Below are 113995 nucleotides of genomic sequence, written 5' to 3' on the forward strand. Positions count from 1 at the left end.
GTCCCCCGTTATTATGGACCTGAATGGCGACGGCCGCCCGGATATCGTCTGGCTTAACATGGACGGGCCCGTACGGGCTTTTCTCAACACCACAGAGGCCAACTTCATCGCTCTGCAGCTGCCTGATTCACCGGAATGGTCTGGAACAGAAGTCACAATCGAAATGGAGGATGCGCGCAGTTATACCCGACAAGCGACATCCGCCGTGGGCCTGATGACAGACCAAAGCCCCCGACTTGTTTTCGGAATCGGCGCTAGAGAATCCGTCACCCGCATAGTGGCGTTGAAGCCCGACGGTAAGCGCCTGGAGTTGGTGGACCCGAAGATCAATACCGTGCTCTCTCTGGGCGAATAGCAATGCTTAACAGGCGGTCAGGCGCAGCATCTTCGCCCGGCCGCCAAACTCTTCCGCTAATCCTACACTTTCAATCGTTGCCTTTTTGCAACTCGTAACTTATTGATATTTATGACATTGCCTGCATAGTCGCCGCCGCCGTCTCTTTTCTGCGACTTTCAGCCACCCTTTCACCGACCGCAAAATTCACCGAACAAAACTAATTTGTTGTTTTTAAAGGAAATTTAAAAACTGGCGCCGAACTTGATATACCTAGGGCGAAACACGCTGAGGCTAAGCAGCCCGGCTACCTCACGAAGGGAGAGGTTAACAGGAGGAGTCTTGAATCCGCACATTCAGACCCGCCTCCTTAGAAATGGAAACAAGGACACCAACTTAGTAGGTATTAGAGTATGAATAAAGCACTCGCAATCGTAACCGCGTCATTCCTGGCAGCATTGACTGCTTGCTCTGACGAAACCAGCGTTCAAACCGAACAACCTGTGGCGGAGCAACAGCCTCAAACTGAAATGAGCGCCCCAGTGCAAATCACTGAAGCGCCTGCCAGCTCCGACCAATACGCAGGTCCAGCGGTAGAGCAGGTGTTTTCATACCTGGACACTGACCGCAACAGCGTCATCAACAAAGAAGAAGCCGCTGCAGACTCCAGCATCAATGAGTCATTCGCCCAGATCGATATCGATCAGAACGGCGAAATCAGCCGCGACGAATTCGTTGTGTACAGCGGTGAAGCCACTGCAGCCGGCTCCAGAGCTGGCCAGCTGTACCAAGCGGACCCTCAGCCTGAAATGGCTGTAGATCCAGCAGCTCCGGCTGATGCGCCGGTAGATCTGGAAACCGCTCCAGCCGAATAATCGGCGACAGTTTCAGCCAAAGCGTGCGTCTATAAGTTAAATCCGGGCGCTACTTGACGCACGCTTTGGCTCCTTATCCCAGCCTCTTACCCTCTTCGTCCTCAATTTCCTGATTCAACCGCCCTGCTCACTTCTGAGCCTCTAACTCCACCACGACTTCCGTTTTCACTGAATTAGCGATAAAGCAGCTTTCATGCGCGCGATGATGCAATGCTTCCAGCTCCTCATGCGTCGGTCTGGCTGAGCCGGAAAATTCAACGCGGGGACGCAGCCTTACCTGAGTCATCATCATGACGCCCTGCTCATTTTTGGCCAGTACGCCGATGGCGGAGTCCTCATAGCTGTCCACCACGAATTTGCGCTTCGCGGCGTACGCCAGAAAAAACAACATATGGCAGCTGGAGAGTGACGCGACGAACGCTTCTTCAGGATCGACGTTTTCAGCTACAGAAAAAGGTAAGGGGACAATATGCGGAGACGCGGAAGCGGGAACTCGAACGCCGCCGTCAAACTCCCACTCATGCCCACGACTATATTGATTGGAGACAAAATCCTGTGCGCCTCTAAGCCAGCGCACAGTGGCGAAATACTCGGACATCCACACCTCCTTGAATCAGCCAAATGAAACGCGCGCCGAAACAACGGCGCGCATATGCCGTGAAGGAGAATGTTAACAGACTTTTTTCGATCGGCCGCTCTCTGGTCGCCACCACACATCAGCCTCCTCAAATATAGAGCACTTTTTATACGCCAATACGGCCAAACGAGACAACTAACTGGCGAAATACGCCATTCACCCCCTGATTTTTCAGGCTTTTTCTTTTTAGATACGTTAGTTACGTTCATTTGCAAAATGTGAGCAGAAATACACCATCCCCCTGCTATAACTGGGCTATATTTGAGCAATATTCGATCATCTCGCACGCGCCCCACACTTCTCAATCTCGTCCTGATGGCATGACGTCACATTCTGATTTCGGCAGGAAAACTGAAATGAAGCAATACGACCCGACAACGCCCGATCACTACACAAATCATCTAGCGGAGGTGAACGAGACCAATGCGGTAATCGCTACTGAGGACATATACAACAAGGACGGGATGCTGCTGGTTAAAAAAGGGCTGGCTATCAAGCCTGAGGTCGCGCGCAGACTGCTTAACCATAAACTGGTGAAGCCGCTTGAGGTGTCCGTCAATGTGGATGACGCCCTCTATGGGAAAGAAATTCACCGCGACATTCATCAAATGTTCGATCGTTTCGAAGGACTGCTGGAGATTCATTCGTCCATGCGTCTGGAAGCCAGCCTTATCGAAGTGTGCGAGAAGTATGGCGGCTACGATCTGCTGGTGCAGAAAGTCACCGTTCTGTGCAAGCGATTGCCGAAAGAGTATCAAAAGGGCCTGTTCTGCGCGTGGTTAAGCTTCGCCATGGCGACACGGCTGAACCTGAGCTTAGAAGAACGCGAAGCGGCGTTTATGGCGGGACTGGCTCACGACGCCGGCATGCTCCATATCGATCCGCAGATTGTCGCAAAAACCGGCGAATACACGCCGGAAGAATGGCGCGCCATGCAGAGCCATACTCTTATCGGCGACCTGTTTCTGTCCTATATCAAAGAGATTCCTGACGTCACCCGTCGCGCAGTCAAAGAGCATCACGAACGCGCTGACGGCAGCGGCTATCCCGCCGGTCTGTTTGAAGACAGCCTGTGCATCGTCGGACAGGTTGTGGCGATGGCGGATGAAACCTACGCCATCTGCGAGAAGCGCCGTTTCAATGACAAAATTCATCTCGGCGAAGTCATGCCGGTTTTTCAGATCGACAGTTCTTTCTTCCCCAATCAGGTGCACATGGCGCTCATGTCCGTGCTGCGTCAGGTGAATCACGCCGCCACCCAGCTGGCCATTTCCGGCGACCTGAGCAGCATGTCGACGCAGCTTATGGAGAAGCGTCAGATGCTGGAGAATGTAGTGGAAAGCATCTATGCGCTGCGGGAAACCCTGGCGGAGAGAGAGCATATTAAACGCATGCGCGTCGCCAAAGTGAAGATAGATCGTCTGTGGACCCTGGTCACGCGCTCCGGCATGCTGAGCGCGCCCCTGGGCCGCTGGTTGCAGCATGTGGTGGAGAATCAGATCATTCAGACCGTCAGCCGTGAAATCGTGGAAATGGACCTGATGTATCAGGAACTGCAGTGGCAGCTGAAACAATTGGGAAGAGTGTTGTATCTCTACCTGGAGGAAGAGAAGAAAATTACGCCCGAGCTCAAAAAAGCTCTGACTAACTCCATTAAGGTTCTCGACATGGGCGCGCCCAAGCCCATGGAAAAACAGGAAAAAGTCGCCTGACCCTGCTCCGTGGCGGGCGCCGCTTTAGCGTGCGTCCGCTGCGTCAATTTGAATCACCGCCCTGCTCCTTTGTCGCCCTCTTTTCGTTCCCTTTTTGCCCTCTTTTCACCCTCAGGCCGTTTTTGGGGCGCTGCCTCGCCAATATTCCTAGCGTTCCGCTAACACGCCCCAAACAGGCGCAAGGTCTGAAGAGTTGGGTGTCTAACGCGCATGACTAGGCGCGAAAAATCACTCAACAATGCTGATCAGATTAATGTGTCACCTAACGTAACAGAATGATATATAAAAAATTTTAATGAAACTAAGAAAATTAATTCCTATCCAATTGTATAGTTCTGAACTATGCTAATTCATAAGCGGAATACTTCATGCAAGTGGTGTTGGGGCGCATTCAGAAACGTTTTCTCACATCTGTTCAGCGGAGACGCCCGCGGGCGCGCTGAAAAAATGTCAGGAAACTTGTCTGCAGGCCAGACGCAGCCGAAAGGGGCGCATATAAAGCTCCAAAGAGGCGCATGATGACCCTGTCTGAGCAAGGCGAAGCCGCCAGTCCACGATAGCCGGTCACTGATCATGTCGACGTTTTAGCGCCACTAAGCGAGCTATTCATCACAAGAGGGGGCCTATATGAGCATCTTCAGTCAATTCGCCAGTCGATACGACTCACGCAAGGAAGAAGAGTACACGTTGGAGGAGTATTTGGAGATCTGCAAAAAGGATCGCACCGCTTATGCGTCCGCTGCAGAGAGAATGCTTCTCGCCATCGGCGAGCCGGAACTGGTCGACACATCCCGCGATCAACGGTTAAGCCGCATCTTCTCCAATAAAGTCATCAAACGTTACCCCGAATTTGAAGAGTTCTACGGCATGGAAGAGTGCGTGGAACAGATAGTGTCGTTTTTCAAACATGCAGCCCAGGGTCTGGAAGAGAAGAAACAGATTCTCTATTTGCTTGGTCCGGTCGGCGGCGGTAAGTCCTCCCTGGCGGAAAAGTTGAAGAGCCTGTTTCAGAAACAACCCTTCTACGCCATCAAGGATTCCCCTGTTTTTGAATCGCCGTTAGGCCTGTTCGATCCGGCTGAAGACGGCAAGATCCTGGAAGAGGAATACGGCATTCCCAACCGCTACCTGCGCTTTATCATGTCGCCCTGGGCGGTGAAACGTCTGCATGAGTTCAATGGCGACATCAGCAAGTTCAAAGTGGTCAAACTGTATCCGTCCATTCTTAATCAGGTCGCCGTCTCCAAAACCGAGCCCGGCGATGAAAACAACCAGGATATTTCCGCGCTGGTCGGCAAGGTCAACATTCGCATGTTGGAGGATTTCCCTCAGCACGATCCTGACGCGTACTCGTTCTCCGGCGGACTCTCTAAAGCCAACCAGGGCATGCTGGAATTCGTGGAGATGTTCAAAGCGCCGATCAAAGTGTTGCACCCATTGCTGACCGCCACGCAGGAAGGCAACTACAACACCACAGAAGGTATGGGCGCGGTGCCGTTCGAAGGCATCATCATGGCTCACTCCAACGAATCAGAGTGGCAGACCTTCCGCAATAACAAAAACAATGAGGCGTTCCTCGACCGGATTTACATCGTCAAAGTGCCTTATTGTCTGCGGGTGTCCGAAGAAGTCAAAATCTACAAAAAACTGCTCAAGCACAGTTCCCTGGCCGGTTCGCCCTGCGCGCCCGACACCTTGAACATGCTGGCGCAGTTCTCCTGTCTGTCCCGTATCAAAGAGCCGGAAAACTCCAGCATTTACTCGAAAATGAAGGTGTACGACGGTCAGAACATCAAAGACACCGACCCCAAAGCGAAATCGATTCAGGAGTACAAAGACTCCGCCGGCGTCGACGAGGGCATGGACGGTCTTTCCACCCGTTTCGCCTTCAAGATACTATCCAAGGTGTTCAACTTCGACACGACCGAGGTGGCCGCCAACCCGGTGCACCTGCTGTATGTGCTTGAGAAGCAGATCGAACAGGAGCAGTTCCAGCAGGAGACTCACGACCGCTACCTGCGCTTCATCAAAGAGTCTCTGGCGCCCCATTATGTCGAGTTTATCGGTAAAGAAATTCAGACCGCGTATCTGGAGTCTTACTCCGAGTATGGCCAAAACATCTTCGACCGCTATGTCACCTACGCCGACTTCTGGATTCAGGATCAGGAATACCGCGACCCTGAAACCGGCGAAATCTTTGACCGTGCGGCCATCAACGACGAACTGGAGAAAATTGAGAAACCCGCGGGCATCAGCAATCCGAAAGACTTCCGCAACGAGGTGGTCAATTTCGTTCTGCGGGCGCGGGCCAGCAATAACGGCAAAAACCCGTCCTGGCTCAGTTATGAAAAACTGCGCACCGTGATCGAGAAGAAAATGTTCTCCAACACGGAAGACCTGTTGCCGGTCATCTCGTTCAACCCGAAAGCGTCCCAGGAGGACCAGAAGAAACACCAGGAATTTGTGCGGCGCATGATCGAGCGTGGCTATACTGAAAAACAAGTGCGTTTACTTTGCGAGTGGTATCTACGGGTTCGCAAGTCGCAATAAAGTGAGGGTCCATTATGGGTATGACCCACATCATCGACCGTCGACTCAATGGCAAGAATAAGAGCGCTATCAATAGACAGCGCTTCCTGCGCCGCTATCGCGAGCACATCAAGAAAGCGGTGGCGGATGCGGTCAATAAAAGGTCCATCACCGACATTGACCGCGGGGAGAGCATTTCGATCCCCAGCAAGGATATCGGCGAGCCGACGTTCCGACACGGTAAGGGTGGCCGGCGTTCCGTCACCCATCCCGGCAATAAAGAGTTCGTCACCGGAGACAGCATCCCACGGCCGCCAGGAGGCGGCGGTGGAGGCGGCTCCGGTCAAGGTAAAGCCAGCAACCAGGGCGAAGGCATTGACGACTTTGTTTTTCAGATCTCCCAGGAAGAATTTCTGGACTTCATGTTTGAGGATCTGGCCCTGCCCAATCTGGTGCAGAAGCAACTAAAAGACACCTCTAACTACAAATTCGTCCGCGCCGGTTACACCACTCACGGCACACCGGCCAAAATCAACGTCATTCGCAGTATGCGCGGCGCTTACGCCCGCCGTCTGGCCCTGTCCGGCAACACCCGCAAGAAAATTTCCGACATGCAGGAGCAACTGGAAGCGCTGAAACGCACGCCGGAAACCCCTGACCCCGTATTCAGCAAAGAAGACCAGATCCGTGCGCTGGAAGAGGAGATCAAACGCCTGAAAGGCCGCGTACAGCGGATTCCTTTCATTGATGAGATCGATATTCGCTATAACCAGCACGTCAAACAACCACAACCCGCCACTGCGGCGGTGATGTTCTGCCTGATGGACGTGTCCGGCTCCATGAGCCAGACCCACAAGGATATCGCCAAGCGCTTTTTCATCCTGTTGTACCTGTTCCTGAAGCGCAATTACGAGAAGATCGAAGTGGTGTTTATCCGTCACCACACCAGCGCCAAAGAGGTGGACGAAGAAGAGTTTTTCTATTCACGGGAAACCGGCGGCACCATCGTCTCCAGCGCATTGCAGATGATGCGGGAGATCATGGAGGCGCGCTATCCCACTGACGACTGGAATATCTACGCCGCGCAAGCCTCCGACGGCGACAACTGGAACGACGACTCCCCCCGCTGCAGCAAACTGCTGGCGGAGTCCATCCTTCCCTACGTGCAATATTATTCTTACATCGAAATAACGCCCCATGAGCATCAGATGCTCTGGCATGAGTATGAAAAGCTCACCGAAGCCTTCCGGGAACGCTTCTCCATGCAGCAAATCATGGATGTAGGCGATATTTACCCGGTATTCCGCAAGCTGTTCCAAAAGCAGGTGGACTATGCCTGAAGCGATTGAACATACCGAAGCCGCTCCGCCTGCGGGTCGCAGGCCTATATCCGAAGGTTCCGAGTGGACCTTTGAGCTGATCAACCGTTATGACGAAGAAATTCGCAAATGCGCGGAAGAGTTCGGGTTGGACACCTATCCCAACCAAGTGGAGATCATCAGCGCCGAACAGATGATGGACGCTTACTCTTCCGTGGGCATGCCAGTGGGATATCACCACTGGTCGTTCGGCAAGCAGTTCCTGCAAACAGAGAAACTCTACAAACGGGGCCAGATGGGTCTGGCCTACGAGATTGTCATCAACTCCAACCCCTGCATCGCTTATCTCATGGAGGAAAACACCGTGATGATGCAGGCGCTGGTTATCGCCCACGCCTGTTATGGGCACAACTCCTTTTTCAAGGGCAATTACCTGTTCCGCACCTGGACTGACGCCAGCGCGATCATCGATTACCTGATCTTCGCCAAAAACTACATCGCCCAGTGCGAGCAGCGGCATGGCGTCGAAGCGGTGGAGCAGATTCTCGACTCCTGCCACGCCATCATGAACCATGGAGTAGACCGCTATAAACGCCCGGCGCCTATTTCCGCCGCGGAAGAAGAGCGTCGGCAACGGGATCGGGAAGAGTACATGCAGAAACAGGTCAACGACCTGTGGCGCACCATTCCTTCCAAACAGGGAGAAAAAGAAGCCCAAAAGACACGTCGTTTTCCCTCCGAGCCCCAGGAAAATATCCTTTATTTCATAGAGAAGAACGCCCCTCTGCTGGAGCCCTGGCAACGGGAGATCGTGCGCATCGTGCGCAAGATTGCGCAGTATTTCTATCCACAACGCCAAACTCAGGTTATGAATGAAGGGTGGGCCACTTTCTGGCACTACACCCTGCTTAACACACTGTACGACAAAGGACTGGTGACCGACGGCTTTATGCTGGAGTTCCTGCAAAGCCACACGTCCGTGGTGTATCAGCCGCCTTTCGACAGTCCCTGGTACAGCGGTCTCAACCCCTATGCGCTGGGCTTCGCCATGTTCCAGGACATCAAGCGTATATGTCAGGAACCCACGGAAGAAGACAAAGCCTGGTTCCCGGATATCGCCGGTTCAGACTGGCTGGAGACGCTGCACTTTGCGATGCGCAACTTCAAGGATGAGAGCTTCATCCTGCAGTTCCTGTCGCCAAAAGTGATTCGCGACTTCAAGTTCTTCAATATCCTGGACGACGAGATGGACAGCGAGTACCACGTCACCGCCATTCATGACGACAACGGCTATCGCGCCGTGCGCGAACAATTGGCGCGGCAGTACAACCTGAGCTATCGCGACCCGAATATCCAGGTATGGGATGTAGACGTGCGCGGCGATCGTTCGTTGACGCTGCGGCATACGCCCTTTGATCGCGTTCCTCTGTACGAGAAGGACGTATATGAAGTGCTGCGTCATGTCCACCGTCTATGGGGCTTCGACATCCACCTGCATTCCGTGGACGGCGAGGTTACACTGCGCAGCTTCAGTTGCCCGCAACATGGCGAAGATGACGAGGACGATTCTCATGACTGACGCCGCCGACAGGCCCGCCTGGAGCCGGCGGCCATGAACTTCCATTTCTGTCCCCTCTGCGGCGAAAACCTCACTACCCGGCAGATAGACGGCAAAGCGCGGCGTTGCTGCGCTTCCGACGGCTGCGACTATGTGCACTGGGACAACCCCACGCCGGTCGTGGCGATGCTGGTGGAGCACGAGGGCGACATCATCCTCGCCCGCAATAAAATCTGGCCGCAAGGCATGCTGTCCATTCAAACCGGTTTTCTGGAGTCTGGGGAGTCGCCTGAGCGCTGCGCCTTGCGTGAAGTCTCCGAAGAGCTTGGATTGAACGGAGAAAGCGCCAACTTTATCGGCTATTACGCCTTCCATGAGCAGAACCAACTGATCCTGGCGTTCCATGTGCGCTGCAACGGAGAAATCCAACTGGGCGACGAACTCGCCGAGTACAAGCGCATCCCGCCGGAAAAACTCAAACCCTGGAATTTCGGCGCCGGTCTCGCGGTGCGCGACTGGTTAAGCAAGCAGGGATTGCTGGCGCTCTAACAACCCTCTTTCGCATCACTCTTTTGAACACTCCATATCGGCGGGCCTTAAGCCCGCCTTTTGTGCGCTATGAATCACTGACCCGTCACTAACGTCATATTTTTACAATCCCGCCGTTCTCGCCCTCCCTATCATTGGAAGCGCTGAAACCCAATCGAGAGATCGTTCACTAGCCGGCGGCGACTGGCTGAGACATCGACGATTGATATCTTCATTGCTTAATTTAGGGAATCATTATGCAAGCACGCTCTTATAAAAACGCGGTTGGACTACCGCTGAAAATACTTGTTTCATCCATGCTCCTTGTCGGCCAGGCTAGCGCAGACCAGCTGACCGACTTCTCCATTCCTGTGGGAGAGGGCTTCTATAAAGACGTCCTGATCGACGGCGGTCCCGGTATAACCGCGTCCCCCACCAGACACTTCGAGTCTCTGGGATTGTCCTATGAAAGGCTCAGTTATAACGCCTACGACATTTTGACCGGTGAAGTGGACGAGGAAGACAGACAAGAGTTCTTAGAAAAATTCACCGGCTCGGATATCGACCTTAACGGCCGTCTTCTGTATCCCGATGGAGCTCCCCGTTATCGCATGTTGAATATCGGCGCGGCCTCATTCTTGCGCACCTCAACAACACCGAGCGGCGGTAGCGTGCACATGGGCATACTCAACGAAACCTGGAATCCCGTTCAACGTAGCGGCGCCCAGAATATCCGGGACTTTGTGAAAAACGGCGGCGGGTATGTCGGCTTTTGCGCCGGCGCCAGTATGGCGGGATCTTCCGTACACGGACTGCACTTATATCCTGGTCAAACCTTGCCTTTGCCTGACTCCTCGGAGACGGTATACCTGACGAGCAGCCTTACCGATGTTCTCGGATTTAGGGAGGTTCCGTATGTTATGAGCAAAGGCGGTGGTTACATATATAAATCACAGTCCAACCAGTATCCTGAAGGCGTAGAAATCCTGGGGCGGACCGACCGATATCCAGCAGTCTGGAGCTGGCATGACCCAGGCAATCCTCATAGTGGAACCTTGGTGCTGAGCGGCCGTCATCCTGAACTTAGCCTTGAAGAAAAAGCCGAGGAATTGACGAAAGCCATGTATGCGCTGGCGATCAAAGGCAGTCTGGACGGGAGCTATACGCCCCAAGTGCGCATCAAAGGCGATCTGGAAAACGGTCGCACCCGCTATATGGATGAGAACACCGGGTACTACGACGCCAGCCATATCAAGATCGGCGACAAGCAGTATCACCACTTCAAGATCAACGTTGAAGATCCGCGTAAGAAGTACCTGACCATTGAGCTGAACGGCGAGTATGGCTACGACTTTAACCTGTACCTGAAGAAAGGCGAGCCCGCCTTCGCCAGCAACGCCGATGTGGCGCTCACTGACGTCGGGAACTACAAGACGCTGCAGATCGATAATCTGACTTACGGGGAGTGGTACGTCAGCGTTGAAAACGCCACTTCTGTCACGGCGGACCGTTCCACTAACTCGGAATATTCCGGTCAGTTGGACGTGCTCAATGGCGTCGCCTACGACATTACCGCCACCTGGGACAGAGAACCGCCCTGCCCCACCAGCATCAGTGACGTCAGTGCGGCGAATCCGGCTTTCGTTGGACAAAAGCTGCCGATCAGCTGGCGCGCCGAGTGCTTTGACGCAGGCAGCTACGCTACCGTAGATCTGGTCAAAGCCAGTAATGAAGCCAAAATCAAGACGATCACCTCCAGTGGCGGCCTTAACAACGGCGTCAACACCCTGGTCTGGAACGCGACCTACAACCAGGTGGGCGAGTACAAAATCCGCGTCAGCGACAACCTGAACTCGGGTAAAGAGAGCCTGAGTCCTGCTTTTGAGCTGAAAAAGCCGGAAATGATGATCGTCCCTCCTGTTTCTTTCGGAGAGAAGCTGAGCGTGATCTGGCGTTGGACTGGCGAGAGCAGTCATGTAAGCCTGGATTTATACCAGGGCAATACTCTGGTCACCAATCTTACGCCCAGCTACGCTCAGAAGAGTGGAACCAACTCGCTGGAGTTCGCCGCGACCTGGACCTGGAAGCCGGATGTAACCTACAAAGTTCGCATCAGAACCCGGGATCGCGCCAGCAACCTGGCGCTGTTCAGCCCTGAATTCAAACCGACTCTTAGCTCGAAAGTGACGGTTGATGGATTGGACGTAAACAGCGCCGGCGTAGGTGAAGTCATGCTGGACGGATGCAATCCCGGAATGAAATGCAGCCGCACGCTGACGTTCGCTAACCAGGGCGGCAAGAGCGCCAACCTCGCGCTGCAACTCAGCTATGTGGATGAGATTATCGCTAAAAGAAGCTGGGGGGCTTACGGCCTGTCGTCGACTTGCATCAGCAACGCCAGTAACGGCCAATACGCCATGCAGTTACCTCCCGGCGGCGCTTGCGACGTCGACCTGACCTACTCCTGGCCGACAGGCATTTCCAACGCCAGAGGCGGATACTTATCCATGAGTTCTTCCGACAGCGAGATTGAGCTGCCTTCCCCAGGACAGAAAGGCGTGCTGCTCTGCGCGGACTGTCGCTAACCTTACTGACACGCGGCGCCTAAGGCGCCGCTTTTAACAACTCGTCTGTCGGCATCTGAGTATGATGCTTGTCGTAAATTTTCCTGATCGCCCCTTCTTTCCACATCTCCGACAGGTTTTTGTTGAAGTTCGTCATAATGCTCTCCGCATCAGGACGTCGGCGGGAAATGATGAGATGCAGCCCGTTGACCTGCAAAGGCTTGGACAGCACCCGAAAATGCTCAGGGTCTCCAAACAGACGCTCAATGGTGGAGCGCCCCACTCTCACTCCGATCGGCACCAGATGCACCCGCTTGCTTTCCAGCAATTGAAAACAGGTTTCCAGGTCATTGGGAGTCCAGAGTCTGACGACGTCCTTATCCAGCAACGGTTGGACGCTCTCCAGGCTGTAACCCAGGGGACGGCAAAGCACCAGTCCGGCAAGATCCTCATCGCTCGTATACTTGATTTCCTCGTCGCGACGAACGAAGAACAGCTCCACTGTCACATACAAAGGGGAAGAAAAGTAAAACGCGTCCACGCGGTCACGGTCTTTGACATAGGGGAATGTGCCCAGCACGTCGCCGGCTTCCGCCAGGCGAAACCCCCGGTTCCAGGGCAGGTACTCTATTTTAACGCCTGCGCCGCTGCGCTCCAGAACGGCTTGAATAATCTCCGTCACCAGTCCGCCATTAGGCAGGTCTTCCCCACTGAAAGGGGGATAAGAGTCCTTTCCCGTCACCAGGGTATATTCCACCGCCTCGGCCCAGCCGCTGAGCAGAATCAGGCATAAGGCGCATCCTAAAGCTTGGCGCGCCCTTGTCAAATACAACGACATTTAGCCGGCTCCGTTGGTCGGTCTCAGGGTCTGAGAAGAAATACCTTAAGTATAGTCTCATGCAGACAGCCCGCCACGCAGGGTGCTATCGTTGCCTTGGGGACGCTTTTAGGAACTATTCGTTTAACTCTGGAAATCAAACTCTTATGCGTTATCAGACGCGTTTCGACAAGCCGCTGGAACAGGAGTTACAGCGCTATCTGGAGAGCCTGATCAATGACCTGGCGCTGGAACTGATCAGAACCCGTTTCGACTTTGACTCCGCCGTGCACAACGCCCGCAAGCTGATCAAGGAGCTGCGCGCACTGTTGCGACTGCTCAAGCCCGCCTGCCACGAAGCCCACGACGACCTGCTGCAAACCCTGAGGACTACTGCTCACGCCCTCGCGCCCTATCGCGATTGCTTCGTCATGCTCAATGCCTGGACGAGTTTCGCCGCCTCTTTGCCTTCACACCCGGATATCGACAAAATCAGCGCCCTCATTCAGGAAGAGGCCGAGCGGGTTCCAGCGCCTGATCGAGAGCACACCCAGAAGCTACTGCAAGAAACCAACTGTGAGCTTTTGAAGCACAAAGACCTGCTGCAACAGCGCCCCTGGTCCGCCGAGATTGACGCCGACTGGCTCAGCTCGCGTCTGGCGCGCCTCTACAGGCGAGGACAAAACGAGTTCCAGCGTGTGCAGGGCGGCATCGACGCAGAAGATCGCCACGAGCTGCGCAAACGCCTGAAAGATCTGATGTATGCGCTACGCGTGATCAAGCCCGCATGGAACAAATCCCTGCGCCGTCTTCACAATGGCCTGAAGAAAGTCACCGAAGGTCTGGGCGACGCCAACGACCTGAATCTGCTGGAGCATGCCGTTGCGGATACAGACGTCAGCGGTCGCGAACAGATACGCCTGGAATTGTGCGCCGCACAGCAGGCGTTATGGGAAAAAGCGGACCAGCAGGCGGCCCGACGTTTCGCCGACACCGACGCAAAATTCAAAGACTTGATACACAAGCGGATTTCCTGAGCTGTCACATCCCTGCAACGATCACCGCCTACACTGACTCCAACAGTGGCCGGAAAGGAATTCCACGCGGTTCGGCCACTGAAAAGAAGGCTCTGTAAAACATTCGGCTTCCTTAAACAGCGATCACCAAGTTTTAGAGCGACATTCAGGCTGCCTTTGCAGCCTTTTTTTATGCCTTTGCTCACTCTTCCTTACGACGCACGAAGATCGACAACGCCGCCAGTCCGCCGGAGCCCGCCATCAATAACAGAGACACCGCATTCAACACCGGCGTTGAACCTTCCCGCAGGCGGTCGAACATGGCGATGGTCAGAGGCGCGTCCGATCCCACCAGCATCAGAGTGGTGTTGAAGTTTTCGAAGGACATCAGAAAACTGACGATGCCGGCGCCGACCAGCGCTGGTTTAAGGAATGGCAGCGTAATGGTGCGCAATACGTCAAAGTGCGACGCTCCCAGATTCAGCGCCGCCTCTTCCAGACTGACGTCGAACTTGCGCAGGCGCGCGGAGATCACCAGAGTGGCGATTGTCGTGATGAACGCAAATTGCCCGATCACCACCAGAACCAGCCCCGGACGGAGCGCTTCCAGGTCATAGGAAAAGGTTTCCTCCACCCAGTTGGCGATGCTGCTGCTGAACACCAGCACCGACACCCCCAGAATCACTCCAGGAATCACCAGTGGCGTCAGCATCAACACATACAGCAGATTTTTACCGGGAAAGTCATGTCGCTCAAACAAGAATGCGTTACAGGTGGCCAACGCCAGACTGACGACAGTGGTGCACACCGCCACCTGTAAACTCACCAGGATGCTTTCCAACAGCTCAGTATCGTGAAAGATGCCGAGCTGAGGCGATTTTTCTCCCAGAAACCAGCCCAGCGTCGCGCCTTTCCAGGGCATCGCCGGAAACAGGGAATCATTGAACGCAAACACCGCCACCACCGTCAGCGGGGCAGCCAGATAAACAAAGAACGCCGCCACATAGGCGTGATAAGCGCCGCGAAAATAGCGACTGGACGGAATTGAGGCCAGCATAAAAAGGCTCCTTAGCTCATCACTTTGGTGAAGGACTGCCGCGACAGACGCAACCCAATCCAGACAATCAACGAAGACAGGATCAGCAGCAATATTCCGAAAGCGGAACCCTGCTCCCAGTTAAATCGAGTAATGAACTGGGTGTAGATCTGTTCGGTGAACCAAAGGCTGTCTTTACCGCCCAGCAGGGTCGGCGTCAGGTAATTGCCCAGGGTGAGCATGAACACCACGATGCATCCGCTGACGATTCCCGGCGCCGCATGGGGAATCACCACATCGCGCATGACCCGCCAATGACTGGCGCCCAGGTCATAGGCGGCCTCAATCAGACTGTCGTCGAGGCTGTCCAGCGTCGACACCAGCGGCACCACCATAAACAGCATGGAGGTATACACCAGCCCGACCATAATGGTGGCGTCCTGGTACAGCATCTCCACCGGGCCGTCTACCCAGCCCAGCCATTGCAGCAGGGAGCTGAGCACACCGGTTTCCCGCAACAGGATCATCCAACCGTAGGTTCGCACCAGTTCGCTGACCCAGAACGGCACCAGACACAACAGAAACAGCAATGGCCGCAGTCTGCCTCGCGCCACCTTGGCGATGTAAAAGGAAATCGGAAATGCGATCAGCAGGGTCAAAGCGGTCGCCATGATCGACATCACCGCCGTACGCATGAAGGTGCGCCAATACAGGGGCTCCGTAAAAAAGGCGGTGTAATTACTCCAGCTGAACGCATAGGTCCCGGCGGACACGCGTTCACGCAGAGAGATCATCGCCATGTCCACATGAGGCAGCGCAATCAGCAGCGTCAGCCACAATAGAATCGGCGTCAGCAGCAACGCCAGTCCGAATTTGAAGTGTTGGGGTTTCATGGCGCCCCCCTACACTGGAAAACAGCTACATTGGCCAGCCGCCCAGGACAACAGCACTCGCTGCCCTTTGCCAATATTGTGAAACATTGGCGTTTGCGGCAGCGCCACGGAAATGGACTCGCTGCTGTGATCCAGGCTCACCTGCACCTGACTGCGGGCGCCATCGAACAACACCGCGTCCACCACGCCGCTGAAGCAGTTTTCGCCTCCGCGACCGGCTCCCGCATCGCCGTGAGACGACGCAGAGGCTAACTCAATTTTCACCGCCTCAGGCCGTAAGTAGACTTGCGCCTCCTGTCCCTGCTGCAGATTTTCCAGCGCGCCCTCCACACGAAACTGCAGCCCGCTCGCAGTGCGAATCGCCGCGCCTTCTGAGTCACGACTGACCAAGGTTCCGCGCCAGCAGTTGCTATCGCCGACAAAGCTGGCGACAAAGGCCGTATCAGGCTGGTAATACAGTTCCTGCGGCGTGCCTACTTGCTCAAAACGCCCTTTGTTCATCACCGCAATATGGTCGGACATCACCAGTGCTTCGGATTGGTCATGGGTGATATAGACAAAGGTGGTCCCGAATTTTTCCTGCAGATGCTTCAGCTCTACTTTCATCTGTTCGCGCAATTTCAGGTCGAGCGCGCCCAGCGGTTCATCCAGCAGCAAGACGTCCGGTTTCAGCACCAGACAGCGGGCGATGGCGATACGCTGTTTTTGTCCCCCGGACAACTGGTCAATGCGCTTGCCGCCGGAATCCGGCAATCCCACCCGCGCCAGCATATCCTTCACCGCCGTCTCAATCTCATGACGCGGCGCTTTTCTTCGCCGCAAACCATAGGCCACGTTTTCCGCCACCGTCATATTAGGGAACAGCGCCAGATGCTGAAACACCATATTCACCGGTCGCTTGTTCGGCGGCGTATCCAACACCGAGCGCCCCTTGATGAGAATATCCCCCGCATCAGGCTGCTGAAAACCCGCCAGCATGCGCAACAAAGTGGTCTTGCCGCACCCGGAAGGGCCGAGAATGGAAAAAAAGCTGCCTTGAGGTATTTGGAAGGAGACGTCGTTCACTGCGGTAAAAGCGGCGAAATTCTTGCGGACGTTGCGACACTCAAGGTCGAAGGAAGTCGTGACTGGATCGGACATAGGCGTACTTACACACTGAAGTTGGTCGGCGCATGGCGACAGCGGGCGCGCCCAACGACCATGTCATCAACCGGGCTCGCCTTTGTCGACCTCGCCAGAAAGAAAGCAACCCGCCACGATACAAACGCATCGTGGCGGGAGTTTTGTTATGACGACAGAGTAACGGAAGTTACAGTCTGGCGGCTTTCACCCGATCCAGAACTTTGCCTTCCATCTCTTCCAACCCGGGAGGAACCGGTGGGTACCATTTGATGTTATCCACGGCTTGCGCGGAAAAGCTTTCCTGGAACTGCTTTTTGAGGGTGGCGTTGACATATTCGTCGCTGCCTTTGGATGCCGTGAAGTTGCCGGCGGATTCGGTGATTTTCGCCGCGATTTCCGGACGCATCACGAAATTGATCCACTTATAGGCGGCGTCTTCCGCTTTGGTTTTACGCGGCAGCGCAAAGGTGTCGATCCAGCCCAACGCTCCAGATTTCGGCGCTACGAAAGTGACGTCCGGTATTTCGCTGTTCAGTTTCCAGCCGCCGGAATCCCAGGCCATGGCCGCTTTGACTTCGCCGGAGCGAATCAGGTTGAGCAGGTCGTCGCCGCCGCTCCAGTAGGTTTTCACCGCGCCTTTGCAGGAAATCAGCTTTTCTTCGACTTTATTCAGAATGGCCTGATATTTGTTTTTGTCGTTGTAGGCGGAGAACGGGTCCTCGCCCATTGCGAAGGCGAATCCGATCAGCGTCGGACGCTTCAGGCGGTAGGACACGTCGCCGTTCAGGCCGGCGGCGCAGAGGTCGGTGTAGTCAGCCACCGCAGGCGCGCTTTTACGGTTGACGATCAGACCGCTGGTGCCCCAGACGTGAGGAACGCCGTACACTTTGCCGTCCAGCTGCGTGTTCTTGCGGGTCGCTTCCAGCATGGAGGGAATGAATTTGTCAGCGTCGATTTTAGACAGGTCGATGGGTTTGTAGATGTTGAAGTCCGCCTGGGCGCTGGTGACGCGATCCTGGCTCGGCTGCGCCAGATCGAATCCGGAGCCGCCGGTGGCGCGCAGTTTGGAGATCATATCTTCATTGTTGGATTTGGTGACTTCCACGTCGATGCCGGTTTCCTTCTCGAACTGCGCCACCACTTCATCCGGAGCATAACCGCCCCAGGTCAGCAATCGTAAAGTTTCAGCATTGGCGACACTACTTGCCAAAGCGCCGATTAATAACGTCAGGGATGCTCTCTTAAATACTTTCTTCATGATCTTTCCTTATTTCCCAGTAAAGCGCGGGACAAAAGACCCCGTCGCCGATTCAGGTCAGCAAACCACGTCAACCTAACAGTGTCATATGACTGAAATATGACAATTTATAGATGCTCACCCACTGACGCAATCCCTGAGGAAGCGTGCTAAAATTATACGTTTTGTGATACTGCGATCTTTTATTGATCGCCAACACGATTGTTATGCTCAGCGAAGACTTCGATATTATCAGCGCCCGCCTCGCCGCCGACGCACTCAAACAGGTGCTGGCCGCGCGCACCCACAAGAAAAAAGTGTGGGGCCAAGTGATCGTCAGGCCCGGGCAATTGGGCGACGCGCTGCGCCTTCCCACCATCACCTCCGAATTAAACAGCAAAGTCGCCGTTCGCCGCGAACGCGGTCTGGAAAGTTTTCAGGCGCTTTGGGACACCCTTTCCGAGCATACCCGTCAGGCCGTGCTGCACAGCATCGGCTGGTATGATCCGAAAAATCTCAGCTGGGACGACAAACGCTCTAACCGACGCCCGGTCAACAGCAACGAGACGCCGGAAGGCGCCGGCAACAACGACGCAGGATAGTCTCCACCGCGCCTCCGGATACTGGCGCCTGAACGCATTTGCGGTTATAAACTTCATGCCGCCGATGCATCGCTGCATAACCAGAGCGGCGTTTCAATTTCAGATCAGGTTGTCAGGAGCCATTCATGTCCCTCGCCATTGCTTCAACGCCCACGCCCGCCGTCGCCGCGAATATTGCCTCGCCGCTGACCTTGCCCTGCGGAGCCGTGATTCCCAACCGTATCGCCAAATCAGCGATGACTGAGGGACTGGCCGACGGCGATGACCTCCCGACGCTGCAGCATAACCAGCTTTACCAACGTTGGGCGGAAGGCGGAGCCGGACTCCTGATCACCGGTAATGTCATGGTGGATCGCCGCTATCTGGAGCGTAGCGGCAACGTAGTGCTGGAGAATGCCTCCTCCCTCTCCCGCTTTCGTCTGTGGGCGGAGGTGGTCACCGAATGCGACATTCATCTGTGGATGCAGCTCAATCATCCGGGACGACAATGCTCCCGATTCAGCAATAGCAAGCCCGTCGCGCCCTCCGCCGTGCAATTGCGCATGGCGGGTAATTTCGCCATGCCCCGCGCCCTGCCGGGCAGCGAGATCAAAGCGATCATTCGGCGCTTCGGCGTCAGCGCCGCCCTGGCGCGAGAGGCGGGCTTCACCGGCGTGCAGATACACAGCGCCCATGGTTACCTGGGCAGCCAGTTCTTATCGCCCCTGACCAACCAACGCAAAGATGAATGGGGGGGGGCCCTGGAGAATCGCGCCCGCTTTCTGCTGGCGACCGTGGCGGAGGTCAGAGCACAGGTCGGCGCCGATTTTCCCGTGGCGGTGAAACTGAACTCCGCCGACTTCCAGCAAGGCGGCTTCGCGATTGAAGAATGTGTAGAAGTCGCGCGCTGGCTGCAGCAGGCCGGCGTGGATTTACTGGAGCTGTCGGGCGGCGCTTACGAGAACCCTGCGTTCCTGGCCACAGAAAGCGACAAGCGTCCCGCCGGAGCATGGCGTCGGGAGGCGTTTTTCCTGGAATACGCGGAAGCGGTCGCCAAAGCGGTGACGACGCCGTTGATGGTTACAGGCGGCTTCCGCAGCCGTCCCGGCATGAATGACGCCATCGCCGCCGGCGCCACACAGATGATCGGCGTCGCCCGCCCCTTCTGCACGGACCCGGACTTCCCCAGCAAGCTGTTCGCCGGCGCCATCGCCCGGACGCACCCGACAGAGAAAGAGCTGGCCCTGGCCGGCTATTGGGGACCGCAGAGTCCGTCCAAACTGGTGCGGGCGCTGAATAATCAGGCTCAGGCGGCCTGGTATTATCAGCAGATTCTGCATCTGGCCAACCGCCGTCAACCGGATCTCAACCTGGGACTTGTCGGCGCGCTGCGCAGTCACCTGCTGAATGAAATGCGCCACTCGCTGCGCCGCTCAAGGTAACCTGCTTAGCCGCTGTAATTTAACGACTTTCAACCGCTTTTCCGATCCAGATCATGGATGAAAGCGGCATATTGGGCTAGATTGTTGTATTAGAGCGACAATAATAACCCCCAATGACAAGCGAGCGTTCAATCCCGGTGCTTCCCAACATACGGTGTCGCAGCGCATCCGTGGCGCCCAAAATTCTCGCCTCTGGAGTGCTCTGTCTCGCGTTGTGCGGCGACGCCCTCGCAGCGCCCAAGCTCTCGGAGGAAACCGTCTCCTATTGGTTGGACGGCGAATTTTCCGTTTCCACTCTCAGCCGGAAAGAGCAGGCTGCTGAACTGGCCTGGTTTCATAAGGCGGCGGAGCCTTTTCGAGGCATGACCATTTATGTGGTGTCAGAAACCATCGACACACACTGGTATGAAGCCAATATTCTCTCCAAAGCTTTCGAAGACGTCACCGGCATCCGCGTCGTGCATGAGATCACAGGGGAAGACGATCTTGTCCGCAAACTGCTTTCGCAAATCGAAACAGGCATCAATATTTACGACGCCTTCATCAGCGATTCCGATCTGATCGGCGCTCACTATCGCAGCGGCGCTGTCGTCGCGCTCTCCGACTATATCCAGCAGGACGGGGCCGCCGTCACACTACCGACGCTGGATTTGCAGGACTTCATCGGCCTCAATTTCACCACGGCGCCGGACGGCAAGGTTTATCAGCTACCCGACCAGCAATTCGCCAATCTGTACTGGTATCGCTATGACTGGTTCAACCGCAAAGACCTGCGTGAGCGTTTTCAACGTCTCTACGGCTATGAGTTGGGGGTGCCGGTCAACTGGTCCGCCTACGAGGATATTGCGGAATTCTTCACCGTCCACGTCAAAGAGTTGGACGGCCATCCGGTCTGGGGACACATGGATTACGGCAAAACCGATCCCTCCCTGGGCTGGCGCATCTCCGACGCCTGGCTCTCCATGGCGGGCATGGGGGATCGCGGCATTCCCAACGGCGTTCCTGTGGACGATTGGGGCATCCGGGTGGATGGCTGCCGCCCGGTGGGCGCCAGCGTGCAACGAGGCGGGGCGCTGGACAGTCCGGCGGCGAACTACGCTATCCGCAAGTTCGTCGATTGGTTTAAATACGCACCGCCTCAGGCGGCGAACCTGACATTCACTGAAGCCGGCGGCTGGGTCGGCACGGGACAGATCGCGCAGCAGATATTCTGGTACACCGCCTTCGTCGCCCAGGCCACGCAACCCGGTCTCCCCATCGTCAACGCCGACGGCACGCCCAAATGGCGCATCGCCCCCTCCCCGGTCGGCGCTTACTGGGAGGAAGGCATGAAGTCCGGCTATCAGGACGCAGGTTCCTGGACCCTGCTGAAAAACACCCCCGCAGACCGCCGTCGGGCAGCCTGGCTTTACGCCCAGTTCACCGTATCCAAAACCGTCTCTCTCAAAAAAACTCTGGTGGGATTGACGCCCATCCGCCTGTCGGACATCAACTCGTCAGTCATGTCGGAGAAGGCTCCCATGCTGGGCGGGCTGGTGGAGTTTTATCGCTCCAACGCCCGCAACTACTGGACGCCGACCGGCTCCAATGTGCCCAATTACGCCAAGTTGTCCCCTTTGTGGTGGAAATATATTTCTCTGGCTCTGGAAGGCGCCCGTCCGGTGGATGAGGTCATGCAGGATCTCGCCCGGGCGATGGACCGAGGCCTGGACGCAGTGGGACGGGAAGAGCCCGGCGTCTGTTCGCCCCGCCTGAACCCAGAGTCCTCCCGCGAATTCTGGCTGAAGGCGCCAGGAGCCCCCAAACCGGAACGCAACGAACATCCTCCTGGAAAGACGTTAAGCTATGAAGAGTCAATCAAAGTCTGGAACTAGTCCCATGACGCGACTGCTGGCCGCTTGCGTAACCTGGGTCCTGCTTCACTCCGTTCCAGCTCTTGCGGAGGGAGAGAAAATTCAAGTGCTGGCGTATGCGCAGCCGCCTTTTATGGAGCTGCGTCATGATCGGCCGGCGGGGCTGGCTATCGACATTCTCAACATGCTGTTCCAGCGCGCGGAGGTGGACTACAGCATTCTGTTTCTGCCGCCGAAGCGCGCCTACGTCACCGCCCTGTCAGAACCCAATAACTGCGTGCTGGCGATCGAACGCAGTCAGGCGCGGGAAGCCTTGTTTCAATGGGTCAGCCCTATTCTCATCACCCGGCACGGCTTCTATTCCAATCAGACGGACAATTACAATATCCGCACGCTGAACGACGCCAAGCCTCTGGTAATAGGCAGCTACCTGGGTAGCGGCGTGGGCGAATATCTGGAGAAGCTGGGGTTCAATGTAGATCTCACTTCCAGCAACGACCTGAACATCCGCAAGTTGCAGCTCAAACGGGTGAACCTGTGGGCCAGCGATACCGTTTCCGCTGCGGTGATCATCAATCAGAGCAACCTTCCCATCAAGCTAGAGCATGTCTTCCTCACCACGCTAAGGGCGATGGGCTGCAACCTGAGTACGTCGCCCACCCTGGTGGAGCGACTGCAAAACGAACTCAAGCGCATGTATCAGGACCAGTCCATTCGGCAGCTGTATCGCAACTACCTGGGCCAGGATGCGGACTGGCTGAGCAATTGACGCCGTTTTTCAGGCGGCGTCTTCACGAAGGGCTTGATTGGGACGGAACAGCCGCTTCAGATCTTCGATGACCACGTAGTTCACGGGCACCAACAGCAGCGTCAGGAAGGTGGCGAACAGTATCCCAAAGCCCAGGGACACCGCCATCGGGATCAAAAACTGCGCCTGGGTGGATTTCTCGAACAGCAACGGCATCAATCCAATAAAAGTGGTCAATGACGTCAGCATGACCGGGCGGAAACGGGCCACGCCCGCATTCAGCACGGCGGTCATCAGATTACCGCCGTTCTCCCGATCATTGCGGTGTTTGTTGATGAAGTCCACCAACACCAGACTGTCATTCACCACCACTCCGATCAGCGCCAGCATACCCAGCAAACTGGTGAGGCTCAGATCCATCCCCATGACCCAATGGCCCAGCACCGCGCCAATGCCGCCGAATGGAATCACCGTCATGACAATCAACGGCTGAACGTAGGATTTGAATGGAATCGCCAACAAGCTGTAGATCATAAACAGCACGAACAACAGCCCCCATTTAAGACTGCCGAAGGACTCCCTTTGCTCTTTCGCCTCGCCTTCCCAGCTGTACTGAATGTCAGGATGTTGCAGCATCAGATCGTCGAGGAAACGGGTCATGTCTTCCTGCAAGGCCAGCATATTGGTGTTCTGCTTATCGATATCCGCACGCACGTTCATGGTGCGATAGCGATCTATACGATAGATCGTGGTGGGGCTCAGGCCCGGCTTGAGTTCGGCGATTTCGCCCAACGGAATCAAGCGCCCGTCAGAGGCGGCGATACGCAGGCTCTGCAAATCGCTGACGGACTGCCGATCGGAGCGTGGGTAGCGCACCATGACGCGCACGTCGTCACGCCCCCGCTGGATACGCTGCACCTGATAACCATAGAACGCCTGACGGATCTGATTGATGACGTCCGACCGGTTCAACCCCAGGGCGTAGGCTTCGGGCTTCAGTTCCACCTGCAGTTCTTCTTTGCCGTCGGACAGGCTGTCGGTAATGTCGAATACCGTGGGATAGCTCGCCAAACGCGCTTTCACCTGCTCTCCCACCGCCTCCAGGGTCTCGAAATTATTACCGGAAAACTGAATGTCGATGGGGTCGGAGACCCGCCCGATCTCCGCGCGGAATGTTAACGACTCAGCGCCGGGAACCACGCCGATCAGGCGACGCCACTCATTAACCAGTTCATTGCTGGTGACCGCCGTGTCGCGCTCCTCCGGGGCCACAATCTCGAAGATCACTCGCCCGACATGGGAACCGCTGGAGCCGCCGCTGGTGGCCAGCACATCCAGGATCAGGTCTTCTCCAGTCTGCGGATCGCGATACTTCTCCTTGAGCTTGAAGGCGGCGTCCGCCATTTTGGAGACATAACGATCCGTCACCTCAAAAGGCGTGCCCTGAGGCATGGTCAGCGACGCTCTGGCGATCTCGCTCTGTACTCTGGGGAAGAACACAAAGTTGATCCAGCCGGACGCCACCAGCGTGCTCAGCAGAATAAAAGAGCCTACTGCGAACGACAAAAACAGGTAACGATTACGCAGTGTCCAGTGCAACACCGGGTGATAGTAGCGCAGAATCGCGTTTTCAAATCCGTCCGCAAAAGCGCGCTGCCAGCGCTCCAGGCGCGATCCGGCGTTGGGATCGGGATTGATGCGCACATGCTTCAAGTGTGCGGGCAATATGAGTTTGGACTCGATCAGCGAGAACACGAAAATCGGCAGCACCACCACCACAATCTGCGCGAATAACTGACCGCGTACGCCTTCGATAAAGGCGATGGGCATGAAAGCGGCCATGGTGGTCAGTACGCCAAACGTAACTGGCGCCGCCACTTCCTGGGTACCCTGAATCGCCGCTTGCAAGCCGTTTTCCGCACGCCGCAAGTGGGTATAAACGCTCTCGCCGGTGACGATGGCGTCGTCCACGACGATCCCCAGCACCAGAATAAAAGCGAACAGGGTAAAAATGTTAAGGGTGACGCCAAAGTACGGCATCACCAGGAACGCGCCCATAAAGGAGATCGGAATGCCGCAAAAAACCCAGAACGCCACCGACGGCCTTAAGAACAGCGTCAACAGCAGCAACACCAGAATGCCGCCCTGGATCGCATTGTCCGTCAGGGTCTGTAGACGCTTTTTAACCAGCTTGGAAAAGTCGCGCCAATAGGTCAGTTCGACTCCGACTGGCAGGCTGCTCTGCTTACGTTCGATATACTCTTTGACCTTGTCGGCGACGCCAATGGCGCTTTGATCTCCCACCCGGAATACATCCACAAACGCCGCCGGCTGGCCGTTGAAACGGGTGAGCACGCGCCCTTCTTCAAACCCGTCCACGACGGCGGCCAGATCTCTGACGCGCACGAAACTGCCGTCGCGCTGGGTCAGCACGACGATATCTTCAAAGTCATCGCGACGGTAGGCCTGACCTTTGGAGCGAATCAACACCTCGCCGCCATCGGTCTGGATATTGCCCGCCGACACGTCCAGGGAGCTTTTGCTGATGGCCTGGGCGATGGTTTGCAGCGTAATGCCGTAACGTTGCAGCGTCGCTTTGGGCACTTCAATGGAGATTTCATAGTTGCGCACGCCATCCAGGGCCACCTGCGTGACGCCGTCCAGACGCAACATGTCATCGCGCACATGCTCCGCCAGCGTACGGATTTCCGACTCGGGATACGGCCCGGCGATAGCGACGGTAATCACCTCCCGGGTATGCTGCGCCAGACTGATAACCGGTTTTTCCACATCCCCTGGAAAGGAGTTGATGGAGTCCACCCGGCTTTTCACATCCGCCAGCAGCTCACGGGGATCATAGTCGCTGTCCACTTCGACCGTGACCGATGCGCTGCCCTCAGAGGATCGGCTGACGATTTGCTCGACGCCCTCCAGGTCCTGCACCGCTTCTTCAATTTTGACGCTGACGCCCTCCTCCACTTCTTCCGGGGTGGCGCCGCGAAGCGAGACGGAAATTGAGATGGTAGAGGGTTCAACAGAGGGAAATACTTCCAACGGTAGACGCTGACTCAGTGATCCCAGGCCCAAGGCCAGGATCGTCAGCATCAACAGGTTGGCGGCGACATGATTACGAGCGAACCAGGCGATCACTGCACGTCTCCAGCCGCTGCGTCAGCTGGCTTTTCTCCGTTACGGCGCGCCACCTTTTCCGATTCGTTCTGCGCGCGTTTGATACGCACGCCGCTATTGACCTGTCCCAGCGGGGTGAGAATCAGTTCGTCGCCCGCCTGCAGCCCTTCGCTGATCAGCGCGGACTTCCCGCTCTGCCAGCCGATCTCAATGCTCTGTCGGTGCAACACCTCCCCTTTGGCGATGTACACATAACTGCCCTGATAAATAGATGAAACGGGCACCACCAGGGCTTCCGGCAAGCGCCGGCCCTGAATTTCCGCACTGACGTACTGACCTATTTTTAAAGGATATCGATTTTTGTCCTGAAGCCCGAATGGGTCATCGATCTGAGCGACCACGTAAAGCTGCTGGGTCGTCGCGTCAATGGCGCCTTCCGTACGCACGATTTTGCCGCGCCATTTTTCTTTTGACCCGGCGAGGTTATTAAAAATCGTCACTTCTGGCGATTCGCCTCCCCGACGCTGCTCGGGCAGGTCGATAAATCCCAGATCGGTATTGTTCAGTGGCAAACGCACTTCGACATAATCCGTGGCGTAGATTTCCGCCAGTGTGGTCTGCGGCGAAACGACTGAACCCAGGTCCACCTGTTTCTTCAATACGCGACCCGCATAAGGCGCTTTGATTTCGGTCCGCTCCAGATTGATGCGCGCCTGCGTATGCTGGGCGATCGCCGTTTGCACCCGGGCCTGAGCCGCGGCCAGCTGCGGCTTGCGCAACGCCAGATCTGAGGCGTTATTAACGCCGCCGATTTTTTCCCAGTCCTTTTTCGCCTGCCGCACTCGTGCCTCTTCCTCCGCCAACGCCAACTTCGCTTCCGTTACGGAGCCTTCAGCAATGCGCAATTGCACTTGATAGTCCACAGGGTCGATTTTCATCAACACCTCGCCTTTGGCGAAAAAGCCGCCATCACGAAGATTTGGCGACACCTCGATCACCTGACCGGACACCTGGGCGACAATGGCGCTTTGCGTACGTGGTTGCACGATGCCGAACGTGGAAATACGCACTGGAAACACTTCGGTTTGCAACGTTTGGGTTTCAACGCTGATAGCGGGCTGCGGGTGCTCTTTCTGAGGCTTGGCCTGAGGTTTGAACTCAGTGGCGAGATAAGCAACGCCAACAAACAAGGCTAATACCGCTAACGGCAGGACTTTCTTTAACATCTGACTTCCGGGCAACTGTCTGGTCGAGGGGGACTAGGCCTATTTATACGCCGAGGCGCAAAGCGGCGTCCACCGCGAACGCACAATGGGCGATTAACTTTGGTTAATTAAGTGTAGTGGGTTGGAACTGAATGGGTGATGAACAATGCTTCATGGATATTATGAAGAATCGCAGAGCGGTCTCTGTCAAACCGTAGCAGACTCATAAAAATGACTCTAAGATAAGCTCTTTCGAGGCGAGTTTTAAATTCATATTACTATAAATTGGCGCATTGAATATGATGGATGTTTGGATAGCATTCACAAAAAGCAGACCTTTATCAGGATGCTCCATTGATGTTGATGGTTGTGAATTTTATTTTGCGGAAGTGTACGTGCCTATGGTCTCCGCTGGAGAGTCTCCACCCAACTTTGAAGCTATTCTGAGCAAAGTAAAGAGCGAGCTGTTGGAAAACCGCCTGGAGCTGGCAGACATCTCCGCGCTTATTCGCTACGAGGAAGATCAGTGGGAAATACATAGTAACAGTGAAAATGATGTGAACACGTTCGCCACGCTAGCGCGGCTTTCAGAATCTATTGTATTCAGTGGGTTTCGCTCAGAAGAAATAGAAGAGCTAACCTCGTACCGCTACTCAATCTCAGATTTGGATTACGACTAAAGAAACAATTAGTCCAACTAACCATTTCCCACTTAACATAATTAAAGCTATAGCATGACGAAAAGACGTATATAATTAAAAGTGCAAAACTCATTTTGCACATCATCATTCTTCTCAACACCACTCACTTTCATAGGACAATGCAGGATTTATCAAGACGTTAGTGCAACCGAAAGAATCAGGAGAATTGCACTCTATCTACTGCTAAAACTCCGATTATATTGGAATATTCTGCAGCAGAAAAACTCCAGAAATTGTAGCAAAAAAATATAGCCAGCTATTCACCATATCTCACGATTTCCTTGATCAGCCAAGTGATAGCTTTATTATTTACCAAGCTTCTTCGCTACATATTTATTCATGCTGACCATTTGTTTGTATTTTCTATTTCTTTCAACTAAGCCCCGAAATTCAGGCCGAAGCATATACCACGCAGAAAGGAGTGAAGGGACTGTGTATAAAAATAGAACAACCAATGCGAAACGAATCAAATCTTCACTTTGAGTCAACGCCCAAAATACTTGATAGAGCTCCAATACGCCAAGCAGTATGCAAAAAGCCCCAGCAATATAGACGGACCATTTGTGCAGTTTAACTACCCCTACAATCAGGACGAGTCCTAAAAGTAAAAAAACAGTGCCCACTGTGCTTCCGGCCTTGGATGTCTCCTCAAGTAAAGAAGACAAAATGATTTTGATATTACTCGAAAGTAACATGAAACATAGAAGCATCCACACCGCGATGACGAATATCGGCCAAGGCCGCTTAACCGGCGCAAAGACGTTCTCATCGTCGGATTTCAAGTCACTGGAGGGAGTATTATATAAATTATCGGACACGGCTTTATCCACCACAGGCTGCCTGAGACGAGCAGGCATTTTATTGGCGGACTTGACCGGTTAAAAGTATTTTTTGTGACAAAACGTTTTCTTTTCCATCAAGAAATAGTTTGCGTTTCGAGTGGGCGGACTCCCTTCCACCTGGTGCTCGGCACTACAAGCAGATGATCATTGAATATCTGGAGAAGTTCGGCACAGCAAAGCGTATAGACATTAACAGACTGCTTTTAGACAAGTTGCCTGATGTTCTGGATGCCACCCAGAAAGATAATAAGGTCAAGAAACTGCTACAGGCCCTGAAACAAGAGGGGCTGATTGAGCCTGAAGGCAAGTCCTGGCGAATGTCTAACAAGTCTTAGTTTAGACATTTCTAGATATTTTTAGACATTTGGGTGGCCGATGAGCGACGTGACCATCCGGCAAGGAATAGTCACGCCACTCCTGTACCGATTAGCCTCCGACAAACCTGAGCGATTCAACAGCATTACATCTCTGTCCATTTGATTCTTTTTTATGCACAGCCGCCGAATAGAAACTCAACAGGGTGCGCCGACTTTACTAATAACCTGGTTGAGTTACTCATCGATAATTGGTCTCGCCCCAGGATACTGAGGCAAGTCATCGCCAATCACGCACCATTTCGCCTTGAATGCGGTATAGATGTGGTCTTTCGGCAAGCGGTCCGGTTCTTCGTCCAGGGTTCCCAGTGCGATGTCGATATAATCGGGGTTACTGAGAAACCGGAAAAATAAACTGGAGCCGCATTGGGGGCAGAAGCCTCGCTCCGCCTTTTCCGATGAGCGGTATACCGCAATGCGGTCTTCACCTGCGGTCCAGGTGAAGTTCGCCATGCTCACCACGCCGTAGGTTCCCGTCGCCGCGCCATGGAACTTACGACACTTGGAGCAGTGGCAGTGGGATACGTTTTCTTCAAAGGTCTTTACTTCATATTGCACGGCGCCGCACAGACAACTTCCTTTCATATCCCACTTATCTCCGCATTAATTTAACGTTTACAATGCATTCTCATCTATTTACGTCATTGAGCATCTTATGATGATGTTTCACATGATCGCGAATGAATGTCTTAATGAAAAAGTAGCTGTGGTCATATCCAGCGCGATAGTTCAGAGTCAGGGGGATGCCCTTCTCCGCACAGGCGGCCTTCAATAGCTCAGGGTTTAACTGTTCCGCCAGGAATTCGTCTTTATCCCCCTGGTCCACCAGAATCCCGCTTACTTTCGCTCCGGATTCGATCAACGCCACGGAATCGTAGGCTTTCCAGTCTTCCTGATTGGTTCCCAAATATCCCGCCAGGGCTTTCTTGCCCCAGGGGCAGGACATGGGCGCGCAAATCGGCGCCAGCGCAGACACAGAGCGAAACTTCTCCGGCTGCTTGAGCGCGATCGTCAGTGCGCCGTGCCCCCCCATAGAGTGTCCGAATACGCCAGTGCGCTCCTGGTCCATGGGCAGGTTGTCAGCCACCAGCGAGTAAAGCTCCTCCGTCACGTAGGAGTACATGCGGTAATTAGCGCGCCAGGGCGCTTCCGTCGCATCCACATAAAACCCGGCGCCGGAGCCGAAATCATAGCTGAGGTCTTCTCCGTCCAGGCCGACATTGCGAGGACTGGTGTCAGGCGCGACCACGATAAAGCCATATTCCGCAGCGGCGGACTCCACGTCCGCCTTCTGCACGAAGTTCTGGTCCGTGCAGGTGAGCCCCGACAGCCAGAATAAAGTGGCGCACTTTCCTTCTTCCGCAGCCGCGGGAACAAATACGGAAAAAGTCATCGGACAACCGCAGGTTTCCGAATCGTGCTGATAGCGGCGCCAGTATCCTCCGTGGCATTTATTTTCCTGAATCAGGTGCATAGGGTTCCTCCCGGTGCTTTAAAAGAGAATGACGGAGCGAATGCTCTTGCCTTCGTGCATGTAATCAAAGGCTTTATTGATGTCATCCAGGGTCAGGCTGTAGGTAACCATCGGGTCCACTTTGATCTCACCGCTGAGATATTTATCCACGTACCCCGGCAACTGACTGCGCCCTTTCACGCCGCCAAAGGCCGTGCCTTTCCAGGTGCGGCCGGTGACCAATTGGAAAGGCCGGGTGGAGATTTCCTGACCGGCGCCCGCCACGCCAATGATCACCGAGGTTCCCCAGCCTTTATGACAGGACTCCAACGCCGCGCGCATCAATTGCACATTGCCGACGCATTCAAAGGAGTAATCCACGCCGCCGTCGGTCATTTCAACCAGGGCTTCCTGAATTGGCGCTGACAGCTCTTTTGGATTCACGCAGTCCGTAGCGCCCAGGGCTTTCGCCATCTCGAACTTATCCGGGTTGACGTCAACGGCGATGATCCGCCCGGCGTTCGCCATTGCTGCGCCTTGAATGACGCTCAACCCAATGCCGCCCAGACCGAATACCGCAACGGTCGAACCCGGCTCTACTTTCGCCGTGTTCAACACCGCGCCAATGCCAGTGGTGACGCCACAGCCCAACAGACAGACTTTCTCCAAAGGCGCCTTGGGATTGATTTTGGCCAGCGCGATTTCCGGCAGTACGGTGTACTCGGAAAAAGTAGAGGTGCCCATGTAGTGGTAGAGCTGCTTGCCATGATAGGAGAAGCGCGAAGTGCCATCCGGCATCAGGCCTTTGCCCTGGGTGACCCGAATCGCCTGACAGAGATTGGTTTTGCCGGATGAGCAGAATTTGCACTGCCCGCACTCAGGAATATAAAGAGGAATAACGTGATCGCCCGGCTTAACGGAAGTCACGCCTTCGCCGACCTCCATCACCACACCGCCGCCTTCATGGCCAAGAATAGCGGGAAAAAGTCCTTCGGGATCATCTCCTGAGAGCGTATAAGCGTCGGTATGGCAGACGCCGGTGGCGACAATCTTGACCAGCACTTCCCCGGCTTTTGGGCCCTGAACGTCCACTTCGACGATTTCCAGCGGCTGGCCGGCGGCGAATGCGACTGCTGCGCGTGATTTCATATTAAGCTCCCTGGGGGTTAAGGTTATGGGTTGTTATGGATTCCAGTGAGACACTATAGGCGCCGCCCGAAGGCATCGCAATGCCCGCAGTCGGCTTCGCAGCCCTCCACCAAAAGGCGTACTTATATGATTCAAAACGGGAATTGTTCGACATTCCTGACGACGCGCTGACGCATTTCCCTTGCGAGACATTGGGGACCAGTCGGATACTGAGCGCGACTCAGGACGTCGCGGCCATCATCATGATCCTCACAAGCAAACTGCAACCGCCTCAACTTCCCGCGCAACTTCTGCCTCGGGACGCCTTACAGCAACGACTTGGCGGCATAATAAGAAAGCCGGTCACATTAGTGTCGGCGCCGCCGGGCTTTGGCAAAACCACCGCGCTGGCGCAGTTCCTTCATCGCGAACAGCTTCCCTACCTGTGGTACGCCCTGGACGAACAGGACAACGCCCCCGGCATATTCTGGCGTTATGTATGCGCGGGATTCGAATCCGTCTTCCCTAAAATCGGACCACGCAGCGCGCGCATCCTGTCCGTGGATGACGACGCCTTGAACGCTGTGCGCAGCCTGCTGGACGAGTTGACGCAACTGGGACGCACCTGGCGACGCCCGGAAAGCATGCTGGTGGCGATTGATGATGTGCATTACCTCAACGACCCAGCCTTGCTGCAGCAGTTGGATTACTTTCTGGATCACCTTCCGCCTTATCTTCATGTGGCTCTGATGAGTCGCACGATACCTGCGCTGCATATACCCCGTCGTCAGGTCCGCGACAGCGTGCTGTTGCTGAATGCGGAACATCTGCGCCTCTCTGAAACCGAAGCGCCGCAATTTCTGCAAACCCGCCTGGGGATAAGCCTGGACGCATCGGACATGCAGAAACTGCATCGCCTTACCGAGGGCTGGATCGGCGCATTGCAACTGTATGGCTTGAACCTGCAGTCGCAACCCGCCAACCGGCTGCTGACGCTAAGCGCACCGCCAGAGAACGTGGCCGCCTATCTGGCGGAAGAGTGTTTTCAGCAGCAGGACGACTGGGTGCAGACAGGCTTGTTGAATCTGGCCCTGGTTCCCCGTTTCAACCTGCAGCTCGCCAACCAACTTTGTCCCGGCCTCGACGCCGCCTTGTTGCTGGAAACTTTGTTGAAGCGACAGCTGTTTTTATCCGAAACCAGCGCCGACGGCGCCTGGTATCGCTTCCACGATTTGTTGAGGGATTGGTTGCAATTGCGTAATCAGGACCGCCCGCCCGGAGAACAACAAGCTCTGCACGGACAGGCCGCACAATGGTATGCGGAGCAAGGTTACTTTTTAGAGGCCATGGAACAATGGACCCTGGCTGGCGACTGGGAGCAAACTGCTTTATGCGCAGGCCGCGCGCTGCCGGAAATTCTGCGTATGGGACATTATCCGCTGGTGGCGCGCCTGCTGGCTAAAATCCCCCAAGAGCAACTGCATCGTTATCCTAAACTCCTGGTCCAGAGGGCGTTTCTACAGTTGACGCGGATGCGTTTCGACGACGTCGAGGCCGACCTGGATCTGGCCGAGCGCTATGTGGACGCGATGCTGGAGCAATCCGAGAATCCACACACACTGGCGCAGCTGAAACGCCAATATGGATTGCAGGAATCCGAGTCCGTCAGAGAACTGAAATGCATGATCATTCTCGGCCGCAGCCACATCGCCCGGATGACGGATAGACCCGAGCTCGCCACCGAACAGCTTGAGCAAACCCGAGACTTTTTGCCGGAACAGGATTCGCCCTTCACCGCCTGGCTGTTTCAGGGCCTGGGTGCGGACGAATACATCCGCGGCTCGCTGCATGCAGCGCAATATCTGCTGATGCGCGCCCTGCGCAGCAGTCGCAAATATGAAGAGGGCTTCTGTCTGCTCGGCACCCTATCCTGGTTGATCCCTGTGCTTCTGCAACAAGGCAAGCTGCAATTCGCCAAAGAGCTGCTGGAGGAACAGCAGTCCTGGCTGGAAAGCCGCCACATGCACTGTCTGCCAAACTGGGGCGCCCTGCACTATCTACGCCTGTTGATTCTGCTTGAGTTAGAACAACCCGAGGCGGCCAATCAGGAGTTGGAGCGTCTATGGGACGCCACCGACGACCGAGTCATGGCGGTGGACCGGGTCTATCATAAATGGGGCGAGTTCGCCCTGCGTCTGGCTCAGCAAGACTATCAACAGGCGGAAAAGGCGCTGAATCAGTTGGACGCCTATTTTCAGCAACACTTCACCCAATGGAATTTTGTCGTCCCCAGTCCCGCCACGCTCAAAGTCCTTCTCGACGCATTGTCAGGCAACCCCTTCCCTTTGGCGCAGTGGGCGGCGACCTATGATACCCAGGTGCCCATCGTCAATTTGCAACGGCAAACCATTGAGCTGATGATGTACGCTCGCATCAAAATCTATCAGCAGGCGGACGAACTGGACCTGCTAATGGATCGTCTCACTCTTATCCAGAAAGCCGGCAACCTGTACTTTTCCATCAACCTGCTGGTGCTTTGCTGTCTCAATGAGCTGGCCCAGGCGCGCCCCAGCAGCGCCAGAGAGTTTCTCACTCAGGCCGTCAACGCCGCAGCGCCTCTCGGTGTGCGTCGCCCCTTCCGGGAAGAAATCAGCTTCCTGCAACCGCTATTAATGGACATGGCGCGACGCGGACACGCGGCGACTTTTATCTCAGAACTGATGGCTTATTCCTCTTCTCAGGTCCGCCCGCAATCTGGCCACAGCAAATCTCCGTTATTGGAGGAACTCAGCCAACGGGAGACCACCATTCTGAATCACCTGTCCGCAGGGCGCAGCAACGAGGAAATCGCACTCGCGTTAAATATCGCCGCCTCCACAGTAAAGACTCACCTGCGCAACATCTACGCCAAACTAGGGGTGCGGCGTCGAACGCAAGCGCTGGCCATCGCAAGGGAAAAAGGTCTGGTGTGAGACGCTGACGGGTTACATCGACGCCAGGAGCTCAGCAGTCTCTCACGGAGATCGTCACCCCTAAAGTCATACAAGGAGTGCGGCCGGCGTCTGTGGCAGCCAGCTCTCTATCCAGGATTGCCTGTATATCGCGCCCTTTGAATTTCATTCATTCGCCGCTGATACGACACTCTATGTCGTAGCAAAAGGTATCATTTCAGTTCTCCCTGGGAGAGAGTCCCTGTCATTCAATATTCGTCCAACTCACTGAAGATAAAAGGCTTATGCAGTTCAAAGCAATTCTATTCATTGCGGCCTCATCGCTTTGCGCAACAGCGTCGGCACCTACACTGGCGACGCAAGCCAACGTTGGCGATCAGGCTCAGATCCCGGTTGAAACCGAGACCCAATTACCGGGTGCGGACCTGCCGATTTACCACGCCAACGCGCAGTCGGCGCCGCAGCCGAATCTGGCCGCGCCAGAACCGGCTTATATCGCGCTTCTGGGGCTGGGAGCGATGGCGCTGTTTTTGCGCCGACGCTCCGCCCCCTGACGAACGCCATCAGGCGGCCTGCTTGCCATCGTAAGGCGTCGCCTGACGCGCCCCTTGTAACGCCTGCGCCCACCAAACCAATCGATCCAGCATAATGTCCATGGACGTTTGCGCGCGCGCAGGGGCCAACAGTTCGCCATGCTCATCAAACTGCTCCCAGGCGCTGGCGAAACTGACGGTATCCCTCACAGTCACGGCGTGCAGCTCCGCAAACACCAGACGCAACTGCTCCACCGCCCGCAGGCCGCCGGAAATACCGCCATAGGACACAAACGCCACCGGCTTGGCGCGCCACTCGCTGTTCACGGAGTCAATGACGAACTTCAAGGGCGCAGGATAGCCGTGGTTATATTCCGGCGTCACGATGACGAACGCATCCGCCAGTCCAACGCGATGACATAAGGCTTCGACCTCAGGAGGACGCTCGCGCTGATGATAGGGAGGCAGCGCCAGTTCCGCCGGGTCGATCATATCCAGATTCAGCCCCTGACGACCAAGAATGCGTCCGCCAGCCCAGCGCGCCACTTTGTCGCAGAAGCGCCCTTCCCGAGTGCTGCCATAGATCAACGCCACGTTAATATCACCGCCCATAAATCATTACTCCAAAGAGGTTGTTATCAAGTCTGCGGCAGTGTAAAACCTCAACTTAACTTTAGGTCAAGAGGTATTTTCATGGCGAAGCTCAACGCCAGTAACGCTTATAAAGAACTCAGCGTCGGCGAAGTGGCGAAACGCAGCGGCGTCGCCGTTTCCACCCTGCATTTCTACGAATCCAAAGGATTACTGAAGAGCAGTCGCAACTCCGGCAATCAGCGTCGTTATCCCAGAGGCGTCCTGCGGAGAGTGGCGATCATCAAGGTGGCGCAACGTACCGGCGTGCCCTTGTCTGCGATCAAAGAGGCCTTGTCCACCCTGCCCGAAGGTCGCGCGCCAAGCGCGGCGGACTGGCGTCGTTTATCAGAACAATGGAAACAAGTGCTAAATGACCGGATACGCAAACTCACCCAGTTAAGGGATCAGCTGGATGACTGCATCGGTTGCGGCTGTCTGTCGATGGAGGATTGTCCGTTGCGTAATCCCTGGGACGAGTTGGCGGCGCAGGGCCCAGGGCCGCGTTTGTTAGAGCAGGATTGACCCTGGCTGACGCCGGGGGGATAAGATTATTTATACGCGTTGAAGGTCAGGGACGTTCGTGTAAAAACCAGCGGCGGGTTTTCATCAGCGAACGGGCGTGATCACGCAGGAGAACCCCCGCCAGCGCTGTGGTGCAAGGCGCCAGCGCTTCCTGTTCAAAGGCCAGATCGAAGGATTCAAAAATATCCTTTGGCCCCGACTTGGCGTTGAATTGCAGCATGGTGCCGTAATGGGCCACCAGCTCTGCGCCGTACTTGTCATGCCAGTGCCGCAACATGGCGATAGAGGCTTCCGACCCCACATTCTCAGCGCCATACCAATGCATATACGCAAGCGCTTCCCAAGGTTTTGTCGTCGGCAACAATATCAACGCCTGCGCCTGACCCTGAGGCTCGTACCAGTCGATATGGTCGCAATACTCAGGCTCCAGCACATCGCTGGCGCCTGAGTATTGAATCTCCCACTCCAACATCCAGCGCTCGAATTCAAAGTAGCTGGTGATCCGCTTCTCGGCGATCAACTTATTGATTTCATCCAGAGAAGGCACTTTGCCAAAACGCTCTTTGGTATGGCCGATGCTGTACTCGAAATTCTCCTCCAGATCTTCGGAGTACAGGCGATTATGGGCCGCCAGGACCGCCTGTATGTCAGCCATTTCCGCGCCAGCGCAGATCGCCTGCGGCGAGAGATCCCGATCCGCTCCCGACGGCTCCCACCCATAAGGACGACGCATAAACGCATCCTCGTTGAGCACCGCCTCGCGCCAGCTGCCGGCGTCATTCAACCAGCATGCATGCAACACCGGCCACATGCCGGTCTGCTCGGAAATAGAACGAAATTCCGCCCACAAATCCATCGCCTCTCCGGCGGTAATTTCAACAGCGAAGGCCTTCCGTGCAACGCCCGGCACATCCATCATCACGACTTCATGCTCGTCATAACCGATCCCACTGAGAATCTCACATAACTGGTCTTCGGTTTCTAACATTGCGCAACCTTCCTTCACATCTAACAGGTTCTATATGTGGCCGACTTTTTTCTCATATCTTGAGTTTAGTAGCAGGAAAACTTTAAACCAAACCCCGGCAGACAATCCTATGTAAACGATTGTGTAATCTGCGCCATACCGCAGCCGGACAATCCCCACGGGATATACTGTATTGAAAGCCAAGTCGTTGTAGATGAATGTATAGCGTCAGCCTATACAATGAAATCGGCTGATCGGACGCCGTAGCAGAAGTGATGCAAAAAAAACGGGTTATCGGGAAGGAAACCAAGCCTAATCACAAAAGCTTTCATGGTGCTTTTTGATACTCAGAGATACCGACTGAAAGCTCAGGATGTCATAAGTAACCGCGTAGTGATGAGATCACGGAATCTTATATTTGCTGCGACAAGAAGACGGAAGAAAAGGCCCGCGTCAAGGGGCCTTTATAAAGTTATTTACCAGTCTCTTCCCCCATGAAATCCGCGTTTACCGTGTTCTTCTATAAACTCTACCAGCGTGGCTTTCTGTTCTGGAGTCAGGGTGCTGTGGAGCCGGGTAAGAGTTGGCAGTACGCTGGCGACCGCTTCATTCATTTGCTGTTGATGCGCTTCGAACGCCGTCAGGATTTTTGCTTCATCCAGCTGCTCGCTGTTGATCTGCGCAATCAGCAAATCATGGGCGCCTTCCCGCTCTGCTTTCATTTTCTGTTTCGCCGCTTGGATCTGCGTAAGCAGTTCATCCAAGATGACCTGTTGTTCCGCATTGAGTTCAAGTTCATCGCTGACCCACTCTTTGGCGTGCTCCCAGCGTTTCTCTGGGTCATAGCGACAGGCCATCGCTCCTAAAGACATGGCGGCGACCAGTATCAACAACATTGGTTTTCTGACGTACTTGCCCATTTTCATAGCGCGTTTCCTCGTGATGTTTAACATGATGATCAACGTGCTCAGTGTAGGATTACGCCGGCGGGTATTCTTTTCACCGCCGTATCGGCTTGTTTCACTTTGTAACGATCTATCCCCATGATAAAAAAGGAGTTTCCCGGCAGAGAAACAAATCCTTGAAACTTTGCCGCTACAGCGCCGGTTACAGTCGCACTATCATGTAATTCCGGTTTCCCCTTTTTCCGCTACGAATGCTTATGAACTTGTTGCTGATTGATGACGATAATGACCTGGCGCGCCTGTTAAACCGCTACTTTCAGCGTTTTGGCTGGGAGCTTCGACACGCTTCCGCGCCGTCAATCGCCTACGCGCAATTAAAGCAAAGCCAGCCCGACGCGATTATTCTGGACGTCATGTTGCCGGAGGAAGACGGATTTGCCGTGTGCCGTAAACTTCGCCACGACTACACGACACCAATCATCATGCTGACGGCCCGCGGTGAAGTAACGGATCGTATCGTTGGTTTGGAGTTAGGCGCCGATGATTATCTGCCAAAGCCCTTTGAACCAAGGGAGCTCGCCGCGCGCATCCAAAGCATTACCCGTCGTCACGTATCGGTGGAAAAGCCCTCGCCTCTGATGCAGTTCCGCGATCTGGAAATTAACCCGACGACCCAGGAGGCGCTTGTGGCTGGACGCCCGCTTACACTGACCACGTCTGAGTTTCGCCTGCTTCAATTATTCGCCTCTGCTCCCGGTAAAGTGTTTTCCCGCGACGAGATTATGAACAACCTCAAAGGTACAGAAGTAGAGCTGTTCTCCCGCGCTATCGATATTACGGTCAGTCGCCTGCGTCAAAAAATGAAGACTAAAAGTAAGAGGGAGTTCATAAAGACTGTCTGGGGAGCTGGCTACCGATTTACCGGAGAAGCGCTGTAATGCTCAAACATAAACGAAAACGTCGGCACTCTCTGTCAGTCAGGCTGATTTTGATATTTCTGGCCGCCGCCTTTGCAGTCCTGGTGCTTATCGTGGCGGCTTTCCAGAATATTTCGCAGGAACGCGCCCATGTCTTCTGGAAAGATATTTTTTCGGATTACTTTTACTCCCTCAGCAAAGACATTCAGCCTCCTTACGACTCGGCGCTCATAGCCTCCATAGAGAACCGCACCCATACTCAGGTCGGCGTCCAGAATACCGATGGGGCCTGGATGTCCGAAACGCCTCCATTCGCCAGTGCAAACCTGGAGTTTCGCGACGCCGGCGATGGGCGTATCGAGTACACCCATTGGAGACGCTACTTTGTCCTGCGTATTCCGCGCCCCGACGCCACCATCTATTTCTACGCCAGACCATTTGAGGGCGAGAACGGCCTGACGCTCACCGGCGTCGCCCTGCTGCTGTCGATCTTGCTGGTGATCTTTCTCTGCTTTCTGAGCATTAAACGGTTACTCAAGCCTATCGGCTGGCTGAACCAGGCTGCGCAAAAGGTGGCTGGCGGCGACTTCCAGCAACGCATCCCCACCCTGAGGCAGGATGAGCTGGGGCAATTGAGCGACACCTTCAACACCATGTCCGCACAAATTGAATCCATGCTTAACGCCAAACGGCAGTTGTTGCTGGCTATCAGCCATGAGCTCAGATCCCCCCTCACCCGAATGCGCGTCGCTGGCGAAATGATCGATGACGAAGAACAGCGCGATGAACTGGTGCGTGAAATACAACATATGGACAGACTGATCACAGAACTGCTGGAATGCGAAAGGCTGGAAACAGGCCATCACGCGCTCCAGTTGCACGACGTCGACGCGGCCAAACTGTTACGCGAGCTGATCGATGAACGCTTAGCCAGGCAGCGCGACATGATCAGACTGGATTGCTCCGCAAATAGCCAGGCGTACCTGGACCCTGTTCGCTTCAAACTGCTGGTGGCCAATCTCATAGATAACGCGTTGAAGCATGGAGAGGGCAAAGACGTTGTCGCTAGTTGGCGACAGCTACCGGATCACGGCGAATTGATTGTCGAGGACAAAGGACAAGGCGTCGAACCGGAGCACTTAGCGGCGCTGACAGACCCCTTCTATCGCGGAGACCGGTCACGCGCTCACACTGGCGGCCTTGGATTGGGGCTCTATCTATGTCGACAAATCGCCAAAGCCCATGGCGGCGAACTGCGTATCGACAGTGAGAGAGGCAAGGGAACTCGCGTCACAGTGGGGTTCCCGTTAAACAGCGGTAGTTAGTTACAGGCCGGGGCATTTAGGAATCGCACAGGAGGCGACCGCCTTGCGCGCCAAGATACTCGCCACATCCTTCGCCGTAGTCGAGATAGTAGCGTCGTCAGGGGCCAGCACACTGGCGCATTTCGCTGCTTCTTTCGCAACCTCGCATCCTTGCTGGGCAAGCGCATAGGACAGATTATTCCAGCCTTCCGCCTTCTTTGGTTGCAGCGCCACCAACTGTCGAAAAGCGGCCTCCGCCACAGCGTAATCTTTGGCGGCATAGGCGAGATTCCCCAATCCCAGCTGCAAAATAACGGAGTCCGGCCAACGCTTCACCGCCGCGGCGTAAGTGGCGCGGGCCTGCTGCGGATGTCCGGTATTCGCCAAGTCCTGCGCCGCCTTTGCGACAGGAAAAGGCTCTCCTGTGGCAGGCAACTCACCGGTGGGCAAAATGACCCGCGCCCAATAGCCGCCATTTTTCCAGGTACGCTCAAAGGTGCGCAGCAACAGCGTTTCACGCTCAGTGACGCCTGAACGCAGAATGATTTCCGCGCTGGCGAAGTCATATCCGATCACCACAGCGAAATGCCAAACCGGGCTCCAGCTCAACCCCAGGTTCTGAAACACCAAAACAGGGTGTCCAGCAGCCACTTCGCGCAGGATATTCTCCATTTCAGGCTGCAGTGGATAGGCGAGTCGCCCATAGCTGCGGGCCGCCGCTACCATTTCCACCTGAAAACTCCCCTGCCGGTCCGGCACATACACCAAACCAACCAGATCGTCAGGAACAACGGGCTGTTCGGGTGTTGTCAGCACCGTCGCCAATGCCGCGGGGCCACACTGATATTCAGACTGGGGATAAAAAGGCGTTGCGGTAAGTTCCGCCTGAAAGGGGATATCGCTGGGCGGTTCCGCCATCAGCGCCGCCGACTGCGGCAGAGAGCCGCAGCCAGAGAGCGCCGCGACGATTACAACTATAATCGCCACGGCCTGTGCGTGTATTTGCTTAAACAATGTCCGAACTACAAACAACGTTTATCGCCAAACCGCATAGAAGCTCAGCGCACCTTAACGGCCGATGGGCTTGATAACTGGGAAAATATTGGTGGCGCCCAGCAGATCCAGCACGATCAAGATCACAAAAATAACCAGAATCACGCCCAAAGCAGAGCTGGCGCCTGCAGGCATTTCATTGATTTGCTTGTTGAACTCCGCGATTTCATCCGCAGTCATGTTCGCCACGCGAGCTTCAACGTCTTCCTGGCTTACGCCCAGGCTCAGCAACACTTCTTTCGCCTCGTCAGAGCCGGTAATACGCATAATCTGCTCGCGATCATAGTTTTGTTGCTCAACCTGAATCTGAGTATCAGTTGAGACCATCGCCGCACGCACCGCAGCACTCTGCAAGCTCAATACGAACATGCTCATGCTCAGCAATACAGCGGTAATTTGCTTAATCAGGCGTTTGGATTTCATAGTCATTCCTCATTTCTTAAGTAAGAGATTCGTTGGAGTTATTACTGCGACATCGCGTCGCGTTGACGAAAGAAACAGAATTCTAAGTGTCGCAACGGAATTGCGAAAGTGCAAACGCCCTGCTGCGAGATATTTATTCACACCAGGGCGCTTACATGGTTTCCGACGCCGGACCTGCGGCGTCGGCAGCTCAGGTTACGCAATCCGTCGCGAACTCAGAGCTGATTAGAGGCTCGCGCCCTGTGGAACAATCTCCACGCGACGATTCATCTGACGGCCTTGCTCATTTGAGTTTTCAGCCAGAGGTTGTTCTTCGCCGTGAGGAACCACTACGAAATCAACCTGTCCGGAAACCAGATTGCGCAATGCCTGTACGGTGCTGTTGGCGCGATCAGCGGACAGCTTGCGGTTGTAGTCTGCGGAACCTGTGTCGTCTGCGTGACCGTGTACTTCAACACGGTTGTAAGCGCCTTCCTGGATATAGCTCGCCCACTGCTGCAGGTCGCCTTGCTCGCCAGCGCCAATCTTGGCGGAGTCGAAAGCAAATTCAATATTCGCGCTTGGCATTGGCGCTGCTTCCACTACGGGCTCTGGCGCCGGCTCAACCACAGGCTCTGGCTGTGCTGGTTCAATCACTACCGGCTCTTCAACCACAGGCTCCGGCTGGCTGGACGCACACGCGGACAGACCAATCACAGCAGCCGCCAACAAACTGAATTTAGACAGGTTTTTCATGTTTTTTCCTCATTTCTACTATCTAATTGCGGGGCAACCATTCCTTAGGCGGCTCCCTATCTTTGGGCGCCCGGTTAAATCACCAAGCGGTTTCTGTAATTCTCTTCCACCCGTCCCTCTCCTCATCCCAAACTCAGTACGGGGAGATATCCCCTCATCGCGAGCCGGCTCAAAAGAGGGATCGGCTTCCTGGCGTTCTTCGCAAGTCAGCAGTCGGTTATCCACCCGGGATACTCCATCGACTGAAAGCGCAACCTGCTCCGCCAGCACTTTTTCTATCGCGGTGTCGACATCGCCTTCTAACACGGCCCTGTCGCGAATCACCGTCACCTGGATTGCGAAGGCGCGCAATGCCGGGTTCAATAAATAGCGGGTTTGAATCACCCCTTCCTTCCACCCTTCGGCGAAGGGGCTGCGTCCGTTGTCATTGGCTTTGGCGACCGTCGCTGCGGCGGTAAGCGCCACCAGGACGAACATCTTTAGCCATTGCGTAACCGTTCTCGAACACATATTGCTTCTCCCTTACAGCCAACCCGACGGCCCCTCCCGGGCTCGTTAGCTTCTTCAGCCATATAACTCTTTAAGCACTACATTAGCGCTACGAACTGATCTCCGGCGTGGCGTCAGACTTTACAGACGCCGACTTGTTATGCGCCGAAGACATAAAGTCCGCATACTCAACCAGGGAGATATCTCCGCTCCGATCCATATCGAACATCTCAAAAGCATCAATCAAATCCTGTCGATTCCGCGCCTCAAAGCGGGTGATCAAGGCGTCCGCATCCTTGTCCATTTCCACAAACCCTGGGATGGTGATGTCGAACTGATTGTCGACCGTCGCCGCCTGCGCTCCGCTAACTGCAGCGCACAGCGCCAGAATTATGGTCAGCAGAGATTTCATGATGCGGCTCCTCTTAAGGTCGTGAACTAATAAAGTCATGGACAAGTATCAGTAAATGGATAAGCGACTTGGTTATCGCCAGTCCGATTAACAATACAAGAACACTAACAATTTTCGATCCACAAAAAGTTTAACCATTTAAAATCAAATAGTTAAAAACATTTTCATTTGTTAACGCTTTTTCCTCAAGTTTGTAAACTGTTGCCTAACGGACACAGACCGTTTTGCCACAACACCTATAAATTCATATATTTCAATAAGTTAATGTGTTGCTTTTTTGCAACTCTAGGAATAAAGAAGAAAACTCGGTATGGTTGCGAAAACTTTCCGGATTGCAAAAACGACCAATGGGTTTTCCTTTTTACTCTATCTCTCTTACCCGGCAGTGGGCCCTGGGCATGCTACTGGCCGTGGCGCCGCTGATCGTGGCGGTTGGCTACGCGATCTGGTCGATGGACAAGCACAACCGTCGCCAGAACGAATTGGTGGAATCCACCGCTGCGATTAACCGGCAAATGTCAGCTTTACAAGAATTAGTGAAAGAACTGGAACGCTCTGCGCGCCAGTTTGTGGTCTTGCAGGACGCGCGCTTCGAGAAAATCTATGGCGAGAAGTACGCCAAGTTGCAGGAGCAGGCGACGGCGCTGGAGCGTAACATCGGCTCCGCCAAGATGAGCGACATGGTCAGTCAGTTGCTGCGGGTCACCCACCGGAGCGCGCTTTCCATCAACTCGCCAGCCAAGCGCGACGCCGCGCCTGAGCAATTGTCGACGCCCAAAGGGGTTGCAGCCGAAGAGACCCTCAATGAAGTCGTAGGACCTGAGTTTGAAGCAAACAGTCTGGGGCGTCTGACGGCTATTTTTAACAGCGCGGCGGAGATTACCTCCAATATCACGGCTCTCGCCAATGAGGCCATGAACGCCTCCCTGGCGGAGCAAAAAGAGGGCTTTCGCACCACCCAATGGTGGCTGGCGATTCTGGGCTTGCTCGCCCTGCCGGCCTCCTTTGTGATCATGGTGATCTGGTCCTACGTCATAACGCGCCCCCTGAACAACCTCTCGCAGACAATACGCCGCATCGGAGAGGGCGAACTGGAAGGCTGCGCCAAAGTGGAAGGACCGGAAGAATTTCAGGTGCTGGGAAAGCGACTGGAGTGGCTGCGTGAGAACCTGGAGCTGATTGAGCAACAGAAAAGCGCGTTTTTGCGCCACGTTACTCACGAACTGAAGACCCCGCTGGCGGCGATTTTCGAAGCCAGCGCGCTGTTGACGGAAGAGATTCCCGGCCCACTGACCAGCGAGCAGAGAAAAGTGGTGGAGATCCTGTTCGATAACGCCATCCGCTTGCAGGAAATGATTCAACAGCTCCTGAATTTCAACAGCGTCCGTCTGGCCGCCGGCGGCCCACGCCAGACGCTGGAGCTGCCTGAGTTCCTGCATAAGTCGATTGAACGCTACCGTTCGCTGGCCAACGCCAATCAGGTTTACATAGAAATACCCAAGACCTCCATCGAGGTGGAGAGCGACCCGGTTCTATTGGAGATGATCTTCAATAACCTGCTCAGCAACGCCATTCACTTTTCTCCACCCGGCAGCCGCATCGCTCTGGGGTGGGGGAAAGAAGAAGCCGATGGCGAGCAGCCGAGATGGTGGTTGGAAGTTCGCGACCAGGGACCTGGAATTTCCAAACATGACAAAGAAAAAATATTCACGCCGTTCTTCCAGGGCGACAATAAGCGCCAGGGAGCGACGAAAGGAAGCGGACTCGGGCTGGCGATCGTCGCCGAGTGCCTGCGCCATCTTGGCGGCGACATACAGGTCATGGACGAAGAGCCCAATGGGGCCCGCTTTTATATCAGTTTCACGGATTACACATGACAGCATTGAACTCAAGAAAAGTGATTTTTTCCCTTGGCGTCGCCCTGGGCCTGCTGGTCCAGTCAGGTTGCAAAAACCTGGCGTTGGTGACGAACGCGGTGGGAGGCGATCCCAACTCGCCGCTGTTGCTTGAGCGGGTTCCCAACCCTGACCTCGCCGATATCCTTGAGCAACGCGACAAGCACTGCCAAAGAAGCAAAGAAGCCCGCTCACGACGCCTGGAGCGCATGACGTCCAAACACCGGGCGGAAGCGTTCGAGACCATTATGATCGCCAGTTGCGAGCCGGATTATTATCCCGGCGTCATGCAAACTGCATTGCAGTCACTGCGTAAGTATCAGGATTGGAATTGGGGCGCGCAGAGTTTCATCAAGCTCATGCAGGACGTTTCTGACTCCCAGCAGCGCATGCTGGCTTATAACCAGAAGCTGAAGTTGAAGCTCGAACAAACTATCGAAGCCATAGGCGCCATCGAAGAAGGCATTAACCAACGTACGGAAGAGTCTCCCAAATGAACGATCCTATCGCCAGCAACAACGATATTCTCGTCGTCGATGACGACTCCGGGTTACTGCAATTGATGTCCATGCGCCTGAAAGCGCTGGGATACGCCTCCCGACTGGTGGAAAGCGGCGAGGAAGCATTGCGGGAAATTCGCCGCAAGCAACCGATACTGGTGATATCCGACCTGAAAATGGACGGTATGGACGGCATTCAACTGCTGGAGCATATCCAACGGGACTGGCCCGGCACCCCGGTCATCATGCTGACCGCCCACGGCTCGATTTCAGAGGCCGTAGTGGCCACCCAAAAAGGCGCTTTCGCTTTCCTCACTAAACCCGTGGACCGCGAAGAGCTGCGCACTACCATTGAAAAAGCCCTGGTTGGCCACTCCGCCAACGAAAGCGCCGCCAATGTATTTCAATCCATCGTCACCCGCAGCGCCAAGCTCTACCAGCTACTGGAGCAGGCGAAAATGGTGGCGCAAAGCGACGTTAACGTCCTGATTCAAGGCGAAAGCGGCACCGGTAAAGAAGTGCTGGCGCAAGCGATTCATGACGCCAGCCCGCGCCGGGACAAGCCATTCATACCGATCAACTGCGGCGCCATTCCGGATGAGTTGATGGAATCCGAACTGTTCGGCCATAAAAAAGGCTCTTTCACCGGGGCCGTTCGCGATCATGTGGGCCTGTTTGAAACCGCTGACGGCGGCACAGTATTCCTTGACGAGATCGGCGACATGCCCATGCATCTGCAGGTCAAACTGCTGCGGGTTCTGCAGGAGCGCAAAATCAAGCCTATCGGCTCCACCACCTATATCGACGTGGACATTCGCATCGTTTCCGCCACCCACAAAGACCTGCTCAACATGATTGAAGAGCAGACATTCCGCGAGGATCTGTACTACCGGCTCAACGTCGTCAATCTGGTGCTGCCGCCTCTGCGCGAGCGCCGTGAGGACATTCCCCTGCTGCTGAACCATTTTATGGAGCGCGTGGCCCAGCGCTACGGCCAGAGCTGCAAGCGCATTGCGCCTGACGCTCTGGACGCCCTGATTTCCTACTCCTGGCCAGGCAACATCCGCGAACTGATCAACCTGAGCGAGAAGTGTCACGCCCTCAATGCCGGCGCCGTTATTTCCCGCCAGTTGATTGAGCAGGCGTTGCCCCGCTTCCAGCGCGAACAGAATCAGGAGGTGACGCTGTCCGAGGCCAAGCGAATCTTTGAGAAAGAGTACGTGGAAAAGCTGCTGAGCATGACCAACGGCAACATCCCGGAAGCCGCCCGCATGGCGGATCGCAATCGCTCAGATTTCTACAAAATCGTGAAAAAGCATGGTATTGACCCCGAACTGTATAAAGTGGGTTAGTAAACCTCTCCGCCAGCCCCTGCCTACCTCACTTCCGGTATCCAGGGGCGTCCGTTGACGTCTCCTCATTCGTAAAACATTGAAACAGTTCGTACCTGCGGACTTCGTCGCCAAAACCCTTTGCTATACTGAAATTCATCAAGAGATTTAGGGTCTGTTGACGTTTCGGCGTCGTCACTGCTGCGCTTGGGAAACCGTCAATCAAGGCGTGAGGAACGAAGTTTGGTAATTCCAAATGAGCGACGTGTAATCAGGGGCCGCATCGACCCAGCCCGAGCCGCCATATCCCCCGGTCGTCTCTGTCGAGCGTTGGCGCTGACGTTCGCCCTGGCGAGTCCGACGGTCGCAGCGCAAACGCTTCATTTCCTGGCTTTGAGCGATAATGACGTTCCTGTGGCGGACGCGGTCATCAGCCTGCCTGCAGACCAAAGGTCGTCCCCCGCCCCGGCTTATGATGGAGCCCCCGCCATCATGGATCAGGTGAAGAAGCAGTTTCGGCCCAGAATTCTGGCCGTGGCGGCCGGCGCGCAAGTAGCGTTTCCCAACAGTGATAACGTTCGCCATCATGTCTACTCCTTCTCTCCCGCCAAGGTGTTTGAACTGAAGCTTTACAGCGGTCAGCCGGAAGCTCCTCTGCTGTTTCAGCAGCCCGGCGTCGTGGTGCTGGGGTGCAACATCCATGACAGTATGCTTGGCTATATCTATGTCGCGGAGACGCCCTACTTCTCCCAGACCGACGCATCCGGTAAAGCGACGTTGACCTTTCCGGACGCCAAGCCCGCACCACAAGACATTTTGGTCTGGAGTCCCGAGCTTTCCATTGATTCTCAAACCATATTGCGACTGTCTTTATCTGAGCTTCCTACCAGCGCCGCGGATCGCGACGCTTACATTATCCGACTGAACATGCAGGGAAATGGCGTGGAACGTACGCAGGGCAAGTCCGGCTTCGGCGGCAAATTCCGCAAGCAACAGCATGAATAGTCTGCGTAACCAGATACTTCTGCTCTCCGTCAGCTTAGTCTGCGTGGCGTCGCTCACTATCCTGGGCGCCTATTGGATATCCATCGGCCACTACACTAGCGACCGCATCAATCAGGATTTCAGCGGCGCCGCCAAGGTGTTTGGACAACTTCTTGAATCCCGGGAAGTGCAATTGACCACCACCGCCGAGGTGCTCACCTCGGATTTTGGCTTTAAACAAGCCGTGGCCACCCGGGACACGCAGACCATCCAGAGTGTTCTCAACAATCACAGCGAGCGCATCAGCGCCGATCTGATGCTGCTGCTTGATCTGAGCGGAACCCTGCAGGCGTCCACTCAGGATTCGCCCTCTCCTATCGCCAAATTCGCCCATCAGGATCTGCTGCGACAAGCTTTAACTCACAGCGGCGCGGCGGCCTTTGTCGCCTACCAGGGAGAGCTGTACCAGATGATCATTCTGCCGGTTTACGCACCAGCGCCAATCGGGTTCGCCGCTATTGGCTTCCGTCTGGACAGCGAACTGGCGGAAGAGTTGCGACAGATCACCAATGTGCACATTTCCTTTGTGTGGCGCGATCAAGGCGCCGCCAAGGTGGTGTCCACTCTGTCCCGCGATCAACTGGAAGAAGCGCTGCGCGCTCCGGAAACCATCCCTGACACGCTATTGTCCCTGATCCAGCAAAAGCAAACCTTCAGCAGTAAACGTCGTCCGCTGTCGGGGATGGGCGACAGCGCCATCGAAGCCGTACTGACCGTGCCCCTACACAACGCTTTTGCAGAGTTCTCGATACTGCGCGATCGCATCCTGTTGATATCCGCATTGACGTTCCTGCTGTCCATCGCCGGCAGCATGGTGCTGTCACACAACCTGACCAAGCCGCTTGGCCGCATGGTGAAAATCGCCAGCGACCTGTCTCGCGGCCAATATCGCAATCTCACCCCCATTTCTATCGCCACCAGTGAAATCAAAACCCTGTTCCAGGCCTTCATCAAGATGGGGTCGGATATCGAAGAGCGGGAATACAAAATTACCTATCAGGCCACTCACGACGGCCTCACCGGTTTGTTCAACCGCAACAAAGTGATCGCGGAAGTCGAAGACGCCCTCAGGCGGCACAACGCCCCTTTCCTGATTATCAGCCTGAACATCAACGGCTTTAAAAACATCAACGACACCTTTGGCCCGAAAGTCGGCGACGACTGCCTGCGCGCAGTAGGCCAACGACTGGTCGAGTTCATTCCTAAAAACCCCATCTGCGCGCGCCTAGGCGCCGATGAGTTTTTGTGCCTGGTGGACGTCTTTGGCAACGAGAACGCCCGCACCATCTGCGATAAATTGCTGGCCCATCTGGCCCGTCCGTTTAAGGTGGATGACTTACGTCTGGCCCTTTCATTCAGCATTGGCGTGGCCCAATACCCCGAGCATGCGGCGGCGGCCGAGGAACTGTTGCGTCGCGCCAGCATCGCTCTGGACAAAGCCCGCAGCGAACGTTGCGCTCTGCGCTTTTATGAGTCTGGCGAAGACGAAGCTCACCTGCGCAGACTGCAACTACTGCAAGACCTGAAACTCGCCATTGCGGAAGACGACGGACAGCTTTGCATGTATTACCAGCCCAAGATGCACCTGGCCTCTGGCCGGGTCGACAAATGCGAAGCGCTGATTCGCTGGAACCATCCCGAGCAAGGCTTTATTCCCCCGGACATCTTCGTGGAGCTGGCGGAGCAAGCCGGGCTTATCGCGTCCCTCACCGACTGGGTGACGCGCACCGTCATCAATCAGGTCGCAGAGTGGCGTGACCAGGGCATCGATTTACAGGCGGCGATCAACCTGTCAGCCCAGGACTTGGAGCGCGATGAGTTACTGGACAACGTGCTGAGCCAGTTGGAGACGTTGAAGCTGCCCACTCGCGCCGTTTCCTTTGAGCTGACCGAAAGAGACATGATGAGCGACGCGGACCACGCTATCGCGCTCATGCAACGTTTCCGTCAGCGCGGATTCACCTTGTCCGTAGACGACTATGGCATTGGCTATTCTTCCCTTTCCAAACTGAAGCAAATGCCGGTGTCGGAGATCAAAATTGATAAAAGCTTCGTAATACCTCTGGAACAATCCGCCAGCGACAAGATTATCGTCCGCTCCACGATTGAGCTGGGACATAGCTTTAACCTCAAAGTCATTGCAGAAGGCGTTGAAACTCAACGCAGTATGGATTTGCTGGCGGAAATGGGGTGCGACTATATTCAAGGTTACTTTCTATCCAAACCCATGCCTGCAAAGGAACTGGCTCCATGGCTACGACAACGCGCGCAGCAACTTCCCACTCAAGCTTTCGGCAAGGTCTAAGTCGTATTTTTCATCGATGGCTTTTCTCTCCTGGTGCACTAATTCGGATCTGCACGTTAATCATCACCGCAATTGCAACGCTTCCCATCGCCCACGCCGGAGAAGGTAAAATTCTGGCGGCCCCGGGCGTCACGCAGATCGAAGGCAGCGCTGGCGGCGGCCTGACGCCCTGGGCGGTATTGGCGGGCTACGCCTCGCGGGACGACATCGCTGGCAGCGTCTTCAGCTCTCGCGTCGGCGTCGACGATTACCGCCTGGATGTATGGGGCGGCGCGCTGAACTTCTATGACCGGGTAGAGATCAGCGTCGCGCATCAGAAGTTTGACCTGAAACAGGCCGGCGCGGAGATACGCCAGGACATTTATGGCGCCAAAGTGCGCCTTTACGGCGACCTCATATACAGTGAATGGCCCCAGGTCAGCACAGGCGTTCAGTACAAGCGTCTGCAGGACACGGCGATCGCCAAGGCGGTCGGCGCCGCGGATGAGGAACATGGAACGGACTTTTATCTAACCGCCAGCAAACTGCATCTTGGCGCTGTCGGCGGATACAACCTGCTATGGAGCCTCGGCGTGAGGGCCACCAAGGCCAATCAACTGGGCCTGCTCGGTTTTGGCGGCGACAAGCGCGACCGCTACAGCGCCCAAGTGGAGGCCGCCATCGCCGTCCTGCTTAACGCCCATGTCGCAGTCGGGGCGGAGTACCGCCAAAAGCCCGATAACCTGGGATTCGCTGAAGAGGAAGACTGGAGCGATGTTTTTATCGCGTATGTTCCCAACAAGCACGTGAACATCACTCTGGCCTGGGTAGATTTGGGCGACATCGCCGGCCAGGATAACCAGCGGGGCGCTTATTTATCCCTGACCGGCTATCTATGGTGAGCCTCCCATTGACTCTCAGCGTGCGGAGAACACAGATGACGCAAGCCAACTCTCAAGCAAGTTCGATACTCCGTGATGCGACAAAAGCCATCGCTATCACACTCACCGCGGCGACGTTACACCTGACCGGCTGCGCAGGCGTCACTCAGGATGCCTCTTTATATCGCGCACTGGGTGGCGAACAAGGAATCGCTCGTTTGGTTGACCGCTTCGTGGAGGAAATCAGCTACTCCGAAGATATCGCGCCCTTCTTCGCCGACACAGACCCCGACCGCTTCAGAGAAAAACTGTCTGAACAACTCTGCAATATCAGCGGCGGTCCCTGTGAATACACCGGCGACAGCATGCGCGACAGCCACGCCGGGATGTCGATTTCCGAAGCGGACTTCAACAAAACCGTAGACTTGCTGATCAACGCCATGGACAAGGAAGGCGTGCCTTATCCCACGCAAAATCGATTGCTGAAGCGCCTCGCGCCAATGAGGAAGGACATTATTTATCTGTGATGAACGCGTCTGCAAAATTGCTGTAACCGGCGCGCAATTGCGCTAAAATTCGGCCAGATTTTTACGGAGACCGATTATGGCGATTAGCAAAAATAAAGTGGTCCAGTTCCACTACGTCCTGAAAGACCAAGAAGGCAAAGAACTGGAAAACACCTACGAAGACGAAGTCATTACCTACTTGCACGGCTATGACAACGTGCTGCAAGGCTTAGAGGAAGCGCTGGAAGGCAAAGACGCCGGCGACAAGTTCGAAATCACCCTGCCCCCGGAAAAAGCCTTCGGTCTACGTCAGGAAGACAGCATCAAGCGTATTTCCAAAAAGTATCTGAAGCATGCGGGCCGTTATCAGGTTGGCGACGCCATCCCGGTTAAATCAGAGCAAGGCGTGCAAGTGGTCACGGTCATGAAAATCGGCCACTCCATGGTCGACGTCGATATCAACCACCCTTACGCAGGTCAAACGCTGACTTTCGCCCTGGAAGTCGTCAGTCTGCGTGATGCGGAGAAAGAAGAAATTGATCACGGCCACGTACATGGCCCTGGCGGACACCACCACTAAGCGTTGCCCGCTCCAGCCAGCGCTTCCGGTTCAACATTCACATTCGAGTGAAGATCAATGGAGCGCTGGACAGTTTCAGCGTCGCATCAGCCGACGCTAAACGCCATCACCAGCCAAACAATCGTCAGCGGCGCCAACAACAGCAATGGAGCCACTTTCGACGCATATCGCAGTTGTTCATCGAAAGACTGCCGCACGACTTCAATAATTCCCGGGTCCCATAAACGCGCCGGCTTGCCTTTGCTCTCATCTGGATGCGCAGTGATGCGGGTCTCGCTCAGTACGCCGCTTTCCAGAAACGCCTTCGAAAGATTTTTCCCCTTACCCACAGACGCCGCCACGATATGGTATCTCTGACGCAGCCAGTCCACAGGCTCAGATTTCGCGCATACGCCAAGCGTACGCGGCAGATCCATCCCCGCTTGTACGCATAACCCCAAATTCAGCAGATACTGATACACGCTGCGCGCCACGACCAGTGACCGAATCTGAGGGAAACGGGAGGCCGCATTCCAGAAACGCGAATCCGGCTCCACCCAATTACGCAGGAAAACCGGCGCCAGCCGCACGCCGATAACCAGCCCCGCCACCGCCGCCGAGGCGCAAACACTCATGGAAGTCAGCGTTGTCTGGGCACCAAATGCGAAAAAATACAGCAGGTAGGCCAACGTAAAGCAACACAACAACCAGGAACCCGCCACCCAGGCGGATAACTGACGGGATGAGCGCCCAATCAGCACGTAATAGTCACACAGGCGGGCGAAGACTTCCGCGATACGCAAAGTGGCGAGACCAAACTGAATAAAGCGCACTTCCCACGGTAAGAACACTCCACTTTCACGGATAAGCTCCAGCAATGGCTTATCCGCCTCTTGCCTGACGCTCTCCGCCAGTTGATTCAATTTAGCCGTGTAGCAGCGCGGCGAAATGTCAGCGGCAGAGTCGAAAACCCCGGGAAATTTTTCGCCGTTCAGCATTGCCTGTCCCAGATTGGCAAACAGCACAGCCCGATTGGCGGGTAATAATTCTGAATATGACATTGAATGAGTATAGAAAAGGATTCTGCATGGAAATGCAGTTGAGTATAGAGTCGAGAAAGAAAAAAGGCACTGTAAAGCGCCTTTTTTCAAGAGTGAGCGTCAATCGGTTTCGACGTCGGTAAAGTCGCCGCCCTCAGACATAGCGAACGCCATGCCAGTGGTGTAGGACACGCGTTTGGTGCTGATATGCTTGAGATACTTGATCCACACCTTTTCAATGTCCGTCCCAGGCGCTCTTTCACCTCTCAACACTGTCAGAAGTTGTTCTTCCGCCGGTGTCGCAGGTTTGCGATTGCCGTTTGTGAGCTCTTGCAATGCATACCCGGAACGCTCCAGCAAATCCGCTTCTTTCTTGGAAAAGAAACCAGACCGGCTGAATCCTCTGGGAAAGTGCTTCGTATCGTAAAACACTTTACTGCTTGCAAAATCTTTTTGGTTCATAAATCAACCCCTTCCGCAAGAAGCATAAAACCAAAACCCGGATACTAAGCTAAACCGCTTGTTTCCCGGCGATTACTGTAAGGATAGTCCATATTGTTGGGCGCGATTATCTGCAAACAATGCTCTGAGTACAACCAAAAATTGCGCTTATAGGAAAAAAGTCTTGATTTTTTATTTTCTTTCTGTAACCAGACGCCGAAAAGCGCCTAAATAACTGGGCTGCGAGGAAATTTCGGGATTGGTTAAAATTCAGAAATAATCAGAATTAAATCGCCGTTAGAGCCAAATGCGCTAACTTTGAAACGAATGGATATATGAGCGGATAGATATGAGTGATGAAAAGTGTGCGCTTCTAAGAAGCCAGCTCGCTCAGCATAACGAGCTCAACGTCGTCGTCCGTACGCACTTTGCTAATGACATCGGCCTTGCTCAGTCGACGAGACATATCGCGCAGCGTGAGACGCTCAAAAATCTCATTGACCGTCTGGTTGATGACTGACCAGTTGCTGTGCACCGTACATGCATGCATGACGTCGCAGACGCGCTCTTCAGCGCAGCAGTCAGTCAGCGCCACACCGCCTTCCACAGCTCGGAGAATGCGCGCAATGCTGATATTATAAGCCGCGTCGGAAAGACAGTAGCCGCCTTTGACGCCGCGCTCGGAATGAACGACGCCGCCATCCACCAGCAACTTCATGATTTTGCGCACGGTGGGTATGGGCAACTTGGTCTGATCGGCGACCTGATCCAGTTTGACCAGATCCTTACCTGGCTCATCCAGAGCAGAGGCGATCAACAACCCATAATCGGCAAGTCTAGCTAAGCGCAACATAATTGAAGTCCTGTATCAGCTTCATAAACGCATGGCTCGGGATCGCCAAACGAACCCGCCGCGTAAGGAATACACGCCTTTTCGATTCTAACCGCATTCCCGATTGATTACCAATTTAGTATTGATTTGAAATGGGCTTTTCAGTACCCTAGCAATCAAGTCAAGAATAAGAAAACTCTGATTTGTCAGCGCTCTTAGCCACGGTGAAAAGGCTAAAAAATTCCAAGCGCGGATGACTCGGAGCTTTCTTTTATATGCGCGCTGTTAAAATACTCTTTTCGATCATCGAGGCCCTCTCATGAGCACGCCAGAAAACTCAGTTGACCAATATATCAAACGGGAATACCAGGCCGGCTTTATCACCGACATTGAAAGCGAAGCCCTGGAGCCGGGATTAAACGAAGACGTTATCCGCTTTATCTCCGCTAAAAAGAACGAACCCGAGTTCATGCTCAACTGGCGTCTCAAGGCCTATCGTGAATGGTTGAACATGGTTGAGCCGCAATGGGCTCACGTGCACTATCCCAAAATTGATTTCAACGACATCATCTATTACTCCGCGCCCAAGTCACAAAAAGACGGCCCAAAGAGCCTGGATGAAGTCGACCCTGAATTGCTGAAAACCTACGAAAAGCTGGGCATCCCCCTACACGAGCGCGCCGCCCTCGCCGGCGTTGCGGTAGATGCGGTATTCGACAGCGTTTCCGTCGCCACGACCTTCAAAGAGAAACTGTCTGAAGCCGGCGTTATCTTCTGCTCCATTTCTGAAGCAGTCAGAAATCACCCTGAACTGGTGGAGAAGTATCTCGGCAGCGTGGTTCCTGTCCGCGACAACTATTTCGCCGCCCTCAACTCCGCGGTTTTCAGCGACGGCTCATTTGTCTACATTCCCAAGGGCGTGCGCTGCCCGATGGAGCTGTCCACCTACTTCCGTATCAACGCGGCGAAAACCGGGCAGTTCGAACGTACGCTGATCATCGCCGACGAAGGCAGCTACGTCAGCTATCTGGAAGGCTGCACCGCCCCCATGCGCGATGAAAACCAGTTGCACGCCGCCGTGGTTGAACTGGTGGCGCTTGAAGGCGCGGAAATCAAATACTCGACCGTACAGAACTGGTATCCCGGCGACGAAGAAGGCAAAGGCGGTATCTATAACTTCGTCACCAAACGCGGCCTGTGCGCCGGCGCGCATTCCAAGATTTCCTGGACCCAAGTGGAAACCGGATCGGCCATCACCTGGAAATACCCCAGCGTCGTGCTGAAAGGCGATCACAGCGTCGGCGAATTCTACTCCGTCGCTCTGACCAACAACCTGCAGCAGGCGGACACCGGCACCAAGATGATTCACATGGGTAAACACACCCGCAGCACCATCATCTCCAAAGGTATTTCAGCCGGCCGCAGCGACAGCAGCTATCGCGGCCTGGTGAGAATCGCTCCCAACGCCGAAAATGCGCGCAACTATACCCAGTGCGACTCGCTGCTGATCGGCAGCAAATGCGGCGCGCACACCTTCCCTTACATCGAAAGCAAGAACAACAGCGCCGTGGTTGAACATGAAGCCACCACCTCCAAAGTGAGCGATGAGCAGTTGTTCCTGTGTCGTCAGCGCGGCATTGACGCAGAACGCGCTGTGTCCATGATCGTCAACGGCTTTTGTAAGGAAGTATTTAAAGAGCTGCCCATGGAGTTTGCGGTGGAAGCGGGCAAGTTGCTGGAAGTCAGTTTGGAAGGCTCCGTCGGCTAATAAGCGGCGGAAGCATAAACGCCTGCGGCGGGCTGCGATGCGCAATCAAGCAGCCGCCAAAAGCAGGCAGCGAATATTTGATGAGTTAAATTCCGCGACCTAATAGACCAATTAAAGCGGCGGTCGCAGAGTTGTCTTTCTGATACATGGGATCAAACATGCTAAGTATTAAAGACCTTTACGCTCGGGTAGAAGAAAAAGAGATTCTGAAAGGACTGACGCTGGACGTGAAGCCCGGCGAAGTCCACGCCATCATGGGCCCCAACGGCTCCGGCAAAAGCACCCTGACCCACGTATTGTCCGGGCGCGAAGGTTATGACGTCACTTCCGGCGAAATCAATTATTTCGGCCAGAATCTGCTGGACATGGAGCCAGAAGAACGCGCCCGCGAAGGCATATTCCTGGCGTTCCAGTATCCAGTGGAAATCCCTGGCGTCAGCAATATTCAATTCCTGCGCACAGCGATGAACAGCATCCGTAAGCATCGCGGCGAAGAAGAACTGGACGCGGCGACTTTCCTGAAACTGGCCCGTCAAAAGATCGGCATGGTTAACCTGGACCCTGACTTCCTCAAGCGCGGCGTCAACGAAGGTTTTTCCGGCGGCGAGAAAAAGCGTAACGAGATTCTACAAATGTTGATGCTGGAGCCCAAGCTGGCGCTGCTGGATGAAACCGACTCCGGCCTGGACATCGACGCCCTGCAAGTCGTGGCCAACGGCGTCAATGCACTGCGCAGCCCTGATCGAGCCGTGGTTCTGGTGACCCACTATCAGCGTCTGCTGAACTACATCGTACCGGACTACGTACACGTTCTGGCCAACGGCCGCATCGTCAAATCCGGCGGTCGTGAACTGGCTCTGGAACTGGAAGAGAAAGGGTACGGCTGGTTGAACCTGGACGACGACAAAGTAGCGTAGGCGAGGTATTCATGGCGACCCAAAGCAACCCCTACGCAGACTTTCACCGCCAATGCGTGGAAGCCTCGCAATCCTGGAGCGAACAACTGGGCGACAATCTGCGCTGGCTTGACGACGCCCGCAGTGAAGGCCGCAGCCTTTTCGCCGGTCTGGAGCTTCCAACCCGCAAAACAGAAGCCTGGCGCTACACGCCTATCGCCCCCATCGTGCAGGGCGATATCCTGCGTTTGCGGACAACGGAATCCGCTGACGCTCCGCAAGGCATTACTGGCGACTTCTATACTCTGACATTCCATAACGGTCAGCTGGCCGCATCCAATATCGACGACTCCGCTCTGGAAGTGATCCCCTTCTCGTCAGCGGACGCAGCCGGTCAGGCGCTGATCAAAGAATATCTGGGCAAAACATTCGACGCCGCCAAGCACCCCTTTGCCGCATTGAATGCAAGCACGCTGCAGGACGGCGCGCTTATCCGCGTCAGAAAAGACAGCAAAGCGATCAAGCCAGTGCAAATCGTTCATACTGCGGACGTTTCCGGCGAAGCGGCTTCCAGCTATAACCGCGTGATCGTGGTGGTGGAGTCCGGCGCCAAACTGGAGCTGCTGGAAACTTATGTCGACACTCATGAGCGCAAAGTTTTCCAAAACACCGTGACGGAAGTGTTTCTCGCCGCCAACAGCACAATGACGCACTACGCGTTGAACTGCGAAGGCGCGAACCAGATTCATACCGGTTGCGTGTTCGTCGAACAGCAAGGCGGCAGCCACTACGAGCAGCATGCTTTCGCCACCGGCGGCGCACTGAAACGTCGCGACATCAATGTGAAATTGCTGGGACAACTGGCGTCCTGCAAGCTGAATGGCGTTTATCTGGCGGGCGGTCGTGAGCATGTGGACTTCCACACGACAATCGAGCACGTGGCCCCGCATTGCGTCAGCGAAGAAACCTACAAAGGCATTATCAACGGTAAAGGCAAAGCGGTGTTCAACGGCCGCGTGCATATCCACCGTGACGCCCAGCAGTCTTCTGCGGCGATGAACAACAATAATCTGTTGTTGACCAATACCGCCGAGGTGAACACCAAGCCCGAGCTGGAAATTTACGCCGACGACGTCAAATGCGCGCACGGAGCCACCGTGGGCCAGTTGGACGACATGGCGCTGTTCTACTTTCAGTCCCGCGGCATCACCCGGTCTGACGCGCACCGCATGCTGAGCCGCGCGTTCGTGGAGTCCGTCATGGCGGAAATGGAGATCGAAACGGCTCACGCCTACGTACTCGAACTGGCGGAGCGTTTCTATAATGAAGGAGCGCAGGAGGCTACAGCATGACCCAGGCGATTAAACGTCCCTTTGATGTTCTGTCCGTCCGCGAGGACTTCCCTATCCTGCAACAGCAGGTGAACGGCAAACCTCTGGTATACATGGATAACGCAGCCACGGCGCAAAAGCCGCTGGCGGTTATCGAGGCGATGAACACGTATTATCGGGAGTTTAACGCCAACGTGCATCGCGGAGCCCACAGCTTGAGCGACCGCGCGACAGGCGAGTTTGAAGCCGCCCGAGATAAAGTGCGCGCCTTCGTCAACGCACCGTCTCGTGAAGATATCATCTGGGTGCGCGGCGTCACTGAAGCCATTAATCTGGTGGCGCAATCTTACGCCCGCAGCACCCTGCAGCCCGGCGACGAGATTATCGTCAGCCAGCTTGAACATCACGCCAATATCGTGCCCTGGCAGATCGTGGCGCAACAGACTGGCGCTCAGGTAAGGGTCATTCCGATTACGCCTGACGCCGAGCTGGACATGGCCGCCTATCAGGCCCTGCTGAACGAAAAAACCCGCATCGTCGCGGTGAACCATGCGTCCAACGCGATGGGCACCGTGAATCCCGTCAAAGAGATGATTCGTCTGGCGAAAAGCGTCGGCGCGGTGACGTTGATAGACGGCGCACAAGGCGCGCCGCACCTTGAAATCGACGTGCAGGATCTGGACTGTGACTTCTATGCGATTTCCGCCCATAAAGCGTTTGGACCTACCGGCATCGGCGCTCTATACGGCCGCAAAGCACTGCTGGAAGCCATGCCTCCATATCAAAGTGGCGGCGAAATGATTGAGCGCGTGTCCTTCTCCGGCACCACGTTCAACGTACCTCCTTTTAAGTTTGAAGCTGGTACGCCAGCCATTGCTGAAGCCATCGGTTTCGCAGCGGCGCTGGACTACCTGAGCCAGTTCGACAAAGCGCAACTGAAAGCCCATGAAGACAGCCTGTTGCAACTTGCGGCGGAGCTGGCGCCGAACGTCCCCGGCTTACGTCCGGTGGGTACGGCGAAAGACAAAGTTTCCGTTTTTTCCTTTTTGGTGGACGGCCTGCATCCCAGCGACCTGGGCACACTGCTGGATCAACAAGGCATCGCCGTACGCACCGGACACCATTGCGCGCAGCCATTAATGGACTGCCTTGGCGTTCCCGGCACCACCCGCGCCTCTTTCGCGTTCTATAACACCCGCGAAGAGGTTGAAAAACTGTTCGCCGCCCTACAGAAGATAACCAGACTGTTTATTTAGGAGATAGACCACTATGTCCGCGCAAACCTTTACGCCTGAAGTGGGATTGCGTATCACCGACGCTGCGGCTCAACACATCCGCAAGCAGTTACGCCAGCATCCCGACGTCCAGGGTTTTCGCCTGGGCCTCAAAGCCAGCGGCTGCTCCGGCTTTAAATATATTGTGGATCTGGTTAAGGCCCCTTCCGACGATGATCGCAAGTTCGTGCTCGCTGACGACATTCCTGTTTATGTTGACGCCAAGAGCCTGCCCTATATTAATGGCGCTGAGATCGACTTCGTCAAAGAAGGCCTGAATTACGCCTTCAAGTTCAACAACCCCAACGTAGACTCATCCTGCGGCTGTGGGGAAAGCTTTTCCATAAAAGAGGACGCCTGATCGATATGGAAAGAGAGGTTGTACTCACCAAACGGGACTGCATCGCGCGCCTGGTTCCTGCGGGCACGGAGATCACCATCCCGGCGGATACATTCGTCACCATCACCCAGGCGCTGGGCGGCACGTTCACCGTTGTCGTCAACGGCAATCTGGCCCGAGTTGAGGGCAGAGACGCCGACGCGCTGGGCAAAAACGTCGCAGACTTTAACTTTGACGACATCACGGAAGGCGAAGTCAACGAACGTCATGTCTGGGAAGCATTACGCGCCGTTTTCGACCCGGAAATTCCCGTAAACATCGTTGACCTTGGCCTGGTGTACAACGTCGCCGTCAGCAAAGAAGACGGCAAGAACTGCGTTAATGTAGAGATGACCCTGACGGCGCCCGGCTGCGGTATGGGGCCCGTCATCGCCGATGACGTAAAACATAAACTCACGCTGGTACCCAATGTGGACGAAGCGCGAGTGGAGTTGGTCTTCGATCCTCCCTGGAGCAACGACATGCTCAGCGAGGAAGCCAAACTCGAACTAGGCATGCTATAAGCTAACCGCAGGCGCCAAGTTCACCGCCTGCAGACAATGAATCAAGCAGACAGAACCAATAACCATGACCGCTGTAGACCAAGCCGATATTTTCACCGCCAACCCGCTGGGAAAAGACACCACCATCGCAGACATCAAAGACAGTTTTGAGTTTCTGGATGACTGGGAAGAGCGCTACGGCTACGTCATTGATCTGGGCAAACAGGTCCCCGCGATGCCGGCGGAACACAAAGTAGAGGAAAACTTTGTGCACGGCTGCCAGAGCCAGGTTTGGTTTATTCATCATCTGGACGCCGCATCCGGCAAGATGTACGTCCTGGTCGCCAGCGACGCCATGATCGTACAAGGCCTCGCCGCTGTCGTAATGTGCGCTTTCAACGGCAAGTCCCCACAGGACATCGTAAGCTTCGATATGGACGCCCTGTTCACGGAGCTGGACCTGATGCGCCACCTGAGCCCCACTCGCGGCAACGGTCTGCGCGCCATGGTGAAAAAGATCCAAGACGCCGCCCGCAGCGCTTTATAGCAGGCAGCCATGTGGACGGCCAGTTGCGGACGGCCAGTTGCGGACTGGCTAATCATCCAAGGCGAGGAATCTGAGCAACGCCATGAATCTGGTTAAATGGATTTTTGACGACGAGATAGAAGTCGCCCTAACCCAGGACTTTGATAAGGCGCAGCTGACTCAGTTGGGACTCAAGCTCAACAAAACCTCCAAGCACAGCCGCGCTACGCCAAACGTTTACTATATCCCCTATCCCGCTGACGACGCCTTCAGCCCCACCACTTACGTGTTTACCCACAACGAGCGTCTCAGGGACATCTGCTTGCGTCTACACGAACTCGGCTTCGTATTCTGGGGAACCTTCAAAACGGAAAAGTCTCCCATTGATTACATGCGGGAACTGCAATACCGCGGCGTGCTGACAACGCCCTTTCGCGCACTCAATGCGGGAGAACAAGAGACCGTACTGATCGATGAGACCCGACGGAGCATGTAGCTCCGCACAGCTCACCAGCGCCCTCTCTACTTTATCCACCACACATTATCCGCCACTCCCTTATCCCAGCAAAAAGACAAAGCCTCTCTCAAGGCGCTTGCCTATGTCCCTATTCTGCATAGACTACGAAAAAACGACGATAAAAATGGGAGCACAACTCCATGGGATTCAAGCAACACTATCAACTTATGGCCGGATACAACCAGCGCATGAACAATCAGGTTTATGCGGCGGCGGCAAAACTGGACGAGAGCATCCTGACGCAAGATTCCGGAGCATTTTTCGGTTCCATACTCGGCACCCTGAACCACATTATGGTGGCGGACCTGGTCTGGCTGGGGCGATACAGATCACTTTCCGACAGTTACCAGTCCCTGCAGGAACTGTCGCAGTTCTCCACGCCCAAAGCGCTGAGTGAGATTTTACATACAGATTTCGCCGCGCTATCGGAGAAGCGACGTCAACTGGACGCCCTGATCATTCGCTGGCTTACCGACGAAGTAGCGGAAGAAGACTACGCTCTCAATCTCCACTACAGCAGCATGACCGGCGGGAAAAGCGTGCGTAACTTTGGCGAGCTGCTGGCGCACTTCTTCAATCACCAGACGCATCATCGGGGTCAGGCGAGCACACTGTTGTCACAGGCTGGGAAGGATATCGGCATCACTGATTTTGCGATTGATATCCCAAACCTCGCGGCTTCAGACTGAGGCTCAGTCGTCGGCTTCAGCCTGCGCGTGAATTCCGACGACAAACTGCTGCAGCCCCTGCTGCAAGGGGCCGGCAATCTCAGGGGATTGCATAATCCCCTCCACGTTCAGGTTTGAACTGAGCAGAGGCACGGAAACACAGGCGTTGTCTATGATGCGGCCGGACATGGTGGCGACCACTTCGCGCAGAGCCGCCTGGGCGTGACTGGCCCGGGGCGAGGTGTTGATGAGCATGACAGGCAGGTACACGAACTCCTCGCCGCTCACCAGCCAATCAAGGGCGTTCTTCATAACGCCGCTGATTCCATGGGCGTATTCCGGACTGGCGATAATCAATCCTTGCGCTTGCGCCAATGCAGATTTCAACTCTCTTACGGCAGCGGGTAATTCATTTTCCAGGTCGGGATTAAACAGCGGCAGCTCGCCCAGTCCCTGATAGACTTTCACTGTTACGTCATTCGGGGCCAATCTGCTTAAGGCCTCTATCGCCGCGGTGTTATAGGAGACCTTCCTGAGGCTGCCGGAGATGGCCAGAATGTTAAGATGTTTCACAGTACAGTTTTCCCGTCCGCCAAGTCGAATCAAGCAACGACGCCCTAAATACAGCGCCTATGAGCGACCTATTCTAACGACTCGTGCGAACATGGCCAGCCTTCAGCCGGTCTTGCGGGACCGCTCCATTCTTCTGGCGAAAAAATCCTCGTAGGTGCGCCGCCAGGTGTCCAGTCCAGCTTCCCAGTGCAGACAGATGATCAGACGTTCAAAGCTGTCCGCATATTTCACCAAGACTTCCAGACCCTCATGGGCGGCCATGGATTGCGGCGTTTTATTGGTTCCCGCACCGAGGGCGGGGAAAGCAATGGTATTGACTCTATGTTCCAGCGCCAGCCGAACCACGCTCTCATAACAATTGGCCAACAAATGCAGATCAGAACCGCCCCATTGGTCGCCGCCCGTCCACTGCGGCGTCACAGTATGAATAATATGTTTGGCGGGCAGCTTGAAACCCGGCGTCAGGCAAGCGTCGCCCACCCTACACTCCCCAGCCTGAGAACAGGCCGCCTCCAACGCCTCTTCTCCCGCCTGCTCAAAAATCTGCGCGGACAAGCCCCGGCCTTTACTAAGATATTTGTGGGCGGGACAAACAATGGCGTCCACCTCCAACTCGGTGATGTCGCCGCATAGAAACTCAATCATTCCACTCATCCCGTGCAATATTGTCTACATGCAACCCTGAAAAACGCTCCTATAAACAAGTATTGCACAGATCGGGGGAATGTCTTTTCGCCGGGGCAAACCAGTGATCAGGCTCCCGGCTCTCCCTGCACAGCCTCACTGCGGCTAAACCCCTCGATGGATTGGGTGACTTCCGGGTTGCGGTTGCGGGTGATTTCGTAGTTCCAGACTTCGATATAGCGGATGCCGAGTTTTTTGGCTTGTTCGAACATGCCGCCGTAGCCGCCGGCGCCGAAACGGCGGCCCTGGTCGGAGCGTCCGATGGCTTGTGCGTATTTGTAGCCTCGAAAGTCGCGGACTTCCTGCAGGAGGGCGTTCTGGTAGTTTTCTCGTCCTGACAGCCACCAAACGGCGATGCCGACCCGATCGCGGTAGTTCTTTTCAATCAGACGCATGATGCGTTCCGGCGTTTCCACTGTGCCGATCTCATGCACTTCGAAAGCGAGGTATTTTTGCGGGAACGCCCGGTAAAAAGAGTCGATGGCTTCTCCCGCCGCGCGCACCCATTTGTCGGGGGTGAAGCCCTGACGTTGCAGGTCTTCATAGCGGTTGCCGTTGAAGTGGCCTTCAATGCCATTGGAGGTGGCTTGCGGCACATACACCAGTTTCAGGGTTTCATCGTTCCCGTACTTCTTGCCCAATGCTTCCGCCAGTAATTTCAGGCGCGCTTGTAAAAGTAGATCCCAGTAGGGAACGATACGCGTGCGCTCTCCGCGAAAACGTATTTCCATGGAGCCTGCGCCCTCATCGAACAGCCAGTCCGGCGCCCGGGGTCCCGCCAAAACGGCGAGGGACCATAATTTGCCATAGTGACGAACGCCCTGTAGCTGCGCTTCGATGACGGAGAAATCATACTGTCCGGGCTTAGGCTCTATATCCGACCAGAACACCCTGACCAGCCCCCCTTTTACGAACGCCGGGCGTAATGAATCCGCTTCCTTGCCTATCACATGGCTGCTGAATATGCCCCGTGGCGGCGCGATTTTTTCTTTATCGGGTGCTGCCGTTTTTACTGAGGTGGACGGCGTTTGCGACGCAACGCCGGCATCCTCCGCCCAAGCAGAGAAAGGGATCAAACCCGCCAATGCCGACAAAAGAATGATGAGTTTTCCAATCTGTTCCATGACAGCGCTCCTGTCTCCATCCGTTATGTCAGATTCTGCAACTGGCCTCTTGCAAAATAAAGGCCTAAGGCGAGTTGTTAAGGGGATTTAATGCCAGGCTTTGTCGTCTCATAATAGTGGGGCATACTGACGGCATAAGACCGCAATGACCTCTCCAAGGAGTTTTATGGGGACCTTTTCCTACCTGGCGTTCAAGCGCAGATTCCCGTTGTTGTCACGCATGGCGACGCTGAGCGCGCTGACTCTCCTCACTACATTCGCACACGCCGAGACCATCGCGACGGGCGACATGGGCCAATGTCAGGGCGGCATTGAATACCGCGCCAAAACGCTGACGTTCCGTCTCTCTCACGGTGACGTCTTTTATTGCGGCGCCACGCAAGAAGAGACTCTCGCGCTATTGAACACTGCACTGAATGCATTGCCTGAAAACGCTCAGCTTGAGCACCTCGTCATCGGCAGACTGATCGACTACGACTGGATCGGCGCCCATCTGGTCTCCACCCTGAAGCAGGATAAAAACTGGAACGCCACCCAGGCGCGCCCGCACAAGTCCGAAGGTAACGCGCCAAACGCCTACGCCTATGTAAGCAACGTGCTCTCAGGCGAACCTATTGCGGCCACATGGAACAGAACACTGCACACACGAGGCGTGGAAATCGCTGACGCCAGCATCGAAAAACTGCTGATCAGCGGCCCGGACGTTCACCAAGATCCTGCCTGGGTACCCTCGCAAAAAGGCTATCCCTTCGATGCGATTCTGTATTACCGGCTGCGCCCGCTGAGCGCGCCCAGTGCAACGGAGTAAGTCGCCATGACGCAACCTTCCGCAACACAAACCAGCATGCCTCCCTGCATGCAAAGCGACGATCGGGTCGTCCTGTTCGACGGCGTCTGCAAGCTCTGTAACGCCTGGTCAAAATTCCTGATCAAATACGACAAGCGCAGACAGTTCAAAATGGCCTCCGTGCAATCCCCTGAGGGACAGGCGATTTTGGCCTGGTTTGACATGCCGCTGGACCGTTTTGACACCATGCTTTATGTCGAAGGCGACCGCGCCTTTGAAAAATCCGAAGCCTTCCTGCGCATCATTGCGCAATTTCCCGCGCCCTGGCGCTATCTGAAAGTTTTCCGCATACTGCCGCGCGCTCTGAGGGACTGGGGCTACGATCTTATCGCTCAGAACCGGTATCGCCTCTTCGGCAAATATGATCATTGTCTGCTGCCTAGGCCGGACCATAACAGCCGCTTTCTGCAAGGCGCGCCAACGCAGCCCTTGGCCGAAAATCCAACCAATAAATGACTCAATACGAACGGACAGGAACGTACTCATAATGGATGTATTGCAACGTATTCACTGGGTTGCGCGCCTCAGCGTAGCCGGCGTCTTTCTTTATCACGGCCTGGTACCCAAAATACTGTGGCTCAGCCCAACCGAGCTGGCCATGATTGAAGCCCAGGGCCTGGGCCAGTATGCGCCGCAGATCGCTATGGCCGGCGGCGTGGCGGAAATCATCCTGGGGCTGCTGATCGCACTGCCGCTGCGCAGCAGCCTTCCGCTGTTGGCCGCTTGCGTCGCGCTGGTTGGTCTCCTGGCGGATGTCGCGTTGTTTTCCCCAGGCTTATTGGTGGACGCCTTCAATCCGGTGACCGTCAATCTCGCCACTCTGGCGCTGGTCTGGATCGCCTGGATAAGCAAAGAGAGTCACAAAAATATCCCCTAGGCGGAATTTATTTTTCTCCCGCCCTGGATTTCCGCCTGCTTTTGCTATGCTGTTAGGGATAAAAAAAGCGCTTGATGTCTGTGAGTAGGGTTTGTTGAACGCGTCGATGGCGTCAACGAGCCCGCTAGTCCCCCCCAAGAAAGACGCCGCACCGATGGGCTCCGCGCCGATATGCCGGAAATTGAGCCCAGGTGGGGTTTCGCGCCTGTTGTTTAACTTTTTCAACACAGGACAACGCCCATGGAATCAAAACCCCTTATTACCCAAACTGGTCGGACTAACGCGATCAGTTGCGCAGAATTAATCGTTAAATATCTCAGTCTGCTAAAAGTGCCGTTTGTATTCGGCGTGTCCGGCGGCAACATCGACCCGCTGGGCAGCGCCCTCGCCCGCCACGAGGAAAATACCCATGTACGCTGGATACTGACGCGCTCCGAAGCCGGTGCGGGCTTTATGGCGGACGGCTTCGCCAGGGAGAGCGGCGTCATCGGCGTGTGCAGCGCCACCTCCGGCCCGGGTTGCACTAATTTACTGACGCCCGTGAGCAACGCCTTCGTGGACGGCGTCCCCATGCTGGTCATCACGGGACAGAGCACCATCAGCACCTTCGGCCGCGGCGCCATGCAGGAAAGCAGCGCTTCCGGCGTCGACACCATTCTTATGTTCAAGGGCTGCACTCGCTACAACACGCTGGTATCTCATCCCGAGCAATTAGAGCACAACCTGCTGGCGGCCTTGAGCCACGCCACTGGCCCGACTCCCGGCCCCGTGCATATCAGCATTCCGCTGGATATTTTCGAAACTCCGATTCCATCCAGCCGCAACCCCATCTCCCTGCATACCTTTCTGGGACAGGAGATCACCCCGGACAGAGTCGTGCTGCAACGCCTGAACACCATCTTGCGAGGCTATCAGCGCGGCGTCATCGTCATCGGCAACGGATGCGCCGGCGCCATGCGGGAAATTCTCTGTTACGCGGAGCGGCGCGCCTGGCCAATCGTCACTACGCCGATGGGGCGTGGTCTGATGTCCGCCGATCATCCCCTGTATCGGGGCGTGTTCGGCACGGCGGGGCATGAGTCCGCCCGCAAAACCCTGACGGCGGAGGAAGCGGACATCATTATGGTGGTATGCGCCAACCTGGATGAGCACGCCACCTGCGGCTGGGACGGCAGCACCATCCTGTCGCGGCGTCTGGTGCACATCAACAACAATCCGGAGCACCTCGCCAAATCCCATATGGCGCAAATGAATCTGATGGGCAGCCCACGCATCGTCTTCGACTATCTCAATCAGGAAAACCAGGCCGCTCCCGCTGCGGACGCCAGCGAAGAAATCCTCCCCGCCCTACGCAATGAAAACAACCTGCCCAAAAATATCAGCGTGCTGCATATCGAGGACTGCAATACCGACACTACCCCTATCAACCCGCGCCGACTGTTCTGGCGGCTGAGCCAATGCGCGCCCAAAGGCGTGCATCTCTACGCGGACGCCGGCAACGCTTTTTTCTGGGCCACCCATTACTGGCATCCTCGCTCCGCCTCGGTCATTGACGTGAATAAAATGCCGATCTCCATGGGATTCGCCGCCATGGGATGGGCGATCGGCGCGGCCATCGGCGGCAAGTTCGCCAACCCGCATATTCCGGTGCTTTGCATCACCGGGGACGGCAGTTATTTGATGACCGCGCAGGAAATCACCGTCGCCAAGCAGCACAACCTAAACGTGGTGATTCTGATATTGAATAACGGCGTGTTGGGCACTGTCATGCACGGGCAACGCATGCGCGGCATGAAGAGTTTCGGCAATGAGTTACCGCAAACCAACTTCGCCATGCTCGCCCAATCCTTAGGCGTGGAGTCCTATCGCATCAGGGACTTTGAAGAACTGGCGCGTCTGGACATTGCCTCCCTGTTTAAACGCCCGGGGCCTGTCCTGTTGGATGTCTTGGTGGACAAAGAAGTCCCTCCGCCGATAGGACAACGCGTTAAAAACCTGGAGGCGTCACGCCCCGCTCCCCGGGCGCCGACATTGACCAGCGCCTGATCCGCTGTCGCCCTTTAAGAACAAAGCGAAGCGCTATTTCGTGCCGTATATCCGATCCCCAGCGTCGCCCACGCCGGGTCGGATATAGGCATGGTCATCCAGATGACTGTCGATCACTCCTGCATATACCGGCACGTCCGGGTGTTCTTCACGAAACAGGCTGACGCCTTCCGGCGCGGCGAACAGACAGATAAAACGGATATCCTGCGCTCCCAGATCCTTGATTTTATGCACCGCCGCCGTCGCGGAGTGACCTGTGGCGAGCATGGGATCAACGCAGATCACTGTTCGTTGATCCAGATCCGGCGGCATCTTGACGTAATACTCAATGGGCATTTTGGTCTGCGGATCGCGATAGAGTCCGATGTGCCCCACCCGCGCCGACGGCGACAGTTGCAGCACGCCTTCGGTCATGCCATTGCCCGCCCGCATGATGGTGACGATACAGAGCTTCTTGCCTTTCAATGTCGGCGACATCGTCTTCTCCAGAGGCGTTTCCACTTCCACCAGTTCCGTCTCCAAGTCGCGGGTGGCCTCATAGCCGATCAGTACGCCCAGCTCCTGCACCAGCATGCGGAATTCCCGGGTGGAGGTGTTTTTGTCACGCAGACTGGTGAGCTTATGCTGCACAAAGGGATGATTGACCATGTACACGCCGGGATGCTTTTCCACTAATGAAGTCATTGTCATAGCTGTCTCTCAAACATTGCTGATATAGATTTGCGGGAAGTCTGCAGCGACTTCCCTCGCCTCAAAATAAAGTGCCGTCCGCACGGTATCGGATTGGCGGCGCGCCGTTTGGCGAGCGCGCGAAGGCCAGTTTACGCCCAGCGCTCCAGGTTCCGCCTTCCAGTATTTGCGACATCGTCAGCGCCACGCCACGCTCCCTAAGCTGCGTATTCAAACGCGCAGCGAGCTGATCAACGACAGCGACGGTCATCGCCCGTAACTCCACCACTTCCGGCGCACCCGGTTCATACTCCGTCGCCGCGAAGGCGGGATCTTTCGGCGCCAGCACGCCCATATCCAGCAGCAGCCCGCCATTGCGATATTCCGCCAGCGCCGTCAGCGTATCGTCCTCAATGACCTCCATACCGGAGATGCGCCATGCCTCCGTCAGGGAGTACATCATCCATTGGGAAAGCTTGTGGAAAGGGATAAGCCCTGCGCCCGGCTCACTCGCTCCGACGCCAGGGTACGCCCAGACATCGCCGAGCGCGCCCAGCTCAGGGTTTCGCACTGGCCAGACGCCGGACAACAGTTTCAGCAACTCACGAAAAGCGAAGTCCACAGACAGACCACCTGCCACTCCCGCTCCTCTGGCTACACTGGCCGCCGCACTGGCCGTCGCACTGGCCGCCTCCAGATACAGGGCCAAGACGCCAAGCCGACCCTCTCCGCCAAAGACGCCCGGCGCGCTCGCCACAACATCGCCTAATCGACGCAACAAGGTCACCCGTTCCTGCAGACCTATCAGAGGATTGCGTTCACTGACTTGAAAGCAGGCCGCCAGTTGCGCAGTCGTCAACTTCCTCAAGCCCTCCGCATCCACTCGGAAAGGCGTTCCCCCTGAGCACAACGCCCCCTGCGCGTAGAGCGCCACGCTGGCGGCCCCCAGCCCTTCAGAACGGGATAACGTCAGCCCGCTGGCGGACTCGACATAGCGCCAATCGGCGCCAGCGCCGGCATCCAGCAGCACGCTGATCATGGTCAGCTCCGTCGCCCGCATTTTCAGTTCATTCAGATCTCCCGCGCCGTCAGCGATAGGAGACCATCTGTCCACGCCGCCGCAGGAAAAGTGGCGCCAGCGGCTGTGTGGCGGTATGTTCAGATCAGGATAATTCTCCAATATGACGTCCATGACGTACTCCGCCGTCGCCTCAACTCTATCGGACCGATAGTCGTATGCGAGCAGCTCGCCAGTGCATGCGCGGTCAAAGATTTCGCCGCAGCGCGAGCGCACGGTTTCCGCGCGCCACAGGTGTAATTGCGTTGCCGTATAGACGGACGCTTCCTGCGCCGTCGCGAAGTTTTCCTGCAAGTTCGACATCAATAGGCCTCCAGATCCCTGCCGGATTTAACGCTTAGCGCGTCTTTGGAAAGCGGAGCGTCTGGTGAGAAATAGCCCGCCGCCACTTTGGCGTCGATCTCCACCTTGGCGTCCTCCGGAATCATGTCATCGGGAATCGTAATGCGATTGACAATCTCGATGCCCTGACTGGTCAGCGCCTCAAACTTCATATTGCTCATGGACGCCATATGGTCGATGCGCGTCACGCCCAACCAGTGCAACGGGTCCGGCATCAATGGCTGAAAGCGCATATCCTCGACGCCAGCGATACACTCGGTACGTTCAAAGTAGGCGTCCGCGCGGTCGCCGCCCACTTGCCGTTTACGGGCGTTGTACACCAGAAACTTGGTCACCTCTCCAAGGGCTCTTCCCTCTTTGCGGTTATACAGGATGATCCCCACGCCGCCGCGCTGGGCGACGCGGATGCACACTTCGATGCCGTGGGTGAGATAGGGGCGGCAGGTGCAAATATCCGAGCCGAAAACATCGGAGCCATTGCACTCGTCATGCACCCGGCAGGCGACTTCCCTCTCGGGATCGGAGATAGCCGTATGGTCGCCGAACAGATATAGCGTCACGCCGCCGATGGGAGGCAAAAACACCGACAAGTCTGGCCGCGTCACCAGCTCGGGAAACATGCCGCCGGTGTGCTCAAACATCGCCTTGCGCAAAGTCGCCTCCGCCACCCCCAGGCGTCTTGCGACACCGGGCAGATGCCAAACCGGCTCAATGGCGACTTTGGTGACATTGGCTTCGCCGGTCGCCAGCAATATTTTGCCGTCGGCGGGAATCAGCCCTTGCTTCACCGCATATTGAATTTCGGGAACCGCAATGCGCGCTTTGGTGACGGCGATAGTGGGTCGGATATCCAACCCTTGTTGCAGAGACGTTTTGAAATCGGAGGCCACGCGGTGCCCCCAGGGGTCGAGGGAGACAATCTTGTCCGCATCGCTCCATTGCGGGTGCGGCCCCAAATCGATCACCGGCTCCGTATTGGTAAGATCCGGCCGGTGCAGCGGCGATAAATCGCCCTTAGCCACCGCCAGGGCGCGATACAGACTGTAAGCGCCGGCATGAGAGCCAATGGTGTTTTTACAGGCGGGATTGGACAGCGTTCCAATAATCGGCCCACGCTCGCCAATATCCACAGCCCCCCATTTGACGGGATGTTTCACCCCATTGCGCGTATGCGAGGTCAACGCTATCGCGCGCACTTGCTGGTCTACCCCCATAGCCAAGTCCTCAGCTATCGACGACAGGTCGTCGAGGTTGTAAACCCAATATGCTGCAGATTTCATTCCAGTAATTGACCAAGCAGTCAACTAATGGGCGCGAGTACTATGCGAGTACTAAAATCAATGAGTTGAACAGTGACAACAGGGTTCCAGCGGAGGGGGGAAAAACAAAAAGGCGGAGGATTAAAGACGCCACTGCGCATTCATTGTGCAACGGCGCCCGGAGACTGTGCAGCGATCAATAAGTCCAGTTAACCGTCAGCTTGGCGCTGCGGGGCGCGCCATAATAACTCTGCGCCCAGTACAGACTGTTCAGGTATTTTTCGTCTGTAATGTTGTCCAGATTCAAGGTAGCGCTCCAGTTATCCGTAAAATCATACTTCGCCATCAGGTTGACCAGCATGTAATCCTCCTGAGTGGTGCGGATGGATTCGCCCGCATTCGGACCCGTCGTAGCCACGCCTTGCTCCCTGTAGATGTCGTCCTGCCAGCTCAAACTGGCGCCCACTTTCAGGCGCTCCAGACTGGGAACGCGATAGCTGGACGACAACCGCAGCATACGCCGGGGCACATAAGTTTTGGCGTCCTCGCCGTCTTTGTCTTCGATGGAAACATAGGTGAAACCGCCCGCTACTTCCCAGCCCGGGGACACTTCTCCAGCGATCTCCAGCTCATACCCCTGGCTGGAAACGCCATCCACGCCTTTGTAGTAGTTTGTGCTGGTTCCAGGATAAACGCCCGCCACTTCCGCGACGTTGTCCTGTTCGGTTTTGAAGACAGCGACGGTGGTATTGAGGCGTTCGTTGAACAGCTCACTTTTCAACCCTGCTTCGATGTTGTCGCCCTTCACTGGCGCGATGCGGTTATGGTCGATGTCGTCTTTGAACTGAGGATCGAATATTTTGGTGTAGCTGACATATACCGAATGATTTTCATGTATATCCGCCACAACGCCGGCATAGGGAACCACTTCTCCACTTTGTGTTTCTTTCTTGCTGTCGCCGTAGGTGACGCCGCTGCTCTCCAGGTCCGTCACACGGAAACCGGTGATCAAGGTCAGGCGATCCATTGGCTTAAGCCGGGTGGCGGCGTACAGGCTTCTGCGCTTATCGGTGAAATCACTGCCGGCTACGCCTGCGTTGTATTCCGGGTCGGGATAATCGCCATCCCAATCGTCAATGTCATCGATTTCCGTCCCGATTCCCGCGCCATATTTGGACTCGTCCCACACCTCGGATTTAGACCAGTTCAAACCAATTACCGCTTCGTGCTCCCGCCCTCCCAGAGTAAATGGCCCTGTCGCATAGACATCGGCGATCCACTGCTCGTTATCAAAACCGTACAGGCTGGGATACGCGTAAAGATCAGACCCGGACGTATCCGGATTGGGCGTCCCATAGACATAAAACAGCTTGGTATCGGCCTTGACCTGCTGACGAGTGAGCACGCCTTTGATACGCCAGCCGTTGGCGAAGTCATGGGCCAGCTCGGCAAAGGAGCTGTCGATACGGCCATCCCAGTACGCCCAATCCGTCGCCGTGCTGACGGACGCATCGTAATTCGTCGCCGAACCATCCGTCCGGTACAGCGGCAATGCGCCCCACATTGGGCTGTTTGAGAGCGTATCCTGGCGACTGTGACCCAACGTCAGCGTGGTGCTGTCATTCAGCTCGGCCTCCACCACGCCATAAAAAATGGTCTTTTCCTGCTCATAGCGATCCAGATAGGACTCTTTATCCTGATAGGACACGACCAGCCTGCCGCGCACTCTCTCCGACTGCAGCAAAGCGCCGGAAACATCCGCGTCCACACGACGGTTATCCCATGAGCCATAAGAAATCCCCACGGAAGCCTGAGTGTCCGCCGTCGGCCGCTTGCGCACGAAGTTAACCGTGGCGGAGGGCGTTCCTGTGCCAGTCATGAGTCCATTAGCGCCGCGCAGCACCTCAATGCGGTCGTATATCGCAGTATCTATATCGCCGTACAGGTTGCCGTATACGAAAGGGACGCCAATGCCATCGAGCTGAAAGTTGGTGATATCAAAGCCTCTCGCCGTAAAGTAGGTGCGGTCGGTTTCCACCTGCTCTACGGTGACGCCGGGACTGTACGCCAGCACGTCGTTGATATCCGTCAGCGCAAAGTCCTGCAGTTGCGTTCGGGTGATCACCGACACCGACTGCGGCGTCTCCCGCAACGACATGTCCATCCGCGACGCCGTGTTGCTGGCGCGGGTTGTATATGACCCGCTGCCTTCCGTCGGAGCGACGCCGCCAGCCTTAGCGTTTACCGTCACCGGCTGCAACACCTGTACGTCATCGCTATCTTCCGCCGCGACGCCTCCTGAGGCCAGCAATCCCAGCGATAACACCGCCACCCAGTACGCCAGTCCGTTGGCGGCATAGGGCGGCGCGTGACGAACGGATCGTCTGGCGCTGCAAGTTTGGGAAGAGATTGGGAATAAACGGGGCGCAAATTTACCGGGACAACGCTGCGTCGCCATACTGCGGGTTCCTCTCAGGTAGCAATTAATCTGGCAGACAAACAGCGTCCTTCTCTTTGTCTGAAATGACAGGACCTGCGTACGCCAAGTGGCCAGGCCTGCTTTCCGCTGCTTGTCGCCGCACAGGCGCATCCATGCGCCTGACTATCAGCGGTCGATTCATTGTCAGGCTGATAACGAGTGGGAATCTGAGTGGCGTCCAGGCCAATACGGCGATGCAATATTTGATAATCTAAACGCAAATCATTATCATTTGAATTAATTTTCGCGTCAACCTGCAGAGAAACGTCGCCGTAACGCATCGCTCATCCGGCCGCCTAACTCCCTCAGGTATCGGCGACATTGAGTAAGCCATCATTCGCAGCCATTAAATCGGACAGCCCAATCACCCCGTGAGACCATCATCCCCCTTGCACCACTGTCAGCCCGGCGCCGCTTCCGTTCCGCTGGATGCGCTGCTGCACGCCGCCGCGCTGGCGCATCCGGCATTGACGGGAGAGATCAGCGTCGACAACACCGGTTTGATTTGCGCAAAGGCGGATAATCAGGAAGTTCTGACGCAATTACACAACTACTGGCGCAGCGCCTGCCCGGAAGCAGGCGCTCCTTACTGGGCCGTGCGAAGTTGGACCATGCTGGTGTGGCAGCCAACTTTTATTGCGGTCGCAGCAGTGCATATCGTCGGCGCCGCCGCGCCTTTATCCCAGCTGGGGCAGAAGTACGCCCAGGGCGTAGTAGCGGGTTTTCGCACCCCGCCCGTGGCCTTGCCCACCGCCGCCATCGAACGCTTGATCGAGCTCAGCGGCGCAGAGCTGGCGCAAGTGTGCGAAGGCTTTCTGGAACAGCTAAACCGCATCGCCAAGGTTAAGCCACTGATCGCTAAACGTCTGGTTGCGGACAGTCTGTTATCCGCTCTCTCCCGCCTCAGCCTGCTAAGCGCCCCCCCAGACAACAACGAGATCCAACATTGGGCGCAAGCCTGGCTGAAGGCTATGGATCTTGTTGGATACAGCAACCTGACGCCGATTGCGCTGTATAACGGAAAACTGCAACTGACCCTGGACCGCAAAGCCTGTTGTCTGCACTACCTGCGACAGGACGGAGAACTGTGCGCGTCATGTCCGAAACAAAAACCGGAAGTGCGCATACAACGACTGACGGAAGAGTGGAACGCCTATGCTTGAGCTTGAAGATATCCGCGTGCGCCGCGATGGGCGTGACATTCTGTCTCTGCCCCAGCTGTCTCTGGACCCGCGCCGCTTCACCGTTATCCTGGGGCATAACGGGTCTGGAAAATCCACCCTGATCAATTTGCTGGCGCGGCAAATCCAGCCGGACTCCGGCGTCATCAGGCTGCAAAACCGCCCGTTGAACGATTACTCACAACGAGATCTGGCGAGGAACATCGCGTTTCTGCCGCAAAATCTGCCGGAAGTAGCCGGTCTTAATGTCAGGGAGCTTATACGTCTGGGCCGCTTTCCCTGGCGTGGGACATTTGGACGCTGGCGTCAGGAAGACACGGCGATTATCGAGGCGGCGATGGCGCAGACAGGCGTGTCGCGCTACGCGGAACACCTGACGGATCAACTGTCTGGAGGCGAACGCCAGCGCGCTTGGATCGCCATGTTGTTGGCCCAGCAGGCGCCTTTGTTGATGCTGGACGAACCGACATCCGCCCTGGACTTATCCCATCAATACGAAGTGATGGGATTGTTGCGCCGTCTCAATCAAGAGCATGGACGCGGCGTTATCGTCATCCTCCACGACGTTAATCTGGCCGCCCGTTTTGCAGACCGCATCGTGGCGCTGAAGCAAGGGCGGCTGGCGTTCGACGGCGCGCCGGAGTCACTGTTGTCCGCTTCGCTGTTAGGGGAGTTGTACGGCATTGATATTGACCTCGTCGATCATCCGCGCCAGGACGGCAAAATCGCGGTCGTGGCGTGACATTCATGATTTCTTATTGCACATCGATTAACCCTTCTCCTTCCATCCGGGTATGCCCATGACTTTATTTTCCAACCTGATTCGCCCTTCCCGTCGCCCGCTCACTGGCAGCCGCACCTTCATCGCTCTCGCCTCTATCCTGGCGCTGACGATCAGCATCTGCGCCCAGGCGATCACCATCAGCGACAATCGCGGCGAGCATGAATTCGCGCAAACGCCACAGCGGGTTATCGCGCTGAACTGGTCTATGGCGGAAAATCTGGTGGAACTGGGCATCACGCCGATCGGCGTCGCCGATATCAAGGGCTATCAGGAGTGGGTGGTGCGCCCCCAACTGGCGGACTCCATCACTGACGTCGGCACGCGCTCCGAACCTAACCTGGAGCGTATAGCGGCCCTGCAACCGGATGTGATTTTGCTTTCCAGCATGCAGGAAGGCATGGTGGAAAAACTGGAGCAAGTGGCGCCAGTGCTGTTTTTCGACTCTTTCCGCGCCGACCACGATAACTTCGATGTCTCCCGGCAGATCTTCCTGCAACTGGCTCGCCTGTTCGACAAAGAAACCACGGCGAAGCAAAAACTGGACGCCATGGACGCCCGCTTTGGCGAACTGCAAGCGCAATTGAAGGCGCACTATCACGGCGACTTGCCCAAAGTGGCGGCAGTGCGCTTCACCACGCCCTCGGTCCTGCGCATCTTTGGCGACAACTCCATGGCGCAAGCCGCCATGGTCAAACTGGGACTGCAACCCGCCCTGCCACAGCCGGCGACCCAATGGGGCATTACACAGAAAAAGGTGACGGACCTGGGGCGCATCAAAGACGGCGTGGTGATTTACATCGAACCTTTCGAACAAGCGGACGACCTGTTCTCCACGCCATTGTGGCGGGCAATGCCCTTTGTTCGCGGCGAACGCTTCGCCGCCGCCCGCTCCACCTGGACTTATGGCGGGCCGCTGTCGGTGCAGTATCTGGCGGAATCCATCACCGACGCCTTATTAACGCTAACGCCGTGATCAGACCAGATCAGCTCATCGCTACAGGTTGAAGTCGTATGCGCCGTTACCTGGTCACCCTGGCGTTATTGCCGGTTCTGCTGTTCGCCTACCTGCAACTTAGCTCTCCGCCGCCGCTCAGCGTGCAGTGGACGTTGCTCAGCGGCGGCGCAGCCGTGGAGTTCGAAGACTTTCAGTTCTTTTACGCCACCCTGCCCCGGGCTGTGCTGGCCTTGCTGGTTGGCGGCGCAATGGGACTGGTCGGCAGTTTGTTGCAGCAAATCACCCAGAATCGCCTGCTCTCTCCTATGACCCTGGGCGCCGCGTCAGGAGCCTGGCTGGCGCTGGTCTGCGCCAGCGTCTGGGCGCCCGCCCTGATGGCGAATTATGGAGCCTGGATCGCCATGGCGGGCGCCAGCCTTTCCGTCACGCTGGTGTTATTGATCGCCGGCAGCGGAGGCTTGGCCGGTTTGCCTGTCGTGTTGGCGGGCATGGCCATTAATATTCTGTTGGGCGCAGCGGCCTCCGCCATCGTGCTGCTCAACGATCAGTATGCGCGCAACCTGTTCATCTGGGGCGCGGGCGACCTGACGCAAACAGACTGGAACTGGGTGATCTGGCTCGCACCCAAACTAAGCATCGCCCTGCTGATTCTGCTCTTCGCGCACCGTCCCCTGACCTTGCTGCGCCTCGGAGAAGCTGGCGCACGAGGACGCGGCATGGGCGTTTTCGCCACACTGGCGCTGCTTCCCGCCGCGCTTTGGCTGGTGGCGTGTTCTATCACTGCCGTAGGGGTTATCAGTTTTATTGGCCTGCTAACGCCCAATCTTGCTCGCGCACTGGGAGCGCGCCGCGCCGGCGATGAGTTGGCGTACAGCCTGCTGCTGGGCGGACTGTTACTGCTGGCGACTGACGCCATCGCCGTGCTGGCCAGCCAATGGACAACCGACCTGGTTCCCAGCGGCGCCGCGGCGGCGTTAATCGGCGCGCCTGGATTAATCTGGTTCACCCGCCGCAAGTTAACCGCCGCCGATCACAGCTCTCTACAACTGCCCGCCGGCGTGATGAAACTATCCAAAACCGCTCTGATCATGCTGGCGCTGGCCGTGCCTGCAACAGCGGCGATAGCGTTGTTGTGGTCTCCAGAAGGGGCCGGTTCCGTCAGTTGGCGCTTTGGCTGGCCGTCCGACCTGGTTTTCTCCCTGCGCTGGCCGCGTATTGTCACCGCGGCGGCGGCGGGAGGCGGCATGGCCCTGGCGGGCGTCATTCTTCAGCGATTGATTCGCAATCCCCTGGCGAGCCCGGATATTCTGGGCATGTCCGCCGGCGCATCGCTGACATTAGTGCTTTCCGTGTTGGCGTTTGGCGGCTCGATCTATCAAGCTGGCCCTTTGATCGCTTTCGCCGGCAGCCTGGGAGTACTTTTGCTGCTATTGCTGCTGGGACGCCGCCATCACTACGCCCCCGGCGTCATGGTGCTGACCGGCATCTCCCTGGCGGCGTTGATCGACGCTCTCGTGCGTTTCGCCCTGGCCAAGGGCAGCGACAGCGCCTATTCGATTCTGAGCTGGATGGCTGGCTCTACTTACCAAACCACGGACGGTAAAGCCTGGCTTCTGCTGACCGGCGTTATCGTCCTCGCCACGTTATGCGCGCTTTGCTCCCGCTGGCTGACATTGATTTCCGCTGGCGATCAGGTCGCACTGGCCCGTGGTCTGAATGTCAAACGCGCCCGTCTGGCGTTGCTGTTTCTGGCTTCCCTCGCCTGCGCGCTGGTCACTGCGGTGATGGGCCCCGTCGCCTTCGTAGGCCTGCTTGCGCCACACATGGCCGCCATGCTCGGCGCCCGCAAAGCGCCGCAGCAACTGCTTCTCGCCATTCTGTTGGGAGCGCTGCTGATGATTCTCTCCGATTGGCTGGGCCGCACGCTTTTATACCCGGCGCAAATGCCCGCTGGCGCAATCGCGTCTTTGCTTGGCGGCGGTTACTTCATTTACCTGCTGACGCGTCGACGGGCAGCGTAAAACGATTTTTGCTTGCCTGTTGGCGAAATACCGGTAGACTAACAAACAAATGTTAGACATACGGACATTTGTTTGTGATAACCGAACGCGAACAGGAGATCCTGGATTTAATCCGCCAGGACCCGCTCATCTCTCAACAGGCCCTGGCCGACCGTCTGGGCGTCAGTCGCTCCGCCGTGGCGGGTCATATTATGAACCTCTCCAACAAGGGCGCGATTCGCGGTAAGGGTTATATCCTCGCGGACAATCCTTACGTGGTGGTGATTGGCGGCGCCAACATGGATATTCTCGGGCAGCCCAGCGACAAACTGCTGCCCCGCGACTCCAATCCGGGGCATGTCAGCTGCTCTCCCGGCGGCGTCGCCCGCAACATTGCGGAAAACCTGGCGCGCCTCGGCGTAGACGTGCGCTTGATCGCCCCCCTGGGCAAGGACGTATACGGACAGACGCTGCTGGAGCAAGGGCTGCAATGCGGCATCGACATGCGCCATTGCCTGCAACTGGACGACGCCGTCACCTCCACCTATCTGTCAGTGCTGGACGCCTGCGGCGACATGTCTGTCGCCATCAACGACATGCAGATTCTGGATCGTCTCAGCGTCGAATACCTGCGCAGCCATGCCGACATGATACGCCGCGCCAGTCTGTTGATTGTCGACGCCAACCTGTCCGCCGGGGTATTGGAATACCTGCTCAGCCAGTTCCCTGATCTGCCGATATTCGCCGACCCGGTATCTGGCCCCAAGTCGGACAAGTTACGCGGGCTGCTCGACGCCATCCACACATTCAAGCCCAATCTGGCGGAAGCGAAGCGCCTCTCCGGGCTGGACGCTCAGGATGACGGACAGCTATCCCAGCTGGCCTCCTGGTTTCACCAGAAAGGCGTGCAGCGTGTTTGCATCAGCCTCGGCGCTCAGGGCGTTTACGTCAGCGAAGCCGGCCGTCACCAACTATATCCGCCGCCGCCAATCCAGCCGGTCAACGCCAATGGCGCCGGCGATGCGTTTCTCGCCGGCCTCGCTTATGGCTGGCTGGCGCAATGGCCCACGCCCAAATCCGTTAACTTCGCCATCGCCGCCTCGGCGGTGGCCATGTCGCACCAGGCGACCATCAATCCGAATATGTCCCTGGCGACCGTGAACCGTTTACTAGAGGAAACTTTTTTATGAATACTTATCTGGACGTATCTCCCGAAGTACAAGCCGCTCTGGCGGCCGGCAAACCGGTCGTGGCCCTGGAGTCCACTATCATTTCCCATGGCATGCCCTGGCCGCAAAACGCGGAAACCGCGTTGCAGGTAGAGCAGATCGTTCGCGACAACGGCGCGGTTCCCGCTACTATCGCCATCATCAAAGGCCGTCTGAAAGTCGGCTTAAGTAAAGAAGAGATCGAATACCTGGGTCAGGCCGGTTTGAGCGTCACCAAAGCCAGCCGCCGCGACATTCCCTTTATCGTCGCTCGTGGCGGCGACGGCGCCACGACTGTCGCTTCAACAATGATCCTGGCGGCCATGGCGGGAGTCAAAGTCTTCGCCACCGGCGGTATCGGCGGCGTGCATCGCGGCGCCCAGGAGACCTTTGATATCTCCGCCGACCTGCAGGAACTGGCGCACACCGACGTGGCGGTCATCTGCGCCGGCGCCAAATCGATTCTCGACCTGGGCCTGACCCGGGAATATCTGGAAACTCATGGCGTGCCTCTGGTCGGCTATCAAACCTCCACCCTGCCCGCTTTTTACACCCGCGACAGTGATTTCGATGTGGATTATCAACTGGATACGCCAGAGCAGATCGCTTCGGCGCTGCAAGCCAAATGGGCAATGGGTCTGCGCGGCGGCGTGGTGATCGCCAACCCGATCCCGGAAGCCTACGCCATGGACCGCGCCAAGATTGACCAGGCCATCAACGTCGCGTTGACGGAAATGGAAGAGAATGGCGTCAACGGTAAAGACTCCACGCCGTTCCTACTGGCGAAAGTGGCGGAAATTACCGGCGGCGACAGCCTGAAAGCCAATATCCAGCTGGTGTTCAATAACGCAGCCCTGGCGGCGCGCATCGCTGCGTCCTACTACGCTTAAACTCTTTGTCTACGGAGTGGTTTGACGGCGTTCGTCAAACCGCTCCGTCCGATCATTTTCAGCCTGCCGATCTAAGCCATTCTGGGTGCGACAATTTGCCGTCTTCCCGACAGTGACCGACTCCTTCTAAACTTCCTCTCACAGCAAGGTACAGAGCGTTCGGCGCAAACTCCCCTTTGCGCAGTTCCGAACGCATTCCTTCCCAGGGTCGTCGTTTGTCCGGCTTCACGGCGGGCATTCAGCGTCCCGAAACTCTGCGGAAACTTTATCGCCCGGCCATCAACGCCGGGCGGGTTTTTTTTGTAGTTTCCGCTGCAAAGTACGGCGATGCATGTTCAGCGCTCTCGCCGTCGCCGAGATATTGCCTTCATTCTCCTGCAACACCCGTTGAATATGCTCCCACTCCAGACGCCGCACGGACAGGGTCGCATCCGTATCCACTTCAGATTCAACCGGCGCTTCTTCGCGGGGCTCGCCAAAAGCCGCCAGCAGCTCCGTCGCTGTCACCGGTTTACAGAGATAATTCAAGGCGCCGCGTTTGATCGCCTCCACCGCAGTGGCGATGCTGGAGTAGCCCGTCAACATCACGACCTGTAATTGCGGCTGGCGTTGCAGCATCTCGCTGAGCAGTTGCAATCCGCTGTCCCCCGCCAGATTCAGATCCAGCACCGCCCGACTCGGACTACTGTCTTCCAAATGAGCCAGCGCCTCGTCGCCACAACTGGCGGTGATCACAGACTCGCCGCGTCGACTTAGTGAGCGGGCAAGTGTTTGCAGAAAAACCTGATTGTCATCGATTAGTAGCAGCGGCGTATTCACCGTTTGGATTTCCTTGTGAAAGGGTCGCATTCTCCCCGTCGCAGCGCGCGCCCTGGGGCATCGGCAACAGGATTTCCGTAATAGTTCCATCAGCGACGTCGAGCAGACTCAAGCTTCCGCCCAGGCGTTCAATGGTGGAGTGGGACAAAAACAGTCCCAGGCCATTGCCGCCTTCCCGCATTGAAACAAAAGATTTGCCCAGATTCTGCCTTACCAGCGACGGCAGTCCTGGCCCTTTGTCATGGATGCGCAGCAACAGTTCGCCATCGCTTAGACGCGCTTCCATTACCGGGTCCTCCGCGCTGGCTTTAGCGGCGTTATCAAGCAGATTCAGGATCGCCATATCGAGCATTTCTTCCGAACGCACTTCCGCCTGCGGATTCTCAATACTCGCCAAACGCAATGACCCAGCAGGATGTAGCAGGGAGAATTCCTCTCGCAAACGCTGCACGAAGCCTTCCAACGACTCGCTGCGCACCACGCCAGTACGAATATCCTCCGCCTGACGCATCATCGACGACAGGGTCTGCTTGCACAAATCGATCTGCGCCGCCATGGAGCGCAAATCGTCCTGCGCCTGGGCATCCGCCACATCATGACGCAGATCGTCCACCAACAGCGCCAGGGTTCCCAGCGGCGCGCCAAGTTTATGAGCGGCGCCCGCGGCGAAGATAGCCGTCGCCACCAACCGCTCATCACGCAGCATCTGTTCCCGTTGCGCGGCGATCTGCTCACGCTGACGTCGGATAGCCAGAGTCAGCGGCGCCACGACGATCAGCAGCAAGGCGACGGACAGCAAAAACGTCAGCCACATCCCCGCCAGATGCAAGCGCATAAAGTTCTGCAAACCGTCCGGGCGGCTACTGGTGAGCGCGACGAAATCCTGCGTCAACGCAAAATAGATACTCACGCAGACGGTCGCCAGAATCAGGCTGGACTGCCACCCCAACAGCGCAGCGCCCATGGCCACCGGCATAAGCAGTAATGAAATGAATGGGTTTGTATGTCCGCCGGTGTCATGGAGAAACCAGCCCAGCAACAAAGTGGACGCCAACAGCACCGCCAGATAACGCCCGGTGGTCAACTCCCTTATCCGTATGGAAGCCAGACAGGTCAACGCAGTAATCGCCAACTGCGCCGGCATGACCGCCCAAGGCAAACGCGGCGGCAGCTCCAACCGCCAATGGCCGCTGAACAGGGCCAGCAACGCCACCAGGGAGATGGACTGCATAACCAGGTAATAAGCCAGATAACGCAAGCTGTCCCGCTGCAAGGGCGTCGCCAGCCAAGCGAAATATTTTGTAGTGTTCATAACGATCAAACCCCAGAGTTGAGGGCATCATACCACTTGCCAAGCCATCCGCGCCCCATGTGACATTTTGCCGCACTCCGCTGACATTCACCTCCGTCATTCGCTCCTGCGTTTTTTGGTCGTTTCGATCAATAAGCTACAACATAGCCCTCTCTAAGAAGGGTGCGCGAAGAACGCAAACGAAGAAGGAATTTCGATCATCAATGCAAGTCATCGATACGCCAATACACCTCAGGAGGAGAACATGGACACCTCAAAAGCCCAACTCATGGTGAGCCTCGCCCGGGACGAACTGGATGCGCTGCTGGACTGCGCGGCGGAGAAAGGAGCCCGACGGGCGCTGCTCGATTTAGGTCTGACAGGAGAAGACGCTTTTTCCGATATCCGTGAACTACGAGCGCTGCTGCAAGCGCTGCGACACGCCAAGCAGACCGCCTGGCATACGCTGATCCGGCTCGGCACTACCGGCCTGATTCTAACGCTGATGGGAGGGCTGGCGGTGAAGTTTCAACTGCTGTAGCCCGCCAGCGTTGCAGTAAAGACGTCCCCTAACCGCTAACGGTGCGGGCGACCCATGTCGTTCAGGCCGCCCGCCTCTCAGATTGAACATTGTGAACCCGCTTCCGCTGGGGTATCCTGCCTCCGCTTTTTTAAAGCGCACATTTAATCAACTTATTCTCAGGGCAGGGTGAAATTCCCTACCGGCGGTATGTCCCCAGTGGACGAGCCCGCGAGCGCCTGCTGTCGTTCAGCAGGGTCAGCAGATCCGGTGAGAAGCCGGAGCCGACGGTTACAGTCCGGATGGGAGAGAATAAGGCCAATGTCGCAGCGGGACCGCGGAATTCGCCACGGTCTGTTGCGGTCGTACGCCTGTTGACCGGCGCAAGTCGGTCGTATTCCCACAGCCCTGATTCTGGTAACTCAAATGGAGAACCCATGAATCAGCCACACACTTCTTTATTAACGCCGTTCGGCGATGCGATCACCCGGGTAGAAAAAGCTCTGGAAGCGATTCGCAATGGCCAGGGCGTCCTGCTGGTGGACGATGAAGACCGCGAAAACGAAGGCGATCTGATTTACGCCGCAGAAACATTGACCGAGCAGCAAATGGCGCTGTTGATCCGCGAGTGCAGCGGCATTGTTTGCCTGTGCCTCACTGACGACGTTATTCGTCGCCTGCAGTTGCCGATGATGGTGTCGGAAAACTCCAGTAAAAACGGCACCGCGTTTACGGTCACCATTGAAGCCCGCGAAGGCGTCAGCACCGGCGTCTCCGCCGCGGACCGGGTCACCACCATCCGCACCGCTATTGCTGACGACGCCAAACCGGAAGATCTCGCCCGCCCGGGTCACGTTTTCCCCTTGCGCGCGCAACCCGGCGGCGTACTATCCCGTCGAGGACATACAGAAGGCACGGTTGACCTGATGCGCCTGGCGGGCTTGAAGCCCACCGGCGTGCTCTGTGAACTGACCAATCCCGATGGCACGATGGCGCGGCTGCCGGAAATCGTCGCATTCGCAGAGAAACACGCCATGCCGGTCTTAACCATTGAAGATTTGGTGAAATATCGGACAGAGACGATGGATCAAGCGGTTTAATTACCCGACGCCGCAAACCTGTCTCAGACGGAGCCGAACGGCTCCGTCTACTCCATCTCCCGCTCAGCCAGATACACCACTGGATTATCACAACAGTCCAGCACCTTGCGTACATCCTCAATGCCGATCTCCACCGTCTTCTCAGGCGGCCCGGGAGAAAACACCAGCCTTTCGCTGGCGAATATGCACTCATCAATCACCAGCGTGATATCAGCAGGATGCCCAAAAGGACAGGCGCACATAGGCTCACACCCGGTCATTTCCTTTAACTCCTCATCACTGCAAAAAGACGCTTTACCGCCTAGCGCATTCTTTAACTGCTTCCAATCCAAACGCTGATGCTGCAGCGTCACCAACATGCAAAAGCGCCCGTCTTTCAGTTTCATGAACAGACTTTTGCTTTCCGCGCCGGTGAAACCAAAACGTCTGGCCACCTCTTCCGCCTTCTCATAGGTGAACACAGGCTCGTGAGTTTCCTCGCGGTAATTCACATTGGCCTTCTGCAACAAAACCATCGTATCCCGATATAAGTCGTCAAGCGTTCTCATTGTCTGGTTGAATCAATTCTTTGGTAAGGAAATGCTTGGCCTGATTGTGCTTGGGGTACGACTCCAATGTAAATTGCAGCGTGTATCCTTTCTTTTCATAAAAAGGCAATGCCTGAAAGCTGAACGTATCCAGGACGGCATAACGACAACCACGCTTTATCGCCTCCGCCTCAGCACGGGCCAACAACTCACCGCCAATCCCCTTACCTCGCAACGATTCGGACACCCATAAATATTTAACCTTAAGCCAATTCCCAAGCGTCTCTCCAACCACCCCCGCCAACTTACCGCCCTGATCATCAGAATAAAAAACCGCCAGATCCTTCATCTCCCGCATATCCATATAGTTCAGATTATAGGCAATCAAACCATTATGAATAACGTCGATATCTTCTTGTGTGGGGGAATCCGTTAATACGAAGTTCATATTTTTCCTTTTAAATAAAATGATGTCGTTTCGATCCTTATCCTCAGAATCGGCGATAAAAAACCACCGCCCAGAGAGATAATACTTTTGGCATATGGAGAGAGCATTAAATTTTCGTTATGATTTTCAGCCATTTCAATTTATTTATACTTTTTAGTCAAAGCATAAGGACTATAGCTGTTTTCAATGATATGCATGGAGGCAAATACACATCTCATCCCTGCCACTTTTCTCACTCTTAAATCGTTGCAGCTTTCTGTGATCCCAGTTAAAGCGTCTGAGCCTATACAAATTCGAATATAAGGAGCTTAGTTTGAAACACTTTTTGAAAGGCAACCCTCGTAATGGTTCTGCGCTATCTCTACTGGGCCTGCTTATAGTTTATTCTCACGCCGCAAAAGCAGGAGAAAGTGTCACGATTCCTGGTAAATTTCTTAACTATGAGGCAGCCAGGCTAGCTGTTGAGAAACAGCCAAGAGATTCTTCAGATGGCGGAGGAATTTGCTGTAGTCATCACGAGTTAGGGTTCAGAAAAGCTTGGAAAAGCGTCAAACTTGATGGTGTAAGCATCGAATACTACGCTTCGTTTTACTACCCAAATAAAGAGTCTTGCCCTACTGGAACCGAGTCATACTCAAACAACTCCTGTTTGCCGGTTCCACAGAGCAAACCACCAGAAGTCTGTGCGGGGAATCCTATAGATGTATCTACAGGCGAAAAACGCCAAACAGAAGTCGACTATCAGGATGCCAAGTCAGGGCTTCTTACTTTTTCACGTACATACTCAAGCGCCACAGGCCAATGGAGAGATAATTTATCCCGCAGTACGACAGACAAAAAAGTACTTCGCACTGATGGATCTGTCCTTGTTAGACCCTGGATAAAATCTAATCTAAGCGATGGCACGTCCACTTATTATTTAGCCACAGGAAATGCAAAGAAAATTGAATACATTTCCATCAAGCCTTCGACTGGCGGCATTACACCTACCACCACAAAAAGCACCTCCGGCATTACATTAGATGAAAATGGAGTGCGCTATACCTATAACAGTGATGGAAAGTTAACTCGTGCAGAGAGGTTGGCTACGGGAGCATACGCCGAATACTCCTATGAGGATACGGATACTATCGTCACGGATAACTTGGGGCGAACACTTCGCATGAGTAAAGATGCGAGTGGAAATGTGACACAGATGATTACACCTGCCGGTGTGACGTTTAATTATACGTATATTGATGGAAATCTAACCCGCCTTGATAATTCCGCGGATATATCAAAACAATACCATTACGAAGACTCCCGCTTTCCCCATGCCCTAACAGGCATTACCGATGAAAAAGGCGTTCGCTTCGCCACCTGGAAATACGATGACCAGGGTCGCGCAGTTCTTTCAGAGCATGCTGATGGCGCAGAGAGGGTTACTCTCAGCTTCAATTCCGATGGCTCAACCACCGTCACTAACGAGCTGGGCAAGCAAACCACTTACCACTTTACTCATCTATATGGAACGAATAAGCCAACGTCAGTGGAAGGACATGCGTCAGAGAATTGCATCGCAGCAAACTCCTCTTACACCTACGACCAATATGGTTATAAAGACCTGGTTACCGACTGGAAAGGAAACATAACCGATTTCGATTACAGCCCCACAGGTCTGGAGATAAAGAGAGTCGAGGCAAAAGGCACATCAGATGAACGTATTACTGTAACTGAGTGGAACCCGACGTTAAGACAGCCAATTAAAATCACTGAGCCGAATCGCATCACTGAATTCACGTATGACGATAATGGAAAGCTAAAAAGCAATTCTATTTTACCGGTTGAAACTCAATAATGAGCACAACTGATAAGTTGTACGCCAATTGAATTCAATATTTTGTTTAGTAAAGGAATTTATTCACACATCATGCTAAAGAAATCAGTTATTTCGGCATCTTTGCTATCGCTAACACTGTCCAGCTCGGCTCAGGAATATTACTGGTCTGGCGGTCCTCGCGGGGGTGAAAGCGCCAGCAGTCCAATGTCAATTTGCACAGCGCATAATGCATCTGCTGTTATTGGTGCGGGCGTCACTACAACACGAATGGAGTTTAAGCGCGATGGCGTCTTAGCCTGCCAGGGTTTTATGGGCAATGCTACGCACTGGTCTCTAAAGGATAAATATATATTTGCATTTGATGTAACTCGAAGGGGAGATGAGTGCCCATCAAATAAACAGTATGAAGAGAATACTCAAGCCTGCAACAGCCGTTCTACATACCCCAACAAGCAATGCACAAAAGGCAACCCAATAATTGTATCCAGTGGAGAAAAAGTTCAAACAGAAATTGATTTTAAAAATGCTTTTGGCCCTGGAAGCCACTACGTCAGAACTTACAAGAGCAAAGTAGAGGCGCCTCAAGCCCATGGGGCGTGGAGCCTGCCTTTTTCACGTAAAGTTATAATGATCGAAATGCCTGTCGCAGATAGTTTCGTTAGGCTTATCCGAGTGGTTAGGGATGATGGCGTTGAGTATCACTTCCAACGGAATGATACGACTGGGAAATATAGCACTTATACAGACACTCTCATTTCACTAGAGGGCTTTGTCGATGAAAAAGATAAGCCTACGGGTTATAAACTCCATCTGGGTAGTGAAGTTGAAGAATATGATCGATTCGGACGACTAGTATCCGTTTCAGACCCGTACGGCAAAAACTATAAAGTGCAATACGATACCGTTACAACTATCACGTCTAAGCATGGTCAGACTTTAACTATGGCATACAAGTCTGATCGCCAAACGATAGAAAGTATTACTCACTCGGACGGAAGAAAAGTTTCCTATACCTATAACGCAAAAGGTTTGGTGGAGACTGCTAGCTTCTATCAGGCGCCTAACTACGACGTCCCTCTACATACTAAGACCTATCACTACGAAAAAACTGGCTTCCCTACCCTCTTAACCGGCATCACCGACGAGTCGGGCGTCAGGTATGTCACTTGGGATTATGATGAGCAAGGCAGGGGCATTTTAAGCGAGCACGCCGGTAGCAATGATCGGTATCAGTTTGCCTATCCCGACGCCCTTACTACAGAGGTTATCAACCCTCTTGGCAAAGTCACGACTTATGAGTTCGAAAACTTCAATGGCTATGAACGCATCAAGGCGGTTAAGGGTGCGGAGTCCGACAATTGTCTGGCGTCCAATCGTAGCTATAGCTACAACGACCAAGGGCTACTTTCTGGAAAAGTCGACGCTAACGGCGTCGCAACCAGCTACGACTACAACGAACGCGGCCTGGAAGTAAAACGCATTGAAGCCAAAGGGACCCCGGAAGAGCGTGTGACGCTCACCGAGTGGCATCCAACACTGCGTCTTCCCACCAAGATAACCGAGCCGGATCGCATCACCGAATTCACCTACGACGATGACGGCAAACTGAAGAGTAAATCCATCCAGCCGGTTAATTCCAGTGGCTCCACCATTTCAGCAGAGAACAGTATATGAAGTATTTCATTTTATCCGTGCTCACCACCTCTTCACTGTTACTCTCACACGCAAGTGCAAAAGAGTGCGGAGAGTGGAAATATGAAGGCCGATTTTGTAATGGGTACAAGGAAGGCCCAGGATCAAGCTATAGCGACTGTGTCTCAAAAATGGATTCCAACTGGAGCGATGGGAAATTCATGAGACTTGTAAACTTTAGATATGCTGATCAGCCAGCATTTGCCATATATACCTACATATGGGAGGGGGCAAACTGTAAGCCATGTAATTATACAGAATGGAGAGCAAATAAAGGTTCTTGCATACCGCCTAGCAGTGAACCTAATGGTCCGCCCAGCTGTAAAACGGGGAACCCAATAGATATTAGCACAGGCAATAAATATCAAGAAGAGAATGATATATATTTTAGCCAAGAGCTTAATTTCACTCGATATTACAACAGTCTCGACCTTCGATGGCGTCACAGCTATTCAGCTAAGCTAATAGACTCCTGGACAAAAATTTATGTTATTGAAGACTCCGGAAGAAAAAGTGAGTTCATATACGATCAAGAAAAATCTGCGTATATCCCCATAACTCACCTTTCTACAGAGCTATATAGGGGTACAGCCAACGATGATTGGAGATTTGTCAATGAGGAAGGAAAAGAGTACAGCTTTGACAAGCTGGGTGCGCTACAGGAAATCATCTATCCAAACAAGAAAAAAATAACTATTACACGCGATCCCACTCAAAGCTTTATTGCAAAGGATGAGTATGGAAATCAGATAAAAGTGGAGCTTGATGGTGGGTATTACCTATTAAGCGCGGAACTCAACGAGAGTTTAAGAGTAGAGTATGTCCTTGACTCAGACAACCCCAACAACATCTTGAAAGCATCCAACTCAAATGGAAACGAGAAAGCTTACCATTATGAAGATACTCGCTTTCCAAATGCATTAACCGGAATCACCGATGAAAATGATGTGCGTTATGCCACCTGGACATACAATGAGGACGGTAAGGCTGTTACATCAGAACATGCAGGCGGAGTGGAAAAATCCACGGTTATTTTCAATGAGGACAGCTCAGCGACTGTAACTACTGCCCTAGGCAAGAAGACAACCTATCACTTCGAACGAATTCACGGCGTACGCAAAATTGTTCAAGTAGAAGGTCAAGAAAGTGAGCATTGCTTAGCCGCTAACTCGACCTATACCTACGACAACAAAGGTTTCGTGGATACGGTTACAGACTGGGAAGGCAGCATCACCGACTACGACCACAACGAACGCGGCCTGGAAGTAAAACGTACAGAAGCCAAAGGAACCCCGGAAGAGCGAGTGACGCTCACCGAGTGGCATCCAACATTGCGTCTTCCGACCAAGATAAACGAGCCGGATCGCATCACCGAATTCACCTACGACGATGACGGCAAACTGAAGAGTAAATCCATCCAGCCTGTGGCCGCCAATTAAGCGCACAGGGATGTTACGTTTTTGATTAAGGGTTAATACACACATGATGTTAGCAAAGAAAACCGCTTTGGCGGCGGCTATCGCCGGCGTATTCATGAGCGCCAACAGCTGGGCCGATCGCTCCTGGAGTTACACTTACAACAGCCAGAATCTGATGGAGACCCAGGACGGTCCCCGCACGGACGTCAACGACGTCACCACTTACGGCTATCATGACGACGGCAACCTGCACACCATCACCAATGCGCTGTCTCAGGTCACCACGTTGGAGAACTACAACGGAGCGGGTCTGGCGCAGAAGATTATCGACGCCAACGGCGTCGTGACCCTGTTGGAATACAACTGGCGCGGCCAGCCGGTTAAGCGCACCGTAAAAAGCAGCCAGGGCGACGCCATCACCGTCTTCGTTTATGACAAGGTCGGGCTGCTGGAGCAGATCACTCTGGCGGATGGCACCTTCCTGCATTACGAATACGATCCCGCGCGTCGTTTGCGCAGTGTCACTAACCGCGCCGGCGACAAGATCGTCTATGAAGTCGACCCCATGGGCAACCGCACCAAGGTAGAGATCAAAGACGGCGCCGAGAACCTGTTCAACGTGCAGCGGCAGGTCTTTGACGAGCTGGGCCGGTTGATACGAAGCATCACTGCCGCCAATCATGAGACCCGTTACGGTTACGACAAAAACTCCAACATGACGTCCGTCACCGACGCCAACAACCAGCAGACCGTACAGGGCTTTGACGCGCTGAACCGGCTGATCAAGGTGACCGACGCCAAACTGGGCATCACCCAGTATGAGTACGACGCTCAGGACAATCTCATTGCGGTTACCGATCCGCGCAACCTGAAGACGACCTACAAGTACGATTACGCTGGCAACATGTACGAGCAGAACAGTCCGGACACTGGCCTGACTGTCTTTATCCATGATGACGCCGGCAATGCGCTGACCCGCACCGACGCACGCGGCGTGGTGACTGAATACAGCTATGACGCATTGAATCGGGTGACGCAGATTAGCTACCCCGCAAACCCCGCCGAGAACATTTCCTACAGCTATGACGACACCGCCAACGGCAATAAAGGCGTAGGTCGCCTGACTCGCATCAGCGATCAGTCTGGAACCATCAGCTTCCATTACGACGACCGCGGCAACCTGGTGAAGGAAACCCGCGCGCTGGAGGGTCAGACCTACGTCACTCTGTATGCTTACGACTTGGCCAACAAGTTGACGGACATCACCTACCCCAGTGGTCGCATCGTGCGTTATCACTACAATGAAGAAGGTCAAATAGATCGCGTCGCGACGCTGGCCAATAGCGGAGCAGCGGAAAAGGTCGTGGTGGAGAACGTCAGTTACCTGCCCTTCGGCCCCATGCAGAGCCTTACCTACGGCAACGGCCTGACGCGCACCATGAGCTACGATCAGGACTACCAATTGACCGGTATCGACAGCAGCGTCATGCGTCGCAGCTATGGATACGATCCGCTGGGCAATATCGCCAGCATCACGGATCAGCTTGACAGCGCGCAAAGTCAGAGTTTCGGCTATGACGCCCTGTCGCGCCTGGAAACCGCGGACGGTGGATACGGCGATATTCGTTACGACTACGACGCGGTGGGCAACCGTACTGCGCGCACCCGCACGCAAAACGGTAAGACCCTGTCAGAGAGCTATGAATACGCCAGCGACAGCAACCGCCTGACCCGTGTCGACATCAATGACGACGGCGCCGTCAGTGAACGCACGTTCGCCTACACCGACAATGGCAATATCCGTCAGGATCAGAACAATGCCCGCAATCTGGAGCTGATCTACAACCAGCAGAACCGTTTAGAAGAAGTGAAGAAAGGCGGCGAGCAGCTGGCCATGTACGTACACAACGCCCTCGGCCAGCGTGTCATCAAAGTCGCGACCGACCCTGCGGCCAATGTGCATTTCCACTACAGCCAAAGCGGTCAATTGCTGGCGGAGACCAAGCCGAGCGGAGAAGTCATTCGGGAAATGATTTACCTCAACGGCATTCCTGTGGCCATGCTGGCGGAAGGCGGTGGCGGCGCAACAACGCCTGTGTCCGACATCATCGTCGACAACCATGACAGCGGCGTCACCACTGTCGGAGCTTGGAGCGCATCCAGCTTCTCCAGCGTCCGCCATGGCGCAGACTATCAATACGCCCCTGCAGGCAGCGGCGGGAAATCCTTCACCTGGAAACTCCCCGTCAGCAAAGCTGGCGTCTACAAAGTCTACGCCTACTGGAACGCAGGAGACTCCCGCGCCAGCAACGCCACTTACAGCCTGCAGACCAGCGCCGGCGCGCAAAGCATCATCGCCAACCAGCAGCAAGGCGGCGGCTGGGGATTACTGGGCTCCTACTCTCTAAACAGCGCCGCCGCCATCACGCTGAGCGATAACGCTAACGGCTTTGTGATTGCAGACGCCATCAAGCTGGAATGGGTCGGTGCGACCGCAACACCAGACCCTGCTCCCATTACGGTAGACAATAACGACGCCGCAGCGACGCAAACCGGCGGCTGGAGTATTTCCACCTTCTCTTCCAACCGTTATGGCGATAACTACCATTACGCTCCCGCCGGGACTGGAAGCAAAGTCTTCACCTGGAGCCTCGCCATCGAGCGGGCAGGCAATTACCGCGTTTACGCCTACTGGAACGGCGGTTCAACCAGAGGCAGTAACGTGAAGTACGACATTCAGACCCAATCAGGAACGCAAAGCGTGCAAGTGAACCAACAACAGGGCGGCGGCTCCTGGAGCCAGATCGGCGTATTCCCCCTGGACGTCAACGCGAAAGTATCCGTCTCTGACAACGCCAACGGCTACGTCATTGCAGACGCCATCAAAGTGGAATGGGCCGGCGAGTAAGGAGTAACAGACATGAAAAGCCTAAACCAATTAACAACGATTTTTTTCAGCGCCCTATTCTCACTGGCCACCCTGCTCAGCGCACAAGCGCACGCGGAAGGCGACCTGTACTTTATCCACTCAGACCACCTGGGAACGCCTCAGGCGATGACCGACAGCGCACAAAATGTCGTTTGGAAGACCCAGCAGACGCCGTTTGGGGAGACAGTGGAAGAGACGAGTTCAGTGGTTCAGCCTCTACGTTTTCCGGGGCAGTATGCTGATCCAGAGTCAGGATTAAGCTATAACTATTTTAGGGACTACGATCCAAGCTTGGGTCGGTATGTGCAGAGTGATCCGATTGGATTGCAGGGAGGCCTGAATACATATGGATATGTTGGAGGAAGGCCGTTAATTTTTATCGATCCACCCGGACTACAAGCAATATTCAATAAGGACGGAGTAACATTTCATGCATATCATAAAGGAGATGGATCCAATGAAACAGCAAAACAAGGACCGCATGGAGATTACCACGTTCATATAAATGGCGGCAAAAAGAAAGTAGTTGTCATTAAAAAAGATGGTAACGGTAATGTGACATTAATTCCCGAAAACCCAGAATCTTTAACGAATAAAGAAAAGGCGGTACTAAACAATTTAACCGGAAATGAAATGAAATATTTGCGAAAGGCTTGCACCGAGACCTTTCATAACAATGGAACCGACAAAGTTCTTAAGAAACTTTTCAAAAAATATGTGGGGAGTATAGCCGGAGGTGCCGCTAGCACAGCAATTCTTAGGAATACTCATACAGAAGCTTGCAGCATGGATTATTTAAATCAAATTCCATTTTGTGACTAGTTTTCATGACAAATATTAAAGAAAATGAGCTTTTAGACAAGGCTGAAGAGGCCTATGAGAAAGGTAAATCAGGACTTGCAGTAAAAATTTATACAAGACTTTATGAACAGGGTTATGAATCAGCCTGTCAGGAGCTTGGGTTTATTTTTAAATATGGTGGCGGAGATATAGAGAAAGATGAAACAAAATCTCAATACTGGTATCAAGAGTACTTAAGACTTTTGTCGGAAAAATCTTTGCGTGGAAACTTAACTGCTTCGTTAAAACTAGGCTTACTGTATTTACATGGAGATAACGTAAAAAAAGATAACAAAAAAGCCACTAAATTAATTAGAAAGGCAGCTGAAAATCATTTACCAGAAGCTGAATTTCAGCTGGCATGCATGTTTCTTCATGGCTGGGGGGGGAACAAAGTTGACATTCCTTTATATCAAAAATGGCTAGACTTAGCAGTGCAATCGGAGCATTTGGAAGCTATGTATACAAAAGCCTTAGATTGTGGAGACCTTAGTTTGATGGAAAAGGCTGCTCGTGGCGGCTTTTGGCCAGCTCAAAGCTATATTGATAAGCTAGGATAACGGTTGAAAAATGGTTTAAAGAAAGTAACACTATACACTCAATCTTTAAAGTTCCGATGGGAGAGCCCCCGTCGGGACTTCACCATTTCTACCGACGATCAATCAATAGGGTCAGAGTCATTGATCCTTACATGCTTAAGAGTTAACCCACCAGCCTCGATTTCAGAAACGGATTATTCTGATGGCCCGTTTACCTCGCCTTTAACTCTCGGGCTGTGCTCACCACATCATTCAGCGGGGCAACAATCGTGAACCCTGCTTTTACGATGAGGCGGACTACAAGGCTTATCTCTCTTTTCTAAAGGATGCGGCAGACAAATATCAGGTCGACATCCATGCTTTTGTCTTGATGACCAACCATGTTCATATGCTTGCCCCCCCTGTAAACGACCAGAGAATAGGTCGAATGATGCAGGCGCAAGGACGCAAGTATGTTCAGTACTTTAACTACACCCATAGCCGCACCGGCACTCTGTGGGAAGGACGTTACAAGTCCACCTTAGTTGATTCTGAGACATACCTGTTAACAGTTTGCTATATTGAGCTAAACCCTGTCAGAGCGGAGATGGTGGAGCATGCTTCTGAGTATCCATGGTCAAGCTATCGGCACAATGCCCTTGGAAGAATGATTCAGTTGATCAGGCCGCATTCGATTTACCAGCAACTGGGTAAAACGGCGGAAGAACGCCAGAAGCATTACCGACTATTATTTCGTGGTCGGATGCCAGAACAAGATTTATCTGCGATCCGGGAAGCGACTAACAAGGCTTGGGTGTTGGGTAATGATCGTTTTAAGGCTGAGATAGAAGCCAAAACTGGAAGGCGGGCAAGGCCATTGGGACGAGGAGGAGATAGGAAGTCTGAGAAATTTCACGTGATGAAAGATCAATGACTCTGACGCTATTGATAAAGGAAGCTTTCAAGTGAAACATGAGAGAAATACCAAAACTATTACCTTGACAACAATAATTGCTTTATTAGCAGGAGCTGTTTTATTCTCCCCTTTTTGGATGTTTCTTTTAGTTCTTGAGTTTAATAGCAACCCTGCTCTTAATAAGACTTTTTACTCTTATCCTTATCGCATAACAAAAACTCTTTCTGATGACAACTCATATCGAAAGGCTTTTGAGGCATACTCACGTTGGATTTGTGACAACCACCCTAAATGTGCGATTGATAAATCAGCACAAGAAAAAGATAATCCCAAACTTTAATATTTCCGCCATCGAGATTCTACACCAGCCCGCCTCCTTCAGCCTAGTTCAACGGTTCTGGTGGAGCTGGTAGGCGTGGTAACCCTCGCGGACCTTGAGGCGGCGTTGGGGGAAGGGTTTTGACAGGCGGTCGGCCCGTGCATGATGCGGCTTAGTCATAATAACCTCTTATTCAGGTTGTTGTGATTAGCTGGGTGGGTGGCCGCCCAATCATCCAGTGCTTTAAAGGATCAATGACTCTGACCCTATTAATGCTATCTATCCAGGTTTGTATGAAAACTCTTAATAAGCCGTTTCTTTTATCAATATTTTCAGGGCTTTTCTTGGCGCTTAACTTTTATATGTTTTTCTTCTATTACTTGTCTCCAGAGTTTGAGTGGAAGTCGCTAGGCTACCAACTTAAAAATTATGCTGAAAATGGACTACTGTTTTTTACGATTGGCTTTATTATTTCAACTTTTATCAGCATAGCTATAGGCTTCCCGTTGTATTTATTAGCCAAGCATTATTCTTACGTTAATTACGCAACCAGTGGAGTTGGGGGGATGACTGTAACTATTACGCCTTATGTTGTTTGTGTTTTCCTAGGGTGGAATGTTCCAAATATGGCGGAAACTTCTGGTTTGATTGTAATTCTTGTGCTGGCTATATGTGGAGGCGCCAGCGGAATTTTATTTCACTTTCTTAACAAGATAGGCAAACCAGCTGCGAATGATTGATGGCGCGGCGCAGCTAACAAGTCGATCACAACTTTATAGCCACTACCGCACGAGTTAGCGCATTAAGCACCCACCTCAAACAACCCCACTCTCCCCCTCAAAACTCATCTCCACGAAGCTGCGTACGGTGACGCCTTCTGATAATCTTTGAATCCCCCAGAATCAATCATAATACGGCAGCCCAACTCAGCAGGAACACTTTTCATGGAACAGATGACTTTTTCCGAAGCCGAATACCAGAATAAAAAGCGTAAGACCCGCCGAGAAATCTTTCTGGACCGGATGGATAAGCTGATTCCCTGGGAACAGTTAGAGAAGGTCGCCCGTCATTATCCTAAGGGTGAGAATGGTCGGCCGCCGTATCCGTCATCCGGGCCAAAGTGGAACATCCATGCCGCTACATCAAGCAAGTGTTTGGTTATGACAAAGTCCGCTATCGAGGCATGGCGAAGAACAGAAATCGATTATATCAATTGGCGGCCTTCAGTAATCTTCTTATGGTGTGGAAAGAGCTGCGGATATAGGGGGATAGGCCCCAGCTTCCGCCCTGAGAGGGGCGAAAGTTGTTGGAAAAAAGTCATATATGGTTGGGTCAAACGCACAATGTTGATGGATATTGGGATAACCATGGGTTATTCAGAGGCTCCCTAGCAGTAACATCTAGCCTATTGTCTTAAAAGTGTCCAATCAAATATCATCACCTTTATGCATTAAATCATTCTCAAAGCGGAACCAAAAACAGTGTCAGAGATAATTGAGTTTACACTTTCTTTTATAATATTTTCAGCATTAAGCGCCATCATTTCAGCTACCTTTTCTAAGCTAACAAATTTAGATAAAAGATTTATTTACGGAGTTATAGGTCTAATAATTTTCTCTTCATATTCAATGGCAGTGACATTTCCTGTAGCAACAAGTGGTATAGACATACGGTTTGTGTGCGACACATATGACATAGCAACTTTAAACAAAATCAGAGCGCTATATCCAAACAGTGCAATTAATGCCTTCGCCTACCTAATATCATCACCAGCCATTGCTCTAGCGATGTTATTTCTTTCAACATTATTTTTTATTGAGGGCAGCTATATTCCAAACAAACCGCACATTGACAAAACAGTTAAATATTTATTAATTTTCATGACTTGCATTTCACTTACCTTCAGCTCTGAGTATACCGAGGCCGTATATTGCGCATTAGAGTGACCTCAAACTCAAATTTTCACTGCCCAATTTAGAATATATTATGAGAAAGTGTCCTTCATGCTCAACACAGTCAATTTCAAGCTATAAAATCGCCATCTCTGCAGTTATCCCAGGGTACTCAGTGCATTGCGCCAACTGTTATACGCTAGTAACCCCCTCCATTATGAGAAGAGGGATAATCTTCTGGTATATTGACCACATATTATCCAGCATCGTTATATTAGCATTAGCGCTTTACAGCTTAGTAAGCTTCGACAGCATATGGATTGCGTTGCTAGGCTTTAGTATCTTTTTAGTCATCAAAGGTGTTATCTACTCAAGAACGAAGCTAGTAGTTTTAATAGAGTGAGCTAAAACTTTTCTCAACAGCGAGATTCTTGACTCACTCCGCATTCATTCCAGATCGCCCAAACAGCTAATAGAGGCAACAACACAATGAAAACCACCAGCGATGGTATAGATATTTACGAATGGGAAACCATTGTGGAATTAGCCAGCGAAATCGCCAACATGACAGCAATTGACGTGAATGCTTCATTGATAGAAAGGAAGCTTCTTTTAGAACTTGATAAACTAGAAGAAAAATATGGCCCGCTACCGTCTATACTCAGCACGAAGGCGGAATACATAGATGAATTCAGGCTAAAGCTTACATTACTTAAAGAAGCATACATAAACTCTTGCGAAATAAGTGACCTGAATAACAGAGCATTCATAAGCAGCACCATTGCAGAGTTATACATCGATAATTGTAACGATATTGTCCGCTCAAAATACTGGCTAGAGAAATTCAGGAAGGATTTAGAGAACTATCCGGAAGATGATTATTTAAATAAGCTTTATCTGGAGCTTTCGGCGAAGTATCGCGATCTTTGATGGCGCGGCGCAGCTAACAAGTCGATCACAACTTTATAGCCACTACCGCACGAGTTAGCGCATTAAGCACCCACCTCAAACAACCCCACTCTCCCCCTCAAAACTCATCTCCACGAAGTTGCGTACGGTGACGCCTTCTGGTAGTTCCGGCACTCTAAGGGTGTCCAGGTCCCAGACTTTTTCTCCGTCGATGGTGACTTTCAGGCTGCTGCCGCACCAGGCGTAAATGGTGTAGGTGTCGTCTTTGATCCGCACTTCGAATTGGCCTGCCGTTTCGCTGTCGGCAGTGAATAAGGCGGTTTTTCCCGGGGGGACTTCCACTTCAAGAGCCCAGGGCTCTATCCATATGGTCATTGATTTGCCTGTGGGATTCAGGATTCGCTTTTCGTCTGTGTATATCATCGGGCGCTGTCAGGATTTCGTCTGAAAACGAGCCGCAATAATACATCATTTTTCGTATTTTGGGACACTCGCTACATTACAGACGGTTTTTTCTCTTTGATTCAACGGGTTGAAGTCAAATAAAACTGAGTTTCCCGCCCTCTTTGCTTTTGCCGCAATGTTCTAACCGACCACTCTTTAGGCGCTAAAAAATCTAAGAGCAAGCTTTTGAAAAGTAGACGTTTTTTAAGCGCGAGCCACCGCCCGGGAAAAACCGGTTACCCCCGGTGTTATACTGATTTGGCTTCCCTAACGGGGGAGAAAGGGGGTGTCACATGACAATTCAAGAAACCTATCGAGAAATCGAGCAAACCTTGGGACTGGTTCCGGAATGGATAAGACAGATGCCCGAAGGCGGTGTGAACGGCTTTTGGACAATGGCGCGGGATTTCTGGCTGTCGGAAACCAAAGTCCCCAATAAATACAAAGAACTGATTGGTCTTGCTGTGTCCGGCGCGACCCGCTGTAAATACTGCGCGTTATTCCATACCGAAGCCGCCCGGCTTTTTGGAGCCACTGACGATGAGATCGCCGAAGCCAGCCTGATGGGCGCGCTTTCCATGATGGGCAGCACCTTTATCAACGCCCAACAAATTGACTACGACACATTCAAACAGGAAACGCTTGATATTGTCCGCCATGTTAAAAGCCAGCAAACCTCTCAAGCGGCATGAAGCGTTAAAGGACCCTACGTTATTGCGATTGGAGCAGGATAAATTGATTCAACACACCGCCGGAGGTCCCAAGACCTCCGCCCGGTGGCAGGCCGCCGTGATGCGGGCGACCGGCGAACTGATGCAAAACCCGGAGTACGCACAGCCAACCAGCCAGGATCTGCGCATCGCCTACGCCAAAGCGTTGTTCAGTATTTACGGCGATACCGTGACGGATCTGGAGCTGACTGAAATGCTCCTGGTTTTGTGGCGCATCGAAATGGATAGCCTCTCCCCTGTTCAGCATTCGCAGAGCTAAAGAAATCCGCTGAGAATTAACGCTCTCCCAGCCATTTCTGGGTAATGCGCTGCATGCGCCCGTCCCGCTTCATTTCATCCAGAGCATCCTGCCAAGTCTGAATCACGCTATCCGGAACCTCTTTGGAGAAGGCGATATATTTGGGCTGTTCCTGGATGACATATACGATTTTCATCAGTCCGGGATCTATGCCCTGCAACCTGGCGGTAAATACGCCCACCACATCCACCGTCACCCAAAGATCCAGATAACCCCGCACCAAATTACCCGGATTAAACTGCTCACTCCCCGGGCTACTGACCAGATTGGCGAAGCCTTGTCGTTGCAACAGCTTTTCAGCGGAGTACCCCTGTACCGTACCGATGCGAGACACAACACGGGCGTCGTCCATGTTGTTGATCTGAACATTGGAGTCTTTAGCGGCGAAAAACACCAAGTTAGAAATCGCCACCGGCCCCACCCACTTATATAACGACTCTCGTTGTTCTGTGCGAGTGACTGTGAATAACGCCGCGTTGGGTCTGTTGGCAAGATAATACAGACCCCGTTTCCAGGGCGTGGATTGAATCGGATAGGACTCGCCTACCGTTCGCATGATTTCCTCAACGGTTTCAACCGCCATGCCTTTGGCGACGCCATTTTCCGTATAACAGAAGGGAGGATATTCAGAGATGTAGACGTCCAACGTCGCTGTCGCGCTTCCCGCCGTTTCAGCATGAGTTGGCAGGGCGCGACATAGCATCAACACGAAGAAACAGCACCAGCGTGAGACCAGCATGACTTCCCGCCGCAAAATTCATGGGGGTGGCTATAAGTCTAGCCTTTGTCATATCACTGTAAAGTCTTCGAGGCGTTCGGAGCCCCTTTAGACGAGGCTCTCCACGCGCTGCAAAAACGCGCTCGCCTCGGGTTCAGGGCCGTCTCCCATATTAGCGTGAGAATCGCCGCGCCACTCACACATAACGGTACGCAGTCCACCTTCCGTGCTTACGCCATGCTCTAAGGTGAAATAACGGAATGGAGGCTTCCCATTTTCCACGTTCATATCCGGTCCCGCCGTCAGCACTATCGCCACCAGCATCGCCTCAGCGACAGCTTTGGCCTCAGGCATTTTCATTAGAATCGTCGGATACTCCTTCACCCGTAAGGTGGCGAATTCGATGTCACCGGGATCAAAATCCGCTTTGCCCTCCGCGTCGCAGTTTTCGCATACTTTGGACCAAAGAAAATCCACCAGGTGCGATCGCTCTTCAGTAGGGATCAAGGCGAATAACTGCAACGGATCGCTTTCGCAAAACTTGCGCATGGCGATGTGGGCGAACATGTAATGATGCGGCCTGGGGTCGCTCAACAGTTCGACTTCATTCTGACCCTTGTTTTGCTTTTTCCAGAACATAAACGACTACTCCAGTTTTCGATTTCCGGTCTTTGTTCGCGCGCTGTTGTTTATTGCGAACGGTTGTTTATTGCGAACTATTGTTGTTGCGAACTACGGTTTGTCGCGCACGACGGCATGCCGCCTTTCCACATGAACGCCCAGCCGTTTGGCCAGCCTGATAAGGTTTGCGCGGTCCAGAGACAGAGCGCGGGCGGCGGCGGCCCAATTGCCCTGCTCTTCGGTTAAAGTGCGATGAATCAGTTCGCGTTGAAACCGTTCTGTTTCTTCTTTCAGGTTAACAGGCTTATACGATGAAGCCAGCTCAGAGGAGACAGTGTGATCTGACTGCGACATAGTTGAGGAGGAAAGCGGAACGGAAAGATCACAGTGCTCCGGCAAGATCGTCACAATCCGCTTCCCCGCCTGCTCGCTTCTGGCGCGCAGGGCCGCACGGCTGATGGTGTGCTCCAACTCGCGCACATTTCCCGGCCAGGAGTAAGCCAGCAACGCCTCATTCACCGCCGGCGCCAGACGAATCTGCTCCATTCCCAGCTTGCGCCGCGTCGCAGCGATAAAATAGCCTGCCAGCAGCAAGACGTCCTGGTCCCGTTCGCGCAACGGCGGAACCTGAATGGGATAGACGCTCAGACGATGATATAAGTCTGCGCGAAACGTTTCTGCTTTCACTTCCCGCGCAAGATCCCGATTAGTGGCGGCGATCACCCGCACATTCACTTTCTCCGGTTTATCCCGCCCCACTTTCTGTACTTCTCCGCTTTGCAGCGCTCGCAGCAGTTTGCTCTGCACCGCCAATGACAACTCGCCGATTTCATCGAGAAACAGGGTGCCTCCATCCGCCAGCATGAACTTGCCCATACGATCGCTGTTAGCGCCGGTGAAGGCGCCGCGCACATGACCAAACAGCTCGCTTTCCGCCAGGGCGTCCGGCACGGCGGCGCAGTTGACGTATACCAGCGGCTCATTGCAGCGGGACGACTGCATATGCAAAGTGCGGGCGACCAGCTCTTTCCCCACGCCAGTTTCCCCGGTCACCAACACATTGAAGTCCGAGGACGCCACTAGCCGGATTTCCCGCCGCAACTGCGCCATGGCGGCGCTTTCGCCTATCAGCTCGCCGCCGTCACGGCTCAATGCCTCCTGGGTCAGCGCCAATGCTACTTCATGGGCGTGACTGGCCTTGTACTCCAGCATGTTCAGCAGTTCGGCGGATCGTAGCGTCGCAGCTGCGAGAGCATTAAGAATGGATAGCGTCTTCTGGGAAATATCGTCAAACACGCCGGCGCTCAGGCTGTCCAGCGTCAGCAGGCCGATCAGGCGATGGTCCGAGTACAAGGGAAATCCCATGCAAGCGTGCACCGGCAGATCCCCTTGCGTCGCCAGCAGCAAGCCGTCATAGGGGTCCGGCAACTGGCAGTCGGCGGCGAAGCGCACCGGTTGGCGCGACTGGGTCAGACGTTCGAAACGCGGGTGTTCATCCGCCTTGAAGCGCCGTCCCAGAATATCCGGAGACAACCCCTGCGCCGCCAATGGAACCAGCACATCCTCGCGCAAAGCGAGCAGCGCCACCGCATCACAGGGTATGGCGTGGCGCACGGCGCTCAATAAGCGATCAAAGCGGTCTTCATTGGTCAGGCTATTGGCGAGATCAACAGCGATCTCCACTAACACGGAGAGAGGCGCATCGGTCATATCAAATAAACCCTTATATGTCTTTTAGACTCGATTTATCAGGGTCATTTTAACCCTCCCGCCGCTTAAATCCAGCGCTTTTCCCTTTAATTTCAGGGCATTCCAAACTGGCAAAGCAATTGCAAATACAGAATCAACACTTCCGGTTAATACGCATCTTGAGGAGGAATGCTATGAACCAGGCCAACGCAACCCTCGACGGTTTCGCCGCCAGACTGATGAAGATTGGCGACAGAACGCTGGTGACGTCCATTTTCGTTATCGTCGCCACCGCGCTGATTTGCTACCCCTACGCGGACAACTTCAGCATCGGACAACAAGTCGCCGCCCATATCACCATGGTGGTGTCAGCCGGCGCTCTGAAACTGGGCTATGTTTTACGTCTGATCGGCAATCGCCGCATCGCTTTGAATGGAGGCTGATTAAAATCTCATGACCTCAATCGTCAGCGACCGCAACCCGCGCACAACCCTGCCATTACTGGGTTTGGCGTTCCGCCCCTTTTTTCTGTTTGGCGCGCTGTTCTCCGTTGCCGCCATCGCCTACTGGATATTGCTGCTGAATGGCTCAGCGCCCTGGCTCACCGCCATGTCGCCGGTCGTCTGGCACGGCCATGAAATGCTGTTTGGGTTCGGCGGAGCGATAGTCGTGGGATTTCTGCTTACGGCGGTGCAGACATGGACCGGCTTGCCCAGCGTGAAAAACAAAGCGCTGGCGACATTGGTTCTGCTCTGGCTGACAGCCCGCGTCGCCTTCTTTCTCGGAGGCGACGCGCTACGCCTGGCGATTGTCGCGGAGATATTGTGGTGGGCCCTGTCGGCGCTGGCGTTCATCAACTTACTGGTTCGTTCAGGCAATCACCGCAATCTGATCATCGCTCCGGTTTTGATATTGATGGCGACACTGGACATCGCTTCCATCGCCGCCAGTGATGCGGGACTGGCTCTGCATCTCCTTAATACCGGCGTCCTGATGATGGGTGTCTTGATCACCCTTTTAGGTGGCCGGGTCATTCCATTTTTCACACAACGGGGACTTGGCATTGACGCAATCACAACTCCCGGCTGGCTGGAAAAAGCCCTGGCGCTGCTGACGCCTCTGACGGCGCTGGCTTTTTTCAACGAACGCTTTCTCCCTTCACTGACGCTAGTCGTAGCGATGTTGTTACTGGCGACAGGCGCGCTACAGCTATTGCGGATCGCGCACTGGCGCAGCCTGAAAACATTCGGCGCGCCGCTGCTGTGGTCGCTGCATCTCTCTTATCTGACCCTGGCTCTCGGGCAGACAGGCATGGGCCTGAGTCTGCTGTCACAAGGCGTGCACTTCGCAGACGCTTTGCATCTGGTGACCGTCGGCGCCATCGGCGGCATGATTCTGGCGATGATGTCCCGGGTCTCATTGGGACACACCGGTCGTCCGCTACAGCCCCCCGCACTGATGTCCTGGGCGTTTGCGTTGATCCTGGCGGCGGCTGTGGTGCGCGCAGGGCTACCGTTGCTTATGTCGGCTCCCGCCGCCTGGCGCATCTCCGCAGCGCTTTGGGCGCTGGCTTATTTGCTGTTCGTCATTCATTACGCCGGCATTCTCAATGCGCCGCGCGCAGATGGAAAACCCGGTTGAACGCCACTGCCCGCCGCCCACTGTGGACAAACATGAAACATATTGATTGACCTGATTTTCACCTAAGCGCGCAGCGGTTTTCTGTAGCGCGCTTAGTTACACCACTGAACGCGTCATGACTCATGACGCAACACGACATCCATAACGCTATTTACCATCCAAGAAGGAGTTAGAGTGTTAGATTCCAACACTATCGCAACCATCAAAGCCACCATCCCGGTATTGGAAAGCGGGGGCGTGGCGATCACTGAGCATTTTTACCGCAGATTGTTCAGCCACAATCCCGAGCTGCTGAATATTTTCAACAGCAGCCACCAGCATTCAGGCGGGCAACAGGTCGCCCTGTTCAACGCCATCGCCGCGTACGCCAAGCACATTGAAACGCCGGAAGCGCTGCAAAGCGCCGTCGAGCGCATTGCTCACAAGCACACGAGCTTCAATATCCAACCCGCGCAGTACGACATCGTCGGCCATCACCTGCTGGAAACGCTGCAGGAACTGCTTGGCGACGCATTCACCCCTGAAATCAGAGACGCCTGGACCAAGGCCTATCAGTTTCTCGCCAGCATTTTCATTGCGAAGGAAAGCGAGCTATATCAGACGCGCGCCAGCGCCCAAGGGGGCTGGAAAGGAACTAGGACGTTTATCGTGCAATCAAAACAAAAGGAATCCCAGCTGGTGACCAGCTTTGTATTGGCGCCCAAGGACGGAGACCCGGTCATCGACTTTCAACCGGGTCAGTACATCGGCGTCAAGGTCAAACCCACCGCCGATGGTTATGCGCAGATTCGTCAGTACTCTCTGTCGGCAGCGCCTAACGGCGCCACATACCGCATATCCGTAAAACGGGAGTTCGGAGAACAGCCCGGCCTGGTGTCCAACTATCTGCATGATCATGTTCAAGAGGGAGACGCGCTGGAACTCATGGCGCCCGCTGGCGACTTTGTTCTGCATGAAGAGCGTAGCCGCCCCACCGTCCTGATTTCCGCCGGCGTCGGCCTGACGCCGATGATGTCCATGCTGGAACGTTTGAGCGCGGCAGACGACGATGCGCCGATTCACTATCTGCACGCCTGCGAAAACGGCGCGCAGCACAGCTTCAAACATCGCCTGGGCGACTTGTTGGGCATGAAGAAAAACCTGTCCGCGCATGTCTGGTATCGCGCCCCCCGCAGCGAGGATCAACTGGATCACGACTATCAGGCCCAGGGGCTGATGGATATTCCCAGTGTTGCGGCAACACTTCCTTTGGCGCACGCGCGCTTCTATCTGTGCGGCCCCACGCCATTCATGGCCATGGCGAAAAAGCAGTTACTGTCGTGCGGCGTGGATGCGGAACGCATCCACTATGAGGTATTTGGTCCGCATAGCGATCTGTAAGCCAGGAATAGGTAAACCAGTAACAGGTAAACAAGCACAGATCACCAGCGGATCAGGACATCATCCATCTGAATGTTCAGACGGGTGGGATCAATATTCAGACGGCCAATGGAAAACTCAGGCTGCACCTGATCCACCTGCAAGGCCAGTTTGACATCGCGCAGCTCGGTTCCCTGGAACCGGGTTGCGTCAAACAACTGCCGTGAACGATAGACCTGGAAAGTATCCCCTGGGCGGATGCCTGCATTGGCGCCCGCCTCAAACATGATCTGACGCCCCTCCACTCGCGAGATGCGAGTCATAAACGGCTGGCAGGACACATTCTCTTCAATGTCGCCCGCCATGCTCATGAGCGCCCGTTTCACCGCCCGGCCATACTCCATTTCGTTAAACCCGGCGGACAGCAACCCATAATGTTCATCCGCCCGCGCCTCCCAATCGGCGCCGGTGCGATAGCGCTTCTGAAACAGAATGGCGCCGCTAAAACCATCATGGATAAACATCTCCACATCGAATACCCGGTAGGTATCCTTCAAACCCACGAAGCGCAGCGTATTGTTGAGAACGGAGCGTTTCAGCCCTTCCGGGTCGCGCAGAGTCATGTTCCTGACTACGCCGGACACCACAAACTGCACGCCAAGATCCCGTGACGCCGACACCGCTTTAGTCAACGTGCGCTGCTCCGTCTCATGGGTGGGCGCATTAGCGAGTTCATCGTACAGATGCAACTGACTGGCTTCATGTACCGCCAGACGCGGAGAAGACTGCAAAAGCTGATTGAGGTAACTGGGAATATCTCGCTCTACTCCATATAAGCCGCCGACGGAGGCTTGTCGGGGGTCCTGCAGAGAGAAAGACAACAGCGCCAGCTTGCGCCGATAGGCATTGACGGAGGAGCCATCGCACAACGGCTGCTCGTACATATCCGCATCCACGGTTAGCACTAATGTGTCGTCTTCCACCTCTTCGCTAACCGGAACGACTCGCTTGGCTTTGGCGCGGCTGCTCACGCTCACGCTGGATTGGGTTAAACGCCCCAACTCCATCTGATCCGTGCTGGAGACCTCCGCCCCAAACATCAGCGCCGCCTGCCGCAAAGCGTCTTCCTGCGCTGTCTTGCGCGCCTGCTGGTAATCGCCCCCGTATATTAACGCCCGCCCCGTGACTCGCACCCACTCTGCATGCGCCGCTCCAGCGCCCAAAGTGAGCAGCAGCCCGAGCACGCCGGACAATGACAGCATCGACAGTCTTCGGTTGAATAACAGCGTCATGATAGGCCCCCGGGTTTCACTTCTTCACATCGCCATCCAGAAAGTACAGACCGGTTCCGGTGCTGCTCCCCGCTGCGCCTGCCGGAGAGTCCATACTGGCACGCAAGTCCGGGTCGCTATGGGGCAACGGCATGCGGCATTCTTCGGTGTAGCGGAAGTAGTTGACGTTGGTCAGGCAGCGGCGAAATCTTGCCTCCAGCACCACCTCCAGAACCGTCTCAAAACCACCGCCCTGCAATTCCGACACGCTCATCACCCTGGCGCCGCGAATCACGCTGTCCACCATGGTTTTGAAGCCGTCATTCTGCATCACCAGCGCTTCCACCGTGGAAGAGCCATAGATCACCGTTCCGTAGATGCGCTCCGCCAGAGCGCGATAGGCGTCCAGCTTCGAAGCGCGCATCGCCAGCAGGCGGTGACGCTGGGACGTGGCGTGGCGGGGGTCCTCATAGGTGGCGTACCCTGACACTCTCACCACGATGGGGTCTTTGCCGATGTTATCGTCAATGGGCTCTTGTTTCTGACCATACAGCCCACAGGCCGACAACAGGCTGGCGAGCGCCGCCAATACAACTGCTTGAATCTGCTTACTCACGCTGGAAGCCCTCAGTACCAATACAATTCCTGCGGCGACGTCCGATGACGCCCGCGTTGTATAGAGTCTTATAGAAAAGTTCGTGCCAAGACGGTCTGGGGAGAGGAGAAAGAAATAAAATTGCATTAACAATCAAACTATTAGGCAAGCTCATGGTGACTTCTTCTGCATCACTGGGTGATCTCATGCACTCTTATAGCGGAACGATCTTGCCTCACCGGTCTGACGACCTTGTGACCCCTGGTCATTCCAAGTAACCTACCCTTTCAACCATTACCTATTCGAGACCCTATGCAACGATATTTAGTGGGCGGAGCCGTACGTGACGCCTTACTCGGCCTGCCTGTCAAAGACCGCGACTGGGTCATGGTCGGCTCTACTCCTGAGCAGATGCTGGAACAGGGGTATCAGCAGGTCGGCGCGGACTTTCCTGTGTTTCTACACCCCGACAGCAAAGAAGAACACGCCCTCGCCCGCACGGAGCGTAAAAGCGGCAAAGGCTACACAGGCTTTATCTGCGACTTTTCCCCGGATATTTCTCTGGAAGAAGATCTGTTGCGTCGCGATCTGACGATCAACGCCATAGCGATGGACGACGACGGCAATCTGGTGGACCCCTTCAACGGACGCCAGGATCTTGAAGCGCGCATTCTGCGCCACGTTTCTCCCGCCTTTACCGAAGACCCACTGCGCGTGTTGCGGGTCGCCCGTTTCGCCTCCCGTTACGCCGATCTCGGCTTCACTGTCGCCCCGGAAACCCTGCAACTCATGCAGGACATTCAGGCGTCAGGAGAACTGAAAGCGCTGACTGCGGAGCGTGTATGGCAGGAAACCGTGCGCGCCCTGGGACAAAAGCAGCCCCGGGTTTACTTTCAGGTGCTGAAAGACGCCCACGCGTTGCAGGATATTTTCCCAGAATTAAATGCCTTGTTCGGCGTGCCGCAAGCCCCTCAATACCACCCGGAAGTGGACACCGGTCTGCACAGCCTGATGGCGTTGGAGCAAGCCTGCCTGTTAAGCGAACGCGAAGAAGTGCGTTTCGCGGCCTTGATACATGATCTCGGCAAAGGCGTCACGCCACAGGAAGCATGGCCCAAACATCACAACCATGAAGCGGCCGGGGTCAATTTGATCAAGGCGCTGACGGAGCGGGTCAAAGCGCCCAAGCTGTTCAAAGAACTGGCGCTGATGGCCTGCCAGTACCACACCCATTGCCATCGCGCTCTGGAGTTACGCGCCAACACCCTGGTGAAGCTGCTGCAATCCTGCGACGCCTGGCGCCGGCCGGATCGTTTCGAACTTTTCTTGCTCGCCTGCGAGGCGGACGCCCGCGGCCGTACAGGATGGGAGCAAAAGCCTTATCCTCAGGCGGACTATCTGCGCGGCGTCCTGGAGGCGTGTCAGCAGATCCAGCCGCAGGAGCTGGTGGCCCAGGGTTATACCGGCGCCAGGCTGGGAGAGGAAATTCAGCGCCGCCGCATCAGCGCGGTTAAACGCTTCAAGCGCGACTATGCGCCAGAGACCTACGAGGATGACGACGAAGACGACAGCTTGACCTGACTCAAGCCGGCGGACGATTGCATGCATCTTCGACCAAAGCGTTATTATAAAAAACAACATCAATAAGTATGCTCATCCTCCAGGCCCGGAAACGTCAACGCCTTGAGGATGACAAAGCATCAGTTCACACACTGACGGATTGAAAGGAGATTTCATATGAAGAAGGTCGTCATTGTCGCCGCCACCCGCACCCCAGTGGGCGCATTCGGCGGTTCTCTCGCCACGCTCAGCGCCGACCAACTGGGATCGGCGGTGATTAAAAAGTTACTGGAGCAAACCGGCGTCGATCCCGCTATAGTCGATGAAGTGCTGCTCGGTCAGGTGCTTACCGCAGGCTGCGGTCAAAACCCCGCGCGTCAGGCTTCCATTAATGCCGGCCTGCCCAATTCCACCCCCGCCATGACGATCAATAAGGTCTGCGGCTCAGGTTTGAAAGCCATACATTTGGCGGCGCAATCTATCATGCTCGGCGACGCCGATATCGTGATCGCCGGCGGACAGGAAAATATGAGTCAGGCGCCGCATGTGCTGCCAAAATCCCGCGACGGCCAGCGCATGGGTAACTGGACGCTGGAAGACTCCATGATCAAAGACGGTCTGTGGGACGCCTTCAACGACTACCACATGGGCGTCACCGCAGAAAACATCGTTGAGAAATACGGCATCACCCGCGAAGAGCAAGACGCCTTCGCCGCGCAGTCGCAGCAGAAAGCGGAAGCTGCGCAGAAAACAGATCGCTTCAAAGAGGAAATCTGCGCCATCAGCGTACCGCAACGCAAAGGCGACCCTATCGTCGTCGACAAGGATGAAAATCCAAGACATGGAACCACCGCAGAGTCACTGGGCAAACTCAGAGCCGCCTTCAAAAAAGACGGAAGCGTTACGGCAGGCAACGCCTCTTCCCTGAACGACGGCGCCGCGGCCGTCATGCTGTGCAGTGAAGAAAAAGCCAAAGAGCTTGGCCTGACGCCCATCGCCACTATCGCCGCATACGCTAACGCGGGGGTTGATCCCAGCATCATGGGCGTCGGCCCGGTCACCGCCACCCGTCGCTGCTTGAATAAAGCCGGCTGGAGTGTGGACGACCTGGATCTGGTCGAAGCCAACGAAGCCTTCGCCGCCCAGGCCATTGCAGTGAATCGCGATATGGAATGGGACACCGCCAAGGTGAACGTTAACGGCGGAGCCATCGCCCTGGGCCATCCCATTGGCGCATCCGGCTGCCGCATTCTAGTCACCCTGCTGCATGAAATGATCAAACGTGACGCCAAGAAAGGCCTGGCGACGCTTTGTATCGGCGGCGGCATGGGCGTAGCGCTGGCGGTAGAGAGATAATCATCCCATCTCGCACTCACTATAAACCTCCTCTTTCATAGGGGAGGTTTCACCTCAGCTTTTGCGGCAAAGACATCCAATATAGACACTGCTAAATAGGGACAAACGGCAGGCGCGCTCGCCAGCTTATGAGCGTAATAAGTGCGGAATAGAAGGATGATAAAGGAGAGGAAAATAAAGTCTGTGGTCGAGAAGCCCGCATGACTGCGCAGCTTCTCCGTCCGACCACAGACGCCGGTTCAGAACTTACTTGGCCGCAGCGCGAGCCTGCTCCAACCAGCCGTCAAACTTCTTCTGATTGGCTTTGATCCAACCATCCGCATGACGCTCGATTTCCGCAGCGCTGTCTTCGCCATCGCGCATACGCAGGTTTTGCGCACTGATATCGTTTGCGCTGATTTTCATAATGGAGAACAGCTTGGCCGCCGCAGGATTGCTCTTAGCGAACTCCAGATTGGCGACGATGCGCTGATTGTTCGCTTGGAAGCCATAGTTGCTGCCATCTGGCAGGCTGGTGTCGATGTCTTTGCGCTCTCCTGGCAGAGAAGAGAACGGCACTTGCAACCAGACTACGTCTTTACCAGGAACCATTACGCCGCTGACCCAGTATGGCGTCCAAGTGTAGTACAACACCGGCTGGCCCTGCTTGTAGCGAGCGATGGTGTCCGCAATGATGGCGGAATAGCTGCCTTGATTATGGGCGACTGTTTTACGCAGGCCGTATGCGTCCAAGTGATGCTCGATGACCTTTTCACAGCCCCATCCAGGGTTACAGCCAGCCAGATCCGCCTTGCCGTCGCCATCTGCGTCAAACAACTTGGCGAGCTTTGGATCTTGCAGCTGCTTGATGTTCTTGATTCCGAATTTGTCCGCCGTGGCCTTGTCGATCAGATAACCCTGCAACGCGCCAGAGGAATAGACGCCTTCACGGTACAGCTTTTCGTCGCCGCCGGCTTTGGTGTAAAAGTCCACGTGCAGCGGGTCCCAGTGGTCCGCCATAAATGTACCGTCGCCGTTGGCCAGTGCGACATGGCCGGTCGCGTATTCCACTTCTTTAATAGGTTTGACGTCATAGCCCAGTTTTTCCAGGGCTTTCATGACCAACAAGGTCTGAAACGTCTCTTCCGCAATGGAGCTTTTCAGAGGCTGCAGCTCTACGCCCTTGCCCGGCATGCTCTCCGCATGCGCCGTGAATGAAACCGCGCCCATAACCAGCGCAGCGAAACAGCTCTTAATACTCTTCAAGCTCATCAATTTCTCCTGTTTGTTATCAGTAATTTCGATGACTTATTTATCGAGGGATGAATCAAGGCGACGCCAGTCAATAGACGCCGCCCGATATAGGTTGCGACGTCAGGAGGCCTCTACGGTTTTCCCCATCCAGCGACGCACCAGCCCAATCGGGCCGGCGTCATACCAGTGACGGGTCGGACGACTACGGGCGTCTCGACCCAAGGCCTGAGTCATACGGTCCAGCATGATGGCGAGCAGAACAATGCCAACGCCACCGACCGTCGCCAGCCCCATATCGAGCCGGCCGATTCCGCGTAATACCATTTGTCCCAGACCGCCTACCGCGATCATGGACGCAATAACCACCATGGACAGCGCCAGCATCAGCGTCTGATTGACTCCCGCCATAATCGTCGGGGTGGCCAATGGCAGTTGCACCTTGAACAGAAGCTGCCGTGGACTGGCGCCAAAAGAGCGCGCCGCTTCCACCAGATCCTCCGGCACTTGTCGAATGCCAAGGCTGGTCAAACGAATTAACGGCGGCAAAGCGAAAATAATAGTCACCGCTACGCCCGGCACATTACCAATGCCAAATAGCATAACGATGGGCACCAGATAGACGAACGCAGGGGTGGTCTGCATGGCGTCGAGCAATGGCCTCACTGCAGAGGCGGCGCGTTCGCTGCGCGCCAGCCAGATGCCCGTGGGCAAGCCTATAAGCAAGCAGAACAAAACGGAAGTGAGTACTAACGCCAGGGTCACCATCGCTTCATTCCAGGCGCCGATCAGTCCTACCAGCGTCAAACTGATCAATGACCCGATCGCCAATTTACGACCGGATAACTGCCACGCCAAGAGCGCGAAAAACAGAATC

The 113995-nt window shown here is 54.8% G+C and carries 109 protein-coding genes, 1 pseudogene and 1 riboswitch (2 of these 111 only partly in view); of the genes and pseudogenes, 68 read left to right on the top strand and 42 right to left on the bottom strand.

The genetic code is table 11. From position 1 onward, the window contains the following. Together ACQYWX_RS23515 and ACQYWX_RS23520 are read left to right on the top strand one after the other, a co-directional pair. Window positions 1-355 carry the end of a CRTAC1 family protein gene (locus ACQYWX_RS23515; protein ID WP_431686528.1) on the top strand. 1223 nt of this gene lie to the left of the window's left edge, so the window shows 355 of its 1578 coding nt (coding positions 1224-1578); the start codon falls outside the window, past its left edge; it ends in the stop codon at window positions 353-355. Window positions 356-747: 392 nt separating this feature from the next. Then, window positions 748-1209 (top strand): EF-hand domain-containing protein, encoded by a 462-nt coding sequence (locus ACQYWX_RS23520; RefSeq protein ID WP_279505473.1) that lies wholly within the window; start codon window positions 748-750, stop codon window positions 1207-1209. Between the two features lie 127 nt (window positions 1210-1336). Here the strand turns inward: ACQYWX_RS23520 and ACQYWX_RS23525 are convergent, their stop codons facing one another. Next, window positions 1337-1807 (bottom strand): OsmC family protein, encoded by a 471-nt coding sequence (locus ACQYWX_RS23525; RefSeq protein ID WP_216735634.1) that lies wholly within the window; start codon window positions 1805-1807, stop codon window positions 1337-1339. A 395-nt stretch (window positions 1808-2202) separates the two neighbouring features. Here ACQYWX_RS23525 and ACQYWX_RS23530 point away from each other — a divergent pair, with 395 nt between their 5' ends. From ACQYWX_RS23530 to ACQYWX_RS23555, 6 genes are all read left to right on the top strand, one after another. Then, window positions 2203-3558 (top strand): HD-GYP domain-containing protein, encoded by a 1356-nt coding sequence (locus ACQYWX_RS23530; protein WP_216735633.1) that lies wholly within the window; start codon window positions 2203-2205, stop codon window positions 3556-3558. Between the two features lie 627 nt (window positions 3559-4185). Next, window positions 4186-6108 (top strand): PrkA family serine protein kinase, encoded by a 1923-nt coding sequence (locus ACQYWX_RS23535; protein ID WP_216735632.1) that lies wholly within the window; start codon window positions 4186-4188, stop codon window positions 6106-6108. Between the two features lie 14 nt (window positions 6109-6122). Then, complete coding sequence (locus ACQYWX_RS23540) at window positions 6123-7427, top strand: YeaH/YhbH family protein (protein ID WP_216735631.1); 1305 nt, start codon at window positions 6123-6125, stop codon at window positions 7425-7427. Beyond that, window positions 7420-8985: a SpoVR family protein gene (locus tag ACQYWX_RS23545; protein ID WP_216735630.1), complete on the top strand. Its 1566-nt coding sequence runs from the start codon at window positions 7420-7422 to the stop codon at window positions 8983-8985. The genes ACQYWX_RS23540 and ACQYWX_RS23545 overlap by 8 nt, the downstream gene beginning before the upstream one ends. A gap of 33 nt (window positions 8986-9018) precedes the next feature. Then, window positions 9019-9513, top strand: coding sequence for an NUDIX domain-containing protein (locus ACQYWX_RS23550; RefSeq protein WP_431686529.1), 495 nt, complete (start codon window positions 9019-9021; stop codon window positions 9511-9513). 236 nt (window positions 9514-9749) lie between these two features. Further along, the gene (locus ACQYWX_RS23555) at window positions 9750-12077 is read left to right on the top strand and encodes a hypothetical protein (protein WP_431686530.1); all 2328 of its coding nucleotides are present in this window, start codon (window positions 9750-9752) and stop codon (window positions 12075-12077) included. Between the two features lie 19 nt (window positions 12078-12096). Here the strand turns inward: ACQYWX_RS23555 and ACQYWX_RS23560 are convergent, their stop codons facing one another. Further along, complete coding sequence (locus ACQYWX_RS23560) at window positions 12097-12894, bottom strand: substrate-binding periplasmic protein (protein WP_253938157.1); 798 nt, start codon at window positions 12892-12894, stop codon at window positions 12097-12099. A gap of 146 nt (window positions 12895-13040) precedes the next feature. Between ACQYWX_RS23560 and ACQYWX_RS23565 the strand changes: the two genes are divergently transcribed. Then, entirely contained in the window at window positions 13041-13910 is an 870-nt protein-coding gene (locus ACQYWX_RS23565) for a CHAD domain-containing protein (protein WP_431686531.1), read from the top strand. Window positions 13911-14091: 181 nt separating this feature from the next. On the opposite strand, the gene ACQYWX_RS23570 is transcribed toward ACQYWX_RS23565, so the two are convergent. The 4 genes from ACQYWX_RS23570 to ACQYWX_RS23585 form a co-directional block, all read right to left on the bottom strand. Next, window positions 14092-14946 carry an ABC transporter permease gene (locus ACQYWX_RS23570; protein ID WP_279507733.1) on the bottom strand — a complete coding sequence of 285 codons (855 nt, stop codon included), beginning with the start codon at window positions 14944-14946 and terminating at the stop codon, window positions 14092-14094. An 11-nt stretch (window positions 14947-14957) separates the two neighbouring features. Beyond that, window positions 14958-15818, bottom strand: coding sequence for an ABC transporter permease (locus ACQYWX_RS23575; RefSeq protein WP_216738523.1), 861 nt, complete (start codon window positions 15816-15818; stop codon window positions 14958-14960). A gap of 9 nt (window positions 15819-15827) precedes the next feature. Next, complete coding sequence (locus ACQYWX_RS23580) at window positions 15828-16958, bottom strand: ABC transporter ATP-binding protein (protein ID WP_431686532.1); 1131 nt, start codon at window positions 16956-16958, stop codon at window positions 15828-15830. 169 nt (window positions 16959-17127) lie between these two features. Next, window positions 17128-18198, bottom strand: a complete 1071-nt coding sequence (locus ACQYWX_RS23585) for an extracellular solute-binding protein (RefSeq protein ID WP_431686533.1) — start codon at window positions 18196-18198, stop codon at window positions 17128-17130. 206 nt (window positions 18199-18404) lie between these two features. Between ACQYWX_RS23585 and ACQYWX_RS23590 the strand changes: the two genes are divergently transcribed. The 4 genes from ACQYWX_RS23590 to ACQYWX_RS23605 all read left to right on the top strand — a co-directional run bounded on the left by ACQYWX_RS23590 (window position 18405) and on the right by ACQYWX_RS23605 (window position 22822). Beyond that, the gene (locus ACQYWX_RS23590) at window positions 18405-18779 is read left to right on the top strand and encodes a hypothetical protein (RefSeq protein WP_279507730.1); all 375 of its coding nucleotides are present in this window, start codon (window positions 18405-18407) and stop codon (window positions 18777-18779) included. 125 nt (window positions 18780-18904) lie between these two features. Beyond that, window positions 18905-20200 (top strand): NADH:flavin oxidoreductase/NADH oxidase family protein, encoded by a 1296-nt coding sequence (locus tag ACQYWX_RS23595; protein ID WP_431686534.1) that lies wholly within the window; start codon window positions 18905-18907, stop codon window positions 20198-20200. Between the two features lie 113 nt (window positions 20201-20313). Beyond that, window positions 20314-22074: an ABC transporter substrate-binding protein gene (locus ACQYWX_RS23600; protein WP_431686535.1), complete on the top strand. Its 1761-nt coding sequence runs from the start codon at window positions 20314-20316 to the stop codon at window positions 22072-22074. Window positions 22075-22078: 4 nt separating this feature from the next. Further along, window positions 22079-22822, top strand: coding sequence for a substrate-binding periplasmic protein (locus ACQYWX_RS23605; protein ID WP_431686536.1), 744 nt, complete (start codon window positions 22079-22081; stop codon window positions 22820-22822). A 9-nt stretch (window positions 22823-22831) separates the two neighbouring features. Here ACQYWX_RS23605 and ACQYWX_RS23610 read toward each other — a convergent pair whose 3' ends face one another. Together ACQYWX_RS23610 and ACQYWX_RS23615 are read right to left on the bottom strand one after the other, a co-directional pair. Continuing rightward, a complete protein-coding gene (locus ACQYWX_RS23610) occupies window positions 22832-25951 on the bottom strand; it encodes an efflux RND transporter permease subunit (protein WP_431686537.1) in 3120 nt (1039 codons plus the stop codon). Continuing rightward, window positions 25948-27156, bottom strand: a complete 1209-nt coding sequence (locus ACQYWX_RS23615; protein ID WP_431686538.1) for an efflux RND transporter periplasmic adaptor subunit — start codon at window positions 27154-27156, stop codon at window positions 25948-25950. The genes ACQYWX_RS23610 and ACQYWX_RS23615 overlap by 4 nt, the downstream gene beginning before the upstream one ends. Before the next feature lie 278 nt (window positions 27157-27434). Here ACQYWX_RS23615 and ACQYWX_RS23620 point away from each other — a divergent pair, with 278 nt between their 5' ends. After that, entirely contained in the window at window positions 27435-27815 is a 381-nt protein-coding gene (locus ACQYWX_RS23620) for a hypothetical protein (RefSeq protein WP_431686539.1), read from the top strand. Between the two features lie 326 nt (window positions 27816-28141). Here the strand turns inward: ACQYWX_RS23620 and ACQYWX_RS23625 are convergent, their stop codons facing one another. Further along, window positions 28142-28666 (bottom strand): hypothetical protein, encoded by a 525-nt coding sequence (locus ACQYWX_RS23625; protein ID WP_431686540.1) that lies wholly within the window; start codon window positions 28664-28666, stop codon window positions 28142-28144. A 152-nt stretch (window positions 28667-28818) separates the two neighbouring features. Between ACQYWX_RS23625 and ACQYWX_RS23630 the strand changes: the two genes are divergently transcribed. Beyond that, the gene (locus ACQYWX_RS23630) at window positions 28819-29013 is read left to right on the top strand and encodes a hypothetical protein (protein WP_431686541.1); all 195 of its coding nucleotides are present in this window, start codon (window positions 28819-28821) and stop codon (window positions 29011-29013) included. A 216-nt stretch (window positions 29014-29229) separates the two neighbouring features. Here the strand turns inward: ACQYWX_RS23630 and ACQYWX_RS23635 are convergent, their stop codons facing one another. Genes ACQYWX_RS23635 through ACQYWX_RS23645 form a run of 3 tightly spaced genes read right to left on the bottom strand, consistent with a single transcriptional unit; the run spans window position 29230 to window position 31654 of the window. After that, on the bottom strand, window positions 29230-29637 hold the full coding sequence (locus tag ACQYWX_RS23635; RefSeq protein WP_431686542.1) for a GFA family protein: 408 nt from the start codon (window positions 29635-29637) through the stop codon (window positions 29230-29232). A gap of 43 nt (window positions 29638-29680) precedes the next feature. Then, on the bottom strand, window positions 29681-30526 hold the full coding sequence (fghA, locus tag ACQYWX_RS23640; protein WP_431686543.1) for an S-formylglutathione hydrolase: 846 nt from the start codon (window positions 30524-30526) through the stop codon (window positions 29681-29683). 18 nt (window positions 30527-30544) lie between these two features. Then, window positions 30545-31654 (bottom strand): S-(hydroxymethyl)glutathione dehydrogenase/class III alcohol dehydrogenase, encoded by a 1110-nt coding sequence (locus ACQYWX_RS23645; RefSeq protein WP_431686544.1) that lies wholly within the window; start codon window positions 31652-31654, stop codon window positions 30545-30547. A gap of 80 nt (window positions 31655-31734) precedes the next feature. Between ACQYWX_RS23645 and ACQYWX_RS23650 the strand changes: the two genes are divergently transcribed. After that, window positions 31735-34605, top strand: a complete 2871-nt coding sequence (locus ACQYWX_RS23650) for a LuxR C-terminal-related transcriptional regulator (protein ID WP_431686545.1) — start codon at window positions 31735-31737, stop codon at window positions 34603-34605. 263 nt (window positions 34606-34868) lie between these two features. Then, the gene (locus tag ACQYWX_RS23655; protein ID WP_431686546.1) at window positions 34869-35138 is read left to right on the top strand and encodes a PEP-CTERM sorting domain-containing protein; all 270 of its coding nucleotides are present in this window, start codon (window positions 34869-34871) and stop codon (window positions 35136-35138) included. A 9-nt stretch (window positions 35139-35147) separates the two neighbouring features. Here the strand turns inward: ACQYWX_RS23655 and ACQYWX_RS23660 are convergent, their stop codons facing one another. Beyond that, complete coding sequence (locus ACQYWX_RS23660) at window positions 35148-35729, bottom strand: NADPH-dependent FMN reductase (protein WP_431686547.1); 582 nt, start codon at window positions 35727-35729, stop codon at window positions 35148-35150. An 81-nt stretch (window positions 35730-35810) separates the two neighbouring features. Between ACQYWX_RS23660 and soxR the strand changes: the two genes are divergently transcribed. Next, window positions 35811-36272: a redox-sensitive transcriptional activator SoxR gene (soxR, locus tag ACQYWX_RS23665; protein WP_431686548.1), complete on the top strand. Its 462-nt coding sequence runs from the start codon at window positions 35811-35813 to the stop codon at window positions 36270-36272. Window positions 36273-36318: 46 nt separating this feature from the next. Here the strand turns inward: soxR and ACQYWX_RS23670 are convergent, their stop codons facing one another. Beyond that, complete coding sequence (locus tag ACQYWX_RS23670; RefSeq protein WP_279507705.1) at window positions 36319-37260, bottom strand: DUF4253 domain-containing protein; 942 nt, start codon at window positions 37258-37260, stop codon at window positions 36319-36321. Window positions 37261-37715: 455 nt separating this feature from the next. Beyond that, window positions 37716-38165, bottom strand: a complete 450-nt coding sequence (locus ACQYWX_RS23675; protein ID WP_431686549.1) for a Spy/CpxP family protein refolding chaperone — start codon at window positions 38163-38165, stop codon at window positions 37716-37718. A gap of 236 nt (window positions 38166-38401) precedes the next feature. On the opposite strand from ACQYWX_RS23675, the gene ACQYWX_RS23680 reads away from it, so the two are divergent. Continuing rightward, window positions 38402-39082, top strand: a complete 681-nt coding sequence (locus tag ACQYWX_RS23680; RefSeq protein ID WP_431686550.1) for a response regulator transcription factor — start codon at window positions 38402-38404, stop codon at window positions 39080-39082. Next, window positions 39082-40386, top strand: a complete 1305-nt coding sequence (locus tag ACQYWX_RS23685) for a HAMP domain-containing sensor histidine kinase (protein ID WP_431686551.1) — start codon at window positions 39082-39084, stop codon at window positions 40384-40386. The genes ACQYWX_RS23680 and ACQYWX_RS23685 overlap by 1 nt, the downstream gene beginning before the upstream one ends. Here the strand turns inward: ACQYWX_RS23685 and ACQYWX_RS23690 are convergent, their stop codons facing one another. The 5 genes from ACQYWX_RS23690 to ACQYWX_RS23710 all read right to left on the bottom strand — a co-directional run bounded on the left by ACQYWX_RS23690 (window position 40387) and on the right by ACQYWX_RS23710 (window position 43477). Further along, complete coding sequence (locus ACQYWX_RS23690) at window positions 40387-41352, bottom strand: PA2778 family cysteine peptidase (RefSeq protein WP_431686552.1); 966 nt, start codon at window positions 41350-41352, stop codon at window positions 40387-40389. 81 nt (window positions 41353-41433) lie between these two features. Beyond that, the gene (locus ACQYWX_RS23695; RefSeq protein ID WP_127973031.1) at window positions 41434-41841 is read right to left on the bottom strand and encodes a PA2779 family protein; all 408 of its coding nucleotides are present in this window, start codon (window positions 41839-41841) and stop codon (window positions 41434-41436) included. A gap of 225 nt (window positions 41842-42066) precedes the next feature. Next, entirely contained in the window at window positions 42067-42576 is a 510-nt protein-coding gene (locus tag ACQYWX_RS23700; RefSeq protein WP_216738545.1) for an OmpA family protein, read from the bottom strand. Window positions 42577-42594: 18 nt separating this feature from the next. Beyond that, a complete protein-coding gene (locus ACQYWX_RS23705; protein ID WP_431686553.1) occupies window positions 42595-43086 on the bottom strand; it encodes a BON domain-containing protein in 492 nt (163 codons plus the stop codon). Window positions 43087-43174: 88 nt separating this feature from the next. After that, entirely contained in the window at window positions 43175-43477 is a 303-nt protein-coding gene (locus ACQYWX_RS23710) for a hypothetical protein (RefSeq protein WP_216738547.1), read from the bottom strand. Between the two features lie 347 nt (window positions 43478-43824). Between ACQYWX_RS23710 and ACQYWX_RS23715 the strand changes: the two genes are divergently transcribed. From ACQYWX_RS23715 to ACQYWX_RS23750, 8 genes are all read left to right on the top strand, one after another. Further along, window positions 43825-45354 (top strand): HAMP domain-containing sensor histidine kinase, encoded by a 1530-nt coding sequence (locus ACQYWX_RS23715; protein WP_431686554.1) that lies wholly within the window; start codon window positions 43825-43827, stop codon window positions 45352-45354. After that, window positions 45351-45869, top strand: coding sequence for a hypothetical protein (locus ACQYWX_RS23720; RefSeq protein WP_216738549.1), 519 nt, complete (start codon window positions 45351-45353; stop codon window positions 45867-45869). Before ACQYWX_RS23715 ends, ACQYWX_RS23720 begins: the two co-directional genes overlap by 4 nt. Then, window positions 45866-47224, top strand: a complete 1359-nt coding sequence (locus ACQYWX_RS23725; protein WP_431686555.1) for a sigma 54-interacting transcriptional regulator — start codon at window positions 45866-45868, stop codon at window positions 47222-47224. Before ACQYWX_RS23720 ends, ACQYWX_RS23725 begins: the two co-directional genes overlap by 4 nt. Window positions 47225-47446: 222 nt before the next feature. Beyond that, entirely contained in the window at window positions 47447-48208 is a 762-nt protein-coding gene (locus ACQYWX_RS23730; RefSeq protein WP_431686556.1) for a methylamine utilization protein, read from the top strand. Continuing rightward, window positions 48201-50552, top strand: a complete 2352-nt coding sequence (locus tag ACQYWX_RS23735) for a putative bifunctional diguanylate cyclase/phosphodiesterase (RefSeq protein ID WP_431686557.1) — start codon at window positions 48201-48203, stop codon at window positions 50550-50552. The genes ACQYWX_RS23730 and ACQYWX_RS23735 overlap by 8 nt, the downstream gene beginning before the upstream one ends. Continuing rightward, on the top strand, window positions 50498-51433 hold the full coding sequence (locus ACQYWX_RS23740) for a DUF3034 family protein (RefSeq protein ID WP_431686558.1): 936 nt from the start codon (window positions 50498-50500) through the stop codon (window positions 51431-51433). The genes ACQYWX_RS23735 and ACQYWX_RS23740 overlap by 55 nt, the downstream gene beginning before the upstream one ends. Before the next feature lie 35 nt (window positions 51434-51468). Continuing rightward, a complete protein-coding gene (locus ACQYWX_RS23745) occupies window positions 51469-51939 on the top strand; it encodes a group I truncated hemoglobin (protein ID WP_431686559.1) in 471 nt (156 codons plus the stop codon). A gap of 76 nt (window positions 51940-52015) precedes the next feature. After that, window positions 52016-52498 carry an FKBP-type peptidyl-prolyl cis-trans isomerase gene (locus ACQYWX_RS23750; RefSeq protein ID WP_279507679.1) on the top strand — a complete coding sequence of 161 codons (483 nt, stop codon included), beginning with the start codon at window positions 52016-52018 and terminating at the stop codon, window positions 52496-52498. An 86-nt stretch (window positions 52499-52584) separates the two neighbouring features. On the opposite strand, the gene ACQYWX_RS23755 is transcribed toward ACQYWX_RS23750, so the two are convergent. The 3 genes from ACQYWX_RS23755 to ACQYWX_RS23765 form a co-directional block, all read right to left on the bottom strand. After that, complete coding sequence (locus ACQYWX_RS23755; protein ID WP_431686560.1) at window positions 52585-53475, bottom strand: hypothetical protein; 891 nt, start codon at window positions 53473-53475, stop codon at window positions 52585-52587. A gap of 162 nt (window positions 53476-53637) precedes the next feature. Further along, a complete protein-coding gene (gene maoP / locus ACQYWX_RS23760) occupies window positions 53638-53979 on the bottom strand; it encodes a DUF413 domain-containing protein (protein ID WP_127973044.1) in 342 nt (113 codons plus the stop codon). Between the two features lie 352 nt (window positions 53980-54331). Next, entirely contained in the window at window positions 54332-54811 is a 480-nt protein-coding gene (locus tag ACQYWX_RS23765) for an SUF system Fe-S cluster assembly regulator (RefSeq protein ID WP_431686561.1), read from the bottom strand. Between the two features lie 298 nt (window positions 54812-55109). Here ACQYWX_RS23765 and sufB point away from each other — a divergent pair, with 298 nt between their 5' ends. From sufB to ACQYWX_RS23810, 9 genes are all read left to right on the top strand, one after another. After that, complete coding sequence (gene sufB / locus ACQYWX_RS23770; protein WP_216738557.1) at window positions 55110-56558, top strand: Fe-S cluster assembly protein SufB; 1449 nt, start codon at window positions 55110-55112, stop codon at window positions 56556-56558. 158 nt (window positions 56559-56716) lie between these two features. Further along, window positions 56717-57475, top strand: coding sequence for a Fe-S cluster assembly ATPase SufC (sufC, locus tag ACQYWX_RS23775; RefSeq protein WP_216738558.1), 759 nt, complete (start codon window positions 56717-56719; stop codon window positions 57473-57475). An 11-nt stretch (window positions 57476-57486) separates the two neighbouring features. Beyond that, window positions 57487-58806 carry a Fe-S cluster assembly protein SufD gene (gene sufD / locus ACQYWX_RS23780; protein WP_431686562.1) on the top strand — a complete coding sequence of 440 codons (1320 nt, stop codon included), beginning with the start codon at window positions 57487-57489 and terminating at the stop codon, window positions 58804-58806. After that, window positions 58803-60041: an aminotransferase class V-fold PLP-dependent enzyme gene (locus ACQYWX_RS23785; protein ID WP_431686563.1), complete on the top strand. Its 1239-nt coding sequence runs from the start codon at window positions 58803-58805 to the stop codon at window positions 60039-60041. Before sufD ends, ACQYWX_RS23785 begins: the two co-directional genes overlap by 4 nt. Before the next feature lie 13 nt (window positions 60042-60054). Then, a complete protein-coding gene (locus tag ACQYWX_RS23790; RefSeq protein WP_216738561.1) occupies window positions 60055-60420 on the top strand; it encodes a HesB/IscA family protein in 366 nt (121 codons plus the stop codon). Window positions 60421-60425: 5 nt separating this feature from the next. Beyond that, window positions 60426-60962, top strand: coding sequence for a putative Fe-S cluster assembly protein SufT (gene sufT / locus ACQYWX_RS23795; RefSeq protein ID WP_279507667.1), 537 nt, complete (start codon window positions 60426-60428; stop codon window positions 60960-60962). A gap of 64 nt (window positions 60963-61026) precedes the next feature. After that, window positions 61027-61488 carry a SufE family protein gene (locus tag ACQYWX_RS23800; RefSeq protein WP_431686564.1) on the top strand — a complete coding sequence of 154 codons (462 nt, stop codon included), beginning with the start codon at window positions 61027-61029 and terminating at the stop codon, window positions 61486-61488. Window positions 61489-61570: 82 nt separating this feature from the next. Next, entirely contained in the window at window positions 61571-61963 is a 393-nt protein-coding gene (locus ACQYWX_RS23805; protein ID WP_431686565.1) for a hypothetical protein, read from the top strand. A gap of 161 nt (window positions 61964-62124) precedes the next feature. Further along, entirely contained in the window at window positions 62125-62673 is a 549-nt protein-coding gene (locus ACQYWX_RS23810; protein ID WP_431686566.1) for a DinB family protein, read from the top strand. 3 nt (window positions 62674-62676) lie between these two features. Here ACQYWX_RS23810 and ACQYWX_RS23815 read toward each other — a convergent pair whose 3' ends face one another. From ACQYWX_RS23815 to ACQYWX_RS23825, 3 genes are all read right to left on the bottom strand, one after another. Next, window positions 62677-63225, bottom strand: coding sequence for an NADPH-dependent FMN reductase (locus ACQYWX_RS23815; RefSeq protein WP_431686567.1), 549 nt, complete (start codon window positions 63223-63225; stop codon window positions 62677-62679). A gap of 102 nt (window positions 63226-63327) precedes the next feature. After that, window positions 63328-63870, bottom strand: a complete 543-nt coding sequence (locus ACQYWX_RS23820) for a macro domain-containing protein (protein ID WP_431686568.1) — start codon at window positions 63868-63870, stop codon at window positions 63328-63330. A 107-nt stretch (window positions 63871-63977) separates the two neighbouring features. Then, the gene (locus ACQYWX_RS23825; protein ID WP_431686569.1) at window positions 63978-65033 is read right to left on the bottom strand and encodes a beta-galactosidase; all 1056 of its coding nucleotides are present in this window, start codon (window positions 65031-65033) and stop codon (window positions 63978-63980) included. A 166-nt stretch (window positions 65034-65199) separates the two neighbouring features. Between ACQYWX_RS23825 and ACQYWX_RS23830 the strand changes: the two genes are divergently transcribed. From ACQYWX_RS23830 to ACQYWX_RS23845, 4 genes are all read left to right on the top strand, one after another. After that, a complete protein-coding gene (locus tag ACQYWX_RS23830; protein WP_431686570.1) occupies window positions 65200-65841 on the top strand; it encodes a hypothetical protein in 642 nt (213 codons plus the stop codon). A gap of 6 nt (window positions 65842-65847) precedes the next feature. Further along, window positions 65848-66336: a thiol-disulfide oxidoreductase DCC family protein gene (locus ACQYWX_RS23835; RefSeq protein WP_431686571.1), complete on the top strand. Its 489-nt coding sequence runs from the start codon at window positions 65848-65850 to the stop codon at window positions 66334-66336. 31 nt (window positions 66337-66367) lie between these two features. Continuing rightward, a complete protein-coding gene (locus ACQYWX_RS23840; RefSeq protein WP_431686572.1) occupies window positions 66368-66757 on the top strand; it encodes a DoxX-like family protein in 390 nt (129 codons plus the stop codon). 240 nt (window positions 66758-66997) lie between these two features. Then, window positions 66998-68803 (top strand): thiamine pyrophosphate-binding protein, encoded by a 1806-nt coding sequence (locus ACQYWX_RS23845; protein WP_431686573.1) that lies wholly within the window; start codon window positions 66998-67000, stop codon window positions 68801-68803. 33 nt (window positions 68804-68836) lie between these two features. On the opposite strand, the gene upp is transcribed toward ACQYWX_RS23845, so the two are convergent. The 4 genes from upp to ACQYWX_RS23865 form a co-directional block, all read right to left on the bottom strand. Then, window positions 68837-69493, bottom strand: coding sequence for a uracil phosphoribosyltransferase (gene upp, locus ACQYWX_RS23850; protein WP_127973062.1), 657 nt, complete (start codon window positions 69491-69493; stop codon window positions 68837-68839). A gap of 61 nt (window positions 69494-69554) precedes the next feature. Then, a complete protein-coding gene (locus ACQYWX_RS23855) occupies window positions 69555-70853 on the bottom strand; it encodes a DUF1688 family protein (RefSeq protein WP_431686574.1) in 1299 nt (432 codons plus the stop codon). After that, entirely contained in the window at window positions 70853-72172 is a 1320-nt protein-coding gene (locus ACQYWX_RS23860) for a GTP cyclohydrolase II (RefSeq protein ID WP_431686575.1), read from the bottom strand. The genes ACQYWX_RS23855 and ACQYWX_RS23860 overlap by 1 nt, the downstream gene beginning before the upstream one ends. Before the next feature lie 175 nt (window positions 72173-72347). Next, window positions 72348-74609, bottom strand: coding sequence for a TonB-dependent siderophore receptor (locus ACQYWX_RS23865; protein ID WP_431686576.1), 2262 nt, complete (start codon window positions 74607-74609; stop codon window positions 72348-72350). 392 nt (window positions 74610-75001) lie between these two features. Here ACQYWX_RS23865 and ACQYWX_RS23870 point away from each other — a divergent pair, with 392 nt between their 5' ends. From ACQYWX_RS23870 to ACQYWX_RS23895, 6 genes are all read left to right on the top strand, one after another. Then, the gene (locus tag ACQYWX_RS23870; protein ID WP_431686577.1) at window positions 75002-75793 is read left to right on the top strand and encodes a siderophore ferric iron reductase; all 792 of its coding nucleotides are present in this window, start codon (window positions 75002-75004) and stop codon (window positions 75791-75793) included. Next, on the top strand, window positions 75786-76553 hold the full coding sequence (locus tag ACQYWX_RS23875; protein WP_431686578.1) for an ABC transporter ATP-binding protein: 768 nt from the start codon (window positions 75786-75788) through the stop codon (window positions 76551-76553). The genes ACQYWX_RS23870 and ACQYWX_RS23875 overlap by 8 nt, the downstream gene beginning before the upstream one ends. A 58-nt stretch (window positions 76554-76611) precedes the next feature. Beyond that, complete coding sequence (locus ACQYWX_RS23880) at window positions 76612-77568, top strand: ABC transporter substrate-binding protein (RefSeq protein WP_431686579.1); 957 nt, start codon at window positions 76612-76614, stop codon at window positions 77566-77568. 38 nt (window positions 77569-77606) lie between these two features. Beyond that, window positions 77607-79571, top strand: a complete 1965-nt coding sequence (fhuB, locus tag ACQYWX_RS23885) for a Fe(3+)-hydroxamate ABC transporter permease FhuB (protein WP_431686580.1) — start codon at window positions 77607-77609, stop codon at window positions 79569-79571. Window positions 79572-79645: 74 nt separating this feature from the next. Beyond that, entirely contained in the window at window positions 79646-80740 is a 1095-nt protein-coding gene (locus ACQYWX_RS23890; protein WP_216738576.1) for a PfkB family carbohydrate kinase, read from the top strand. Further along, the gene (locus tag ACQYWX_RS23895; protein WP_431686581.1) at window positions 80737-81648 is read left to right on the top strand and encodes a pseudouridine-5'-phosphate glycosidase; all 912 of its coding nucleotides are present in this window, start codon (window positions 80737-80739) and stop codon (window positions 81646-81648) included. Before ACQYWX_RS23890 ends, ACQYWX_RS23895 begins: the two co-directional genes overlap by 4 nt. Window positions 81649-81927: 279 nt before the next feature. Here ACQYWX_RS23895 and ACQYWX_RS23900 read toward each other — a convergent pair whose 3' ends face one another. Both ACQYWX_RS23900 and ACQYWX_RS23905 read right to left on the bottom strand, forming a co-directional pair. Next, window positions 81928-82476 carry a response regulator transcription factor gene (locus ACQYWX_RS23900; RefSeq protein ID WP_431689532.1) on the bottom strand — a complete coding sequence of 183 codons (549 nt, stop codon included), beginning with the start codon at window positions 82474-82476 and terminating at the stop codon, window positions 81928-81930. Then, entirely contained in the window at window positions 82439-83779 is a 1341-nt protein-coding gene (locus ACQYWX_RS23905) for a sensor histidine kinase (RefSeq protein ID WP_431686582.1), read from the bottom strand. Before ACQYWX_RS23905 ends, ACQYWX_RS23900 begins: the two co-directional genes overlap by 38 nt. A 244-nt stretch (window positions 83780-84023) precedes the next feature. On the opposite strand from ACQYWX_RS23905, the gene ACQYWX_RS23910 reads away from it, so the two are divergent. Both ACQYWX_RS23910 and ribB read left to right on the top strand, forming a co-directional pair. Continuing rightward, a complete protein-coding gene (locus ACQYWX_RS23910) occupies window positions 84024-84299 on the top strand; it encodes a DUF6127 family protein (RefSeq protein WP_127973072.1) in 276 nt (91 codons plus the stop codon). A 150-nt stretch (window positions 84300-84449) separates the two neighbouring features. Beyond that, a riboswitch (FMN riboswitch) is annotated at window positions 84450-84596 on the top strand. Window positions 84597-84715: 119 nt separating this feature from the next. Beyond that, a complete protein-coding gene (ribB, locus tag ACQYWX_RS23915) occupies window positions 84716-85378 on the top strand; it encodes a 3,4-dihydroxy-2-butanone-4-phosphate synthase (protein ID WP_216738580.1) in 663 nt (220 codons plus the stop codon). 47 nt (window positions 85379-85425) lie between these two features. Here the strand turns inward: ribB and ACQYWX_RS23920 are convergent, their stop codons facing one another. After that, complete coding sequence (locus ACQYWX_RS23920) at window positions 85426-85926, bottom strand: YbaK/EbsC family protein (protein WP_431686583.1); 501 nt, start codon at window positions 85924-85926, stop codon at window positions 85426-85428. Further along, complete coding sequence (locus tag ACQYWX_RS23925) at window positions 85913-86353, bottom strand: GNAT family N-acetyltransferase (RefSeq protein ID WP_431686584.1); 441 nt, start codon at window positions 86351-86353, stop codon at window positions 85913-85915. Before ACQYWX_RS23925 ends, ACQYWX_RS23920 begins: the two co-directional genes overlap by 14 nt. Before the next feature lie 313 nt (window positions 86354-86666). Between ACQYWX_RS23925 and ACQYWX_RS23930 the strand changes: the two genes are divergently transcribed. The 12 genes and pseudogenes from ACQYWX_RS23930 to ACQYWX_RS23985 all read left to right on the top strand — a co-directional run bounded on the left by ACQYWX_RS23930 (window position 86667) and on the right by ACQYWX_RS23985 (window position 99626). Continuing rightward, the gene (locus ACQYWX_RS23930) at window positions 86667-88190 is read left to right on the top strand and encodes a DUF6531 domain-containing protein (RefSeq protein WP_431686585.1); all 1524 of its coding nucleotides are present in this window, start codon (window positions 86667-86669) and stop codon (window positions 88188-88190) included. A gap of 72 nt (window positions 88191-88262) precedes the next feature. Further along, a complete protein-coding gene (locus tag ACQYWX_RS23935; protein ID WP_431686586.1) occupies window positions 88263-89846 on the top strand; it encodes a hypothetical protein in 1584 nt (527 codons plus the stop codon). Beyond that, window positions 89843-91303, top strand: coding sequence for a DUF6531 domain-containing protein (locus ACQYWX_RS23940; protein ID WP_431686587.1), 1461 nt, complete (start codon window positions 89843-89845; stop codon window positions 91301-91303). The genes ACQYWX_RS23935 and ACQYWX_RS23940 overlap by 4 nt, the downstream gene beginning before the upstream one ends. A gap of 43 nt (window positions 91304-91346) precedes the next feature. Beyond that, window positions 91347-94190, top strand: coding sequence for a hypothetical protein (locus ACQYWX_RS23945; protein WP_431686588.1), 2844 nt, complete (start codon window positions 91347-91349; stop codon window positions 94188-94190). Window positions 94191-94202: 12 nt separating this feature from the next. Beyond that, entirely contained in the window at window positions 94203-95033 is an 831-nt protein-coding gene (locus ACQYWX_RS23950; protein WP_431686589.1) for an RHS repeat domain-containing protein, read from the top strand. A gap of 5 nt (window positions 95034-95038) precedes the next feature. Further along, window positions 95039-95611, top strand: a complete 573-nt coding sequence (locus ACQYWX_RS23955; protein ID WP_431686590.1) for a tetratricopeptide repeat protein — start codon at window positions 95039-95041, stop codon at window positions 95609-95611. Window positions 95612-95840: 229 nt separating this feature from the next. Continuing rightward, window positions 95841-96503 carry a transposase gene (locus tag ACQYWX_RS23960; protein WP_431689533.1) on the top strand — a complete coding sequence of 221 codons (663 nt, stop codon included), beginning with the start codon at window positions 95841-95843 and terminating at the stop codon, window positions 96501-96503. A 31-nt stretch (window positions 96504-96534) separates the two neighbouring features. Further along, window positions 96535-96825 (top strand): hypothetical protein, encoded by a 291-nt coding sequence (locus ACQYWX_RS23965; protein ID WP_431686591.1) that lies wholly within the window; start codon window positions 96535-96537, stop codon window positions 96823-96825. A 272-nt stretch (window positions 96826-97097) separates the two neighbouring features. After that, on the top strand, window positions 97098-97544 hold the full coding sequence (locus ACQYWX_RS23970; RefSeq protein WP_431686592.1) for a hypothetical protein: 447 nt from the start codon (window positions 97098-97100) through the stop codon (window positions 97542-97544). A 368-nt stretch (window positions 97545-97912) separates the two neighbouring features. Beyond that, window positions 97913-98068 (top strand): annotated as a pseudogene (locus ACQYWX_RS23975) (transposase); the annotation flags it as partial. Between the two features lie 217 nt (window positions 98069-98285). After that, complete coding sequence (locus ACQYWX_RS23980) at window positions 98286-98750, top strand: hypothetical protein (RefSeq protein WP_431686593.1); 465 nt, start codon at window positions 98286-98288, stop codon at window positions 98748-98750. A gap of 435 nt (window positions 98751-99185) precedes the next feature. Further along, window positions 99186-99626 (top strand): hypothetical protein, encoded by a 441-nt coding sequence (locus ACQYWX_RS23985; protein WP_431686594.1) that lies wholly within the window; start codon window positions 99186-99188, stop codon window positions 99624-99626. A gap of 75 nt (window positions 99627-99701) precedes the next feature. Here ACQYWX_RS23985 and ACQYWX_RS23990 read toward each other — a convergent pair whose 3' ends face one another. Further along, window positions 99702-99980, bottom strand: a complete 279-nt coding sequence (locus ACQYWX_RS23990; RefSeq protein ID WP_127973091.1) for a hypothetical protein — start codon at window positions 99978-99980, stop codon at window positions 99702-99704. Between the two features lie 362 nt (window positions 99981-100342). Here ACQYWX_RS23990 and ACQYWX_RS23995 point away from each other — a divergent pair, with 362 nt between their 5' ends. Both ACQYWX_RS23995 and ACQYWX_RS24000 read left to right on the top strand, forming a co-directional pair. After that, window positions 100343-100741, top strand: a complete 399-nt coding sequence (locus tag ACQYWX_RS23995; RefSeq protein ID WP_216738589.1) for a carboxymuconolactone decarboxylase family protein — start codon at window positions 100343-100345, stop codon at window positions 100739-100741. Beyond that, window positions 100707-101039 (top strand): hypothetical protein, encoded by a 333-nt coding sequence (locus ACQYWX_RS24000; protein ID WP_279507734.1) that lies wholly within the window; start codon window positions 100707-100709, stop codon window positions 101037-101039. The genes ACQYWX_RS23995 and ACQYWX_RS24000 overlap by 35 nt, the downstream gene beginning before the upstream one ends. A gap of 16 nt (window positions 101040-101055) precedes the next feature. On the opposite strand, the gene ACQYWX_RS24005 is transcribed toward ACQYWX_RS24000, so the two are convergent. The 3 genes from ACQYWX_RS24005 to norR all read right to left on the bottom strand — a co-directional run bounded on the left by ACQYWX_RS24005 (window position 101056) and on the right by norR (window position 104127). Then, on the bottom strand, window positions 101056-101817 hold the full coding sequence (locus ACQYWX_RS24005) for a substrate-binding periplasmic protein (protein ID WP_431686595.1): 762 nt from the start codon (window positions 101815-101817) through the stop codon (window positions 101056-101058). An 87-nt stretch (window positions 101818-101904) separates the two neighbouring features. Then, the gene (locus ACQYWX_RS24010; protein ID WP_431686596.1) at window positions 101905-102435 is read right to left on the bottom strand and encodes a hypothetical protein; all 531 of its coding nucleotides are present in this window, start codon (window positions 102433-102435) and stop codon (window positions 101905-101907) included. 93 nt (window positions 102436-102528) lie between these two features. Next, on the bottom strand, window positions 102529-104127 hold the full coding sequence (gene norR / locus ACQYWX_RS24015; protein WP_431686597.1) for a nitric oxide reductase transcriptional regulator NorR: 1599 nt from the start codon (window positions 104125-104127) through the stop codon (window positions 102529-102531). Window positions 104128-104300: 173 nt separating this feature from the next. Between norR and ACQYWX_RS24020 the strand changes: the two genes are divergently transcribed. The 3 genes from ACQYWX_RS24020 (at window position 104301) to hmpA (ending at window position 107127) form a co-directional block, all read left to right on the top strand. After that, complete coding sequence (locus ACQYWX_RS24020) at window positions 104301-104549, top strand: hypothetical protein (protein WP_216738593.1); 249 nt, start codon at window positions 104301-104303, stop codon at window positions 104547-104549. 10 nt (window positions 104550-104559) lie between these two features. Then, window positions 104560-105747 carry an NnrS family protein gene (locus tag ACQYWX_RS24025; protein ID WP_431686598.1) on the top strand — a complete coding sequence of 396 codons (1188 nt, stop codon included), beginning with the start codon at window positions 104560-104562 and terminating at the stop codon, window positions 105745-105747. Window positions 105748-105921: 174 nt separating this feature from the next. After that, window positions 105922-107127, top strand: coding sequence for an NO-inducible flavohemoprotein (hmpA, locus tag ACQYWX_RS24030; RefSeq protein ID WP_431686599.1), 1206 nt, complete (start codon window positions 105922-105924; stop codon window positions 107125-107127). Between the two features lie 41 nt (window positions 107128-107168). On the opposite strand, the gene ACQYWX_RS24035 is transcribed toward hmpA, so the two are convergent. After that, window positions 107169-108398: a flagellar assembly protein FlgT gene (locus ACQYWX_RS24035; RefSeq protein ID WP_431686600.1), complete on the bottom strand. Its 1230-nt coding sequence runs from the start codon at window positions 108396-108398 to the stop codon at window positions 107169-107171. A gap of 16 nt (window positions 108399-108414) precedes the next feature. Next, a complete protein-coding gene (locus tag ACQYWX_RS24040; protein WP_127973098.1) occupies window positions 108415-108993 on the bottom strand; it encodes an LPP20 family lipoprotein in 579 nt (192 codons plus the stop codon). A 291-nt stretch (window positions 108994-109284) separates the two neighbouring features. Here ACQYWX_RS24040 and ACQYWX_RS24045 point away from each other — a divergent pair, with 291 nt between their 5' ends. Then, window positions 109285-110553: a multifunctional CCA addition/repair protein gene (locus tag ACQYWX_RS24045; protein WP_431686601.1), complete on the top strand. Its 1269-nt coding sequence runs from the start codon at window positions 109285-109287 to the stop codon at window positions 110551-110553. Window positions 110554-110709: 156 nt separating this feature from the next. Further along, complete coding sequence (locus tag ACQYWX_RS24050; RefSeq protein ID WP_431686602.1) at window positions 110710-111888, top strand: acetyl-CoA C-acetyltransferase; 1179 nt, start codon at window positions 110710-110712, stop codon at window positions 111886-111888. Between the two features lie 246 nt (window positions 111889-112134). On the opposite strand, the gene proX is transcribed toward ACQYWX_RS24050, so the two are convergent. Both proX and proW read right to left on the bottom strand, forming a co-directional pair. Further along, window positions 112135-113139: a glycine betaine/L-proline ABC transporter substrate-binding protein ProX gene (gene proX, locus ACQYWX_RS24055; protein ID WP_431686603.1), complete on the bottom strand. Its 1005-nt coding sequence runs from the start codon at window positions 113137-113139 to the stop codon at window positions 112135-112137. 102 nt (window positions 113140-113241) lie between these two features. Beyond that, window positions 113242-113995, bottom strand: the 3' portion of a protein-coding gene (gene proW / locus ACQYWX_RS24060) for a glycine betaine/L-proline ABC transporter permease ProW (protein ID WP_431686604.1). Its footprint extends 356 nt past the window's final position; the window shows 754 of its 1110 coding nt (coding positions 357-1110); its start codon lies off the right edge, out of view; it ends in the stop codon at window positions 113242-113244.

Source organism: Hahella sp. NBU794 (assembly GCF_050749805.1).
In the GTDB taxonomy this organism is placed as follows: domain Bacteria; phylum Pseudomonadota; class Gammaproteobacteria; order Pseudomonadales; family Oleiphilaceae; genus Hahella.

Bases quoted from the DNA above. Each gene is read 5' to 3' on its own strand.
- ACQYWX_RS23520 (WP_279505473.1), top strand. From the start codon at position 748: ATGAATAAAGCACTCGCAATCGTAACCGCGTCATTCCTGGCAGCATTG.
- ACQYWX_RS23525 (WP_216735634.1), bottom strand. From the start codon at position 1,807: ATGTCCGAGTATTTCGCCACTGTGCGCTGGCTTAGAGGCGCACAGGAT.
- ACQYWX_RS23530 (WP_216735633.1), top strand. From the start codon at position 2,203: ATGAAGCAATACGACCCGACAACGCCCGATCACTACACAAATCATCTA.
- ACQYWX_RS23535 (WP_216735632.1), top strand. From the start codon at position 4,186: ATGAGCATCTTCAGTCAATTCGCCAGTCGATACGACTCACGCAAGGAA.
- ACQYWX_RS23540 (WP_216735631.1), top strand. From the start codon at position 6,123: ATGGGTATGACCCACATCATCGACCGTCGACTCAATGGCAAGAATAAG.
- ACQYWX_RS23545 (WP_216735630.1), top strand. From the start codon at position 7,420: ATGCCTGAAGCGATTGAACATACCGAAGCCGCTCCGCCTGCGGGTCGC.
- ACQYWX_RS23550 (WP_431686529.1), top strand. From the start codon at position 9,019: ATGAACTTCCATTTCTGTCCCCTCTGCGGCGAAAACCTCACTACCCGG.
- ACQYWX_RS23555 (WP_431686530.1), top strand. From the start codon at position 9,750: ATGCAAGCACGCTCTTATAAAAACGCGGTTGGACTACCGCTGAAAATA.
- ACQYWX_RS23560 (WP_253938157.1), bottom strand. From the start codon at position 12,894: ATGTCGTTGTATTTGACAAGGGCGCGCCAAGCTTTAGGATGCGCCTTA.
- ACQYWX_RS23565 (WP_431686531.1), top strand. From the start codon at position 13,041: ATGCGTTATCAGACGCGTTTCGACAAGCCGCTGGAACAGGAGTTACAG.
- ACQYWX_RS23570 (WP_279507733.1), bottom strand. From the start codon at position 14,946: ATGCTGGCCTCAATTCCGTCCAGTCGCTATTTTCGCGGCGCTTATCAC.
- ACQYWX_RS23575 (WP_216738523.1), bottom strand. From the start codon at position 15,818: ATGAAACCCCAACACTTCAAATTCGGACTGGCGTTGCTGCTGACGCCG.
- ACQYWX_RS23580 (WP_431686532.1), bottom strand. From the start codon at position 16,958: ATGTCCGATCCAGTCACGACTTCCTTCGACCTTGAGTGTCGCAACGTC.
- ACQYWX_RS23585 (WP_431686533.1), bottom strand. From the start codon at position 18,198: ATGAAGAAAGTATTTAAGAGAGCATCCCTGACGTTATTAATCGGCGCT.
- ACQYWX_RS23590 (WP_279507730.1), top strand. From the start codon at position 18,405: ATGCTCAGCGAAGACTTCGATATTATCAGCGCCCGCCTCGCCGCCGAC.
- ACQYWX_RS23595 (WP_431686534.1), top strand. From the start codon at position 18,905: ATGTCCCTCGCCATTGCTTCAACGCCCACGCCCGCCGTCGCCGCGAAT.
- ACQYWX_RS23600 (WP_431686535.1), top strand. From the start codon at position 20,314: ATGACAAGCGAGCGTTCAATCCCGGTGCTTCCCAACATACGGTGTCGC.
- ACQYWX_RS23605 (WP_431686536.1), top strand. From the start codon at position 22,079: ATGACGCGACTGCTGGCCGCTTGCGTAACCTGGGTCCTGCTTCACTCC.
- ACQYWX_RS23615 (WP_431686538.1), bottom strand. From the start codon at position 27,156: ATGTTAAAGAAAGTCCTGCCGTTAGCGGTATTAGCCTTGTTTGTTGGC.
- ACQYWX_RS23620 (WP_431686539.1), top strand. From the start codon at position 27,435: ATGATGGATGTTTGGATAGCATTCACAAAAAGCAGACCTTTATCAGGA.
- ACQYWX_RS23630 (WP_431686541.1), top strand. From the start codon at position 28,819: ATGATCATTGAATATCTGGAGAAGTTCGGCACAGCAAAGCGTATAGAC.
- ACQYWX_RS23635 (WP_431686542.1), bottom strand. From the start codon at position 29,637: ATGAAAGGAAGTTGTCTGTGCGGCGCCGTGCAATATGAAGTAAAGACC.
- fghA (WP_431686543.1), bottom strand. From the start codon at position 30,526: ATGCACCTGATTCAGGAAAATAAATGCCACGGAGGATACTGGCGCCGC.
- ACQYWX_RS23645 (WP_431686544.1), bottom strand. From the start codon at position 31,654: ATGAAATCACGCGCAGCAGTCGCATTCGCCGCCGGCCAGCCGCTGGAA.
- ACQYWX_RS23650 (WP_431686545.1), top strand. From the start codon at position 31,735: ATGCCCGCAGTCGGCTTCGCAGCCCTCCACCAAAAGGCGTACTTATAT.
- ACQYWX_RS23655 (WP_431686546.1), top strand. From the start codon at position 34,869: ATGCAGTTCAAAGCAATTCTATTCATTGCGGCCTCATCGCTTTGCGCA.
- ACQYWX_RS23660 (WP_431686547.1), bottom strand. From the start codon at position 35,729: ATGGGCGGTGATATTAACGTGGCGTTGATCTATGGCAGCACTCGGGAA.
- soxR (WP_431686548.1), top strand. From the start codon at position 35,811: ATGGCGAAGCTCAACGCCAGTAACGCTTATAAAGAACTCAGCGTCGGC.
- ACQYWX_RS23670 (WP_279507705.1), bottom strand. From the start codon at position 37,260: ATGTTAGAAACCGAAGACCAGTTATGTGAGATTCTCAGTGGGATCGGT.
- ACQYWX_RS23675 (WP_431686549.1), bottom strand. From the start codon at position 38,165: ATGAAAATGGGCAAGTACGTCAGAAAACCAATGTTGTTGATACTGGTC.
- ACQYWX_RS23680 (WP_431686550.1), top strand. From the start codon at position 38,402: ATGAACTTGTTGCTGATTGATGACGATAATGACCTGGCGCGCCTGTTA.
- ACQYWX_RS23685 (WP_431686551.1), top strand. From the start codon at position 39,082: ATGCTCAAACATAAACGAAAACGTCGGCACTCTCTGTCAGTCAGGCTG.
- ACQYWX_RS23695 (WP_127973031.1), bottom strand. From the start codon at position 41,841: ATGAAATCCAAACGCCTGATTAAGCAAATTACCGCTGTATTGCTGAGC.
- ACQYWX_RS23700 (WP_216738545.1), bottom strand. From the start codon at position 42,576: ATGAAAAACCTGTCTAAATTCAGTTTGTTGGCGGCTGCTGTGATTGGT.
- ACQYWX_RS23705 (WP_431686553.1), bottom strand. From the start codon at position 43,086: ATGTGTTCGAGAACGGTTACGCAATGGCTAAAGATGTTCGTCCTGGTG.
- ACQYWX_RS23710 (WP_216738547.1), bottom strand. From the start codon at position 43,477: ATGAAATCTCTGCTGACCATAATTCTGGCGCTGTGCGCTGCAGTTAGC.
- ACQYWX_RS23715 (WP_431686554.1), top strand. From the start codon at position 43,825: ATGGGTTTTCCTTTTTACTCTATCTCTCTTACCCGGCAGTGGGCCCTG.
- ACQYWX_RS23720 (WP_216738549.1), top strand. From the start codon at position 45,351: ATGACAGCATTGAACTCAAGAAAAGTGATTTTTTCCCTTGGCGTCGCC.
- ACQYWX_RS23725 (WP_431686555.1), top strand. From the start codon at position 45,866: ATGAACGATCCTATCGCCAGCAACAACGATATTCTCGTCGTCGATGAC.
- ACQYWX_RS23735 (WP_431686557.1), top strand. From the start codon at position 48,201: ATGAATAGTCTGCGTAACCAGATACTTCTGCTCTCCGTCAGCTTAGTC.
- ACQYWX_RS23740 (WP_431686558.1), top strand. From the start codon at position 50,498: ATGGCTACGACAACGCGCGCAGCAACTTCCCACTCAAGCTTTCGGCAA.
- ACQYWX_RS23745 (WP_431686559.1), top strand. From the start codon at position 51,469: ATGACGCAAGCCAACTCTCAAGCAAGTTCGATACTCCGTGATGCGACA.
- ACQYWX_RS23750 (WP_279507679.1), top strand. From the start codon at position 52,016: ATGGCGATTAGCAAAAATAAAGTGGTCCAGTTCCACTACGTCCTGAAA.
- ACQYWX_RS23755 (WP_431686560.1), bottom strand. From the start codon at position 53,475: ATGCTGAACGGCGAAAAATTTCCCGGGGTTTTCGACTCTGCCGCTGAC.
- maoP (WP_127973044.1), bottom strand. From the start codon at position 53,979: ATGAACCAAAAAGATTTTGCAAGCAGTAAAGTGTTTTACGATACGAAG.
- ACQYWX_RS23765 (WP_431686561.1), bottom strand. From the start codon at position 54,811: ATGTTGCGCTTAGCTAGACTTGCCGATTATGGGTTGTTGATCGCCTCT.
- sufB (WP_216738557.1), top strand. From the start codon at position 55,110: ATGAGCACGCCAGAAAACTCAGTTGACCAATATATCAAACGGGAATAC.
- sufC (WP_216738558.1), top strand. From the start codon at position 56,717: ATGCTAAGTATTAAAGACCTTTACGCTCGGGTAGAAGAAAAAGAGATT.
- sufD (WP_431686562.1), top strand. From the start codon at position 57,487: ATGGCGACCCAAAGCAACCCCTACGCAGACTTTCACCGCCAATGCGTG.
- ACQYWX_RS23785 (WP_431686563.1), top strand. From the start codon at position 58,803: ATGACCCAGGCGATTAAACGTCCCTTTGATGTTCTGTCCGTCCGCGAG.
- ACQYWX_RS23790 (WP_216738561.1), top strand. From the start codon at position 60,055: ATGTCCGCGCAAACCTTTACGCCTGAAGTGGGATTGCGTATCACCGAC.
- sufT (WP_279507667.1), top strand. From the start codon at position 60,426: ATGGAAAGAGAGGTTGTACTCACCAAACGGGACTGCATCGCGCGCCTG.
- ACQYWX_RS23800 (WP_431686564.1), top strand. From the start codon at position 61,027: ATGACCGCTGTAGACCAAGCCGATATTTTCACCGCCAACCCGCTGGGA.
- ACQYWX_RS23805 (WP_431686565.1), top strand. From the start codon at position 61,571: ATGAATCTGGTTAAATGGATTTTTGACGACGAGATAGAAGTCGCCCTA.
- ACQYWX_RS23810 (WP_431686566.1), top strand. From the start codon at position 62,125: ATGGGATTCAAGCAACACTATCAACTTATGGCCGGATACAACCAGCGC.
- ACQYWX_RS23820 (WP_431686568.1), bottom strand. From the start codon at position 63,870: ATGATTGAGTTTCTATGCGGCGACATCACCGAGTTGGAGGTGGACGCC.
- ACQYWX_RS23825 (WP_431686569.1), bottom strand. From the start codon at position 65,033: ATGGAACAGATTGGAAAACTCATCATTCTTTTGTCGGCATTGGCGGGT.
- ACQYWX_RS23830 (WP_431686570.1), top strand. From the start codon at position 65,200: ATGGGGACCTTTTCCTACCTGGCGTTCAAGCGCAGATTCCCGTTGTTG.
- ACQYWX_RS23835 (WP_431686571.1), top strand. From the start codon at position 65,848: ATGACGCAACCTTCCGCAACACAAACCAGCATGCCTCCCTGCATGCAA.
- ACQYWX_RS23840 (WP_431686572.1), top strand. From the start codon at position 66,368: ATGGATGTATTGCAACGTATTCACTGGGTTGCGCGCCTCAGCGTAGCC.
- ACQYWX_RS23845 (WP_431686573.1), top strand. From the start codon at position 66,998: ATGGAATCAAAACCCCTTATTACCCAAACTGGTCGGACTAACGCGATC.
- upp (WP_127973062.1), bottom strand. From the start codon at position 69,493: ATGACAATGACTTCATTAGTGGAAAAGCATCCCGGCGTGTACATGGTC.
- ACQYWX_RS23855 (WP_431686574.1), bottom strand. From the start codon at position 70,853: ATGTCGAACTTGCAGGAAAACTTCGCGACGGCGCAGGAAGCGTCCGTC.
- ACQYWX_RS23860 (WP_431686575.1), bottom strand. From the start codon at position 72,172: ATGAAATCTGCAGCATATTGGGTTTACAACCTCGACGACCTGTCGTCG.
- ACQYWX_RS23865 (WP_431686576.1), bottom strand. From the start codon at position 74,609: ATGGCGACGCAGCGTTGTCCCGGTAAATTTGCGCCCCGTTTATTCCCA.
- ACQYWX_RS23875 (WP_431686578.1), top strand. From the start codon at position 75,786: ATGCTTGAGCTTGAAGATATCCGCGTGCGCCGCGATGGGCGTGACATT.
- ACQYWX_RS23880 (WP_431686579.1), top strand. From the start codon at position 76,612: ATGACTTTATTTTCCAACCTGATTCGCCCTTCCCGTCGCCCGCTCACT.
- fhuB (WP_431686580.1), top strand. From the start codon at position 77,607: ATGCGCCGTTACCTGGTCACCCTGGCGTTATTGCCGGTTCTGCTGTTC.
- ACQYWX_RS23895 (WP_431686581.1), top strand. From the start codon at position 80,737: ATGAATACTTATCTGGACGTATCTCCCGAAGTACAAGCCGCTCTGGCG.
- ACQYWX_RS23905 (WP_431686582.1), bottom strand. From the start codon at position 83,779: ATGAACACTACAAAATATTTCGCTTGGCTGGCGACGCCCTTGCAGCGG.
- ACQYWX_RS23910 (WP_127973072.1), top strand. From the start codon at position 84,024: ATGGACACCTCAAAAGCCCAACTCATGGTGAGCCTCGCCCGGGACGAA.
- ribB (WP_216738580.1), top strand. From the start codon at position 84,716: ATGAATCAGCCACACACTTCTTTATTAACGCCGTTCGGCGATGCGATC.
- ACQYWX_RS23920 (WP_431686583.1), bottom strand. From the start codon at position 85,926: ATGAGAACGCTTGACGACTTATATCGGGATACGATGGTTTTGTTGCAG.
- ACQYWX_RS23925 (WP_431686584.1), bottom strand. From the start codon at position 86,353: ATGAACTTCGTATTAACGGATTCCCCCACACAAGAAGATATCGACGTT.
- ACQYWX_RS23935 (WP_431686586.1), top strand. From the start codon at position 88,263: ATGCTAAAGAAATCAGTTATTTCGGCATCTTTGCTATCGCTAACACTG.
- ACQYWX_RS23940 (WP_431686587.1), top strand. From the start codon at position 89,843: ATGAAGTATTTCATTTTATCCGTGCTCACCACCTCTTCACTGTTACTC.
- ACQYWX_RS23945 (WP_431686588.1), top strand. From the start codon at position 91,347: ATGATGTTAGCAAAGAAAACCGCTTTGGCGGCGGCTATCGCCGGCGTA.
- ACQYWX_RS23950 (WP_431686589.1), top strand. From the start codon at position 94,203: ATGAAAAGCCTAAACCAATTAACAACGATTTTTTTCAGCGCCCTATTC.
- ACQYWX_RS23955 (WP_431686590.1), top strand. From the start codon at position 95,039: ATGACAAATATTAAAGAAAATGAGCTTTTAGACAAGGCTGAAGAGGCC.
- ACQYWX_RS23970 (WP_431686592.1), top strand. From the start codon at position 97,098: ATGAAAACTCTTAATAAGCCGTTTCTTTTATCAATATTTTCAGGGCTT.
- ACQYWX_RS23985 (WP_431686594.1), top strand. From the start codon at position 99,186: ATGAAAACCACCAGCGATGGTATAGATATTTACGAATGGGAAACCATT.
- ACQYWX_RS23990 (WP_127973091.1), bottom strand. From the start codon at position 99,980: ATGACCATATGGATAGAGCCCTGGGCTCTTGAAGTGGAAGTCCCCCCG.
- ACQYWX_RS23995 (WP_216738589.1), top strand. From the start codon at position 100,343: ATGACAATTCAAGAAACCTATCGAGAAATCGAGCAAACCTTGGGACTG.
- ACQYWX_RS24000 (WP_279507734.1), top strand. From the start codon at position 100,707: ATGTTAAAAGCCAGCAAACCTCTCAAGCGGCATGAAGCGTTAAAGGAC.
- ACQYWX_RS24005 (WP_431686595.1), bottom strand. From the start codon at position 101,817: ATGCTGGTCTCACGCTGGTGCTGTTTCTTCGTGTTGATGCTATGTCGC.
- ACQYWX_RS24010 (WP_431686596.1), bottom strand. From the start codon at position 102,435: ATGTTCTGGAAAAAGCAAAACAAGGGTCAGAATGAAGTCGAACTGTTG.
- norR (WP_431686597.1), bottom strand. From the start codon at position 104,127: ATGACCGATGCGCCTCTCTCCGTGTTAGTGGAGATCGCTGTTGATCTC.
- ACQYWX_RS24020 (WP_216738593.1), top strand. From the start codon at position 104,301: ATGAACCAGGCCAACGCAACCCTCGACGGTTTCGCCGCCAGACTGATG.
- ACQYWX_RS24025 (WP_431686598.1), top strand. From the start codon at position 104,560: ATGACCTCAATCGTCAGCGACCGCAACCCGCGCACAACCCTGCCATTA.
- ACQYWX_RS24035 (WP_431686600.1), bottom strand. From the start codon at position 108,398: ATGACGCTGTTATTCAACCGAAGACTGTCGATGCTGTCATTGTCCGGC.
- ACQYWX_RS24045 (WP_431686601.1), top strand. From the start codon at position 109,285: ATGCAACGATATTTAGTGGGCGGAGCCGTACGTGACGCCTTACTCGGC.
- ACQYWX_RS24050 (WP_431686602.1), top strand. From the start codon at position 110,710: ATGAAGAAGGTCGTCATTGTCGCCGCCACCCGCACCCCAGTGGGCGCA.
- proX (WP_431686603.1), bottom strand. From the start codon at position 113,139: ATGAGCTTGAAGAGTATTAAGAGCTGTTTCGCTGCGCTGGTTATGGGC.